Raw genomic sequence first — 115,343 nt, forward strand, 5'->3', positions numbered from 1 at the left:
GAACTTGAGACAATGTAAACTTTGCCATATTAGATCTCCTTAAGAGCGGCTCGCGCTTCTTCACGATCATCAAAATGAATCGTCTTATCCTTTAGAATTTGATAATCTTCATGACCTTTACCGGCGATTAATACAATATCACCCGGCTTTGCACTGCGAATAGCATGCTGAATCGCCTCTCTACGATCAACGATGACTTCATAATGAGCACCTTCACGAAGGCCTTCTTTAACGCCTACCTCTACATCTTTCACAATCTGTACAGGATCTTCGGTGCGCGGATTATCGGATGTCACATATACTACATCACCGTATTGTGCTGCAATACGGCCCATAATAGGACGCTTTGTAGCATCGCGATCACCACCGCAACCAAACACGACGATGATGCGATTTTCCTGAATCGCCTTTGCGGTTTGCAAGATGTTCTCTAAACCATCCGGTGTATGTGCATAATCCACCACAACCGCAAACGGTTGTCCTTCCTCGATGAGTTCAAAACGACCCGGAACGGCGCTGAATGTTTTAAGGGCTTTATCAATGTCATCCATGGAAATACCTTCCAATAAACATGCACCCATAGCCGCCAATGTATTATATACATTAAATAAACCGGTCGTATTCATAGCCACCGTAAATTCATGTCCATCATAAGACACCTTATAGCGACTCGATTTCGGTGTCATTTCCACATCATGAGCATTTAATGTGCCTTTTCCGTCAATACTATAGGTAATTGTGGGAGCCTTTGTTTTTTCTATTACGCGATGACCATATGCATCATCGATATTGATAACGGCACCTTTGCCGCGTTTCTTCTGATTACTTTCACTAACCTGCTCAAACAGTTTACATTTCGCAGCCAGATAATTTTCAAATGTTTTGTGAAAGTCCAAATGATCCTGCGTTAAATTAGTAAATATCGCTGTATCAAATTCAACGCCGGCCACACGTCCGAGAGCCAGTGCGTGAGAAGAAACCTCCATCACGCAATGCGTAACCCCTTCCATCACCATTTGATGTAAAATATGCTGTAAATCCACCACATCAGGTGTCGTATTATGAATCGGATACGACGTGTCACCGATCATGATATGTACGGTACCGATAACACCCACCTTGTGGCCTTGAGATTTCAAAATATGACGAATCATATGCGTCGTCGTCGTCTTACCGTTAGTACCCGTAACGCCGATCATACGCATCGAATCAGCAGGATAATCAAAAAAATACGGTACGCAAGCCATCATTGCCTGACGCGTGTCATCAACGGTAATAACACATATATCATCACTCACTGAAACGGATTTCGATACAAGAACAGCTATTGCACCTGCTGCGACGGCTTTATCGATATAGTTATGACCATCAACAGTGGCCCCATCAAGAGCGATAAACAGACTACCTTCTTTTACGGCACGAGAATCAGCCGTAATATCATTGATAGTTACAGATGTATTACCCGCTACATGAGCCGTAGGTAATGTCGTTAATATATCTTGTAATCGTTTCATTTATACTCTCCTTTACACGCAAAGGAAAGCAGCCCGTATGAGCTGCTTTGCCTGCTAGTCTATAATTTGCTGTTTCTCTTGCACATTACGTTCGGTAACAGTGCTTTTTGTACTGTAAACAAAAGAGTCAGGCAAAACCATCCCTAGTTCTTCCTCCGCAATTTGTTGGATACGAACAGGAGATTTTAAGGAAGCTACCTCTACATCTAGTGTATCATTGTCTTTTGTCAATTGTACTACAGCCTGTTGTGTTTTAACCACTTCATAGCCCAATTTTGTGCTGTAAGCGTTCATAACCATAATGATCAATAAGAAACCTACCAGCACAGCAACAGCTCGTACAACTTGTTTCATCATAGGACTCAAATCAAGAGCCACACTTGTGGTGCGCTTTCCCCCTTGTGCAACAACCAACACATCACTTTTAATTTGCCCTGCAACGGCCTTTCTCGCTAACATAAATACTCTAACCCCTTCCAATACTACAACTTGACAGCGATGCGCAATTTTGCGCTTCTCGCTCTCGGATTTAACTCAATCTCCCCTATACTAGGCTCTATAGCCTTATTTTTTGCTTTTACAACAGCCTTGTGATTGCATGTGCACACCGGTAATTCCGGAGGACATATGCAGGCTGTACTCAATTCTCTGAAAGTTTGTTTTGTAATACGATCTTCTAAAGAGTGAAATGTAATAACCCCAATTTTTCCTTGTGGTCTTAACATACTCACAGCGTCTACAAAACTATCATGTAAGATGGCTAATTCTCTATTCACTTCAATACGAATGGCTTGAAATGTGCGTTTCGCCGGATGTGGTCCGTCTTGACGCGCCTTCGCCGGAATCGCCTGTTTTATGATTTTTACTAATTCACCTGTAGTGGTAATACGTTTTTCCTGGCGAGCCGCAACGATAAATTCAACAATGCGCTTCGCCCAACGTTCTTCACCATAATCGCGTATGATTCGCAATAATTCCGATGCATCATAATCGTTAATAATATCCTCCGCCGTCAACGGTGAAGTCTTATCCATACGCATATCTAAAGGCCCATCGTTCATATACGAAAAGCCCCGTTCAGGTGTATCCAACTGATAACTGGATACGCCAAGATCAAAAATAAAACCATCTACTTCGTAAATCCCCTGTTCCTGTAGGGCATTTTTTAAATTTGAAAAATTAGTAGGAATCGTCAAAACCCGACAGGTAAGATCCGACAAGCGTTCTCTAGCAACCTTTAAAGCATCCTCGTCCTGATCCAGTCCGATAATCATGCCTTCCGGCGCCAACATCTCGCCCACCGCATGGGCATGGCCTGCGCCACCCAATGTGCAATCCACATAGACACCTGCAGGATTAGTTACGACGGCATCAACGGTTTCACGTAATAATACGCTGGTATGATTAAATTCCATAACAGCCTCCTATAACATGATCCCTTCAAGACCTTCCGCTAACTCTTCCATACTTTCAGCTATTTGCTCATCATAATAATCGTATTTTTCACGACTCCAGATTTCGACGTGATCCCCGGCTCCGACAATAACAGCTTGTTTATCTAAACTCGCATATTCTCGTAACGGTACGGGAATAAGAACACGACCTTGCTTATCATATTCAAGCTCTGCCGCACTGCCGAAAACGAACCGTTTTAAAGCACGTACGCTAGCTTTAGTGGAGGATTGTGATTGTAGTGCCATGGAAATCTTATCCCATGCTTCTTGTGTGTAAATAGCTAAGCAGTTATCAAGGCCCTTTGTAACAATACAAAGTTCCCCTAATTGTTCACGTATTTTAGCAGGTATAATCATCCGCCCTTTTGTATCAATGGTGTGATTATATTCGCCTATGAACATGCTTATCACCGCCTAACACTTCCTTATCCACCACTATATGGTAAATTCTACCACAATTCCCCACCTTCCACAACAAAAAATCTGTTTTTTTACCACTTTTTTTGATTTTTCTACTTTAAACTCCATTTATCTCCATTTTTCTTAAATACATATGTTCGATTTTAACAATAAAAAAGAAACCTCCATCAATGTAATCAATACATCAATGGAGGCTTTACCTCTAGCATTCTATTATACTTATATTCTATTTAATACTATATTAGAATATATTAGAATTTAGATTCGATTGCACCTTGAAGATCGCCTTTTGGCAAGAATCCGATTTTACGGTCCACCACTTCGCCATCTTTCAAAATTACAAATGTAGGCAACACTTCAACTTGCAAGGAACGTGCCAATTCAGGTTCTTCATCGGCATTAACCTTTACAAAGTTTGCTTTACCTTGTAATTCACCGGCGATTTCTTCAATAATCGGCATCATACGTATGCAATATCCGCACCATGGAGCCCAGAAATCAATAACGGTCACACCGCCTTGGTTTACTAAATCTTGATACTCAGCAGTTTTTAATTCTTTTAATTCGCTCATTGTACCCTCCTACGGTAATTGAACTAATACGCAATCCTGAATGACATGCAATCCCAATACTTTCGCCTTTTCAACAACAGACGGTTTATCTGCACCGGGTTGCAACCATACGGTAGAGATTCCCAATCGATGACACTCATCTAATGCAGCCAGGCCTACAGCCTCAGGAACTACAAAATCCACTACGGCCGGCACGACCGGTAATGCAGAAAGATTTGGATAACATGTATCTCCATCGATTTCGGTAATATTGGGATTAACTGGATATACTTCATATCCGTGATCTTTAAGACATTTGTAAATTTTATATCCGAACTTATCGGTCTTATGAGTGGCTCCGATAACGGCCCACACATTTTGCTTTAAAGCTGTTTCAATTGTCATTTGATCACCTCTTATATATCATTATAATAGAATATCGAACATTGTCAATATATTATATCGAATTTTATGATATAACTTTTATAATCTTATAATTCTTCACTATATACGCTCAACCAACACAATCTACGACAACAGTCTTCCTGCATAATGCAGATATATCCAAGTCAATATTGAGCAGCTGCTTTAACGATATTTTGCGAGATGGTAACGATGTCTCTGACAAAAGTCCACATTGCACAACAAGTTCTCCCAGTATGCGTTCAGGAGACCATTCCTGCTGGCGCAATTCGCGAACGGTAATACTTTTCTGTCGCTTAGATAAACGATACCCATTCTTATCAATTAATAAAGGAGCATGTCCATAAGAAGGAATCACGATAGGAGATGTATCATATGCCATATCAGAAGTTTTAAGATTATCCGATCGTATACCAAAGTGTTGTACTAATTCTTTGAAATCAAATTGATAGGACTCTTTCAATGTTTTATATAAATATAATTGTTGCCCCGTTGTATCCAATAAATCATTACCGCGAATAACTTCTGATATTCCCATGGCAATATCATCGAGAACAACGGCCAAATTATACGCATACATGCCATCGCCTCGACGCAACACATAATCATCCAGTTCACCAACTAGACGGATGTTTTGAGATCCTTGCCAACGATCCATAATATGCATTTCACAAGTATCCACGCCAAGCCGTAAGGACGGTTTCTTGTCGACTCGCAATAAGTCTATTTTCTCCGAGCTGAGATGACGACAATGTCCATCATAACGATGAACGGTTTCACCTAAATGAGGTGCCGATGCAATTGATTGCAACCGTGTACGATTACAAAAACACGGGTAGACTCGCCGGTCCAAGGCTAGCCGGTCTAAAACGGCAGCGTAATACCCTTGACGTTCGCTCTGCCAATAAGATGATAAGGGACCGCCCACACGGGGACCTTCATCCCAATCAAACCCGAGCCATTCCAGATCATCAAGAAGAGTCTCCCCCAATTCACGCTTCGAGCGTTGTAGATCAATATCCTCCATGCGCACCACATATTCGCCCTGTTGCTGTCTCGTCGATATATACGACAAAAGGGCGATCCACACGTTGCCCAGGTGGATATACCCTGTTGGGCTCGGTGCAAATCGTCCTTTCATGTTAAACTCCATATCTGTTTAATACATTTAATAAGTCTTTTACCCTAAGGATATAATATGATCAAAAATAGCCCCTGCATCCTTAATCTTTTGCTCGTTACCCATAGTACAAATATGGTTGTCCTTTAATACAGGTTCTACCACATCGGCCAAAGCTACAATATCCTCCGGTTGACACGCGATAACTTGTTTGCGGAATTCCACTTTATCCTCGAGTTTTGCACCGCTAAAATACATACCCATTGCACGAGGACCTCGCAATGCCGGTGTCATCGGCAAATCCAAGGCACTCATGGTACCGATAATATATTTACGCATTTCTCGATCCGTCAATGTGAAATTGCGAAGATAATCCGGCAACTCCTTATATACATTCAATGTTTCCACCAAATTAGGATCACGATAGCTGCAGAAAATCATATTGCCATCATCGTAGAAATTGGCAAATGCACCATATGCGCCACCTTGTACGCGAATGCGGATCCAGAGGTATTCATAGCGCAAAATGGTCTCCAACACACTCATAGGCCCGATATGCTTGAAACCATGATCGATAAAGTTGCCGCCTTGAGCCACGTATTGAACCTTTCCGGCCGTGACGATCCCTTCATTGCCTTCGGCACGCTTGATTTGTAATGTATCATTAGGCAACGCTTCCGTACTCCACGTCATTAACAACGGCTCCATAAGGTTTTTAAAGGTATCCAATTCACCGTCTTTACCGACAAACATAATATCCACATTATTTGCACGAAAGATCTTTCTGGCAACATCAGCCAATTTTTCAGGCAATAACGGTAATGCAGCAGGATTTGATGAAAGTTCACTAATCTTTTGATAATATCCGAGATTTCCGTCATCACGGAATTTACCGACCGCAGATACCCGAGCCATAACGCGTTGACTCACAATCGAATTACCTCTGCGGAATGCTTCATTATCCCAAATAGACTTACTTTCCTGAACGAGTTCCGTCAAGCGTCCTTCATTGCTGTAATCCGCGTATTGTACGACTTCATTGATAAGACGACATAAATCCAATAACTTGGAATTCAACGCTTTACTACGCACAATCATGAGCGGTACGAATTCATCGCGTTTACCATCCTTGCAGATAGCCGTAATATCGGAACTCAAGCCGCCAAGATTCAAATTGATATCATTAGCCAGTTCCTTATAGGAACGATATTTTGTATCTATACGACCGATGATATCACTCAAAATATCTGCATAGAACAGCTCTTCCTCAGTGAGACAGCTCAAGTTGAAATAGAACGCCACATAATTGATTCCTTTTGTGAAAGTAGGCACAAAATGAACCGTAGTGGATCCGATTTTACTTTCATAACGTTCAACAGCTTCCATTTCAGGTGTTAAATCAGATAATTCAAGCAGCGGAATAGAAGCTAGCGCTTCATCACTATCCGGAGTTTCCTGACGTATTTTTAGACGTTTCGTCTGTTCAACGATACCTTCAATTTCGGCCTTATCCATATTGGCTTTCACATTAGCCAAATATGCCTTAACTTCTGCGTCCTTTCGTTCCTGTAAGCCTCGTTCCGGATAGATGGATACCAATGCTTTATGCTGATTATCCAGAATGGACCGACGAATCAGATCCTCAAAATATGAGCCACGTAAGCCGTGACGAATACTAGCTAACGCCTCTTCATAGTGCAGCAATTCAATCGGATCCTGATCATAAAGCCAGTTATCCATCATGCGAATAATATAGGCCAGACCGATCGGACGACCGCCGAAGTCGCCTTCACGGAGAGCAAACTCGATGCTGTTAAGAGAGGCTTCCAACAGTTCCTTATCGATTCCTTTATCGCATAATTCCTGTAGTGTGGACTCCACAATACATTGCAATTCAGCCTGCTTACTCATATCCGAACCCGATGCCTGAATTGTCCAGATTGGCTGACGAATACTGTCCAAGTAATATCCGCTGACGTCAGATCCGATACCGGCTTTCACCAAGGCCTGTTTCAACGGAGCCGCAGGGGATGTCAATAGAGCATGCGTCAAGATTTCAAAGGCGAGACTCTGCTCAGGGGTTACGGACGGCAATACATACGCATAGGAGTGCAATGTACGGTTATCCGTAGATTCATCGGAACCTACACTGTACGGATAACTGACAACCTTCCCCTCCTTAAACGGAGTTTGCAGGGTAACCTCAGTATGAATATCAATGGTATCAAAATGGCTCAAGTATTCATCATTCAAAAACCGTAACTGATCCTCGATGTTCATTTCACCGTACAGAAAAATATAACTGTTTGACGGATGATAATGAACATTGTAAAAATTCCGGAACTCTTCATATGTCAAATCCGTAATATGATCAGGATCTCCGCCGGAGTCCACCCCATATGTCGTATCAGGGAAAAGTTCACGCATCATCTGCCGTTCAAGAACGGAGTCAGGAGATGAGTAAACACCTTTCATTTCATTGAACACGACCCCTTTATACGTCAGTTCATCATCTGCATGATCAAGCTCATAATGCCAGCCCTCCTGCATGACGATTTCCGCATCTTCACGAACGCGGGGATAAAATACCGCATCCAGGTACACGTCCATCAAATTCCGAAAATCCTTATCATTCTTGCTCGCCACAGGATACATGGTCTTATCCGGATAGGTCATAGCATTCAAAAATGTATTTAGAGACCCTTTCACAAGTTCTACGAAAGGTTCTTTTAACGGGAACTTGCGGGATCCGCAAAGTACGGAGTGTTCCATGATATGAGCTACCCCGGTACTGTTGTGCGGTGTAGTTCTGAATGCAATATTAAATACTTTATTTGAATCGGGAGAATCGATATAAATCAAACGAGCCCCTGATTTTTCATGTTTCATTTCATAAGCGGTACCGTTAATCTCCTCGATACGCTCAATACGATTAAGGCGAAAGCCAGAATAAACTTTATTTACCTCCATGCCATCCCTTCTTTCTATATACATATAATTAATTATCTTAATATATTATTATATCACGACACGGCATCTAAATATACAGGACAAGAATCACTATCAAATATATGCTGTATAATATGCTATATATAAAACACCCTACGGATACATCGTCGTAGACGATGTCCCATAGGGTGTAAACTTATTTATTATGTTGCATCTGCCACTTATTATTACGGCGCAAGGTCAACAGACCTTCCAAGACAGCTTCAAATTGTACGAAACTCAATGTATACGGCGCATACATATCCGGAACAACCTTATAGGCTATGGTCACTTCCGATTTATCATAATCGTAGAAAATACCATGCAGATTGCTCATCGTCGTATATCCCGTCTGAGCCTGCTCCAAGGTTGGAATCGGCTGATTTTTCAAGTTACCGAGCAGATCGCTGATAAAGCCTTCCTTCCGACCTTGATCATTGAGCATTTCATCCATAAAACTACCGAGACTATCCATGTGGAATTAACCTCGTTTGTCTAATATCAAACCATTATGGATTACGCGTACCGCATCTTTCACACGGTCCTCCGCAACGAGGCAGGAGATACTGATTTCAGAGGTCGAAATGATTTCAATATTGATTCCCTCTTTACTGAGGATATCGAACATTTGAGCCGCAACGCCCGGTTGACCTAACATGCCCGCACCGATGATGGATACTTTCGCCATTTTTTCATCGATATTGACAGCTTCAATGTCGATAGACTGTTGTAGTTGCGCCAATACTTCACGTGCCAATACCACATCATCCAAAGCAATTGTAAAAATAAGGTCCGTCTTAGGCTCATTTTTAGAACGGATAGATTGAACAATCATATCCACATCCACATTTTTCTCTGCCAATGCTTTAAATACGGTTGCCGCGATGCCCGGCTTATTCTCAACACCTACAAGGGCCACTTTTGCCGTATTTGTATCATCTGCAACGCCGGTAATAACGTGTTTATTTGCTTCCACTGTATAATCCTCCCGAATAATTGTACCTGTTGTATCACTGAATGTAGAACGCACATGAATAGGTACGCCATATCGAAAACCCATTTCTACGGCGCGAGGTTGCATTACCCCTGCACCGAGGCGTGCCATTTCAAGCATTTCACCGTAGGTAACCTCTTCCAATTTGAAAGCTTCCTTCGCCACGCGAGGATCCGTCGAATACACGCCGTCAACATCAGTAAAGATTTCACATACATCCGCTTCCATCGCACCTGCCAGAGCTACCGCAGTCGTATCGGAACCGCCGCGACCGAGGGTAACCATATCGCCAATATCGGTAATCCCCTGAAATCCCGCAACGACAACGATATTACCTTCATTAAGGGCTGTAAACACACGGTTCGGATCAATCTCAAGAATACGACCTTTATTAAAATTGTCGGAACTTGTGATACCCGCTTGAGCCCCTGTCATGGAAATAGCCTTTTGTCCACGCTCACTGAAAGCCATAGCCATTAACGCGATTGTAACCTGTTCCCCGGTACATAATAACCGGTCCATTTCACGACCATATGGTTTCGATGTCACTTGCTTTGCTAAGGCTACCAAATCATCAGTAGTGTCACCCATCGCGGAAACAACGACAACAATCTGATCGTCAGACTGCTTCTCTCTAATAACGCGATCGACGATATTGAATATTTTTTCCGGCGTTGCTACAGAACTGCCGCCAAATTTTTTAACGATTAAGGCCACAATAATCCCTCATTTAACGTAACTTACTAAAAATGAATATGCATTTACTTTACCACAAAATGAACCGCACTGTAAAGGTGATGGCAGCATATTTTCCACCAGTAAAAAACTTTAATCTTTTTCAAGAGGACAAAAATGCGCAAAAAAATACCAGCCCGAAAGCTGGTATTAAAGTTGCAATTAAGCAACAACGATATCTTTTTCAGATTCCCACAAACCGTGGATGTTGCAGTAAGAAACAGCAATCAATTTGCCGGATTTCTTCAAAGCTACTGCGAGAGTACCTTCAGAAACAGCCACTACAGGACCTTCATTAGCAGTTGCACCGTCACCATGTACGTTGAAATCGATAGCACCGATTTCATAAGGTAATTGAGTGCCTTCCGCTACGAAGTACAATTTAATCCAATCGATATGATGTTCTACCGTATTTGGATGTGCAATGTCCTTACCTACGGACAATGTTACGTGAAAAGTTTCACCTGCTTTTACAGTATCCACAGTTTCAATTACAGGAACGTGTTTTTCAGTTGCGAAATCGCCGGATTTAATGTAGTCATGAACAGCCATAATAACCTCCTGGTTAATTCTTATATACATACTTAATGTTTATAAATCTCATGCACAAACTGTGCTTATGTCTATATTATACATTTTCGATATAGTTTACGCAAGGACCTTTTCGAAAAATTTAGATTTATTTTCAACTGAGAATACTTGGTAATTTTTCTCTAAGGAACGGCTAAAATTCTATGCCTTTTGCCGCCTTGATTCCCTTTTCATAAGCGTGCTTTACAACCTTCATTTCCGTTACCGTATCCGCCAGCTCGATAATCTCAGGCTTTGCATAACGTCCCGTCAAAATGACATGAAGGCGTTCCGGCTTATGTTGTAGCATATCTACTACAGATTGCACATCGATAAGTTCATAGTTAATGGCATTATTAATTTCATCCATGATAATGAGATCCCATCTATCTGAATTAACCTCATCAACCAAAGTACGCCATGCCTCCTGAGCGGCCTTCCTATGTCGATCCAATTCCGCCGGAGATATTTCATCTCTCTTATAATAGATAAAGCCCTTCCCCATGGAGCGAATCTCTACATTATCCCCCAACTTTGCAAGGCCTGCCAATTCACCATAGCCGTTACCGCTTTTTATAAACTGTAAAATCAAAACCTTAAAACCTTGCCCTGCAGCACGTAACGCTACACCTAAAGCAGCTGTCGTTTTCCCTTTACCGTTGCCGGTATTGACCAAAATTAAACCACGATCACTCATAAGCAACTCCTTATTATCGATTATTTTTAAATGCCTCACATCGATTTACGAAATGCTGAGCCCCTTCATCGGTGCCGGCAAAGTTCAAATGCAGATACGATGCCAACACATTATCCGATGCATACCCCCCATCATAGGATTGAGGTTTACGCCCGCCCTCCAGGTAAAAGGCCCAAGGAAAATCTTCAATGGTAGGCTCCATCGTGGAAAAATGGAATTCATGACCGCGTAAGCTCGTTCCTGTATCGCCCAACAAAGTATCCCGTTTAGCCGTAGCCGTCACATAACCTACCTTTTGCAGATTTTGCTGCATCATGCAATTAGCGGGCACAATACCAACTGTATCGTACACAGTACCTTCAAAATCATGAATCGTTTCGCATAAATACATGAGGCCGCCACATTCCGCATAAATTGGCATTCCCTGTTCGCTGGCTTCACGAATCGATGACTTCATAGCTTCATTGGCGGATAGCTGATGCAAAAACATCTCCGGAAATCCGCCGCCAAAAATGAGCCCGTCAACAGAAGGAATTTCAACATCATTGAGAGGACTGAAATATACAAGCTCAGCCCCCTGTTCCTCTAATGCCGCAAGGCTGGCCGGATAGTAAAAAGAAAAAGCTTCATCATAGGCGACACCTATTTTCGCTTTTTTCTGCATATGCTTTGTATCGGTCGCTTCCGGCAAGTCAATTGCCGGCGCACTCGATGCAATAGAAAGCAACCGCTCTAAATCCACCATCTTTTCCACAGCGCTACGGATCGTTGCAATGGCTTCCGTCGGATCCGACTCTGTTACCGGAGTCAACCCGAGATGGCGTTCCGGTGAATGCATACGGTCATCACGATAAATAGCTCCGATTACGGGAACACCTATTTTATCCATGCCTTCACGAATCATGCGCTCATGGTTAACCGATCCTAAACGGTTTAAGATAACACCTCCAAAATTAACCTCCGGATCATAGTCTCTAAACCCTTTAGCGATAGCGGCGGCGCTTTCACCCATAGCCTTACAGTCGATAACGAGCACAACCGGTGCCTGTAATTGCTTGGCAATTTGAGCCGTACTGCTCACGCCCTCTCGTCCACCGTCGTAAAGCCCCATCACACCTTCGATAATAGCGAGGTCTACGCCGTTCGCCATCGATGCAAAAAAAGGATTCAACTTATGAGGCGGTACCAGCCACGTATCTAAATTATAACTGTCTCGACCGGATGCAATTTTATGAAAGCCCGGATCAATATAATCCGGGCCTACTTTAAAAGATTGCACCGTACGTCCTTCCCCTGCATAAGCCGCCAATAGGCCTGCTACAATAGTCGTCTTACCTACACCTGAATTGGTACCGGCGATGACAACACGTGGAGTCTGTACTGTGTTCATAGATATTACCTCGTAATTACGACGTGTTTGTTAACGGTCCTTGCGCTTTGCAAGAATCGTAGATAAATAGTTAAGTTTTGAATCTTTAGGCATATTATCAAGACCTACAAAAACCTGTTCATCAGGCAAACCGACGCGGCTGATCATCACCGCATCATCCGCCATATTATGCTTTAACAGCACCTCTTGCACTTCGTCAAAGTTCTTATATACTTTCATGATAACCGCATCATCCGCGACGGCCAGTACGGCATCGATTTTTTCCTTCGGCGCTGTAGCAGGAACAATAGCAAGAACCTCTTCCTTCTCTACGATAGGATATCCCAAGTGCGAACCGATGGCACAAAAGGCCGTAATGCCCGGAATTGTTTCGATTTCATGGCCCGTATTTTCAATCAAACGATATACATACATATATGTGCTGTAGAACATAGGGTCGCCAAGTATTAAAAATACGACACTCTTCCCTTGATCCAAATAGGACAGGATAATCCGTTTTGCCTCTTCCCAGCCTTCCTGTTGAGTCGCATCATCCAACACCATCGGGAATACAACGGGAACGATTTCCGTATGCTCCTGAATGTACGGTTGTGCAATATTCAGTGCTACAGATCCGTCTTTCTTTTCCGTTTTCGGTGTAATAATAATATCCGCTTCACCTACGATACGCGCAGCTTTCACAGTCATCAATTCAGAATCGCCAGGGCCTACGCCAATGCCATATAACTTACCTTTCATGGTATATCTCCTATTCAAACAGTTTTAAATATAGATTTATATTTTTACAATCTGACTTCTATTATAACCAATTTATGCAACATATACAAAAATCTATTTAATATTCGGGATAGCAGGCCGATGGGAACTGCGCTTACCATATATATCGTCGATGCAATCCTGTACATGTTGACGGAAAATATCGTGAATCACATCATATTCGCCAAGGGCGCTATGAATCGGTTCAACCTCATAACCGGCCGCAGCGATTTCGTTGATTGCACTGTCATCTCCATCACCGAAAAGATCATTCTGTGCATGATCACCTAATACAAGCAATAAAGGATGTACATAAATTCGTTTCGGCCGTTTCCCATCCAGCCATTCCCAAGGCAATGCCACATCCGTAATATATGGCGCATTTTCGAGAACAGCTACACGGACATTGGTGAGACCCGCACGAATCAATTTAAACTGTAAATTACCATATGAGGAATTTCCCGAACCGAGACCGCCATGACCGACCAGCAGTAAACCGTCCTCATCAGAAATATTCAAAGACCTGATAAAGCGATCGATTAAAATTTGATAGTCATCCGGATGTTCCTCCTGTGCCATATAGTACACGAGAGGTCTACCAACACGCAACACTTCAAGCTGACCTTCCCCTTCATGAGCCAGAATATTATGTTTCAACTTATCAAACTCTTCACCGCCCGTAAAATGTAACGGCTGTACATACACATGAGTATACCCGTCCTGAATGAGCTGTTCCAGCGCTCCCTGCTCAGTAGGAATGGTAATGCCCCGCTCGCGTAATCGTTTCACGATAATACGAGATGAAAAGGCAAGCTTTACCGTATAATCGGGAAAGGATTGACTAATGTATTTCACGACGGAATCAATATTCTGTTCACGAGCACTGTCAACCGTGGAGCCGAAGGCTACCACTAAAATCGCTTGTTTCATGAAAATCTCCTTATTTAATCATTATTATATGTTAATCATACCATAGAGATTTCGCAGCCGTCATACCATAGTACGTATAAAATGGCGATTATAAATATTTTTCATAGTGAAAGTATCACTGACACGTCACGATAATCCCGGTAAAATATACACGCATCATATTCAAAAAATCATACGCCTCATATAAAAATCCTCTCTACTAGTTATCTAATAGAGAGGATTTATAGAGAGGATTATTAAATTCAAAGTAATATAACACCCCTTAGGAAATCAAGCCTTGTACTTCAACACGAGAAGAGGAGGTCATAACCGGTTTCACGGATTCTCTGGGCGTACTGCGTCTACGGTCAGACATGCGAATCGCCTGGCCTAAATGCTTCAAAAATAAATCCTGAACATATGGATTTTCCCCAAGCCCTTCATTCCAGATAGATACATTATAGCCTTCTTCCGCAAGCAACGCATAAATCGAATCGGAACGTTCGCCGCCGAGATAATCCATAAGATGCGTAGAACCGATGAGTGCCAACGGTACCACAAGAACGTCTTTATGTCCCATACGATCAAGCAATGTTAAGGCTTGCTTAAATGTAGGGAAACCGTTCGTCGTAAATACCGCAATATTAGGAGCCGCACCATACATCGCTTTCAGCTGCAACGTACTGAATTCCAACTGATTCTGACCATTCGCCATCAATACAACAGATTTATTCAACGCTTTTGTATTCACGTGACGAATAATACCTTCTAACGTAGCTTCATAGTCATCCGCATAATTTTTTACACCTAACGACGTAAGAAGCGGTTTTCCGATATTCACCTGCGAAAATCCGTAATCGTTACTATGTAGAAATTTTAAAGCCTGTTTACGCATCAACTGATAACATTGATCCGATACCAATGTAACAGGTTGAATATACACCTCATCCACTCCGATACGTGCAAAGTCCTGCATGACATCTGTAAAAGAAGAAATTTTATCATCATATTTCTCGTTCCACTTTTCAACCAGTGCATCGGATAAGAATACGCGACGTACCTCCATATCAGCATACATGGTGCGCACTTTTTGTTCTATACTGCCAATGGATTTTTCCACCGCATCTTGATAAATTGATCCAAAGGATGCAATAATGATACCTTTCATATGTGACCTCCATATTCCTCATACATGAAACAATATTCATAAATGAAAATTGTTATCAACTACCATGTAATAATAGTACATGATTAGTGTTCGGAAGTCAATGAGAAATTTTATCAATTAGTAATGTGTAGAAAATTAGATAGTGTATCAGTGCAATACAAGCCATACTAACATTATCAAGAAATATTAAGAAAATACAATAAACATTTGAATTGTCATAATCTGGAGCTTCTTTTAATTTATAATGTCCTATCAATTCAACAAAATAAAAATTACATACATTTATATAAACGATCAATAAATCATCAAAAAATTCTTTTACAAAGAATGTATTTACAACATATAAACTACTTACAACACATCCCAGAACAACAAATATTTTATATAAAGTCTTAAATTTAATTCACAATAAATTTTTTTCGGATCCAATATACGCCTTATATACTTTGAACCAAAAATAACCGAAAAGAGCAATCGGTACTACAATTTTATACATCGCTAAATTTTGTATCATTTATTTAACCCCTGTTCTTTTCTCTCTTTTTCTTTATATACATAAATTTTGCATAAAAGCACTTTTATCACTAGTTTTCCACTAACCTATTCAATAGAACCAGTGACATACCGCCAGGAACCTTTTCCAAACAATAAATAAATTACATTTATGTTTATATAAGGAATTAACAATCCGATATTCATACCCCTATAACCAATAAGAATACTTCAGTACTTCTTAAGCTTTGCCCTATATTTATCATTAATTTTTATGCAACAAATGTCTGTTTCTTCATACTATTACAGGTATAGGGTTTATTGACACTCCCATACGCCTTTGCTACGATGACATTAAGGTTATATATATACAGTAAATCTATAGTTCTCAATATACGTCTACTACGGCAACTGTATATATGTGTAATTGTAGTTATAGATAGGAGTTTTAAAATGAAAAAAGAATTAACATTAGCATCCGCTCTATTAGGTCTTGCCGTATCTTTCGGTACACCGGTTGTATCTGACGCAGCATATCAACTGAATGAAGAGGTTAAAAATCCTACACCTGCATTATTGGAAGCATCTTCTATCGGTGTTCGCACTCATGAAACTAAAGAGCTTAAAAATCAAGAAAACAAAGATGCTATCGTTGTTATGAGTTTCGGTACTACTTACAAAGAAACACGCGCTAAAACTATCGACGCTACTGTAGCCGCTATTCAAGCAGCACATCCTAATACAAAAGTAGTAACAGCTTTCACAAGCCATATCATCCGCGACCGTATCCAAGCGAAAGAAGGCATTACATACCCAACACCTGAAGAAGCATTGGATCAGTTAAAAGCAGCCGGTTATACACGCGTTGCACTTACAACACTAGATGTTATCCCCGGTATGGAATACAATTATGACGTAGCTGTATTCAACTTATATAAAAACAACTTCAAAAAAATGACTCTTGGTACTCCACTCATGTACTGGATGGGCCAAGAAAATCAAACTGACGAAGTAGTAGAAACATTGAAGGCAGTAACATCTCAATTCCCTAAATTGGGTAAAGATGATGCAGTGCTTATCATGGCTCACGGTACTCCGGATCCATCCAACGCCTACTATGCGGTTATCCAGGATCGCATCGACTCCCTAGGTCTTAAAAATACATTTATCTACACGGTTGAAGGTACTCCAAATCTTGAACAGGTAATTCCTCAATTAAAAGCTAAAGGCATTAAACACGTTACATTGATGCCGTTCATGATGGTAGCCGGCGACCATGCTAATAATGATATGGCCGGTGATGAACCTGATTCCCACAAATCTATCCTTACAAAAGAAGGCTTCAAGGTTGATACATACCTTCACGGTCTCGGGGAAAACCAAAATATCCGTAAAATTTTCGTAGAACGCGCTAACGAAGCTTGGGACGCATTACAAAAATAGTTAATAAGGAGTTATTATGAAACGCATTTGGATTGCCGCTACAGTATTATTAAGTTTACTCATGGTACTGGGCGGATGTACAAAGACCTCTACGGCACCATCCGCAGATACACGTGATATTACTTTAGACAGCACAACCTATACCGTACCGGCACATCCGGAAAAAATTGCGGTTCTATCGAACTCTTTGCTTTCAATGCTATATGCGGTAGACGGTAAAGCCATCAGCCGTGTCAGCACAACGGATCCATTGCCTCCGGAATTAGAAGCATTGCCCGTATTAGGTCAGACGGCCAATATTAATATAGAGCAACTGCTCAGCCTGCACCCTGATTTTGTATTGGGCCTCGAATCACAGCATAAAAAATACGAATCCGTCTTAAACAGCAATCATATTCCGACGGTACTCGTTAGTTACGAAGGTATCAAGGACAATGTACCTCTTATCAAATTCCTTGGTAACCTCACCAATCACCAGGATAAGGCCGATGCATTAGTTGCGACTTATGAAAGTAACATTCAACGCGTTAAGGATGCCGTCAAAGATCAGACACCTGCACGCGTAGCCGTATTACGCGCTACCGGTAAAGGTGTTACGGCAGAAACAGATGCAGCCATTACCGCCTCTATGGTCAAAGATTTGGGTATGACAAATGTCGTTTCCGCTCATCTTGATAAGGCTACCACTGATAAAACCGTTCCTTACTCGTTGGAAACATTGGCGGAAGATGACCCGGACATTATCTTTGTCGTAACCATGGGCAAGGAAGAGGAAATTACAAAGGCGATGCAACAGGCCATGACAGGCAACCCTGCATGGAATAATCTGAAAGCGGTACAAAATAATCGCGTTGTATACTTACCGTCTAAACTATTCCTATTAAATCCGGGACTCAATACACCGGAAGCAATGGCTAAGCTTGTAAAAGAAGCCTACGGGATAGATGTAACATTTTAAAGCAAATCAATTCTATACACTCTGACACTAAATAAAAAGGTGGTAGTGAAATATGTATTATTTCACTATCACCTTTTTTGCAACATATCTTGCCTGATCTTTTTCAATTCATGGGATTAAATTTGCAACACGTTTTGTCCTATAACCCGATTTTTACAATTGATTCAAAAGATAAAATGCCGATGCACATAGTTATTTACTAACTGCATCGGCATTAAAAACAACACATTTTGTCCTATAAGGTATAAGAACAATCTTTACTTTTATCCTTATGCCAATCCTTGGATTTTTACATAAGGCTTATCCGTACTATCTTCGATGACAGCACGCACCTTAAAGACGTCTAACAGCAACTGTTCCGTCATGATATCCTGCGGAACTCCATCGACTACGAGATGCCCTTCCTTGATAACCGCCATATAATCGGCGTATTGTGCGGCTTGCGTCAAATCATGCAGCACCATAAGGACCGTCATATGCTGTTCACGGTTGAGCCGTTTTAATAATTCCATGATTTCCAATTGATGATTGATATCCAAATAGGTCGTCGGTTCATCCAGAACGAGCAACTGCGGTTCCTGTGCAAGGGCCATCGCAATCCACACGCGTTGCCGCTCCCCGCCCGACAAGGACGGCATCATTTGGTGTCTCAGATGGGATGTCTTCGTAATCTCCAGTGCCCGATCCACAGCAAGACGATCCTCCCTTGCCGTATTCTTCCACCACGACTGATAGGGATAGCGACCGCAATAAACGAGTTCCTCAACGGTCATATCGCGCGGCATATCCGGTACCTGCGGTAAAAATGCCATGTACGTTGATAATTCCTTCTGTGAATAGTCTCCGAGCACTTTCCCATTAATCAATACGTTACCGGAATCGGCTTTCACATGACCGATAATAGACCGTAAAAGCGTACTTTTACCACAACCGTTGGGACCTATGAGGGCTGTAATCTCATGATTCGGAATAGCGAAAGAAATATCATGTAATATATGGCGACCGCCTAGAATAATATTTAATCGTTCCACACTGATCGCAGCACCGTTATGATTCATCATCTATCCCTCCTCAACAAATACAAGAAGAACGGTGCCCCGAAAAAAGCCATGATGATGCCTACGGGAATTTCAATAGGACTGGCGATAACGCGCCCTACCGTGTCGCTCACGACTAATACAAGAGCCCCAAGCAAGGCAGATCCCGGTAACAAGTATGCGTAATCATTGCCGATAATCAGGCGCAACATGTGAGGTACCACAAGGCCGACAAAACCGATAAGCCCCGCAATACTCACCGCACCGGCAGCTAAAAGAGCGGCCACGGCGGTCATCACAAACCGTGTTTGCTCAACCTTAAGGCCCAGCCCCTTCGCCGTTTCATCCCCTAAGCTCAATATAGTGAGACGCTTTGCACCTAAGCAGGCCAAGATGAGACCCACCGTGGCATACGGGAATAATACCTCTACCTGAGGCCAGCTGCGAGCCGATAAGCCACCTACCATCCAAAGCAATGCGCCTTGTACACGGTCTCCATAAAATACGAGGAGCGCCGAAATACCGGAACCTAAGAAAGCGGCTACGGCCACGCCGGCCAAAATGATTCGACTCGGTCTGATGCCGTTTTTCCAGGCCAATGCGTAGACCATAAGCGCCGCCCCCATAGCACCCAGAAAGGCTACTAAAGGAACGATATAATCATAGCCGGGGAATAATATCAGAACGATAACGCCCGCAAGACCCGCCCCCGATGATACCCCTACGATCTGAGGATCTGCCAGAGGATTCTTCATGACCGCCTGTAAAATAGCACCGGATACGGCGAGAGACGCGCCTACAAAGGCGGCCACAATATTACGAGGAAGCCGTATATTCCAAATGATTTGAGATGAAGTTGATGTCAGCTCCGAAGATGTAAGGGCTTGCCAAATATCCTGTAGCGACACATATGTGGAACCGTACAATAGCGAAAAAATCATGCTGGATACGACGGCAACCAGCAGAATAATCATAACAAGCATACGAAATGCTTTACGATTAGTTACAGTGCCCATAGTTTACTTCTCTTGTTTACCTTCTACAAAGAGCATGTCATTGCGCTTCACATCTGTATAAAGCAATGCATTACAAACGGATGCAGCAATAGGACTGCCGCCCTTGTTGCCTTTTACGGTAATATACGGTACAGGGGACACCTCCATAAGGTAATCTTTGGATTCAGCCGCCCCCACAAAGCCTACAGGAATACCGATGATAAGAGCCGGTTTTACCCCTTCCTCGAGAGCGAGGCGCAATACTTCGTAAAGTGCAGTCGGTGCATTACCGATAGCGACGATTTGGCCTTCTAATTGCTTACCGAATGTACGCATAGCGGCGATAGAACGCGTAACACCTAATTCTTTCGCCATCTTAGCCACATTTTCATCCTTGATGAGGCAATGTACTTCATTACCGCGAAGCTTAAGAGCCGGTTTGGAGATACCGGTGCGTACCATTTCCACATCAGTATAAATATCAGCACCCTTATCTAACGCTTCGATGCCCTTTTGTACTGCATCAGGGCTCATTTTAACGAGTTGCGCATATTCCACGTCACCGGAAGCGTGAACCGTTCTGGATACAACGCGAATCTCATCATCGCTTAGCCCCAAATCCTTCACATAATCGTAAATGATTTCCATACTTTTATCTTCAATGGCTTTAGGATTTTTTACGTAATCCATTAGTGTCCTCCCATAAATTAAAAAATTCTTCATTCGACGAAATCATAGGACCTTCGATGGTCACACGCGGCCTGTCGATAACAATAACGTGGATATTAAGGTCCATGGCGGCCTGCAGTTTCGTATCCGCTCCACCGACGAGACCGGAGTTTTTCATCACCACCACGCTCGCCTTCGTATCATGGAACATGATGCGATTCATATCGTACGAAAACGGGCCCTGTACGGCAACAATGCGCTTCGGGCTCACCTTGAGGTCCTCCATCATGGTTAGCACCTCTGCAGTCGGTAAAATTCGAGTCCATACTTCACAATCCTGTAAAGCTTCAGACTTGGCAAAGATATGCATCGTCTTACTGCCGGTCGTCAGATACACATGACCGTTATTTTCTTTTGCCAATCGGCCTGCCAGGTTTGCCGCTTCCACTTCATCCGCTACGATATGCAACTTATCGTAATCCGGTAACGGCACCTCTTTGCGCTCAAAACGAACGAACGGAATATCCATCGCCTTCGCCGCATCCTGAGCCGTTAACGTTACGATAGCCGCATAAGGATGGCTGGCATCAATCAATAAACGCACATCGTGTTCCGCGATTAAATTCTGCATAGCCTGTTGATCAAGGCGTCCCGTGTGAACTGTAATGCCTTTATGGGCGGCTAATTCCGCCCCATATTGACTCACCACGGTAACCAGTACATCTTCACCGGTCCGCTCCTGAATGTCTACCGCTAAAGTACGTCCATCCAAAGTCCCGGCGATGACCCATATCATAATTTGTAGCCTCGAGGTGTAATCATGCGGCCATTTTCAACATATGTTTGGCTGTTGCCGATGATAACGAGAGTCTGCATATCCACTTCTTCATTTGTAAAGTTTTCAAGATCGGAAATAATCATATGTTGACCGGCACGCCCCGCTTTTTGCACGATGCCGACCGGTGTCTTAGGATCACGATATTTAAGAACGATATCGCGAACTTCATCAAGATGTGTTACGCGTTTTTTACTGCGCGGATTGTACAGGGAAATAACCATATCCCCTTGTGCACAGAGGTCAGCACGTTTTTTGATGAGATCCCACGGAGTCATCAAATCACTTAGGGAGATCACCGCAAAGTCATGCATCAACGGCGCACCCAATACAGATGCCGCTACGTTTACAGCACTGAGACCCGGTACGATATCTACGGAAGGGCGTTTGTCTGCAGGCACTTTATTAGCCAATTCCAACACAAGCCCCGCCATGCCGTATACGCCGGAGTCACCGGAGGATACTACCACAACCTGATGCCCTTCTACAGCGAGATCAACCGCTTGTTGACAACGGTCCACCTCTTGCATCATCGCCGTTCCCACAGTTTCCTTGCCTTTGATTAAGTCCTCAATCAAATCGAGATATGTCAAGTAACCTACCACGCGGTCTGATGCCAGAATGGCTTCACGCGCCTGTGGCGTCATGAACTCCGCATTGCCCGGACCGATGCCTATTACCTTGATGTTACCTGTGCAATGGCTATTGTTGTTTTGGGATACACCGTTTTGTGTTGTATTAATGTTCGGCTCCTGGCCGCCAGTAGTGCTGTTGTTTCGCATACGTTTCCTACTCCTATTGTTCCTTTTACAAATGTTGATTCAATTAATTCCTGTTCTTCAATGAGCGGTGCCATCTCATCCTGTGTATAGAATACAATGGGCCACCCTAACTCCTTAACGGCCTCCAACAGGCCGATTTCATCTTGTTTTACGATAACAGATGCGGCTGTTACGATGCTCTTTGGTGAAAGCTGGTGTTCCTCCAATGAAGAATGAATGGCGTCTAAAATGAGCTCCTTCGGCGTATCTCGACGACATCCGATGCCCATCGTATAGGTTCGAGGACGTAGAATCAGTTGATCCGGATGCTCGGGGATAACCTTATCGGTTATGACAACGCGGAAATTAAACCCGTTTATGCTATCCATCAACTGTTCGACGGTCACCAAATACACCACGCCATGGTTACCGATATGTTGTTGTGTGGAGTCTTTCAAATGCTCGGCATCGACTAAACCGCTATCGATATAGTAATCGACTTGCGTTCCACCGACAATGGCGGAATTTACATTGATAAGCGTTTGAAAGTCATCCACCAACAGATGTTCATGGCGTGCCAACACATCAGGTGCCGGCAACCCGTTTACATCCGTTGCGGTTGTGATAACAGGATCCGCATCGATAGCTAATGAAATGGCCTGTGCCCATTCATTCGCACCGCCAAGATGCCCCGACAGCAAGCTGATTACATGATGTCCCGCCTCGTCCATCACAACAATAGCGGGATCCTTAGATTTGTGCTCAATATAAGGGGCAATCATACGCACTACGATGCCAAGGGCCATAATGCATAGCACCTGATCGTAATCCTTGAAAATCCGCCCGATATGATTTTTCAGGGAATCAAAATAGATTGCCTCTCCGCCGGAAGCACGATTCGATTTTTCATAACAATCCGCATGAGGTGCCACCAAAGACCTAATGCGTTGCCCCAACAGAGCGCCGCGCTCCGAAACGGACAAAATCGCCGTCTTCATTTGATGCTTACCATTCATGGATATATCTGCCAATCCGGTTTGCTGTATAGTTTTTGTTTCACCCGGACTCATATCGGATACAAAAGCTTTGCTTTTCATCAGTCTTTTGCGCTCCGGTACATATGAGCGAAGCCTTTATCATACAGTTTAGATAGTTCATATTCACTATCCAGCACGTGACTTACCACGATCATAGCCTGACGCAATACACCTTCCTTAGCCACGATTTCCGCGATGGTTTCCAAGGTACCGCGAATAATACGCTGATCCGGCCAGGATGCTTTCACCACGATAGCCACAGGCGTCGTCTTGTCATAGCCGCCCTCAATGAGTTCCTCCACGACCTTATCGAGCATCTGTACGCTGAGGAAAATACACATAGTCGCTTCATGGGCGGCAAGCATGCGTAATTTTTCCTTCGGAGGCATCGGTGTACGGCCTTCCATGCGCGTAATAATAACCGTTTGAGATACATTCGGCAATGTATATTCCTGTTTTAATGCCGCCGCCGTTGCAAGGAATGAGCTTACGCCGGGCACGACTTCATAGGTAATACCCATGCCGGCCAAGGCATCCATCTGTTCCTGAATAGCGCCGTAAATAGCAGGGTCACCCGTATGAAGGCGAACCACGCTTTTTCCTGCCTCGACAGCTGCTTTCATCACGGCCAATACCTCATCAAGATTCATAGTAGCACTGTTATGAATTTCGCATGTCGGTTTACAAGCCTCTAAAATAGCAGGATTTACCAAGGAGCCTGCGTAAATGACAACGTCCGCCTCCTGAACCAAACGATACCCTTTGCGCGTGATTAACTCCGGATCTCCGGGTCCTGCACCGACGATATGTACATCAACCATATTACTCTCCTTCTGCGATACGCGTCGCTGACACGATAAAAATCGGACTCAACGGATCAAGCAAATGATACGGACCCGCCTTGCGATAGCGACTGATAGACATCTGGTACCCTTCGTAGGTAAAAGGACGTCCTTTCAGTTCCTTCAAAATGGTGTAACCGGTTTCCATCGTTACCGCCGTCACAACAAGACGACCGCCAACCTTCAATAAGCGCTGTGCCTCATCCACAATAGCGCCCATGCCGCCGGCACTGCCGCCGATAATAACCGCATCAAGTTCCGGTAAATCCTCCATGCCTTCAGGGGCTTTCGCCTTAATGACGGTCATATTATTCACATTGAACTTCTTCATGTTCTCATGAATCAGCTCGATGCCTTTATCAAATCGCTCAATAGCGTAAACATGCCCCTTCGGTGCAGCTAAAGCCGCTTCGATAGAAATCGATCCGGTCCCTGCCCCTACATCAAGCACGATGCTATCTTCCTCGATGCGCGCCTCATTCATAACGGCTTTGCGAATCTCGCACTTCGTCATGGGCACATCGCCGCGAATAAATTCCTCATCAGGAATTCCAAAAAAATGTCTCATCCCAGTACCACCATAACAGAATGACCGAAGCCTTCCAGCTCAGTTAAAACCTCCAGCGTGGAGTCTACGATTCTTTCATCGTCGTAGCTCAATCGCTCAAGGGCCGCTGCACGCGTTTCAGGCGGCCATCCCCCATCAATTAAAATACGCGCAATATGCGCCGGATTATATTCGGGATCCGTCAAAAATCCCATCTTTTTCCCTGCTTTGTAGACGAGCTGTTCCGGTGCCGGCTGGCGCCCGTGAAAGCTCATCAGATCCGCATCATGCCACATCTCATTGAGCCGCGCAAAGGCAAATGTCATCGAACTGATGCCCGGTACGACCTCAATCGGATTAGCGGTAAATTTTTTCTTTAAATATGGCAACAGGCTGTAATAACCCGTATCACCGCTGACCATCACGACCACATCATGGTCATTGAGCTCATGCTCAATTTGTTCAGACAGTAAACTGAGTTTTCCCGTTACGGGATATGTAATTTGTCCCGGCTCCTGAAAGTCCTCTAAAGACCGTTCACTGCCCACCAGAACCGTAGCATGTTTAATTAAATTAAGACCCTTAGGCACCACATAATCAGGATTGCCCGGTCCAATGCCTACGATATACAAGGTATGTGCCATTGTTCAAGCTCTCCTATCTCTTTGGCATGCTTATCCATCGCCAGAATTTCCCCTTTCAAGGTAGTAATAATGATGCCCACCTCAGCTTCGTTCGCTATGTAACGCTCACTGCGCAAAGACGCCCGGTCCACCACGCGTTGGTAAACTCCGGTAAGACCTTCCCGCTCCAGTATAGGGAACGTGGACTCCGTCGTTTGACAATTGAACAGTTCTTCGCATACCGCTTGTGATGCCCCTTCCAGCGCAGCATAAGCCACGATACTTTCCATACGGCCATCACTCATGCGGTTATGTGTATGGAAACTACCGCTTGCAAGCTTGATTAGCTTACCGATATGCCCGATAATCAGGATGCGTTTAAAGCCGATATGTACAGCCTGTTCCAGCATAAAGCCGATAAAATTACTGGTTTCCGCCATTTGATTCTTATGAATTCCCAGCACCTGCTCCGCTAAGTCCTGTCCGATTCGTCCCGGCACGAGAACCGCCGTTTCACAGCCGTTCGCTTTCATAACCTTTAACTGAGGAACTAAAGAATTCTTGAATCCCTCTTCGCTCATAGGTTTAACGATACCCGTCGTACCGATGATAGAAATACCGCCCTCAATACCTAGGGTGTGATTGAGTGTTTTCTTCGCAAGAACAATTCCGTTTGGAACGCTGACCGTAACGGTCACACCCTGACCACGCACACACAGTTCATCAAAGACGATTTTCATCATCGCCCGCGGCCCAGGATTGATGGCCGGTTCACCGGGAGGCATAGCAAGACCCGGCTTCGTTACGGTGCCGACACCAAAGCCGGCACGAAATTGTAACTCGCCGGAATCATCAAGGATTACCGTCGTTTCCACATCATTACCATGGGTCACATCAGGATCATCACCGCCGTCTTTCATTACGGTTACCTTGGCAGATGTATCTGATAAAACCTCTACTGCTTTAATAGGCACCTGAATATACTGGCCTTGCGGATTTTCAATGACCACCTGTTCCACAATATTGTTATCTAAGAGGGCCAATAAACCAGCTTTCATACCTGCCGTAGCGCACGAACCCGTGGTATACCCACCTTTCATGTCCTCTACTCTCATAAGGCCTCCTACACCGATAGGGTTAGCAGATCAAAAGAATCGAGCACGCCCTATCATGGACACATGTAATTAGGAACGGAAATTTACGAATTGCAGTTCAACAGGAATATCCAACTGTTTCAACATTTGAATAACCGCTTGCAAATCATCTTTATCCTTGCCGGATACACGTACCTGATCCTCTTGAATAGATGCCTGTACCTTCAATTTTATATTTTTAATCGATTTTACCACTTCTTTGGCATTTTCTTTGGTAATACCCTTTTTAATGGTAATCACTTGGCGAACGGTAGCGCCCGCAGCCGGTTCCACCTTGCCGTAATCAAGATTCTTAATCGCAACGTTACGCTTAACCATCTTGCCTTTTAATACATCGATAATGGCATTCAATTTGTATTCGTCATCACCGACAATTTTAATGGTGTCGCCTTCAAGACTGATTTCCGCCTTGGAACCGCGGAAATCATAACGAGTACCGATTTCCTTCTTCGCCTGATTTACCGCGTTATCCACTTCCTGCATATCCACTTCGGACACCACATCAAAGGAACAATCTTTAGCCATTTTATACCTCCTACACCTGAACCCGTTGGACATAAGGTTCATAGCATTACTTTCATCATCCTTGTATTCTCTGTGAAAGCCCTATTTATATAAATCATCAAACTTGATAGAAAGAAAATATTAAAACTATAGTACCAGTCAAAAACATTTTCAATACAATAAATATAGTCTCACCAATGCAGAATACGTCTTTATAATTATAACGTAAAACACCTATATTTTCTAGGTAAATCGATTTTTTTGATTGTCTTATCGATGTTTTTAACATGAAATTTTAAAAGCTAATTTATATACTTTAAATCAACAAATCTTATACTGGAAATAATAAAACAAATATAATACCCGTAAATAATATATAACCTATTATTTACGGGTATGCATAATTTATTAATATATTTTTTCTTATATCATTTTGTTGGTAAAATAATATTGTTACCTGAAGGCTTATTTGGATTCATAGCATTAGGCAAGTCTTCTACAGTTGTGTTCAAATCGGTATCAGCGGCTACAACAGCCACAAACTTTTGGCCTGGTTCATAATATATATTAGTCCCCTTCATAAACAATCCACCCACTAAGCTAACTGCAGCTGCTACTGCAACAGCTCCATTATCGGAATGCCCCTTACCTTTTACTTCAGCATCTAAAGGTACAGATACACCATTAACAGTCTTAATTTCATTAATAGTAAATTCTAATCTCCCCTTGCGTCCAAACATCCCATTCTTTCTAGCTTTAGTAATCGTACCTAATACTTCTTGATTAGAAGGAATTACAACAACATCATTAATCAGAAGATTTTCTAAGGTTTTTAATCTAAATGTATTCCCCTCTTTACTTCGTTTAGAACTAATAGGAGTAACTAATTCTAATTCAATTTTTGTATCCTTAGGAATGTAAGCATGTCCATTAATAACTGAGGTTGCACGCACTGTTCCCGATTGATCATCATTCTTTAAAAGTTGAATTCTTTTTACTCCAGATGGCATTTCTGTTTTAATGAGAGAATTATCAGTCATAGTTTGCCCAGTAATACTTTCACCATGAATAGCCGAAGGAGTCAAACACCCTACACTAATACACCCTACAACAAGAAATTTTAGAACTGCTTTAGAAGATTTCATATTTACCTCCAAAAACAAACAAAACATATAACTATACATTATAAATTCAGTATATCATATCATGAATTTTTAATGGACTCTCAAATTTATAACTATTCTAGTGCACTGTTTTTAATAAATCTTCCTATTATAACTTGAAATAAAAAACTGCACTCTTTCGAATGCAGTCTTTTATTTCAGATTATAAAATTGTAACCTCATCATATATAGGTTGAACAACTAGTTCACCTTTAGCATTAATAACGCCCCACTTACCTTTGATTTTTACAGGACTGTAACCGTGCGAGAAGCTATCGGTACCGGAAATATCATGCATAATCGGAGTTTCTGTGAGTGTACCGTCAAGAGACAAGATTTTATAATTACCGTCCTTATTATATACCCAAGTATACGTGTCACCTATGAAAGATTTTACATTCATAGATTTATCGCCTTTATAGATAATACGTCCATCAGACATATCTACAACGTAACGATTTGTATCATTTGTAACGGACATCTGGTGTTCACCGATAAAGTCAATCGTATCATATTTAAACGGCACTTCTTGTTTTCCTGTTTCCATATCAAAAATACCATACTTATTTGTATCTTTATTTTTTAGCGTCAACAAGACATTATTCATATCTATAGTACCGGCTTCATAATTACCGGGTTGGATTATATATTGACCCTTGCGGTTCATAAAGCCCAGTTTACCTTCATTACGAACCAATGTACCATGTTCTTCCATAGGATATACATAGTCATTTTTACTATCGATAACAATAACACCATTGCGATCAATGTAGCCACGTTTCATACCATCATCTACAAGACCGCCAAGACCATCAAGGTATACACCACCATGATTATATAGGTAGCCCATACCAACAAGTCCCAAAATACCACCTAAGCCAAAGTGACTTACCTTGCGACGATATTCAGCCAAACCATTTTTATAAGGATATACTTCATTAGACGGAGCCGCAAATACCACATTACCTTTACCATCAATAGCTACAACCTTGCCATTAGCTTTTACAAAAGCACGATCTTCGCTAAACTTAGGATTCACATTTGGAATAGCTTTAAATTGTGGCTGAATCACTACATTACCGCCGGCATCTTTAAATCCTAATTTCCCTTTTTCAGTAAAAGATACATAGGAATCACTTGGGTATGCTTGACGAATGTCATTAGGATCAAAATCGTTTAATTCTTTAACCGCAGCAGATTTTTCCTTTTTGTCATTATATAAAGCCTCTTGAGCTTCTTTACCTGATTGTAATACGGTCCCATCAGCCTTTATATGAACTATTTTATTTTTGCTTTCTTCAGCGAAAAATGTACCATCTTTCTTACCGGATGCATCTATAGTTTTATAAGTCGGTACGAGTACAACCTGACCATCAGTACCTACAATCCCCCATTTACCTTTTTCTTTTACAAGACCCAGATAACCTTGTTTTATAAGAGAATCATCTTTTAAAACCTTCATCGCTTTTTTTACAGCTGTCGGCGGTTGTTTTACAGCACCGGAAATCGGCCGAAATGTATCAAGTCGACCAATACCTACACCAACACCTACAGATGTATTCTTTGTACGACCAGAAGGTTCCTTCGTAGTTGTACTTACAGATTTAGATACAGTCTTGCTAGAGGTCTTACCTACTGTTGTACTGCTAGAACGAGACACAGTTGTACTATTTTGCTCACGCGTTATACGAGTCATCGTGGAATTCGGCGTATCTTGATTAGTTACAGTAACATGACCGGTAGAGTCAGTCTGACTACTTGAATTAGACACTGTATTACTATCCGATGTCGTTTTTGTTTTACTATTTGTAACCGTAGTAGTCGTAGTTGTTTCTGCCAGTGCACTTGCAGACATAGTCGCCAAGACACAAGCGACCAGTAGTGATTTTTTATTGAGTTTCATAAACCTCTCCTTTTACAAAATAATCACACAGATAATCTATATAACTATAGAATGACACTATAAAATAATAATATTATACAATATGTAATTTTAAGCTGACAACTGAAAGCATTATCAATATATGTTAAGTCTTCATAAATTTTTCTATTATAACAAGCGAATTCTGCTATAATACATATATGAGTAAAGCAACGATTATCGATTTAATTGTAGACGACAACGTGCATACGCAGTCTATGAATCACATCATCAAACAACAGCATATCTCACAGCGCATGCGACGCAAGTTGAGAAATGACGGTATCATCACGGTAAACGGCAAACCGTCCACCTGGGACACGCTCGTTCACGGCGGTGATCATCTCGTAATGGAGATTGAGCCGCAGCAGAGTTTTAATCTCACGCCGATGCCGTTGGACATCGTTTACGAAGACGAATATATATTGGTCATCAACAAAGCGCCGGGGGTACTCATGCATCCCACATCAACGGTTAGGGACGGCACTCTCGCCAACGGAGTCCTACACTATTATAGTGAAAGCAACCAGCATTACGACTTTCATCCGGTGCACCGTCTCGACAAGGACACTTCGGGCATCGTCATCATCGCCAAAACTTCGGTGGTTCAGAATGAATTCGACAGAAAGCATATAGACTTTCTCAAGACCTATGACGCCGTCGTAGAAGGTTCTGTCTTTACCGATTATATGTCGATTCGATGGCCCATCGGCAGAAAGCCGGGCAGCATCATCGAACGACAATGTACACTGTCGGGAAAACCGGCGCGAACGGATATAACAGTGATAAACCGTATCACAACGGGCGCTCCCCGGCTTCAGTCACATACCCATGTACGCTGTCTGCTATACACGGGCCGAACCCATCAGATTCGCGTACATCTGTCACATTTGGGTTTTCCGCTGGCAGGGGATGATTTATACGGCGGGCACTTATACTGCATTAAACGACAGGCGCTGCATGCATCGTGCGTCAGCTTTCACCATCCCTTAACGAATGAGTGGCTGGAATTACATACGCCGGTTCCGGCCGATATGAAGCAACTGATCGGGGCAACTGATTGAAACAGCTGTTCAACCCGAAATAATACAAAGTTAATGCATAAGTTATGCAAAAACTGTTGTCCCTTTAGTATAATTCTTGATATACTAAATTTGATTGATATAGAATGTCAGGTGCATTTTCATAATCAAATTCAATTAATATGTGTGGCCATTATGTACACACTATTAATGAAATTCACATGCAGGCCTACGGCCAAGGAGGATATCATGCCATTAGTAACGACTACAGAAATGTTTAAAAAAGCCTATGAAGGCGGCTACGCTATTGGTGCTTTCAACGTAAATAATATGGAAATCGTACAGGGTATCGTGGATGCCGCAAAAGAGGAACAATCCCCTCTCATCTTGCAGGTATCCGCAGGGGCCCGCAAGTACGCGAAACACATTTACCTCGTAAAACTCGTTGAAGCGGCTTTGGAGGACAGCAATTTACCGATTGCCCTTCACCTTGACCACGGCGATTCCTTTGAAATCTGTAAGGACTGCGTAGACGGCGGCTTCACATCCGTTATGATCGACGCATCCCATCACGATTTTGATGAAAACGTTAAGATTACGAAACAAGTTGTCGAATATGCTCATGCTCACGGCGTTGTAGTGGAAGCGGAATTGGGACGTTTAGCAGGCGTTGAGGACGACGTAAACGTAGCAGACAAGGATGCTCGTTTCACGGATCCTGAACAGGCCGCTGAATTCGTAGCACTCACAGGCGTTGACTCCCTGGCAATCGCCATCGGTACAAGCCACGGGGCTTACAAATTTAAAGGCGACCCATACCTTGATTTCGACCGTTTGAAAAAAGTAGGCGAATTATTGCCTAACTTCCCTATCGTATTGCACGGTGCCTCCACCGTATTACCTGAATTCGTTGCCAAATGTAATGAATTCGGCGGCAACATCCCCGGTGCGCAAGGTGTGCCGGAAGATATGCTTCGCAAAGCGGCAACCATGTCCGTTTGCAAAATCAATATCGATACGGACCTTCGCTTGGCTATGACCGCATCCATTCGCGAATACCTGGCGAAAAATCCTTCCGAATTCGACCCTCGTAAATATTTAGGACCTGCTCGTGACGCTATTAAAGGCATGGTAGCACACAAAATCAAGAACGTGTTAGGTTCCTCTCATAAACTATAATCTATGGCTAGTGGATTTTTAAAAGGAACATTAATCCTCACCATTGCCGGTTTCGTTGTGAAAGCCATTGGCAGCATCAACTGGATTCTCCTCTCCCGCATTTTGGGCGGTGAAGGTATCGGAATCTACCAGATGGCTTTTCCTATTTATCTTTTGCTATTACAAGTTTCAAGCGCAGGTGTGCCTATTGCCATCTCCATTTTGACGGCAGAACGGTTAGCCCTCAACGATTATACGGGGGCTAAGCGAGTATTTAACCTTTCCTTTACGATGCTCACCATTACGGGGCTCATCGCCAGTCTCGCCATGTACTTCGGCGCCGATTGGCTCATCTCGAGCGGCATCATTCAGGAAAGCCGTGCCTACTACTCCATCATCGCGCTGGCGCCGGCTATCTTCTTCGTTACCTGGATTTCCTGCTTCCGCGGTTATATTCAGGGCTACGAATTGATGACGCCGACGGCGGTTAGCCAAATTGTAGAGCAATTACTACGGGTTGTGGTGATGTTGGGTGCAGCATCGATTCTCTTGCCGTACGGTTTACCCGAAGCGGCCGGCGGTGCTAGCTTAGGTGCCGGAATCGGTGCTTTCGGTGCCTTCCTGGTACTGTTATATTATTACTATAAATTGCCTAAAGCTCCTGACACCGGTGAAAGCTATCAGGGAGAGCGGGAATCATCAAAGGAAATCCTGATGAGACTCATCTGGCTTGCACTACCTATATCGCTGGCGAGCATCATGTTGCCGTTGACGGCAAACCTCGATCTGATTATCGTACCTCGCCGACTATTAGCGGCGGGCTTTACGATGAATGAAGCAACGGAGCTCTTCGGTTATCTGACGGGTATGGCCGTACCGCTTATCAACTTGGCTACGATTATTACGGCAGCCCTTGCGACGAGTATCGTCCCGTCCATATCTCACGCATTTGCAAAGCATGACCATGAAGGGATTTACAACAGAACCGCCGGTTCCATGCGTTTATCCTTTATGGCGACCGTACCGTTTACGGTCATGTTATATGTATTAGCCGTACCAACGGTTACTTTGATTTACAATGCACCGAAGGCTGCCATGGCGACACAAATCGTAGCGCTCGCCATCTTCTTCCTCGGTATTCATCAGGTGACGACCGGCATTTTACAGGGGCTCGGAAAGCCGAGAATCCCGGTAGTCAATATGGCTATCGCCATCATTATCAAGGTAATCCTGAACTGGAACTTAACGGCTATCCCTGAACTGGGTATTGGCGGTGCCGCATGGGCAACCGTAGCGGATATCGGCTTTGCCGCCTTACTTAACTTGATTTATATCAAAAAATATACGGGCTACTTCCTCGATTTCTCCATTTTATGGAAAAACATAGTCAGTGCCGGTATCATGGGCGTACTCATCTACATGAGCTACCAGGCCCTATCTGCGATCTTACCGATGTGGGTAAATTTCTTACTCACCGGTATCGAAGGCTTAGTCCTTTACGTCATTATCATGGTTCTCTTAAAAGGACTCAATAAAGACGACGGTGCCGGCATGCCGCTCATCGGTAGATTCTTCAGATAACTATTTATATAAAACTTCGGATTATAGGATAAAACTTCATAATATAAATTGACCCTCTAATGTCAGACAAATAACTCTGACATTAGAGGGTCAATTTTATTTTGCAAATGGATCACGAATCTTACAGGAGAATCAATTTATACTATAACAGGATGTAATAGTTTTATGGTATAAAATATACGTTTTCCATCATGCCACTATGCCTATCATAGTCAGTATTTCCATGATAACCGGTATAACGATAACGAACAGAACGGTACTGATGGTTACAAGACCTGTCGCAAAGGGAACGTCCGCTCCGGATTCATTCGCTACAATTGGCAGTACAGCTATAACGGGCCCCGCCGACTGCACTACAAAAGTAATAATTTCAATGGGTGTCATTACTACACCGCCCCAATGAGTAAGACAAAAAATGACACCGAACATGATTAACGGAGATACGACAAATCGTCCCGCGATACCGCCCAATGCATCTTTGTTCAGCTTCATACTCTTTAATCCCGCATCATGTAATACGATACCGATATAAATTAAAGACAAAGGCGTCACCATGTCCCCTAAATAATTTAGCGTATTATGTAAAATCGGGGCTAAAGGAATATCGAAGAATAAAAATAGCAGAGCCGCAAAGAACCCCAGCAACGGAGGCGGTAATAATTGTCGCCACGAAAACTTACGCTTCGATGGCACCTTTCCTGCATTAATACGGGATGACGGAACATTCTGCCCGGATGTGCTTCTAAATTGGTCGGGAGATGTGATACTGTAAGCATCTTTCGTTACATCCGGCAAAGGATCCGTTTCAATAAGGAATACCCCCACCATCCATACCGATATGGTATTGCCGATATAATATAGTAAAAAGTACGGTAATGCATCTTGTCCGAACAGTGCAATCTGTACCGGTAATCCGATAAACAGACAGTTATCATTAACGACCATATTGATAAAAATACCACGTCGTCCGGGCGGTACTTTCAGCACTTTCATCATCACATACGCAATGACGTACGATATGGCATACGTAATACCTACAACCAGGAGCCCGTAACGCAGATCCCATAAATCCGAAGTCCGCAAATGATGCAATACGGATACGAACACGCCTGCCGGCAAAATAACGGACATGATAAATCGCGACAAATTTCCGCTGAAAGACGGATTAAACATGCCACGCCCCTTCAATATATATCCTAACGATATGAGTAATACAATAGGGACTATACTCTGTAACGATGTCAGAAAAACCATGATAACCTCCCAAATTCTGTATGTAATATACCATACCATTTTTTTTAATAAATCCAAAGATAAAAATAATCCCTACTTCAACAATATGTTATAGATTATTTGGAGTTCTTGCAGTATACTATAAATATCTTAAATTTATATATTTATTTGTACGAGGTAAACTATGAGAAAACCATTAATCGGTATCTCCGGTAATACAATGCGTGATAACAGCGGTCCTTATGTTGATCTGATTCGTTCCTACGTCAACGAAGATTACATTCGCTCCGTTGAAGAAGCCGGAGGTATTCCTATTATCATTCCTTTCACAGAGGACTTAAACGTAGCAAAAGAAACAGTGGGGCTCATCGACGGCCTTCTTCTCACCGGTGGACACGATGTGTATCCGCTCCATTACGGTGAAGAACCGCTACAGAAGATCGGCGACGTATTCCCCGCACGAGACCAGTTTGATTTTGCACTTCTCTCCGCAGCGGAAGAAAGAAATATTCCTGTGTTCGCTATATGTCGAGGCTGTCAAATCATGAATGTCCATCGCGGCGGCACATTATATCAGGATTTATCATACGATCAGAACTGTACGATCAAGCATAGTCAGGGACAGACGCCTTCATTGCCGACACATACCGTAACACTTGAGCCACACTCAAAACTGGCTGATATCATCGATACAACCACATGGATTACGAACTCGCACCATCACCAAACAGTGAAGGATGTGGGACATGACTTGACCGTTATCGGTCGTGCTAAGGATGGCACTGTCGAGGCGATAACAGATATGACTCGACCTTGGTTTATGGCTGTGCAGTTCCATCCTGAAATGATGCATGTAAAAGATTCCCACGCAAAGGCTGTATTCGCCTCTTTCGTAAACGCTGCAAAGGAGATAAAATAAAATGTCAAATTCATCCGATAAATTCGGTTTTTGGAGCATCGTGCTCCTCGGCATAAACGGAATCGTAGGAACAGGTATTTTCCTACTACCGAACAAGGCCTATTCCATCATCGGCTCCGCCAGTTTAGGGGTCCTCTTATTCGATGCCGTTATCGCCGGCTGTATCGCACTTTGCTTCGCGGAGGCGGCCAGCCTTTTCACGCGTAATGGTGGCCCTTACCTTTACGCCAAGCATGCGCTGGGCGACTTTTGGGCCTTTGAAGTCGGCGTTTTAAAATGGGTCGTTACCGTTATCGCATGGGCAGCTATGGCCGTAGGATTTGCAACAGCACTCGGCGCAGCCTTTCCAATATTGAGCGGGGACTTCGCCAAAGACGCTATTTCTTTTATCTTAATCGTTGGACTTACTATCGTTAATATCTTCGGGGTTACCGTTTCTAAGGTTGTAAACAACTTAATTACCATCTCTAAACTGGTGCCTCTTGTTCTGTTTATCGCCATCGGTATTTTCTTTATCAATGGAGATAACTTCACACCGGTATTTCCTAATGACACCTATATAGACGGCTCCTTTGCACAAGCGGCAGTTCTTTTATTCTTTGCCTACACGGGCTTTGAAGTTATCGCTATCGCTGCAGAGGATATGAAAAATCCGAAAAAGAATCTGCCTCGCGCCATTATTACGGTCATGCTGATTGTATCCGTATTATACATGGCGATCCTCGCTGTCTCTATCGGTGTATTAGGTACTGACCTTGCCAACACAAAAGCCCCTGTTCAGGATGCTTTCAACGTCATCGTCGGACCGGTCGGTATGTACGTCGTATTAATCGGTACACTCATCTCCATGGGCGGCATTAACTTTGCGGAAGCCTATTATGCACCGCGTGTCGCTACATCCATGGCGGAAGATGGAATGCTGCCGTCTGCATTAGCAAAACGGAACCGTTACAATGCACCATATGTGGCAGCTATCGTAACGGCTATCGCCAGTGTACTGTTAGCTTGGAGCGGTAGCTTTACTACCCTTGCCGCTATCAGCGCCGTATCGAGATTTACTCAATACTTACCGACTTGTATCGCCGTTATCGTATTCCGCCGTAAATGGGCCGATAAGCCTCGCTCTTACACCATTCCGGGCGGCTACATCATTCCGTTCATCGCCATAGGCACATCTATCTGGATGTTGGCCCAGGCCCAAACCAACCAATTACTCTGGGGCTTAGGCGGCTGTATCGTTATCTTGCCGCTCTATCTCTCCTACTGGCGCAAGAAAAAAGCGGGTCTCATCAAAGAGAAAACAGAGTTATAGCCTAAATCGCTTATTCAGTAATTACTTATTCAATAAACTCGCGCTATTACCGCTAAAAATTAATCCTAAAAAAACTACCAGATGAATATTTTAACTAATAAGCTGAACAGCATCAGTTAAAATTTCAACCGGTAGTTTTTCTTTATAGACATATGTATTTTTCTTTATGGACATACGTATTATAAATGACAATTCATTAAATGCAGTCATTCGAAGTCATCATGGGCTACTTCTGTTATATCTTCGTCGTCATAGATTATTTCCGTTATATCTTCCTCAATATAGCCCACCTCGTCACTCACATCTTCGTCACGTATATCGATATAAATGCTGATCAACGCCAATGCACCGTCCTCATTAAGTGTGGCAATGAGGCTCATCGGTCCGTATGTCAAAATGAGGTTATCATCGTCGTCACGAATAATATGCGGCACCGCATCAAAGTGTTGATTCATCAACTGATCAAAATAATCCTCCACATCGAGACCGTTTTCAAGTGTAATCGATTCAGCATCGCCCTTCTGAAATACGACGCGCGTATCTTCATCGATATATCGGTAAAAATCATCGATATCAACATTATCCGTTTCAAGCCATATGCTGAGGGCCGTAATCCAGTCTTTCACCGTCGTCGGCGCCGTGGTGAAAGCATATTCCGGTTCATCATCATTCAAACGAAGGGTATCATAAGCAATACTGTAATTTTCCTGGCTGGACACGATACGGTCAACCAGACCTTCGTCATTCACATCTATAAACAACATATATACGTAAGTATCTCCGCTTTCATAAGAAACGGATAAACCATGACGCCCCGTTGCAAACAATGCCCCCTCTTCATACACATCGGTAATATGCATCACATTACAGTTCACAGGCACCCGGTCCGCCTTGATGGATTCCATCATCGACGACAGAAAATCAATCGTCTCACTCCGATTTCGGCCGATAATTCCGCGACCGGTGGACATATACTCGCAATCATCGGACAATATAGATTCAACACCATGGATATCAGCGGATTCTAAAGAGGCTTTCAACAATAAAAGCGCTTGTATTTCAGTCATAGCACACCTCATATCAGTAATAATTTCCGTTTATTATTGTAACATAAATTACACGCTTAACGGGTCAATAACCTTGATTTTCTATAGATTCATCATATAATTATGTACATACGAAATTCAAGATCGGAGGTTCCTATGAAATATACAACTATCGTTTTCGATTGTGACGGCACATTACTTGATACATTAACCGATTTACGCAATGCCGTAAACCATGTACTGCGCTTACATAAATTTCCCGAACGGTCGGTTTCCCAAGTGAAAGCGTCCCTCGGTAACGGCGTAGCCCACCTGATGCGCGAATCTTTACCGGATTCCGTGACAGATGATGAATTCAATACTTATCTGGACAAATTCAAAACCTATTACGGAGAACATCTGCAAGATTACACAGCCCCCTACCCGGGCATACTTGATATGCTGGATACATTACGCACCAAAGGATATAAACTGGCTGTAGTTTCAAATAAAATCCAGGAAGGCATAACCCCCTTAATTAAAGAATATTTTGGTGATCGTTTACCCGTCGCCATCGGCGAACGTCCCGGCCTAAAGCGCAAACCTGCGCCGGATATGGTATTACAAGCACTAAAGGAATTAGACTCCACCCCGGAAGAATCCATTTATATCGGTGACTCCGAAGTAGATGTGGCAACCGCTAACAATTCGGGACTCCTCTGCATCGGCGTTACCTGGGGCTTTCGAGATGAAACACTGCACCATGAACTAGGCGTACAATATATCGCGCGTAAGACTGAGGATATTATAACTATTATTGAAGAATTAAATCGATAATATTTCTTACCGCAATTCTACTCATGCGCATCTACTTAATTTATATCCAACATCGCATTAATCATTTACTGTCCAATAAAAATAGGATCAATAATTCATGTAAATTTCAACTCTCTCTGACAAACTGATTTTAATTCATTAATAAAGGAGAGGGATTCATGACGATTATTTCTATTTTGCTCATTATTATCGCAATAGGTTTATACCTAAATCTTTACTTTCACTGGAAATCCAATCCATACGCCAAAAGTCCCGCAATCTTGGATTGGTGCTACAAAATATTTGGCAAAACAAATGTATCACCTAACGTAGATCCGTATACAGCTAAAGATTCTACTAATACAGCTTGTAATATGTCTACTGAACAAGAATCATATGCACCGATTTCTGAATACGCTAAGTATTATAAGCCTCACCATATTCAGACACTTAGCGAAAAAAATGTATTTTTCGCACTCTTGAATATTCTATCCCCGTATAACGTACATGTATTTCCACAAGTTTCCTTCGCCTGCATCGTTTCAGGGAAAAAGAACAAAAATTTCGACTCTATTAACTTTCAAAGAATTTCCCAAAAACGCGTCGACTACGCTATCGTCAATAACTATGGATACACATTGTTTATCATAGAACTGGATGGTAAAAGTCATGCTCCGGATGACACGACACCATCAAAAGAAATGCACATACAAAAATTAAAGGACAAAGATCGTGATAAATTCTGGGAAATATGTGGGGTTCCCACTATTAGAATTTCATTATCAGAAATCATAGATCCCGCCAGAAGTACAAAAAACCATAAAACGGGACAATTGAGTCCATATATAATATTCGATAAATTGTACTGCAAAATTATGGCGAAAGACACTATCGCAAAACTATTAAAAAATAGTGCGATTAAATAAGCATATACTCTTCAGAAAGAGGTTGCCACTTTGTATTTATATATGAATCCATATTTTTTACTTTTACAAACTCCGCCATGTTTCGTATTTCCTCATGGCTAAGTTTAATTTTAGTCACATCATAGGCAATCCAATTCATAAGCATACGTTTTCCATCATATGTAAATATGACTAACAGGGATGAACCATTAGGATTATATGCATCAATCAGTACAGATGGTACTCCATCATTCCAGACAACGGCGTATTCCGGATTTGCAATACCTAAGTTTATGCTATACTCTGTCATAAACTCTAGCATTTTAGTATACTGTCCGGTCAGGCTATTATCGGCGAGACTCTTCTCATCAACAGTAACCGTTTGTCCATAACCATCTGATGTATATACATGAATTGCTTCATCGTTCATATCATAACTTATGTCTTGATGTATCCCTTTTGGCGCTTTATAAGTAAATCCGTTTAACTCTTTATTTTCAGAGTATACATCTTCATCAGGCAAGAATTGAATAGATGGCACAATATAATTAGCAAGTAAATGCTCTACACTGTGTTCTGTGAAAGTGCTCGCCTTACTTGAACCATCATCGGTAAATGTTAATCTATACGCCTTTGCACGATTCTTTGGATTTGTAATCAGAATCCCTGTCGTATGAATATCTTTACCCGTTTCTGTTCGTTTTATCTCCTTAAACCACAAAGCATTTTGTAACGATTGATAGGAAAAACATTTACTTTCACTATTGTCAACTGTATTGTCCTTGATAGACCTAATTAATTTACGTGTATCATCTTCAGTTATAGAAAAACTAGCTTGATCATTATCTATCACCAACATTTGACTTTCTTTATCTGTATCATATGTACCGAACTGACTGGCGAAAGGCATGGATAATCGCATACTGTCACCACCCGAGTGCAGTCGAATCACAGTGCTGTGCCCTTTTATACCGCGTAATGTATTCGTACTATACTGAATCCGTTTTTCTTTCTCCTGTTGACGGTAATGTAAACGATCTAACCTCTCTGTAACGACAGCTTCCTTCTCTGAAAGTGCGGTCTCCAGGGCTTTATCTGTATAATTATAATTCATATAAGCATTTGCCGGCACACTGCTATCAGCCCCCGGTAAATCAATATCAAGGGCATATACAGGCGATACGATAAATACACTTACGGCGATAGCCAATACAATATTTCTTAACATGAATATATCCTCTTAAATAAAATCAACTTTCCCCTTATACGTATCACCTAGATTACCACAGCCGCTTAGACACATTACCGCAATAAGGCCAGTAAACGCCAGAAATTTTCTAAACATAATCTCTCCTCAAGAAGCACTAACTATTTTCTGTATATTGTAACATAAATGGAACACATTTATGAAAATGAGTACAAAACAAAAGAGGTTCCTATTAATCACCCATGTAACTGTTAGGAACCTCTTTTCTATTTACTTTTATAATTAACAGCACTATATTGAACTTGAGACCTCTAAATGGGTCCAGCCTTTGCTAATCTTCTAGAGATTGGCGGTGATCAATATGAGTATATTCAAAGTGTTATCCTTAATGATTTCCTTTGGCATACTTGTGGCGACCATTATCATAGCAGCAAAGTGATTGACCTCTAGCTAAAAGCTAGCTTTCTAATCGTGGCATGAAAAAAGGCCCGACATAGAAGTCAGACCGTTTCTTCAATTTCAAATACTAGAAGCGAAGTCTGGCGACCAAACCATTTATGCCTCACTTTGATATAAATTATATCATATCTAAACAAGGAAAGAAATCGAATCGTTTCTTTCCTTGTTTTCTTTTATAGACCTTTTTTGTATATATAAATTCTTTATAAAAGCATCTATAGTAACCTATGCCTTATAATCTAGCAATCTACTATAGTCGTTGCAATTTATTAACTTAGAAATCCTCTAAAGTATAGATAGGCAAGTATCTTTGTGCGAATGCAAGATTTTTATTGAGTTCTGCCCATTTGGTAGCGTCACCAATAACATAGATATACTCCCTTGCTCTTGTAAAGGCTACATTTACATTATTAGCGTTAACCCATTTAATAGCCCCATTAGCAGTGCCATCACTTTGACAGCCTAACATATAAATAACGACTTTAGCCTCTTTACCTTGGAAGGTATGTACAGTCCCTATATTATCATCTAACCAATCTTTCTTATTATCCTCTTTAGTCCAATTCGCAATATCATTATTGAGGGATGCCATATACTTTTTAAAACCATATGCCACACTGGTAAATGGTGTAATGATAAAAATATCTTTAAATTTGGTATTTCTTGCTCGTAACTTTTGTATCAGTTCAAAAGCAATTTGGCCTTGTACTTGTATATATCTATCTTTACCCGTAGTAGATTCAATATTACTTGCATCATACGTTATCCAACAGCTCTCTTTGCATGGTTCAATAGGCTCTTTAGAATTGATAGTCTTATTAATCATAAAACCACCATAAGATAACTCATTAGCGACTGTAAACATTGGATCTTTACAGCGTCTATGAATAACGAGTGGACAACCGACCCAATATTCGGAGCCATCAAGATTTTTGATAATGCCTGCAAATGGATTTTGTGCATCAGCTAAGCTTTGCACAGATAGCTCTTTACTCCGATATTTACCAATACCTTCGCCACCAATTTTTTCGACAAATAAATCTTGCACAGTTTGTACAGGTTCAATCTGTTTTGGATCGCCAACTACTATTGCCTTTTGCGCACGGAACAATGCCCCTACAAGCATATGAGGTGACGCCTGTCCTGCCTCATCAATAATAATGGTACCTAACACACTTTCAGATTTACAGTTAATCAAGAACCTCTCCACAGCAGCAAAGGTGGAGGAAATAACAGGCACTGCAATCATCAAGGAATTAAGTAGTGCAGGGAAAATAATGCTAAGATCAAAGTTTTTCTGCAATTTTTTCCTATCACTTAATGAGCCCCAATATTGACTAAGTAATTGCATGTTTTTTCTGAAAGCATCACTCATAACTACAGCTTTTTGTAATTGTAAGGCATCGTATAACAAACGATCTCTACATTCATTCAAATAATTACACACATATAAGAAAGCTGTATGGGCCTGTGCACGCTCCTCATCAGATGACATTAACTTTGATTCTATATCATCAAAGCAATATATAAAATCTTTATCACTAGTTTTTAATATACCTAGGATATCTTGCTGTGTATTTTCTGCTTTTTGAACAGTACCATCAAGTTCTTTAATATCAGATAATAGACCATCTTTCGTATTGATTATAGATTCACGCTCATTGACCAACTGATGTAATGCATCTAATTCACCTTTAACTTTTTTAAGATTTGTAGTCTCCTCTTCAATAACTGATAACAATGCAGTATTACTCATGGCTTTTAAAATAGACCAGTTAGTAGCACTCCAAATCTTATCAATAATAGAACGTTTGCGGTTCAACTCTATTAATTTAGACTCAATACTATTTTTACGCGCTATCAACTTCAACAAATTATCATCTAAATCATCATACTTACTTAATTGTTCATCGATTACAAGAACTGCCTCTTTTAATTTATCGGTTTTAAACTTTAATTCTTGAATCAAATGAATATTCTCTTCATATGCTGTTATATAAGTAAATAATGCTTTTACAAGATTATATTGAGCCTGAAACTGTTTCTTGGCACTTTCAAAAGTATCTTGAGCACTAGGCATACGCATAATAGAGGGCATATCTGAGGATAATACATCTAATACTGACATAAATGTGTTTATATTAGACTTCTTACCAAGTCTCGCAGAAATTAGGCCCCATTGTTTATTACTCTCTGCTAAACGATCAGCTAAAAAGGTAAAATATACCTCTCTCGATTTAACGTATTCATAATTCTTATCCTTAGCAAAACAAGATAAATCAACCTGTTGATCTGCGAACTCTGGATTAAACAATGTAGACCCATTCGTTCCCGCTTTTATAGAGGAAATATTAGGTAATTCTAATGTAATATTTTCGACAGCCTTGTTATTTGATGAAAGTACTAGCATGCCATATACTGCAATATCACTGGGTATATCATAGTAAAAAGATGTCCCATCCCTGCCCATAACTTTCTTAAAGATATCGTTTACATTATTACTTTCACAAAACTTAACAGCACGTTCAACAATATTACTAGCAATGATATCCTTCAATAACGTAGTTTTGCCTGTACCAGGAGGCCCATTAACAGAAAAGATATCCTTAGGATTCGCCTTAGCAATATTAACAGCAATTTGCTGCATAAATGACAAATTAAACTCAGATGGCCATCTACCGTATGGTAACACCTTCGTATTATACCATTTACGCATCTTCTCAGTATCTTTCAACAAATCATAATGCTCAATATCCTGATTAAGACTATTGATATAAGATAATACCTTATCATCATCCTTTAATGTATCAATGTGCTGTAAGACCAACTGCAAATCATCAAGGAAAAAGCTAGATTTTAAATCATTTACAGGCATTGTATCAGCTTTAACAAGCTGAATCTCTTCGGCCGTAAAGCTACAATAGCCATAAACATCGCCAGCACGGAACATGGTAACGCCCATAGGCTCCAAGATATGCTTTTGTATATACACATTGATCACATGTGCAGCCTCATCAAGGGATATCTTTTCCTCAGGAAGATTAAAACCATCCTCGATTTCTTTAACAACTTCATCCCAGCCATCTAACTTAATATCTTTGAACTCCACATCAGGCTGAAGCATCATTTGATGAATCACCCAAATAAACGGAGCAATTTGTAGACTGCCCTCTTTATAGTATCCCTCTGCATCAACGATAAATGATGCACTATACACATTCCCTAAATATGGTTTTTCAGGATATTCAATTTCTAATTTATCAATAAAGGCCTCTAATACTTCAGTCCCTTTAACCACACATAACAGAACAGCATGTTCATCATCTAAAACATAGCCCTTTTCATCCTTAAAATATTTAATCTCATCAGTAATAGAGTAATTATAAGGATAATTTGGTAACGGTACTACATACGTAGAAACACGTGAATTTGTTCTTTTCCAATAGGGTTTTATTATAGACTGTTGATAAATAGTCGTTGTATCATTCTCAGTAGTAAATACGAGCTCTTTTACATACTTCTTAGGAATTGCTTTATACTTAGGAACCTCTTTCGGTTGCAAACATTCAAGTGAATACCAATAATTTATAATTTGCTTAGCAATATCTTTCATCTATATCTACCCTCTCATTAGACTAATGAAAACATTATACAGGTAGAAGAAAGAGATTTCATGAAAGCAAAAAACAGTCCAATTATAAAGTCAGACTGTTTTTTCAATGCTTTACAAAATCAAGAATACTTAATGTTTCTCATTAAGTTTAAAAATTCTGAAAATTTTAAATACTGTGGTTTCAAATCCACTATTATGTTGCCCCTTATCTTACTTAAATTCATCGCCTGAACTGTGATTAGGTGTAGTGAATTTAAAGTCATTTTTGCTATCATGAACCAAAACAAGAGTAGCCTCTTTTGGTTAACCACTTTTTCTATAACTTTCATACGCATTTACAAGAACTCTAAGATTTACACCCAGTAAGATACATTACCAGTTGAGACTTTAGCTTCTAATACATTAGTCTTCATAATAAAACATCACACCATTTATGTATCACTTTAAGTTGAATTAGATTATACTTAATTAAAAATATATCTGTAAAAAGATCATAATTAACGCATTATATAATTAAAATTACCTTTTTAGATTCAAATTAACCCTTTTTATTATCTTATCTAATTCAACTCCTTCTATTTCAGCTCGACTTTTTAAATACGTCCAGAATTTATAACTATTCCAATCATTATAGGCAATAATAATTAATTTTGACTTAGCTCTTGTTGAGGCAACATAATGTAATTCTCTATTTTCAGGACTAGTAAAGTCAAAATCATCTGCAAATAATATAATTTGCTCATATTCTAACCCCTTGGCAGCATGAATTGTCATGACAACATTTTGATATTGGTCGATATTAAAACCATAATGGAATATATTATTATTTATAGTTTCTTCTAACATTGAATATAATACTTCGTTAAAATCTAATTTAAATAACTTTACTATTGAGCAGACCACGTCCTTATACGATTTGTCAACTATTTCATTAAATTTATTTAAATGCATTTTTAACTCTTCAAGAGATACTTCTTTAAATTTATTTTCTAAATCAACATCTCTAGAAAAGTCATATTCTGAATATCCTTTAATAATTATGTATTTTGCAATTGATAAATATATGTTGCTATCCTTATTTTGAATATTCTCAATTGGAGATTTTTGAATTATAGCACACTTTTTGCCATTTTCATTAAGAATACTACCAATTTTTTTTACTATATCATTTTTACGAGTTAAAATGGCTAGTGAGGCTTTATTATCAATATAATCTAGAACATTTAAAATAACATTATTAGACTTATCTGCTACCAAAAATAAAACCTTATTACTCTCAGCTTCTTTATAAGAATTTACTCTATATCCGAATATTAAATTTGCATAGTTTTGAATTGAAGCATCAGATCTAAAATTGGTAGACAACCTGTATTTTTCAAATTTATCTGAAGTTAAAAGCGATTGGAATAATGTGGGGTCGGCACCTCGCCAACTATATATGGATTGTTTTTCATCACCAACAATAATCAATGGAATATCAAAATTTTCTAATATATACAAGAAAAGATTATGCATACTAACATCACAATCTTGATACTCATCAATAAAAATTTTATAATATTTCGACTTCAAAAATAGTTGGCAAGCTTCTGAACTCTTTATAATTGACAATGCTAATTCAAATATAAAGGATTTTTTATTATCATAATAATTTCCTACTTGACCCAATTCAGAAAGTTTGTTTATTCCATCCTTAATTGTATGAAACTTTAAAGTAGTACCATATGAAACTTCTCCTTCATACTTTAAGTCATATAAGTCTTTAAAAAAAGGATTGATAATTTCATGAAGCACAAAGTTATGAATAGTACCTATAAAATTTCCATCATTATTTTTTTTTAATCGACTATTAAGTTCATCAGCAGCCTTATTTGTAAAGGTCAATGCAGCTAATTTTTTAAAGCTTCGATTTAACTGGATCTCATATTCAATTTTTTGTGTAATAACAAATGTTTTTCCTGTACCAGCACTCGCAGATACTATTAACGTATTTTTATCTATTATTATTTCTTTTTGTTCTTCTGTCCATTTATGATTATTCATTTAACAGGGCCTTTAAACATGAAAAATATGATGACTTTAATATTTTCTTACAATCTTCCTCTTCTAATCTATGAATAAAATCAACCATATAAGTTTGTTTCTTCTCTTGTAAATATTTAACTGGATTTTTATGACCAACTAATTCTTTAAAATGTTTAAGTTTTAAAGTAGCTTGTAAATCATGTTCTAAATCAACCTCAGATATAAATATATTTAAATTATTCATTTCCTTTATTTTATCTATATTATCTCTATATAATTTTTTTCGTTGGTTAATACTTTTACTCGATAGTGTTTCTTCAGGTAAAAGCGTCTTTTTCAATAATTTATTACATCTCTTAAAACCGGCTGGCATATACTGACTCTTCTTATTTTTTATTGCATTAATATCATTATCTGTTTTAATAATACATATTATTCCCAGTGGCTGTAGAACATCTATAAATTTATTAAAATAGATTCCTCGAATTGAAAGAATATATAGTCCTAAGGCTTCATAATTTGGCTTAACACTTAATAAAACTTTATTAAAAAGTAATTCTTCTGAGGGCCCTTCAACCAATAATACTCTATTAGCAAATATAGCCTCAGCTAAATAGCTATTTAAAAGCTTTCTCGACTTTTCAAATTCAGTAGGAACTTTATAAATAAAACTTTTGCTACTGATATTACCTAAGTTATAAATTCTAACCAAGTTCACATTATTCATTTCATAAAGAATAAAAGGGCTATGAGTTGTAACAAAAAGATATTCATATGTATTATCATTAAAAATTACACTCGATAATGATAGTTGCATTCCTTTATGTAGGTGATTCTCTGGCTCTTCTAAAAGGAATAAATTTATTTTTTTCCCTTCATCTTTTTTCATCAACAATTTATATAATGCATACGCAAGAAGCTTACGTCGTCCCTCTCCAGCAGTTGGATATACCCCATTACTATCAGCCCCTTCTATATATGGAGTAAGATTTGAATAGTATCCATTAACTGAAACTTCAGATTTTAAAGAAATCTTATGTTCCTTTCCTTGATATGAATTAAATAGGGGCGTTAACTCTTCTTCAATACTTTTTATATTAGAAAGCGATGAAATATGCTCATTTAGTGATTTAATATCTCCATCAATTAATTTTTGAATATCAGCATCCGCCTCAGAAGCATCCGGTAATATGTAGCGTAAGCTACGACTAAACAATTCTTGTAAATTAACATACGCATCTATATATATAACATTAAAAATTTTATCTAAATCAGTAAATGACCCTATCTGCTTTACACTCTCATAATTCATTTCATTTCCCGCCCACATTAATTGTGGCTCTCCATATTGGAGTTGGTAATTATAACTAGCCTTTAGTTTTATATATAGTGACCCATCACCACTACGCAATGCCCCTTTTACTATAGATCTAATTAGTTTAGATGCATCATTTTCTATATCTGATAAATCAACTTCAACAACAATTTCAATATCATTTTCAGTATTTTTTTGATAAAAATCGCTATCTATAAAGCCATTTTTTCTAATATTACGATCAAATAAAAATCTTAACGCATATAAGAAATTTGTTTTCCCAACATCATTAAGTCCAAAAATAATATTTTTGTTTGATAACTTAATATCAATATCTTCAAAATTCCTAAAATTCTTAATTCTAATCGAAGAAAATCTCATTTAACCCTCCATTAAATTAATTACTATCATGAGTTTTGAATAGATAAATTTCATATACAAATACTTCATATATTTAAAGGTATTAAATATCTTTTTATTTAAAATGTTATAATAGTATTATTCAACATCCTTCATGAAATTTCCTTCATTTTTTAAAATTAGGATTACAAAATGATTATCTATTCATCCACAAAACAAGCTTTCATCCAAGATTTCGAGCAAGGTATCTTGGTCAAAAAATTACATCAAACATTAACAGAGAAATATCGTCGTGTAGGCGAATCTGAAATTCATTCATGGCAGACCTCATTATCCTATATGGCTAATGTCATGCGTGATATCGCTATACCGGACTTGGCCGGTGTTGCCATTGAATATATCGTTCCGAACACCCAAAAGCGTGTCGATTTTATAATTACCGGCCTTGACCAACATAATAAAGAACATGTTATTATCGTCGAATTAAAACAATGGGGCGAAGCTTTCAAAGTGGAAGATAAGGATAATATTGTATCTACCTATCTCGGTGGCGGATTTCGTGAGGTCACGCACCCATCCTACCAAGCCTGGTCCTACTGTAGCCTTATTGAAAACTTCAATGAAGATGTACAGACGAGACCTATCGAATTACATCCATGTGCGTTTTTACATAACTTTGATGAAAGCATCTCAACCGAGCTACGAGATCCAATCTATAGTGCTATTTTAGACGTATCCCCTATGTTTACATTAGGTCAGATGAATAACTTACGGAGCTTCATTAAAGCATATATTCCAAAACCTGACACAACAAATATCATGGAGTCTATCGAGCATGGTAAGCTCAGACCATCTAAAGCTCTTCAGGATTCGATTCTAAGTATGTTGAAGGGCAATAAAGAGTTTGTTCTTATTGATGACCAAAAGGTTGAGTTCGAACGTATAAAAAAAGCTGCCCTAGATGCTATTAAGAACAATCAAAAAACGGTATATATTGTTCGTGGTGGTCCCGGCACTGGTAAAAGTGTTGTAGCAATAAACTTATTAGCTGAATGTATCCATAATGGCTATATGGCACAATATATTACTTCAAACGCTGCGCCGCGTAATGTATATAGCACCATGTTACAAAAAGGATTTAAGAAAACAGAGATTAAAGCATTATTCCAAAGTAGTGGTACTTTCCATACACGCTCTAAAAATGCACTTCAAATTGCAATTGTCGATGAAGCACATAGACTACGTGAAAAATCTGGAATGTACCAAAATGAAGGTGAAGACCAAATCAAAGAAATCATTAATGCCTCCCTCTTTAGTGTTTTCTTTATTGATCGAAATCAACGTGTTACCTTTAAAGATGCAGGTACTATTGATAAAATATTAAAGTTTAGTACTGAGCAAAGGGCTCTTGTTTATGAAGGTGCACTAGAATCTCAGTTCCGTTGCAATGGCTCTGACGGCTATTTAGCTTGGTTAGACAACGTTCTTCAAATTGCTGAAACAGCAAACTATGATGGTTTTGAAGGAGATTATGACTTCAGAATTTTTGATGATCCTAATACAATGTATTCTGCTATAAAAGCAAAAAATAAGATAAACAATAAATCTCGAGTTTTAGCAGGCTATTGTTGGGATTGGCCAAAGGAAGGTCGAACAACTTCTCTTGTAAAAGATATTCAAATACCGGAACATAATTTTGGAATCAGCTGGAACTTGGGAAATTCTACTACATATTCAATAGATCCAGATTCCATTAATGAAGCGGGCTGTATTCATACCACTCAAGGCCTTGAATTTGAATACGTAGGTGTTATTATCGGTGATGATTTACGTTATGAAAATGGCAAACTCATCGTAGATATTAATAAACGTGCTAAAACAGATCAGTCTATCAAAGGTATCAAAAAACTTTTAAAAGAAAACCCTGAGGAAGGACATCGTATTGCAAATGAAATTGTAAAAAATACATACCGTACATTAATGACACGTGGTCAAAAAGGTTGCTACATCTACTGTACAGATAAAAAATTAGCCAATTACTTCAAATTAGCCTATAATCATCAGTTAAGCTATACTTACAGCGAACCTCAAGTTGTTCTAGCAGAACAACCACTAGCGGCTGATAAAATAAATTCCAATATAACAAAATAGGGTTTTAATAACTTGATATAGTAAAATGAGCCTGTAGCACTATAATAGTATAGTGCTACAGGCTCATTTTTAATTATTATTCAACTCATAAATAGCGTCTACTTGGTATTCTTAATATCATAAGTAACCATTTCTTTTGGCATCTTAGCCCCCAGTCCAATTTGGAATGTATGATAATAGTCCTTATTGTTATTAGTATCCACATATTGCACAATATCACGAAAATCTTTTTCCAATAGATTACTATTATTAGACATAATAAAGTGCATATATACATATTGTTTATCGTGAGATATTAACATATACAAAGTTGTTTTAGGGCGCTTAATTTGCAAATATACCGATGGCATAGCATCATTCCATACAGTAGCAAATTGAATTGGTTGTCGCATCGAATATTTATCAGACATAATGATACTTCGTACAACTTTTGGGAATATATTTTCTAAATGCTGCATATCAGTATCAGCTATCGGCATCACAATAATTCCTTCTTTATATTTATCACTATCATGTATATACATATACGAATTGCTTCTATCTACCCGTACCATCTTGCTTGTTTTTAATGTTAAGAAAGTAAAATCATTGACTTTTAATGACTTACTTTTAGAAAGGATATCTTTAGCAGGCTCAATAGATGGTAGTACATAATTTGCCAAAGGTGACATTATAATTTCTTTAGTCTTATCTACACCTTGTTCCTTCAATGAATTCAACTGTTTTTTAGGTGTCAAATTGTAACCTATATGATAGGAAATTGTAGGTGTATCCTTCATTGTAAAATTAATACTTCCTACCATCGGGCTCCCCTTAGCATATACTACATCCCATGTAGCTTTTTCTATAGTAGGATACGTAAATTTACCGGCATATAATGAAGGATTAGGTGCTTTATATACTCCAGCTGTCTTCTCTGCAATAGCTTTCATATCATCAATAGTCAACTTGTTATATGGAATCTTACTATCTTCCCAATTATTTCCAGCTGGTTGGTGTCGTAATTCATAGGCCATAATCCCATTAGGACTCATGATCATTGCCTGTTTGAAAGCAGAGGTGCCATCTGAAATTTTTTCAGTATTGCCATACCTACTTGGATATGGCATAGTAAATTTTATATTTGCTCCATCCTCTTTTAAAATAAATACTGTTGAGGAAAAATCTAACGAATGGTTTAACTCACGATTTGAATAAATTACCTCATCTAAATCTATATCACCATTACCTACCACAGCTTTGGGCATATAATGTTTTATCTCTGCTTCAACTTCGCGTTCCATCTGTTGCGCATCTACATCAATCTTACGATAGTTCTGATATGCATCCTTTGGAATTGCAGAATCTCCACCTGGTATATTAATATCAATCGCATGACTTCCCAACGTAATACAACTTAAACATAGTGCAGCCATCAACACACGTTTCATAATAGACTCTCATCCTTTCACATAATGATTCTTAAATATTATATATGTATAGAATATCATATTTTATTTGACCTATAGTAGTACAATATAATTATAGAATTAAGGAGATGATACATATGAGATTTACAAAACGTATACTCGTCATGACCTTTTTAGCCGTGACTGCTGCTGTATCTACAGGATTTGCATATGATTATGTATGCAATGGCTCTCAAACAAATTGTAATACTAATGCTCAGTACAACTGTAATAACAATAGCTATACAACTTGTAACAATAATAGCCAAAGTTATTGTGGCCCAAACTCTAATACAAGAGGATGCGGCGGATATAGAAAATAATATAACGGATACGACAGACAAAGGCCTATAGTACTGAATGTGTACTATAGGCCTTAATACTTAAAATATATTTCTTATACTATTACTCCATAAAGTGTGTATGCTTAACGCGCCAATGTGTCATTTTATTAAACAACCAAAGGCTATAAATACCGAAAGTAATAAAGGTGAAGAACCACCATTTAATATAACTGCCAAATAGTTGTGCCCCGGTTCCATCAAAGTAAAGTCGTTTACCATTGATAATCGTATTACGGCAAATCCAGCTTCGGAACATAACCTCCGCCCAAGGGAATGCAATGCCGAAGGTACATACCGTAATCAGAAAAGCTGCCAGAGTGTACCCGATATATCCGAATACAGAGCCTTCAAATCGAGATTCCATTTGTCCTGTCATAAAGTTCACTCCTCATAAAATAAATTTACATAATAGATATATTATACATTATTAAGCAGATTAATTCATCTTATGAGTACTGCTTTCACCATACAAAAAAGGACCCTCATCAGAGAGTCCTTACTATGTATTGTTATGCTATTAAGCGTTTTTAGCTACATCAACAAGTTTAGCGAATGCTGTTGCATCGTTAACTGCAAGGTCAGCCAACATTTTACGGTTCACTTCAACGCCTGCTTTAGTCAAACCGGCTATGAAACGGCTGTAAGTTGTGCCGTTGATGCGAGCCGCTGCGTTGATACGAGCGATCCACAATTGACGGAATTCGCGTTTTTTCGCACGACGGTCACGACGAGCGTAGTACAACGCTTTCATTACTGTTTCGTTAGCTTTTTTGAACAAACGGGAACGTGTACCGCGGTAACCTTTAGCTAATTTTAAAATCTTTTTATGACGTGCATGAGCTGTAACGCCCTTTTTCACTCTTGCCATTGTATATTCCTCCTAAATTACGATAGTATCGATTAACTGTTAACGATTAAGCGTATGGTAAACATTTAACTACGCGTTTGTAATCAGCTTTTGCAACCAATGTAGCTTTGCGTAAATTGCGTTTACGAGCTGGAGATTTCTTTTCAAGAATGTGGCTTTTGAAAGCTTTTGCACGCTTGAATTCACCAGTACCTGTTACTGCGAAACGTTTAGCCGCTGCGCGACGAGTTTTAATCTTTGGCATAATAATCCTCCCAATACATTACTTACTTACTAAAATCATGGTCATGTTACGACCTTCTAACTTAGCTGCTTTTTCAATAGACGCCGTTTCTTTGAGTTCATCAGCAAAACGCGTCAATACCGCCATGCCGAGTTCAGGGTGTGAAAGCTCACGACCGCGGAACATGATGGTTACTTTTACCTTATTGCCTTCCGCCAAGAATTTGGATGCATTTTTCATTTTAACGTAAAAGTCATGGTCTTCAATATGTGGACGTAATTTGACTTCTTTCAAAGTTACGATTTTTTGTTTTTTCTTCGCTTCTTTCTCGCGTTTTTGCTGTTCATAACGATATTTACCGTAGTTCATAATACGAGCTACCGGCGGTTTAGCGTTAGGTGCAATTTCAACAAGATCAAGATGCTGTTCTTCGGCTAATGCCAACGCCTCACGGCCGGACATAATACCGATTTGTTCATTTTCAGGACCTACGACACGAAGTTCGCGGGCACGAATCTCTTCATTAATACGTGGTGTATCCTTGCTAATAGCGTTCACCTCCAAGAGAAATAAAAAAACGGATGGCAAACACCATCCGAATAGAGTTCTCTATATATAACCTCATACTTCTCGATATCAGGTGAGTGGCGGATGGCCTCTGCTTCATAAATTACTTAACTATAATAACAAATACCATGATGAAAGTCAAGAACTATATGCCTGCTATTTGCTATGGTTTTTATGATACAATAAAGTACAACCATTTGTCTACCTAAAGAACCATTTGTCTACCTGAAGAAAGAGGTTTTATCATGAGTACAACTGCTCCTCTCAATTCATCTCCCGCTAAAGCGCGTACTACGATCCAGAACATGGGACTGCTACTCGCTTTTATCGTGCTGGGCGGTATTTTATTATTACCGACACCGGAAACCTTATCCACCGGCGGACATCGCATGATCGGCGTTCTCGCCTTTGCCATTATTTTATGGATGACATCCGCCGTATCGTATCCGGTAAGTGCCACCATGATTACGGCCCTTACTGCATTATTATTAGGATTCGCTCCTAATCCCGAAACACCTGCCAAGGCTTTAGGTACGACCAATGCCTTAAAGCTCATCATTTCCGGTTACTCATCACCGGCGATGATACTCGTAGGCGCCGCCATGTTTATTTCCGTAGCCATGCGTAAAACAGGTCTTGATCGTCGTATCGCCATGCTCGTTCTCTCCAGTGTCGGCACCAAAGTGAGCCGTATTTATCTGGGCGTTATCATTACAGGGCTCATTCTCGCCTTCTTCGTACCGAGTGCAACGGCTCGTATCGCCTGCTTGGCTCCGATTATCATCGGCATTGTTGAAAATTTAGGTATTGAACGTAAAAGCCGCGTCGCGGCTCTTCTCATGGTAGGCGCCGTACAGGCGGATACATTCTGGAACATCATGATTCAAACGGCAGCGGCTCAAAACCTCGTCGCGGTAGGCTTCATGCAAACTCAGATGAATACCACCGTCAGCTGGATTGACTGGCTCACAGCCGCTGCACCGTTTTCCATCATAATGGTTATCATCACTTATTTTGTAACACAGGCATTAATTAAACCGGAGTTTAAAGAACTCGTCGGCGGCGATGTACAGCTTGCCAAAATGCGACAGGAAATCGGTCCCATGTCCTTGGATGAAAAGAAACTATTATGTATTTCCCTTGGACTCCTTGCATTATGGGCAACAGGCGGTAAGTTACATACCATCGATACGACGACTACAACCATCATCGCGATTGCTCTATTCTTCTTTCCGGGAATCGGGATCATGGATTGGAAATTCGCACAACAGCATATAGACTGGGGCTCCATCGTTATGTTCGGCGCCGGCATCGGCCTAGGCTCCGTATTGCTAAAAACAAAAGCGGCAACCTGGCTTGCTCAAGTATTCGTAAATGCTTTTTCCCTCGAAACGGCCAGCGTATTTTTGCTTATCGCCATCATGGCGGCATTTCTCATCGTTATCCATTTAGGATTTGCCTCGGCAACAGCCCTCTCATCCGCGATGATTCCTATTGTTATCTCTATCGTTATGGGTCACAGCGCGGACGGCCTCAATCCGCTAGGCGTGACCATGCTCATGCAATACGCTATCTGCTTCGGTCTAGTATTACCTGTAAACTCACCTCAAGGTATGGTGGCCTACGGTACGGACACATTCGATGTAAAAACATTTATGTCTACCGGTATTCCGTTGACCATCATCGGCTATGTGATGATACTCATATTTGCATTAACATACTGGCACTGGATCGGGATTGCATAAATCTCTATATATCCTAAATATTTTAAATAAAACATACTATAAAAGGCTCTGTCTTATGATATATCCCCCCGTGGGTACATATCACTTACGACAGAGCCTTTTATATACATTCCAATATAAAACTATTATATTCTTTTCAATGTAAAACTTTCAAAGAACTATTTATTCCAGTTCCTTACCTTTTAGTTCAGGAATTAAGAATATTGTTGCTAAAATATCGATTACATAGATAATCGCAAGGAAAGCGATTGCCACTTGGTAAGAGTACAATGAAATAATCATACCCACTACCATCGGGCTAAAGCCGCCGACCGCACGGCCGATGTTAAACAATACATTTTGAGCCGTCGCACGGGCACTCGTCGGGTAGGCTTCAGCCATCAAGGCACCGTAACCGCCCATCATACCATTTACAGAGGCACCTAAAATGGCACCGGCAAATAACATAGCGGTTGGATCAGATAACTGAGAGTAAACTAAAATGGAAACAACCGCACAGGCCTGGAATAAAACAAATGTCGGTTTACGACCAAGCTTGTCGGCTAGTCGTCCGAATAACCAAATGCCGACCATCATACCGCATACGGTAACAGCGGTCCACAGACCGGACTTTGTAAGGGAAAAACCTAATTGCTTACTCAGGAAGTTCGGCAACCAGATCATGATACCGTAATAACCGAAATTCTGTACAGATGTAAGAACGGCTACACCGATAGACGTTTTTGCGGTTTTAACATCTTTAACGAGAAGTTTGAACGATTGCTTATGAGAATGCTCATTAGTTTCCTTGCTCTGCACAAAGATGTCCGGCTCATGTAGTTTAGAACGGAAAATCCATGCCACAAATGCAGGGATGATCCCCACCATAAACATACCGCGCCATCCGATAACAGGAATTAGGACAGGTGTTAAGAGAGCCGCTGCCAATACACCTAATTGCCAACCGATGGCCACATAGCTGGTCGCCTTAGCGCGATGCTTAGCCGGCCACGCCTCGGCGGCCAAAGCCATACCGATACCGAACTCACCGCCTAGACCAATGCCGGCGATAGTACGGTATATAAGAAGATCCCAATACCCTTGTGCAAAAGCACAAAGGCCGGTAAAAACAGCAAAGAGCACAATTGTCCATGTCAACACGCGAACACGACCGAACTTATCCGATAAGGTACCGAATACAAACCCGCCGACTACGGCCCCTATCAAGGTCCACGTTACGAGAGAACCCGCCTGCCCCGTAGACAATCCTAGATCACCCGAAATCAGGCTCAACATAAAGCCTAAAATCAGGAGGTCGAAACCATCCATAGCATAACCGATAGAGGAACCGATAACGGCTTTCCAGCCATATGAATTTACATCTTTCATTTGAATTTCCTTTCGCTACTCACAGGTAACAATTAAAGAGAACATAAGAAACTCCCCCTCTATATAATCTCATCACCATTAAATTATACAACCTAATCGTAATTGTACAAAATATGAGGGGAAGTTTAAAACATTGGAAATACTAAAATAGTAAATAATTAATTACGTTCTTTAATTTCAATTTTAACAGCATTGAAGAATTCATCGAATGGAACGGAGCCCAATTCATCGCCGCCGTGTTTACGCACGTTAACTGTGCCTTCTTCCACTTCCTTATCTCCTACAACGAGCATGTACGGTACCTTCGCCATTTGTGCCTGACGGATTTTATAGCCGATTTTTTCGCTGCGGTCATCCACTTCTACACGTACATAGTCGTGATGCATTTGTTTAGCCAATTGCTTAGCGTATTCAACATGTTTTTCGGAGATAGGCAAGATTTTAACTTGTACAGGGGCCATCCATGTAGGGAATGCACCTGCATAGTGCTCAGTCAAGATACCGATGAAACGTTCCATGGAGCCGAAGCACGCACGGTGAATCATGATAGGTTGATGTTTTTGACCGTCTTCACCGATATATTCCATCTGGAATCGTTCAGGAAGGTTCATATCCAATTGGATAGTACCGCATTGCCATGTACGACCTAAGGAATCTTCGATATGGTAGTCGAGCTTAGGTCCGTAGAAAGCGCCGTCACCAGGATTGATTACGTAATCAATACCCTTAGCTTCGATAGCATTGCGTAATGCATCCGTCGCCTGTTCCCAAATAGCATCGTCGCCCATCGCATTATCCGGTTTTGTGGATAATTCCACATGGTATTTCAAACCGAATTGGCTATAAATGCGATCGAACAATTCGATAACTTTCATCAACTCAGATTGCATTTGATCTGGCAACATGAATACGTGAGCATCGTCCTGTGTGAAAGCACGAACGCGGAATAAACCGTGTAACGCGCCGGATAATTCGTGACGGTGTACTAAACCGAGTTCCGCATAGCGCAACGGCAAATCGCGATAGGAATGCATTTCGTTCTGGTAAACCAAGATACCGCCCGGACAGTTCATCGGTTTAATTGCATATTCTTCATCATCAATGATTGTAGTATACATATTTTCACGGTAATGATCCCAGTGACCGGATGTTTCCCATAAATGTTTATTCAGGATAATCGGCGTACGAATTTCTTCATAGTCAAAATCATGATGAACTTCGCGCCAGAAATTTTCCAATTCGTTGCGAAGAGCCATGCCTTTCGGTAAGAAGAATGGGAAACCAGGACCTTCTTCTTTGATAACGAACAAGCCGAGTTCTTTACCGAGTTTACGGTGGTCACGTTTAGCCGCTTCTTCAAGCATGTGAAGGTATGCATCTAGTTCTTCTTTTTTCTCGAATGCTGTACCATAAATACGTTGCAACATTTTATTCTTTTCATCGCCGCGCCAGTAAGCGCCTGCAATGCTTTGTAATTTGAAAGCTTTCACTTTACCAGTGGATGCCACGTGAGGTCCTGCACAAAGGTCGATGAAATCGCCTTGAGAGTAACAGGAGATCACAGCATCTTCAGGAAGGTCTTGAATCAATTCCACCTTGTAGTCTTCGTTTTTAGATTTGAAGAACTCGATAGCTTCTTGACGAGGCATAACAGTTTTAGTAATCGGTAAGTTTTCTTTTACGATGCGGCTCATTTCCTTTTCGATTTTACCTAAATCTTCAGGAGTCAAAGTATGTTCCATATCGATATCATAGTAGAAACCTTTATCGATAGCGGGTCCAATAGCCAATTTAGCTTCAGGCCATAAACGTTTAACAGCTTGAGCCAAGATATGAGAAGCTGTGTGGCGCAAAGTATGTTTACCTCCGTCATCTTCAAATGTCAGGAATGATACTTCAGAACCGTCGACAAGTTCCTCGCGAAGGTCAGTCAATTCACCGTTTACATTTGCAGCGAGAACTTTTTTCGCCAAGCTGTTAGAGAGTTGTTTTACTGCTTCCCCGAGAGTAGTGCCTGCAGGATATGCCTTTGCGCTACCATCAGGTAAAATGATTTTTACATCTGCCATTTCTATTTCCTCCAATTTATAAACTAGGATAGATTCTGTCACTACTTTCACCCATTATGCCCACATACCACACAATACATATGCATCGAGTAAATGTTTTGGTAAACCGGGTAATAAAAAAAGACCTTCTATCCCTACCAACAAGGGACGAAGATCATTCGCGGTTCCACCCTAGTTAACTACCTATACCGAACGATATAGTTAATTCACTTCATTAAGCCCGATAACGGTGGCGGCCGTATTTGCCTACTCAGGTTCGACAAATCAGTTTAAAGGGGGTAATTCCGATATATGTGTAAGGCATTTCCAGCATCCGCCTCTCTCTGACACACAGGGATATGAGAATCATGTCCTTTGCATAACTTTTACTAGATTATAGTATCATAGAGGACTAAAAAATTCAATACAGTTTAACTGTAAATTTCATAAAAACTATAAGCCGTAATTTTTATAAAAGACAAAAAATGTAAAGCTTCTCTTCATTTATATGGAGATATTTATAAAACGTATAGGCCCGAGATTAACCTCGAGCCTATGTTAGTGTTTATAGTATTATTTATCGTTTGAAATTCGTAGACAACATCGCGCCGATTACCTTTTCCAGTTTACTGCTGGAAAGATCCGGACCTTTATAAAGGGTCAACAGAATATCGTTGGAATTATCCTGCTTGGACACCATCATAACGCCGCTACCTCGTGCACCGTTATCATCGTAATCCTTCGCAACGATAACGAGGTTCAGATAATGGTCCTTCATGTATGTGTATACCTTGCTGGTACGTGCGGAGGAACCGATCATTTTTGCGATATTCATGCCGCGATTGAACACGATTGCATTTGCATTATGCGGATTCGCCGCCAATTGTTGACGCTCCTCATCATTTAGAGGCATGAGATTCACCATGAGGGAATCCCCCTGCTTACCGCGGAACATGGCCGGCATCGTTTCGCGCACATCATCAGGAATACCCGTATCGGCAGTGAGTTTCAACTCCTTAGGTACGTTCATATACAGAACGCCTTTGCTGTTACGACCCACTTCAGTTTTACTGATATCCACGGCGCTCAGCATAATGGAATCCTTGATGGTGAACACTTGGTTCGCCAACGGCTTTTCAGGCACACCGCGACTCGCTAATTGCACTTCGCCCTCTTTGGTTTTCTTCAGGGTTTCCACATTCCATTTCGCACCTTTTTTATCCCCGTCACTCGGTTCGGTGAAAGCATTCGCACCGTCCTTCGTACCCACATAAACATAGGTCTGAGCAGGGATAATCGTATCCGGTGCACCGGCTTTATTGAAAGCCGCACCATACAATACATTCGGAATCACGTTGGATCCGACCTTTAAATTATTGTTTTCCTGGCTTTCCACATCAAAATTGATATTCCCTGTAAACGTAAGATCAGGTCCATGGTTAATCACAACCACTTCTCCCGCTTGAGGGATAACAACGGGGCCTACAGGACCCGCCATAGCGACGCCTGCCATAGACACACCGAGACAAGCTGTTAATAAAGCACGTTTCAAGATAGACTGTTTCATAGATTTACTCTCATTTCTCTATTATTTCACTATAGCCTGATAAGCTATACACCAAAATTCGGCATCATTACAAATACACTGAGCAATGACACCATGTTACCCTTCTATTGTTACATATTCGGGCAGACTTTGCAAAATATCAATAGCCAGAGACCTGGTCGATGGCGTGCAGCGCACCATACATAGGCCCTCATTATCAACAGAGGTCATCACGCCGACGTACTCATAGCCTTCGATGATACGATTGACGAAATTCGTATGCTTCGGATCGATATGAAAGTACACATATGCTTCTTCACCGGAGTCAGACTCATCAGGAGCCTCTTCAAAAGCCCCTATGGAGCGGCTCGGCACCAACGGATCATCGGACAGAACCGCTTGATTCCGATTCGATAGCTCCGAAATTTCCGAATGATTCGTCTCTAATCGAATACCGCTCATATCAGTCTTCCTTCTGCTTACACTCGCGGCGCATCATGGAATACGGCTCAAGAGGCGTATCCATGTAAAGGCGGACTCTCATTTGCGCATGCGGTGCCACATCGATAGGATTGCCGTCCTCGTCCGTCATCTTCTCGATAACGGCTTCGACTAAATCACCTTTCGGCTGACAGAATTCAACCTTATCACCGACCTTGAAATTATTGCGTTGTTCAAGATCCACATATTTTTCTTCTTCGTTATAGCCCAGAACTAAACCGATGAAGTCGTGACTCTGCGTATTCGTGGATTTGCCGTAGTTTTGTGCGCTTTCATCAGGGCGACCTTCGGCAAAGCCGTCAGTATACGGACGATGAGAGATTTTTTCCAATTCCTCGATCCATTCAGGACGTACATACCAGTCCTTGCCTTCTTTCAAATATGTATCGATAGCCGTACGGTACACCTTGGCCACCGTCGCAACGTAGTGAACGGATTTCATACGGCCTTCGATTTTAAGGCTGTCTATGCCGGCCTCATAAAGGTCAGGAATGCGATGAATCAGACACAAGTCCTTGGAGTTAAAAATATAGGTACCATGTTCATCCTCTTCGATGGGATAATATTCGCCGGGACGATTGGACTCCACAAGAGAGTATTTCCAGCGGCAGGATTGAGAACATTGACCGCGATTCGCATCGCGATTTCCCGTCATATAGTTCGATAGAAGGCAACGGCCCGAGTAAGAGATACACATGGAGCCATGAACGAAGGACTCGATTTCGATATCTACATGGTCCTTCATTTCTTTAAGATCCGCCAGCGATACTTCGCGAGCCGCCACGACACGGGCGGCACCCAATTCTTTCCACATCTGCACGGTATGCCAGTTTGTAGTGGACGCTTGCGTACTCACATGTAACTCAAGCCCCGGAGCCACGCGTTTTGCAAGGCTGAAAATCCCCATATCCGCCACAATGATAGCATCGACACCGATGCTTTCAAGAAATTTCAAATAATCCTCCAGGCCTTCAAAATCCTCATTATGAGGAATGATATTACAGGTGACGTGGATCTTCTTGCCATGAGAATGAACAAATTCCACCGCTTCCTTCAGTTCCTCATCGGAGAAGTTCGAATTTCCCGCGCGAAGTCCGAAGCGCTTTCCCGCGCAATAGACGGCATCCGCACCATAGCGAATCGCCATCTTCAATTTATCCATATTGCCCGCCGGGCAAAGTAATTCCATAAAATGTTCTGCCATTATTTGTTGTGTCCTTTCCACACACTCACACTCATACCGTCCCCCATAGGGTAAATCGTGGTATTAAATAATTCTTTATTTTCTACAAAGTTCAAATATTCCTGTAATCGTTTAACGATTGTCTTAAAGCGCTTCGGCGCTTCTTTTTCGCCGCGCACGTAACCTCTGAAAAGGACATTATCCGCGAGGATAACGCCGCCTTCTTTCACATGCGGCAAAATCAGTTCCAATTGTTTTAAATACTGACCTTTCGGTCCATCCAGAAAGACGAGATCATATTCACCGACAAGGTTCGTTAACACCTGAGACGCATCACCTTGAATTAAGGTAATCGCATCCGCATAGGCGGATTGATCAATATAATATTTCGCCATTTTATGACGCACCTCATCCAGTTCTATGGATGTAATATGGCCTCCCTCATCGAGCAAAGGAGCCATCAGCAGTGCGGAATATCCAATGGCGGTGCCCACCTCCAACACGGAGGTGGGCCGATATAATCCTATTAATTCTTCAAACAGATGTACCTCCGATTCTCGCAAAATCGGTACATCATTAAGCATCGCATAAATACGCTGTTCATTTAAAATATCATTTAATGTCATGAAAGTAGATAGATTCTCCTACATTATCGATAATTGTATTGATTGGAACTTGTCCCGCCGGACGGATTCACGGGTTGCGGTCGCTGTACCTGAATAGGCGGCACATTCGACTGCGATGAATTCGGAATCACGTTCTGCATCGATTCCGGTGGCGTTGTAACAGGAATCGTCGTCGGTACATAGTTACTGCCGGAGTCGGCATTCGGTGTTGCCGCCGGTGCACTCTGTGCAGCTTCCGGTGCCGTCGTGACAGGAATCGTTGTCGGCGTATACTTAGTAGTCGGTTCTACATCAACATATTGAGAATCCGCTTCCACCGCTTCCGCCGAACTGTAATTATAATTAGGCTCAGTAGTAGCCGCAGCCACGTCATAGTTAGGCCCTGCCGCCTGCGCCGCGGATTCATTACCGGACGGCGTGGAATCACTGCCGTAGATCTTATGAACCGCCGCTAAATGTTCCTCATAGGTTTTAGAGAAGTGATTATGGCCTTCTTTATCCGCCACGAAGTACAAATAATCCGTATTTTCGGAATGAAGTACCGCATCAAGGGATTTTTTACCGGGATTTGCAATCGGTCCCGGCGGTAAGCCTTTGCTCACATATGTATTATAAGGGCTCTGTAATTGAGTATCCCCTAATGTTACATGTTCCTTCGCATAACCGAGTACATAGGAAATCGTCGCATCGGACTGCAATGGAATACCATGGGCCAACCGTTTTTTAAATACACCTGCAATAGTCGGACGATCCGCATCAAACAGAGATTCACGTTCAACAATAGACGCCAATGTCACAAAGTCGTGAATACTCATATGTTGAGCCTGGATCTGCTTTTTTACGGCCGGAGTCAGATAGCGATTCATTTCATCCGCCATCATTTGAATCACGTCACGCGGCGTCGCATCTACAGGGATCTCATATGTGCTTGGAAATAAAAACCCCTCTACCGGATATGTTTCAGGCTTTGTCCCCTTCATATACGGATAAGGTACAAAGGTCTTCGCTTCCTCTAAAAAGTCCTTCGACTTCATGATCTTATTCTTCTCGAGCTCAATCGCGATATCGCCTACCGTGTAACCTTCCGGAATAGTCAGACAAATTGATTTTACATGACCCTCCTGCAACAGGGAAATGAGTTCTTTCACAGACACCTTATTCGGAATCTGATAATGCCCCGTTTGAAGCTTATCACCGGTACCGCTCAACAACAGCCACAGCTTAAAGCCCTGAGTGGAGCGGATGAGGCCTTTTTCATAAAGCATGTCCGCAATTTCAGATCCTGTTTGATTCTTATCGATGACCACCACTTGAGATCCATCATCCTGGGCAAATGTATTCGGCATATAGTACAATGCACTGAGGCCGCCTACGATAACCAAGATTCCTACGATAATAATAATACAAATATATTTTAAGGGTTTTCTCACGATATTGAGTTCCTTTCTATCAAATAAGCGTCAATTGTCACTCTATTATACCATAAACTCTATATTTCCCCTATGAAGTTCAGGACATAAAAATAGCGCATCACCCAATGGCAATACGCTACATTTACAATGGATTACTCGTCGTCATCCATATCCTCATACAATTTTACCAGAGCTTCGAAATGTTCATCATCTTCATCCAAAGGCACATATTCCTCTACGCCTTCTTCATTTGTTTCGATACGGGCCAAGATCATATATGTATCATCTTGACCTTCATGGTCAGCCTCTTCCTCCTGCACATGTACAAGAACGGCGTATTCTTGGCCTTCATGATTCAAAACAACGTCTTCCGTGAAGTACTGTTTCTTACCGTTTTCGTCTTCGAATTCCAAGTAATACACTTCGCCTTCAAAATTTTGGTCAACCATTGGAAACCCTCCTTTTAAATACTTATTTATTAAACTGCAAGCGATCTAAATATCCTTGCAAAATTACAACCGCTGCCATCTTGTCGATCACAGATTTGCGTTTTTTACGACTTACATCAGCTGCGATGAGTTGGCGCTCCGCCATGACGGTGGATAACCTCTCATCCCAATAAGTAACAGGTAAATCGATGACTTCTTTCATCTTGGCGACGAATTCCTCCGTCTTTACAGCCCTATCCCCTTTGGTGCCGTTCATATTTTTCGGCATTCCCACGACCAGCTCATGCACCTCGTATTCGGTGATGAGTTCCTGCAGTCTGTGAAAGTCCTTTTCAAGGGATGTTCTGCGAATGGTTTCTATGCCTTGCGCCGTCATGAGCAATGCATCACTGCAGGCGATGCCGATAGTTCGGCTGCCTACGTCCAATGACATAATCCTCATTACAGTTTCTTAGCCTTTGCGTATTCTTTTAATAATTCTTCAATCAAATCATCCCGCTCTAAACGGCGAATGTCGGATCGTGCATTATTATAACTTGTGATATACGCAGGATCACCGGAGATAAGATATCCCAGAATTTGATTGATCGGATTATACCCTTTTTCTTGAATCGATTGATAAACGCGAGTAAGTACCTCTTCAGCTGTTACCGGTTCATCTTCAACTTTACGGAATAACATAGTTTCATCGGAAACCTTCATGCATATCCCTCCTTTTCAGTACATCAGGCGAGGCCCGTCCTTGTGAAAGACGAGACTCAGCCTCGTATGCTAACCGTCCGACTCGGGCAGTTAATCTTAGCTTAGGTTACGTATATAACTGCATAGTATTAAATAGTATATATCAATAATAATTATACAATTATATATATTATTGTAACATAGATGACAAAGCATCTCCACCTGCTTTAAGTGCATCCGGTAATTTATCCGGTTCCTTGCCGCCCGCTTGCGCCATGTCAGGACGACCGCCACCATTACCGCCCGTTACCTGAGCGGCAGCTTTTACGATATTACCTGCATGAGCACCTTTACTTACGATATCTTTAGATACCTTACATGCAAAGCTTACCTTATCATCACCTATAACGGAACCTAGGAGAACCACACCGGATCCGCCGAGTACATCGAGGGCCTGATCCGCATAATCTCGAAGTTCATCCATCGTATTAACCCTAACGGATGCGAAGATGGCGTCGACACCGTTAATACTCACCTTAGCGGATACGATATCAGCAGCACCGCTGGCGGTGATTTCCTTGCGGATTTCATTGAGCTCGTGTTCAACCGCTTTCGCTTCGGCCAATACCTGATGCAAACATTCCTCTACCTGCGCAGGTTTCGTCTTAAGCTCTCCTGCCAGACGCTCAATAGTCAAGCGATCCTGTTGTGCCGCCTCAATAGCTGCGCGCCCCGTAATCGCTTCGATACGACGCACACCGGATCCGATACCGGATTCGGATGTCAAACGGAACGAACCGATGAATGCCGTATTGCCCACGTGAGAGCCGCCGCACAATTCAACGGAGAATCCTGGTACCTCTACCACGCGTACAACATCGCCGTATTTATCGCCGAAAAGTGCCATCGCTCCTTTTGCTTTCGCTTCATCCATAGACATTTCAGCGATAGCAAGATCCGTTGCTTTGAGTATCTCTTCATTTACGAGAGCCTCTATTTTTTCAAGTTCCTCCTGTGTTACAGGGGAGAAATGCGTAAAATCGAAACGCAAATAATCCGGCGTTACCAAAGAGCCCGCCTGATTCACATGTTCGCCTAACACTTGTTTCAAGGCCGCATGCAATAAATGTGTTGCCGTATGATTGCGAGCCATCGCGGCACGGCGGTCCGTATCCACTTCAAGCGTCACATCATCACCTTCGGAAATAGAACCTTCCACAACGGTACCGATATGATAAACCGTACCTTCAGGCAAACGTTTCGTATTATGAACCTCCACCTTGCCCATCGGTCCGACGATAAAGCCCGTATCACCTAATTGTCCGCCCCCTTCAGCGTGGAACGGAGTCGTACCAACGATAATGGTGATTTCATCACCGTCAGCGGCCGTTTGCAAGCGTTCGGAACCTTTACCGATCATAAGAACGGAAGATACCGTTACAGCTTCATCTTCAAGAAGTTCTTCATCCTTAAGGAATGTAATATCAGGTGTTGCCACCTTTGCATCTTCTTTAACACGGGCTTCACGGGCGCGTTCACGTTGCTCCTTCATCGCCGCATCGAAACCGTCACGATCGATTGTAAAGCCACGCTCAGACGCAATTTCCTCTGTTAATTCCCAAGGAAATCCGTATGTATCATACAATTTAAATACTTCTACGCCCGGTACGACAGTCGCTTTCCCGGCAGCCAATGTATCGATTAAGGAGTTCAATAATTCAAGGCCTTGTTCCAACGTCTGATTGAATCGTTCTTCTTCGTTTTGAACGACCCGTTTTACGAAGTCTTTTTTCTCAGCGATGGACTTGATTCCCGGTCCTAGAATATCTACGACTACGTCGATAAGAGGTGTTAAGAAAACACCGTCAATACCGAGTAAGCGACCATGGCGCACGGCACGGCGCAAGATACGGCGCAATACGTAACCGCGCCCCTCATTAGACGGCAATACACCGTCGGAAATCAATGCCGTTACGGCGCGAGCATGGTCCGCAATAACCTTCAAGGATACATCGGTGCTTTCATTATCGTTATACGAAACGCCTGCACGTTTTGCCGTCGCCTCGATAATCGGGAAAATCAAATCTGTTTCAAAGTTCGTTTTACAATGTTGCAATACGGATGCCAATCGTTCAAGACCGGCGCCGGTATCGATATTTTTATGTTCCAACGGCTCATAGGAACCGTCCGGCATCTTATTGAATTGAGTGAACACGAGATTCCAAATTTCAAGATACCGGTCGCAGTCGCAGCCGGGTGCGCAATTTGGATCGTCACAGCCGTGTTCAGGGCCCTGATCAAAGAAAATTTCACTGTCCGGACCGCATGGACCTTCACCGATTTCCCAGAAGTTATCCTCCAAACGGGAGATATGGCTTTCTTCTACACCGCAATCGTTATGCCAGGTATCATAAGCCTCCTGATCATCCGGATATACAGTGACATAGAGTCTATTTTTATCGAGTTTGATGACTTCCGTCAAAAATTCCCATGCCCAATGAATGGCTTCCTTCTTGAAGTAGTCGCCGAAGGAGAAATTGCCGAGCATTTCAAAGAATGTATGATGACGCGCGGTGCGACCCACGTTTTCAAGGTCCCCTGTACGCATACATTTCTGACTTGTTGTAATACGATGACAAGGAGGTACCAGTTTACCGGTGAAGAAAGGCTTTAACGGCGCCATCCCCGCCCCGATCAATAATAGGGATGGATCGTTTTCCGGTATAAGAGAAAAACTATCTAACTTTAAATGCCCTTTACTTTCAAAAAACTGCAAGTACGCTTGACGCAGCTCATTACCCTTCATGTGTATATTCCTCCTAAAATTATTTACTCCTAATTATACCGTAAATAATATAGAAAATCTATCAAAAACCATGATAAGCCCGCATAATTCGTGGACTTTCACCATATAAAAAAAGAGGTTATACGGATCAACAAGTACATAATTGATTCGTATAGCCTCTTTTGAGCTAGTATAGAGTTTTAGCGTACGACGCGTTTCGCACCGATATAGCGTTCGCCCCAGTAGCCGGAATCCAAGCTTGCTACAGCAACACCGCTGCTGGATGTAGCACTGATGAATTGACCGTCGCCGATATAAATACCGGAGTGAGATGGGCCCGGTTCATAGGTTTCAAAGAATACCAAGTCCCCTGCCTTCAAATTAGCACGAGATACTTCAACACCCACGTTATATTGCTCATCCGCTAAACGAGGCAAGGAAATACCCTGTTGCGCGAATACGTATTTAACATAACCGGAGCAGTCAAAGCCGCTTGGTGTAGTACCGCCAAATACATACGGTACGCCGCGGTATTTGTTGGCTTCCGCCAAAATAGCATGAATACTGCTAGGTGTTTCGCTTTTTGTAATGTTGTTTAATCTGACATGCTTCCCGTTAATCGATTGACCGGCAATACGACGGGATGTGGCATTACTGTTTGTGAAAGCAGACTTCGTCGCCACTGCTTTTGTTGCCGCATTATGCGTTAGCGCCGCCTTAGTAGAACGAGGGGCCCCCATTAAGGCATTATACGTTGCAGGACCTACAATACCGTCTACAGGAAGTCCGCGATCTTGTTGGAACAAGCGAACCGCCCATTTTGTTTCCTTACCGTATACACCGTTTTTATCTGTTGCATTATAGCCGTGTTTAATCAGTTGCTGTTGAACCGCTGTAACACTTTTGCCTTTATCACCATATTGCAATGTTGTTGCGCCAACTATGGCAGTACTGGCACACACAAAAGTTAATGTTAATGCCGTTATTTTCGCCTTACTATATTTTGACTTCATATGCTTCCTTTCCAAAAAAACTTAAAGTAAGTTACTTATTCAAAATATACTAACCGTCTATTTATTTGCATTCACAAATACAGCTAGTCTTCCTTGCTTTGGTCGGTATAAGTCTCCGACGCGATAAACACATCGGCACTGCTAGGTCCCATCACAGGTACCTCTTCATGGCCCTCGAAGTTTATTGCGGACTTAACCCAATACAAAGGTCGTTGCTTCACCTCTTCAAAAATACGACCTACATACTCGCCTATAATACCTAATCCGACGAGTTGAATTCCACCAATAAATAAAATGGATACGCCTATTGTCGTCCAGCCGTTAAGAGCTTGTCCCGTAAGGTACACATAAAGGAGATGCAGGATAAGTAAAAAACTCAATCCCCCGCAGAGTACACCTACATAGAGAGCCGCTCGCAACGGAACTCTGGAAAATGCTGTAACCCCATCTAGAGCAAAGCGAATCATCTTGCGTACGCTGAATTTGGAAACCCCTGCATATCTCGGAGGTGCCACGAAATGTAATTCCGCCTGTCGATATCCTAAGGCCCCGACAATGCCGCGCAAGAAACGTCCATGTTCCCGAAAGCGTTTCAAGGTGCCCAATGCTTTGCTATTCATGAGGCGAAAATCGGATCCGCCCTCCACGATAGGAACATCGGCCATCTTATTCATTAGCTTGTAATAATACTTTGACGTGAAAGATTTAGCCCAGCTGGCGTCCTCTGTCGAGTCCCGTATGGTGCGCACCACATCATACCCGGATTCCCATAACCGAACGAGTTCGGGAATCAAAGCAGGCGGATGCTGCATGTCACCATCCATTGTAATAACTGCATCACCATGAGCGTAATCAAGACCGCAGGTCAATGCCGTCTGATGCCCGAAGTTGCGAGCCAGCAATAACACTTTAACATGTTTATCATCGCTAGCAATTTCACGCAGTATGATAGCCGACGAATCATTAGATCCATCATCTACATAGATTAATTCATAATCATATGTAAGACCTGACATAACATCAGTTACAGCTTTATAAAAAGTAGCTATATTATCCTCTTCGTTATATACAGGCACTACAATAGAAAGTAACATAAATCCTCCAAAGTACTTTACTCACCTATTTTATGTGAAATAGTAAATTAAGGCAAATGTCAAAGGTTAACAATAAGGCCAATTATCCGAATAAACCCAGTAAATACAAGGGTTATTCACTTATAACCAAATTTCATCTTCATCTTTTTTATATATTAGTAATCCGAATAAATAAAAAATCTATTTATTTTTAATTATGAAATCGTTTATATAAAACCGATGAAGAAAACACAAAAATGAACCTACAATGACCGCTATTGCAACAGGATTTCGCCGCTTATAATCCGGCCGCGTCAATCCAAGTCTGTAAATCTTCTTCCGCCGTTTCCATATCTTCATCATAAGCTCCGGCCACTACTGGGTATCTGGAAACCTCTACGGTATGCAGAATAGAATCATCGCGACCGTTTTTATAGATACCGATCCAGATGCCGGAAAATTGGGATTCATACCACTCCACCGGTTGATCCGTTTCATTAAAGGAAATTGTAATATGACCACGTCCCAACGTTTCCAGTACTTCCACCTGTTCCTCCTCGGTAAGTCCTGTTTTTTCTATATAAACAGAATAGGTCTCACCTGTTTCACGCAGTTGCTTTAACGCAGCGCGCAACTCATTTAAAACGGCACGTACATTATTGTAATTTTCAATCATATAATCTCCTATTACAAATACATCTTCATGAATTATTTCGGTTCTGCAGTTACCCCCCAACGAGCCAGAACCTGTAAAACCCTCTTCTTTACCTCCGGCAAGGCGCGCTGTACAACTTCACTCGGTTCAAAGCCGATTTCGAGAGACTCGGGCTCGACGCCGATTACGACAGCATCCTCCAAGGGCTGCTCCTGAATCGCTCGAATGCGAAGAATATCCTGCATTCCGACTTCATGAACCGAAATATGTTCCGTAAAGTATTGCTCCAATTCCTTATGAGGGAACTCGTAAACAGTACCGGGCGCTTCACCACCATTAATGGCATCGACAAGGAGTATTTTTTTCATGCCCCGCATATACGTCAACAGCTCCATCCCCATCGTACCGCCATCGATGATGCTTACAGCAGGTGTAAAGGAATATGCATGTTGTAACTCTTTCACAACATGCACACCGAGGCCTTCATCGGTCAGCAGAATATTACCGACCCCGAGGAGGACGATTTCATTATTACCGTCATCGTAAAGGCTGTTTAAATCAATACGCGGACCCTCCGAGTCCGCGTATTCTTTCAAGCCTCTGATATATTCAGTACTTGTATCAGTCATCTTGTAATTCTCTTTCTCTAGGATCGTTAGGATCGCTAGGGCGATATGTCGTAAAGGACGGTTTATCGATTCTTTCACCACGGCGACGTTTACCGTTCAAATCTTCAATATCAATCGGATCATGAGCGTAATATTTCATACCCGATACCATAGCGGACACTTCGCCGGATTCCTCCATCACATCTTCACGGAACGCCATATACACGTGAATAATAGTAAAGAACAAGAAACACCATGCTATGTAATGATGGATGATATGAACCTTATATTCACCGCCAAACAGCGTGATAACCGGAGCCAGTGCACCGCCTAAGATACTGTTAGGATTAATCATGCTGTACATGGCAAATCCCGTCAGGATTTCAAAGAAAAACAAAATATACACCGCTAAATATGCCGTACGGGCCAATGAGTTTCTTAGCCAATGATGTTCGTGCTTCTGAGGAATCATCAAATAGTGCAATGTTGTTTCCCGCAAGCCGTACCAGTATCGTTTCTGTCTGAACTTCGGCAACAATCTGTCTCCACGATTCCAAATCGCACCGGCAAATCGGAATATGAAGGAAAATGTCAGAATAACTCCGGCAATGAAATGGATGCGACGCATCGTTTCCATTGAAAACCAACCGTCGATAGCGAAGGTCGGCTCCGGATTACCTGTAATCGCCGCAAAGCCCGGATCACCTATATAAAGACCGGTCCAGAACAATGCGGTTACACTGAGCACCATAGTCCAGTGGAATATGCGCAGCCATAAACTGAATACGACATACGCTTTTTTGTCAGTATGTATTAACATAATGCCACCCCTTATTTACACAATGCATCGGTATTAACGGAAACAATTTTCTCACCTTTTTTATTGTATAAATGAGTAGCACATGCTAAACATGGGTCGAAGGAGTGAATTACCTTCAGAATTTCCAACGGTTTATCCGCAATTTTTACCTTCGTGTCTATCATGGCGTCTTCGTATGCACCATGTTCATTAGCCGCCGTCTTAGGGCATGCATTCCATGTGGACGGCACGATACATTGATAATTCGCGGAGCGACCGTCCTTGATGTGAATCCAGTGACCCAAGCCGCCACGCGGTGCATCTACAAGACCAACGCCCTTCGCATCCGGTGCCCATGTATTAGGATCGAATTTAGTCATATCCGCTACGGCGGTATCACCGTTCTTGATATTTGCAACGAGCTTATTAAAGAAATATTGGCTCATATTTGCCGCTACTTGCGCATCGAGGCCACGACATGCTGTACGACCTACCATGGTCGTCATCCATACATGTGCAGGTACGCCCAATACCTGAGATACGGTATCTATTTGACGGACTATCATGGATTCCGCCCAGGTCGGATCCTTGATGATACCTTGTTTTACCTTTGTATATACGACGATATATTTAGCTAATGGGCCCACCTCTGCCGTCTTACCTTTGAAAGTAGGCGATTTGATCCAGGAATATTTTTTATCTTCGTCGAGAAATTCCCATTTTTCTTTCGTCCCCGATTTAGGACCTGTAAACTTAGGATCCGTGACACCGTCAATAGGATGAAGAGAGCTTTCACCATTCGGATACGTAAACCAGGAATGATCCACCTCTTCACTGAGATATTGAGGATCCATGAAATCCTGACCTTCCAAGTTGATAAAAGTCGCTTTATCGACACCGAGGCCGAAGTTTTCCACCACACCATTGGAGCGGACGATACATTTTTTATGATAATCGCCGTCAGAAATGCCGCTATAGGATTCATCAGGATAGTCACCATAAGACATAACGCGTTTTTTAGCAAGACCGCCACCGTCAATCATACCTTTTTCCACGTAAATTTTGCCGATGGCCAACAGATCAGGCACATAGAAATTATCCACCAAATCCTTCGTCAAGGAGATGGATTGTTCCACCGCCGCAAGGCGTTGTGTGTTAATAGGGGCATTCATATCGTTCATGGAAATGGCGCACGGCATACCGCCTACGATGTAATGCGGATGCGGATTCTTACCGCCGAATACAACATGAGGAATAACGATATCCCGTTGACGATCCAAAATATTCAAATAATGAGCTATCCCCATTAAATGTACTTCAGGAGGCAATAAGTTATAGTCCGGATGGTCCCACCATTGAGCGGAGAAAATACCTAACTGCCCGGATTCAACGATTTTTTTAATCTTTTGTTGCACCGCTGTATAGTAAGCGGTAGTCGCTTTAGGGAATTCCTTAGGATATGCGGAATCCTTTGACGCCGTTTCAGCCGGAGCAAGTCCTCCTATATTATACGTAGCCAACACATCATTCTGTAATTGAGCCGTTTTGGCCGGATCCGCATTGAGCGCCGCTACAGGGCTGACCCAATCCAGAGCATGCAAATGATAAAAATGCACGATATGGTCATGCACATCTAAGCAGCTGTGCATGATATTACGGATATAGTTCGCATTTTTAGGAATGGAAATGCCCACCGCATCCTCTACGGCCCGCAAGGCAGCCAGTGCATGCGTACTTGTGCATACACCGCAAATACGTTGTACGAAAGCCCAAAGATCACGAGGGTCGCGATCTTTAGCAACAAGTTCGATACCACGCCAAGCCGTCCCCGAGGATAATGCGTCCTCTACCTTACCGCTACCTTCATCTACCTTTATCTCCACCCGCAAATGACCTTCAATACGGGAAATCGGATCTACTACTACGCGTTTCATTAGTGACTTCCTCCATTATTGTGCTTTTCTTCATCCCACTTGCCGCTTTCTTTCAAGCGTTTTTCCTCTTGGATATCATTGTACTTATTACGGGCAAGGGTTGCCGCACCGTGTACAATAACCGCAGCGGTAGCACCGACAGCGGCTACCGTGCCGATTGTATCGGCCGTTGTAATGGTGTTCGCCAACGGAATATCCGGCAGGCGTTTATAGAATACATCATTATCCCAGAAACCCTTTTCAGAACAGCCGATACAGCCATGACCGGATTGAATCGGATAGGACAGACCGTTCCACCAGCGCAAATTACCACAGGAGTTGTATGTCTGCGGTCCACGGCAGCCTACCTTATATAGGCACCAGCCAGCTTTAGATGCATCATCGTCAAACTTTTCCACAAAGAGACCGGAGTCAAAAAAAGCACGACGATAGCATGTATCATGGATACGATTACCGTAGAATTGTTTAGGACGCCCCTGGGAATCAAGCGGCGGAATTTGTCCGAACAATGCATAATGCATAACTACACCTGTCATAACCTCAGGAATCGGAGGGCACCCCGGCACCTTGATAATCGGTTTTCCCGATACGACGGAAGACACGGATACCGTATTTGTCGGATTCGGTTTAGCCGCTTGAATGCCGCCCCAGGATGCACAGGATCCGTATTCGATAATCGCCGCAGCCCCTTTAGCACATTCCAATAAAGACTGTTTAAATGTACGACCACCTACGGTACAGTAGACGCCGTCTTCATCAAGAGGGACACCGCCTTCGACAGCTAAAATGTATTTACCGGCCTTCTCCGTAATCAGTTTCTCCAAATGCTCCTCTAAAGGTGCCCCGGATGCGGCCGCTAATGTATCATCATATTCGAGAGAAATCATATTCAAGATAACATCCGATGCAAACGGTGACGACGAACGGATGAAAGCTTCACTACAACCTGTACATTCATGCCCATGCAACCAGATTACCGTAGGTAATTCTGTCGTTTCAGCCGCTTTTACAACGGTGTCCAGCATCGTTGGCGGCAATCCTAAAATAGCAGTGAGCGCTACACAGGATTTCATAAATGTACGTCGACTCAAGCGTCGCTCCTGGAAGAGTGTCCATAAACTGTTTACACGATTCTTCACGGAATATAGCCTCCTTACAACAACTTTGCGCAATGTATATATTACTTAATAAACTACAACTATTCTTGCATTTATATTGCTATTATAACATCTCCTCACTATTTTAAACAGTAAAAAGCCTCATAGCATAAAGAAAGAACTGTATACAAGAGTAATGATATATCCTGCATACAGTTCCGTATCATCTGGTTTTACAAAAACCTTCAGTTATTAAATTATTTGATTGCTTCTCTGATGAGCTCTTCAAGGATGTCAGCTTTCTTATAGCCCACAAGAGAATCGAGCATTTTACCGTCCCTGAAAAATACCAAGGATGGGATACCGTCGATATCTTCTTTCAGCAAAATGCCCCGAAGATTTTTATCCTCCGCATCAACGGTGAAAAACTGCACTTCACCTTTTAATTTTTCGGCTACCGTCTCCACCTCGGGACGCATAACGATACAAGGTTCACACCAACCTGCCCAGAAATCAACAATAGTCAAACCTTTGGATCCAAGTACTTTTTCATCAAATTCTTGTACACTAGTAATCGCTGTAATTGCCATGAAGTTCTCCTAACAAAGTCTTAAATCATATATACAATAATTCGTTTTCTGATAATGAAGCAAGCAATCAATAAGCCGAGTTCTGTTCCGCTTGCGCGGTGACGATTATCTTTCTAGGCGCACAGTCGCCTGTACGCTCGAGCGACACAACCCGAAAGGTAGGCGGGACCACCCTTAACCCTTTTCTATTCGGTCTTGCTCCGGATGGGGTTTACCGAGCCAGCCTGTTACCAGACTGCTGGTGAGCTCTTACCTCACCTTTCCACCCTTACCACTGATGTGGCGGTTTCCGTTTCTATGGCACTTTCCCTAAGGTCACCCTCGCCAGACGTTATCTGGCATCCTGCCCTATGGAGCTCGGACTTTCCTCGAATCCAATGGACTCGCAACCGTCTTTCATACTTGCTTCACTTCAGTTTATCATAGTAGTACTATATCACGCAAGAACAAGGGGCCTGTGAAAGTCTCAAAGAAGATATGTTCTCACATTATAAAAAGAAAAAGTCCTGTTGTTCTCCATAAGCGTAAACAGGAACCTCCAATGAAGCGGCCTCTAAATACTCACGTAAGCCGTAAGCCACGATGGATTCCGTACCGAAATGACCTGCGTCTACAACAAGGATTCCCAATTCTTTCGCCAGTTGTGCATCATGATACTTTACATCGCCCGTCACGTAGGCATCGACCTTATGTCGAGCCGCATCCTTGATAAACTCGGCCCCGGCACCGGAACAAAGTGCAACGGTCTGAATTTTCTCCGGCACTACACCGCAAAAGCGAATATTTGCATCAGGTAAAGCTTCCTGCACCCATTCGCGGAATGTATCCATCTTTAATGCGTTCGGCAATCTGCCGATACGACCTAAATGCTGAGTCGGTCCGTTCGGTTCAACCAGAGATACAACTTCATAAGCCACCTCTTCATAAGGATGCGCCTCTTTCATCGCCGACAAAACAGCATTGAAATTCGTAGCATCCGCAATTGCATTGATTTGTACCTCCGGCACAACAGTCATCGTCCCCGCTTCGCCGATAACGGGATGAGACTGATCATTTCCTCTGAATCGTCCTTCTCCGTTCACGCTGAAACTGCAATAATCATAATTTCCGATGCGACCGGCACCGGCCGCTCCCATAGCGATACGTACCGCATCAGCTGCATCTTCGGGTACGAAGGTGGATACCTTATACAGTACCTCTTCTCCGGTTTTAATGAACCCTTGTACATCTATGAGTCCTAACCGTTCCGCCAGCATATCATTCAATCCGCCCCGTGCGATATCAAGATTTGTGTGAGCGCTATATACTGCGATTTGATTGGTAATCAACATTTCAATCATCCGTCCCAGCGCCGTATCCGAAGACACCTGTTTGAGACCTTTAAAGATTAACGGATGGTGACTGACGATAAGATTGCAATTATGTTCTACCGCATACTCGATCGCCTCCGTCGTCACGTCCAATGTCGTAAGAATACCTTTAACAACCGTCTTCCGATTGCCTACCATAAGGCCTACATTATCCCATGACTCCGCACAAGACCGAGGTGCCAGCCGTTCCATCACATCTATAACATGTTGAACAGTCGTCATTATAATCACACCTTTCTCTGGATTTACTAATTATATTTAATTTTAACAAAATACTATATGATGTTAATGAATACAGTTTTAAAACCATAAATGGACACCTGTACATTTTTTGAGTTGTACATTTTTTGAGCTGTACAGAAATTCCAAACTGTTTACAACAATGTCCTTAAGTATGTGATTTCCCCGGCGAGTTCTTTATATTTATCCGTATGACTCAACGCATCCGTCATTCCGTTCAACGCACATTGTCGTTGATATATCAGATATTCTATATAAGTATTCCATAGCGGTGGCCGCTCTTGTTCAAGCAGCGCTCCGATAGACCACAGCAGGGAATCCTCTGAAAGCTCCGCATATATATCTGGATACTCGGCTATACCTGTATAGGACTCGATACAATCATCGCGAACAGCTAGAAACGCCGTATATAATTTGCCTTTATCCTCTACGATGACTTCAAGAACAATTCTATATCCTTTTTGCACCATATATTGGCGCAATTCTTTTTGACCGTTTTGCGGCTGCAGCACATAAAACTCCAACGGTTCCGGCCCCGCATCCACGATATCCCGGATCAGAAAGCCTCCCATACCGCAACAGATGGCCCCCGTCAATTCTCCCCGTTTCGTTACTTTCAAACCATCGCCCAGACGACAATCAATACGTCCTTGCAGATTACACGACTCTACATAAGCCTTGGCCGAAGCAAGAGGCCCCTTATTAACATCTCCGGCAATGACAAAATCCGCCCGATTACGATTAATCAGCTCCACCGCCAAATAACCGTGATCGGTTCCGATATCAGCTATAGCCCGTGCCTTCGGAACGATAGAAAACACCGCTTCCAAACGGTCCATCATTGGTCTAGGTTCCATATATTTTCCTTATTATCAATAAATAACAACTCTACCGGTTCAAGTCTATAAAACTTGTATTTTAAATGCACCGTATGATTCAAATACGTCGCACGATTTTAAATATGTCGCGTTATTTTACATCGCATTTTAAATATATCGCTTTATTTACATCGCGCTATTTTAAAATCATCGTATATATATCAACTATATAAATTATGTTCATATATAAAAATAACCGCCCCTGAAGTCTCAAGGACGGTACATGTCATAAGTGGTGGGCCCACCTGGGATCGAACCAGGGACCGACCGGTTATGAGCCGGTTGCTCTACCCCTGAGCTATAGGCCCACAGTTAATTTCTAGCTTACTAATTATACCGAATCCCATAAGTATCCGTCAAGCGGACTTAATCAGGACTCTTTCATCAGCATAAAGCGTTGAATCATACCGTCCTCATTAAATACGCCCTTCGTAGCCAATGTCGTCGTTTTACTGTCCGTCGATTTAATACCGCGGGCACTCATACAACTATGCGATGACGTAATATGAACGATAACGTCCCCGGAGCCCGTCGCCATAGAGATGACCTCGGCGATATCCTCACCGATTTTTTCCTGCAACTGTAATCGTTTACAGCACATTTCCGCAATACGCGGTACCTTAGACAAACCGATAACGCGGCCTTTCGGAATATATCCTATGCTGATGCTCATATCATACATAAGCGCCATATGGTGTTCACAGTGAGAGAAACACGTAATATTCTTAACAACCACCATCTGCTCCGTATCTACGGGAAAGGTTTTTCCATACATTTCGGCAATTTCCGCATTGGTATACCGAATGCCTTCATATACCTCCGCCATCATCTGAGCAACGCGTTTCGGCGTTTCTACCAGCCCCGCACGATCGGGATCTTCTCCCAATGCTTTCAAGAGCTGATACACTAATGATTCGATTTTTTCCGTATCCATATTACACCCCCTTCGCATCAGGATCCCAGATGAACTTATGAATTTGCAGCTGAAATTTCACATTCTGCAAATTATGTGCTTTCATATACTCAATGATAGTGGCCGCCTCAATCCGTCCCCAAACGGGCGACACATAAATGTGTGCCTTTGTCGTCTGCGTTTCGAGAATATGGCGCATACACTCCAAATCCTCAACGGTGCCGACCACAAATTTGATGAGATCCCGCTCGGTAGCCCCCTTGAACATATCGCGATTCATAGACTCCTCCGCCAAAGACGACGGCGTCTTGTAATCATAGGTGAACCATACATTATCCCGTTGAAAGCTCGGTACGATAGTACCGTTCGTCTCGATATTGAAATCATATGGCATCGTATCATGTGAAGAAGTTTCATCCTCACGCTCTGATACACAATATTCGGAAGATTCACTGCGACGTGTCAGCTCATCAATGAGCGCAATAACTTCTCGTTCCTGCAGTAAAGGCTCGCCACCGGTAATGGTGATGCGATGATTACCTAAACTTTCAATGGTATCGGCTACCTCTTGAACGGACATCTGTTTATACACACTGTCCGGTCCATAGCTATACGTTGTATCGCAATAGGAGCAGCGAATATTACATTCATACAACCGCAGAAACGTCGTTAAGAAACCTTGACGACTGCCTTCGCCGTCGATAGAGGAAAAGATTTCAATCACGTTCATAAATCGCAACATTTCCTTCCGATTCCTGTACCTCTACCTTGAAACATTTCGGTCCCAATTCATCGGCAATCCACTTCGCCATATTTTCCGCAGTGGGGTTGATATCACCCAGCACATCATTAATATGATGATGGTCCAGACGTCCGTGAATCTTTTCCTTTATAATCGTAAAGTCTATGACCATACCGTTATGATCGAGCTCTTCTGAACGGGCATATACGGTAATAATCCAGTTATGTCCATGCAACTGCTGACACTTGCTGGGATAATCGAGTTTTAACTGATGAGATGCGCTCACCTCTAAACGCTTGCAAACTGTAAACATCGAAACTCCTTTAGTCTACACATATAAATCACATTCATTATAACACGAAAAATAGAGTCCCTCTCAAACAACTCCACAAAAGGCTTGAGAGAGACTCTATTTTGTTCTTATAAGAAGTCTTTAATCTTATCGCGTTTTCCGCGGTTTCGTAACTTCGTTAATGCCTTGCCTTCAATCTGACGAATGCGTTCTCTCGTAACATTGAAATGTTGTCCCACTTCTTCAAGAGTCCGAGGTTTACCATCCTTCAACCCGAAACGCAGAATCAACACCTGCTGTTCCCGATCCGTTAAGCATGTGAATACGTCTTCTATCTGCTCCTGCAACAAAATGTAGCTTGCCGCATCATCCGGAGCAATCGCATCCTGATCCTCGATGAAGTCCCCTAAATGGGAGTCTTCCTCTTCACCGATCGGCGTTTCCAACGATACCGGTTCCTGTGCGATCTTCTGAATTTCACGCACGCGCTCTACGGTAATGCCCATGCCTTCCGCAATTTCCTCAGGCAACGGCTCACGGCCCTTATCCTGGAGTAACTGTCTGGAAATACGAATCAATTTATTGATGGTTTCCACCATATGCACCGGAATACGAATAGTGCGAGCCTGATCCGCAATGGCACGCGTAATGGCTTGACGAATCCACCATGTAGCATAGGTGGAGAACTTATACCCCTTCGTATAATCAAATTTATCCACCGCTTTAATAAGACCGAGATTACCTTCCTGAATCAAATCCAGGAACAACATGCCTCGACCCACATAACGTTTCGCGATACTCACAACGAGACGCAAGTTCGCATCAACCAACTTCTTCTTAGCCTTTTTACTGAGTTGAATTTCCTTATAGGTGGCATCTTCCTCGGCACCGGCTTCAATCTGCTTCGCCAACACGATTTCTTCGTCGGCCGATAACAATGGAACACGCCCGATTTCCTTGAGGTACATACGCACCGGATCATCGATATTTACACCGGAATCCACGCTGAGATCGATGGAAATATGTTTTTCACTCGCACCGTTTTCCTCATCATCCTCACCATCATCCGGCTCAATCGGATTATCATCTTCATGATCATCGTCCGCATCCACATCGGATACGATATCAATATTAAGCTTACCCAGAGTAGTATAAATGTCATCTAATTGTTCTGCAGTGAGATCCGATTGCTCGTGAAGAGCATCTGAAATCTCTGATTGCGTCAACACACCGGTCTTCCGGCCTTTTTCAAGAAGTTGTTCCACAATCTCCTCAATTTGACTTTTTTGTACTTTCTTAGCCACAGCGCTCTCCTTTATAATTTATTGACTTACTTGGACCATTCTCTGATCAAATTCTGTATATCCTGACACTTATGTAATTCGCTAATAAACGTCGAATCTCCTGCCCGTTTTAATTGATCCGCCATAATTGAATGCGTTTTATACTGTTCACGCAACGAATGAAGCCTAATCTTACGGATTAATCCGGGCACTTGCACCTTATCGTCATCATCACACATCACTAACAATCTTGAATATATATCATACTCCTGCGCCGTCAAAACACTTTGAATGCTCGATTCATCTAAACGATGCTCTTTCATAAATAAGGTGTAAATCTTTTCTATTATAACTCGATATTCATTTTTTTGAAAGTCTTCCAGAGGCAGATAGTTCATCACCTCTTGCAAGACGTCTCCATCCGTAAAAGCTAATGACAGTAACCGCTCTTCATCGCCTTTCACCAATTCCTTGTTAGGCAATGGTACAGAGGCCATATCGACAAGTTCAATCTGTCCCTTTTTTACGTAATCTCTAAAGTATCTGAAGATACTGCTGTTATCAAGCCACAACGGCAAAGCCAACGCCTTGAGCGCATCATCGCGCTGCGTCTGACTGTGGATATTCGCGATATACGGAAATACGTCCGCCAATACCGCCTGCTTGCCTTCCGTATCATTCGTATCATGCTTGATTAGCGATTCACTTAAAAGATAGTCGAGAGGCTTTACCGCCTGAGCAATAAGCTCTTTAAAGGCTTTCGCCCCGTGATTCCGCACATAATCGTCCGGATCTTTCCCATCCGGCATGGCGAGAACACGTACCTTAAAATCCGTATTCTGCAATAATTCAATCGCCCGTGTCGCCGCCTGACGCCCGGCCCCGTCCATATCATAGGCGAGGACGATTTCATCGGCCTGACGCATCAGGATATATCCGTGATCCTTGGTATATGCGGTACCTAAAGAGGCCACCACATTCGTCACCCCCTGATTATGAGCGGAAATAACATCCATATACCCTTCTACAAGAATAGCCTGCTTTTCCTGACGGATCGATTTATAGGCTTTATCAAAAGCGAACAGGATTTTTCCCTTCTCAAAGATTGGGGATTCGGGAGAGTTTAAATACTTCGGAGTGCTGTCATCCATAACACGACCCCCGAAGGCGACTACACGACCTTTTCCGTCCATAATCGGAAACATGACTCTATTTCTGAAGAAGTCGTAAAACTGACCCTTTTGATTCTTCCGAACCAAATTCAACTCCAGCAGAATCGAATCCTCTATACCTCGCTCATGAAAAGCATGATACAGTTTATCCCAGCCGTCAGGTGCAAAGCCGAGCTTAAATTTTTCTATCGTTTCCTTTGTAAGGCCTCTCTTTTTTAGATAATCAAGCCCGGGCTTTCCCATGGAGGTCTGGGTCAAACAATTATGAAAAAACGTGGCCGCTAAATCACAAGCTTCATATAGTTTTTTACGCCTTTCATCACGGGCCCGCTGTTCCGGCGACAATTTTGCCTCCGGCAAGGGAATATTCGCTCGATTCGCTAATCGCTCCAATGCCTCCACAAAGGTGAGATGATCAAGCTCCATGAGGAATTTAATGGCATTGCCCGATGCGTGGCAGCCGAAACAATAATAAAACCCCTTATCCGGAGCTACACTAAAGGAAGGCGTCTTTTCATTATGAAAAGGGCAGCAACCCCAATAGTTCTTACCCCGTTTCTTTAAGGCCACATGTTCGGATATGACCGATACAATGTCATTGGCATCTTTTATCTGCTCAATTAATTCATTTTCAAAATACCGACTCATAACCGAACCTCCTTTAGACCCATATATAATATATTCTATATAAAGAGGAAAATTCCTCTTTTCTTTCCATATTAATTGTAACAATTATTTATTATCGACAATATCCATAAGGATAATAATAGGCTGCAATGCGAGCATTGCAGCCTATCTATAACGCCGAAGCGCCTATTATTTTGCGTAATCCACAACGCGAGTTTCACGAATAACCACAACCTTAATTTGGCCGGGATATTCAAGTTCAGACTCGATGCGTTTTACAATATTCCGAACAAGTAATGTTGAATCGGCTTCATCAATCTTATCCGGCTTTACTACAACGCGAATCTCTCGACCGGCTTGAATAGCAAAACATTTTTCAACGCCTTCGAAGGATTCTGCGATTTCTTCCAATTTAGATAAACGTTTCAAATAGTTTTCTAATGTTTCTCTGCGTGCTCCAGGACGAGCTGCGGAGATTGCATCTGCAGCGGCTACTAATACAGCCTCTACAGTTTGGAACTCTTCATCACCATGATGAGCCCCGATACAGTTAATAACTGCTGCACTTTCACGATATTTACGTGCCACATCGACACCGATTTGAACATGAGAACCTTCAAGCTCCCGGTCCAAAGCTTTACCAATATCATGGATTAAGCCACCTCGTTTAGCCAGTGTCACGTCACAGCCCAGTTCAGCTGCCATCAACCCTGCCAAATGAGAGACCTCAATAGAATGTTTCAATACATTTTGACCGTAGCTGGTACGGTATTTCAATCGACCCAAAATCTTGACGATTTCAGGATGTAAGCCATGAACATCAGCCTCAAAAGTTGCCTGTTCGCCGGCTTCTTTAATAGTTTGGTCCACCTCTTTACGAGCCTTACCAACCATTTCTTCAATGCGAGCCGGATGAATACGACCATCGACAATCAATTTTTCCAATGCTATACGAGCCACTTCGCGACGAATAGGATCGAAACCGGATAAAATAACTGCTTCCGGAGTATCGTCGATAATCAAATCAATACCGGTTAATGTTTCAAGAGCGCGAATATTACGACCTTCACGACCGATAATACGTCCCTTCATTTCATCATTCGGCAATGCCACTACGGATACGGTAGTTTCCGCTACATGGTCAGCAGCACAACGTTGGATTGCGGAGGAGATAATTTCTTTCGCCTTTTTCTCCGCTTCATCCTTAGCTTGCTGTTCCATTTCCTTAACCATAATAGCCGTTTCATGACGAATTTCCTGTTCCACGTTAGTTAACAAGATATTCTTTGCCTCTTCAAAGGTCATGCCGGAAATGCGTTCCAGTTCCGCCATCTGTTTCTCATATAGAGCTTCGACCTTTTCACGACTGTGGGCTAAGTCAGCTTCTTTGCGATGTAAAGCTTCCTCTTTGTGTTCAATGTTGTCTAATTTTTTATCCAAAGATTCTTCTTTTTGAAGAATACGACGTTCCATACGCTGTAATTCGGAACGACGGTCTTTATTTTCTCGTTCCACATCGGAACGGAGCTTATGAATTTCTTCCTTCGCTTCTAATAAAGCTTCCTTCTTTTTAGACTCTGCTGTACGCACACCGTTTGCAATGATGCGTTCAGCCTCTTGTTCAGCTTGATTCAGTTTTCCTTCAGCAATATTTTTACGTAAAAAATAGCCTACCCCTAGTCCAATCAGTACCATCACCACTGCAATCAGACTATACTCTAAAATCAGACTCACCTCCTAAATTCTCAATACTTGAGCTTTCATGCTCCTTTTATGCCGTTTATGCATTAAATTGTCTATAAACCTTACCATAAATAATACAAATAAGGCTATATTAATTTTAGACTTGAATGCCCATTCTGTCAAGGTTTAACAGGCTTGAGCGGACGTCTGTAAAAGCCTTTTTCAGTCATAAAAATCATCACATATAATACGAATCGTATGTGTCGCAAAACCTCTGTATTTGAGAAAATTAAAAACTTTTACCCGAGGTGTGACATCCTCTTTTAAAACAGAACCGAATTTTTTCTCCACTACGCGATAGGCCGCCTTTACCTCATCATAAGATGCTATATCCTGCGGTATATCAAGCCCACGAAGTTTCATCTTCTGCTTAATCATATAAACACCGTATTTTTCTTCTTTCATCAAATACGTCAACACCTGTTCCGACAAGCGTTCATCGTTAATATAATCATAATTTCGCAGACGCTCTAACACACATTCGATGACATCATCCGAGATTTGTTTGCGCCGCATTTTTTGAGTCAGTTCATAAGAACTCAAAAATCGCTGTGCCAAAAATCGATAAGCCTGATCCATGGCGGCCTGTAATGTTTCATCACTCATAGCGGTTATACTTCTTCGGTCGTGTCTTCACCGATTACATCGAGTTCCTCAGTACCAACGGCTAAGGTATCACGGATGATACGATCGATTTCATCAGCAATTTGAGGATTCTCAGCCAAATATTGTTTTGCCGCTTCCTTGCCTTGACCCATGCGTTCGCCGTTATAGGAATACCATGCCCCGGATTTATTGATGATTTCCATGTTCGTACCGATATCAATAAGTGTTCCCGTCTTGGAGATGCCTTCACCGTACATCAAATCAAATTCAGCTGTTTTGAACGGAGGTGCCACTTTATTTTTAACGACCTTAACCTTTGTACGAGCCCCTACATTTTCATTATTTGCTTTGATAAGCTCGCCCTTACGCACATCTAAACGCACGGAGGAATAGAATTTCAAAGCACGACCGCCCGTTGTCGTTTCAGGATTGCCGAACATAACGCCGACCTTTTCACGCAACTGGTTAATAAAGATAACAACCGTTTTAGACTTGCTGATAATACCGGTTAACTTACGCAATGCTTTACTCATCAGACGAGCCTGCAAGCCTACATGAGCATCCCCCATCTCACCGTCGATTTCCGCTTTCGGCACTAGCGCTGCAACGGAGTCGACAACGACGATATCTACGGCACCGCTGCGAACGAGAGCCTCGGTGATTTCAAGGGCCTGTTCACCATTATCCGGTTGAGAAATCAACAAATTATTGATATCCACACCTAAATTACGCGCATATACGGGATCCATCGCATGTTCCGCATCGATGAAAGCGGCAATACCGCCCTGCTTTTGCGCCTCTGCTACGGCATGAAGCGCAACCGTTGTTTTACCGGATGATTCAGGACCGTAAATCTCAATGACACGGCCACGAGGGAATCCGCCTACGCCGACTGCGATATCAATAGCTAGGGACCCGGACGAAATCACCTCTACATTCATTCGATCCGCCGCTTCGCCAAGGCGCATAATCGCCCCTTTACCGAAATCTTTTTCAATTTGTTTTAACGCGTTATCCAACGCTGCTTGTCTGCCGTCAACAGCCATTCTATTTCCCCTTTTCTGTGATATAAATATAAGCATAATATAATGCAAGTTCTGCCGCACTCTGTCTGATATCTTCACGATTTCCGATCAAATTCGCCTTATGCGCCACCGTACCGTACGGACCGGATATGCCGAACCATACAAGACCTACAGGCTTTTCGGGACTGCCGCCACCGGGGCCTGCAATACCCGTAGTGGACACGGCATATATCGTCTGACCTACAGAGCGCGCGCCCTCAGCCATGGCCTTTGCCACTTCTTCACTGACCGCACCGTATGTCTTCAACATATCCTCAGATACGCCCAAAACACGATGCTTTACATCATTACTATAGGAGATTATCCCCCCCATATAGTATTCACTGCTACCGCTTACATTAGTTAATAGTTTACCGACTAATCCGGCGGTACAGGATTCAGCCGTACTGATTGTAGCACCTTCATCAAGCAAAGTTTTGCCTAAAGTTTCCTCCATGGATACCGATAAATTCCGACCGATACGATTACCTAACCGTTCTCGTATAATCGCATCCCACGGATTAAGTAAAAGCTGCGCCTTTTCCATTGTTTCCGCTTTTGCGGTAATGCGGACCTCGATATAGCCCTTTTTAATAAGTAGCGCAATGGTCGGATTAGATTGACTCTTGATGAGGTCCATCAAGGCCTTTTCCAAATCGATTTCTCGAATATCATATACGCCATAACGATACGATGTCACCACGCCTTGGGAACCGAAACGCCGTTCCAAATATGGAATGACACTTTCCCGGAACATTCCTTTCATCTCACCCGGCGGTCCCGGTAATAAGAAATAAGTCGTATCTCCATCCTCCACCACAACCCCGGGCGCCACGCCTACAGGATTATGAAGAACCTCGGCCCTTTCCGGCAGTTGTGCTTCGCGACGACTTGCATCGGGTACAGCACGGTTCACCCGCTTAAAAAAATCTTGTACCTCCGCCATCGCTTCCGAATTAAACACAACAGGACGACCGATGGAATCGGCCAAGACATTGCGCGTAATATCCCCCTGAGTCGGTCCCAATCCGCCCGTACTGATAACTATATCGGCGCGATGTGCGGCATTTTGAAAGACCTCCGCCATACGCTTCGGATTATCACCTACAACGGACTGATAAGCAATGGTATAGCCTAGTTTATTTAATTCTTGAGCCAACCAGGATACATTGGTGTTCACCGTATCCCCCAGCAATAACTCTGAGCCTGTAGATATAAGTTCTACAATCATCAGAAATCACCTCCACATTCGAATCTATCGAACTGTGTATCAATTAATATCTATATGAGTCTATATGAATTTATATAAACCTATATAACTCCATATTAGAATCTCTAAAGCTCTAGTTGTTTCTGTAAGTCTCCATAATTTCTATAAAGGCCCACGAGCTCCTATAAGGCCTCATAAGTCTCCATAAGTTCCTATGAATCTCTATCAAACTTAAAAGATATCATATATTCTACTAACAATAAATCTTATATACTGCTAACAATAGATATAATTACTCTACAACTGTAGCCACCACATCATAGGCAAAGCCCTGTTCCACCTGCACCTTGAGGATATCCCCGGGTTTTATTTGATCGCCGCAGTCCTCGATGTACATATTTCCATCCACATCGGGAGCCTGCGATTTCAAACGCCCCTTAGCGAGTAAGGTATTGTGTTCACCCTCTTCGATTTCCTCAATCATCGCGTAATCAACGGAACCTTCCAGATTTCGATTGTTTTCCTCTGAAATAGCCGCCTGAATGGACATGAGTGTATGATATCGTTCTTCCTTAATATCCTCCGGCACTTGATCTTCTCGAGCACCGGCCGGTGTTCCTTCTTCCTGGGAATATGTAAACACGCCCATATTATCAAACTTGATATCTTTCACAAAATCGCACAATTCTTCAAATTGCTCATCCGTTTCCCCCGGGAAACCGACGATAATGGATGTGCGCAAAGTAATATGTATCGGTGCATTTCTGATTTTCTTCAATAAGCGCTCGATATCACTGCGATCATCACGACGATTCATCTGTTTCAGGATATCATTATTCACATGTTGTAACGGAATATCTACATACTTACAAAGTTTCGGTTCATTGACAATAAGGTCCAGAAGTTCATCGGAAAAGAATGTCGGATACAGGTAAAGCATACGAATCCATTCAATACCGTCCACCATAGTCAATTCTTTCAGCAGATTCGTCAACAACGGTTTTCCATCGTTTAAATCGATGCCATAACTGGTTGTATCTTGAGCGATGAGAACGATTTCCTTAACCCCTGCGGCGGCCAGTCTTTCAACCTCGGTCTTAATAGATTGTATCGTGCGGCTACGAAAGGCGCCGCGCACCTTCGGAATAATACAGAATGTACAACCGTTGTTACAGCCTTCGGCAATTTTAACATATGCACTGTAACGCGGTGTCGTCTGTATACGAGGCATGCGTTCATCATAGATATTAGTAATATTTTCCATGATACAACTGCGATTACCATGCTCAATAGCATTAACCGCAATCATCACCTGATCCCAAGCCCCCGTACCGATGAGGGCATCAATTTCGGGGATTTCCTGAAACAGTTCGTCCTGATATTGTTGACTGAGACATCCGGCTACGATGAGGCCCTTACAGGCCCCATCCTGCTTGTATTGAGCCACTTCAAGAATCGTGTTAATAGATTCCGCCTTCGCTTTTTCGATGAAAGTACATGTATTGACAACAATCAGATCCGCTTCGCTCAAATCCTCCGTAATCGTGTATCCATTATCCTTCAACAGACCCAGCATTACCTCTGTATCCACTAAATTTTTAGCACAACCCAGGCTGACATACCCTAGCAATTTACTCATCTATATTCTTTCCACCTTTTACATTCAGATCATGTCTTACATCATTCCACACGAAATAAAAGTGACTACTATACTAACAGCAATCTCTCAATTATCCCATACTGTTTTACACTAGTTATTCCTTACGGAATCGAACCTGACTGACCCAATGATTTAATAGTAACTTTTTACCTTCCATGGTATAACCGCCATTTACAGGCCATAAAACAAGGTCATGTTCAAGAGAATCCTTCGGCTCGATGAGTTCCGGATTCGTAAACATATAAGTGAAATTATTATCCACCATAAACTTCGCAGTTTTTGTGGATAATAGCCAATTAATAAATTCAACACTGTCGTTCTTATGCTTAGAATTCTTCAGCACGGCCCCGCCTGTCACATAATAGGACGTACCGTCTACGGGATAGATAACCTTTATAGGATAGCCTTGATGTACATATTGAGTCGCATCGGAAAGATTCCCGATACCGATATTTGTTTCACCTAAAGCCGTTAATCTGATAGGTGTAGACAGGAATTTAGCATGTTGCACCACATGGGGTTTCAAACTGTATAAATACGCCAATGTTTCCGGCTCACCTTTATACTCAACCATATTGTAAAGCAGATTAGCCGCATTTTGAGACGCCACAAAGTCCGTCATAATCACGGACCAGTCACCTTGTTTCGCCAATGTATCCCAAGTGGTAATATATTTACCTATACCATTGTAAAAGCTTTCATTTTGTACAAATACGACAGGATCATACCAAAGGCCGACCCAATAACCGTTAGGATCCTTCAGATTATCTCTGACCTCATCACTATGTTCATTTACGATAGGTACATATTTCCCGTTGTTGGTACCGATAACAAGATTATCTTCAGACGTCAACACCACATCTCCGGACGTATCCGCCAATGGTGATGCTGTACGTTGCGCCATTTGTTCCTCCGTAAGAGGCAGAATCGTCACCTTAACATTTTGTTCTTCCTGATATTTTTCGGCCAACAAGCTCGTTAAACTATTAGGAAGATCCGTATATACGGTGATTTCTCCGCGAACGGGCTGTTTCGCCTGCTCCAGTTGTTCCTGATGATAATAATATCCACCATAACCTAACATGGCAATCACAAATAGGGCCAATATCCCCGGTGCAATCCATCGTTTCATATATGCCTCCCCTAAGACATAAATTATCTACTCTTTCGTTTAGCTCCTGTACGTGTATTCTGTCCGGAGCTGTTACTGTTCCGTCCGGTCGCTCTGTCGCATTTTTTTACATTAGATTTCATCTTATGATTAAAACGTCCTCCGGAATTATGTTGACCATTACGACGCTCATTATTTCGTCCAATCGGTCTAGGCGGTATTAAACATTCGGGACCGAATCCTATCAGATCGCGACGATTGGCTTCGATCAAAGCTTCCTTCACCAAATCATAGTTTTCAACATTCTTGAACTGCATTAATGCTCGTTGTTTCGCCTTATCCCGACCTTTTTTCGCCACATATACAGGTTTTCCGTCAAGAGGGTTTATTTCCGTATAATACATACACGTAGACAAACTCCCCGGTGTAGGAATAAAATCCTGCACCTGTTCCGGATACATATGGTGATCTCGTAAAAACTCGGCTAACTCAATAGCATCCTCCAGAGAGCATCCCGGATGAGAGCTCATAAAATAAGGAACTAAATACTGCTTTTTACCGAGTTTTTGATTAGCTTCTTCAAACCAGGACTTAAAGAGTAAAAACTCTTCTTTGCCGGCCTTGCCCATCATTGTCGTCACGCGTTTTGATACGTGTTCAGGGGCCACTTTCAGCTGTCCGCTCACATGAAACTCGCAAAGTTCCCGTACGAAATCCTTATTATTGTCCGCCAATACATAATCATAACGTAGTCCGGATCGGACAAATACCTTTTTAACGCCTTTCAGCTTGCGCAATTTGCGCAATAATGAAATGTAATCATCGTGATTGGTATTCAAATTTTCACAAGGTTCGGGAGCAGCACAGGTACGTCCTTTACAAGCACCGAACACGGCCTGTTTATCACATGCCAGATGTCTGAAATTTGCGGTCGGCCCACCCACATCATGAATATATCCCTTGAAGTTATCCATGTTAATAATCGTATGAGCCTCATTGATTAAGGACTCATGACTGCGATTCTGAATAATTCGCCCCTGATGATTTGTAATGGCACAGAATGAACAGCTACCAAAACAGCCGCGATGACTGACGAGACTGAACTGTACTTCACTCAACGCCGGCACGCCGCCCTTATCATCGTATTTAGGATGCCATTTACGGGTGTATGGCAGGTTATAAACACTATCCATTTGCTCCTGCGTTAACGGTAAAGCCGGTGTATTCTGAATGAGATAGCGGTCTCCATGCTTCTGCACTACCGTCTGTCCGTAAAACGGATCCTGTTCATCATATTGAATCCGGAATGCATCGGTAAAAGCCATTTTATCGGCTTTCACAGATTCAAACGAAGGACATTCTACATACTCCAGCATGGGAATATCCTTGGACATATAACAGATACCTCGAATAGATGCTAGGGATTTTTTGAACTGTCCCTTGTCAAGTGCATCGGCAAGTTCCGCAACCTGTAGTTCCCCCATGCCATACACAAGCACATCCGCCTTGGAATCTACCAGAATGGACCGGCGCACTGTATCAGACCAGTAGTCATAATGAGCAAAACGTCGCAACGATGCCTCAATACCACCGATTATAAGCGGCACATCACTAAAGGCTTCCTTCATGCGATTCGCATATACCAAGGTAGCTCTGTCAGGTCGATGGCCCGGCTCTCCTCCCGGAGAATAATCATCTTCGCGACGCACCTTCTTTGCCGCCGTGAATTTATTGAGCATCGAATCCAGATTACCTGCGGTCACAAGGGATGCCAGACGCGGCTTTCCCAGCTTTTTGAAAGCTGATACATCATTCCAGTCAGGTTGAGCTATAATGCCTACGCGATAACCTTTAGACTCCAGGTATCGGCCTATAACCGCCGGAGCAAAAGACGGATGGTCTACATATGCGTCCCCGCTGATGAGGACAAAATCCAACTCAGCCCATCCCCGTTCCTGCATTTCAGAAGGCTCTGTTACCAAAAATCTACCCATTGATTACGCAAATGCCTTTCTATTATTCCTCAACCATGTTCAGAATAAAAATAACCATAATAAAAATACAGCCATACAGAGCAGAATCACGCCTAAAATAATGCGCTCCTGTACGATAGAGCGCTGTCGTTTACGCTGACGCGTTTCCAATGACATGCGCTTTTTAGTCGTCTGGTATTCCGCATATTCACTCTGTACCAGTGTAGGCTTCGACTGTACCTTATATCTCGACACGGGACGTACAGAAAACGTATCTATATCACCAACCTGATTTTGATAGGCCGTTACCAGTCGATCACCATCTAAATCCAGATAATTCCCGTAATTTCGTATAAAACCTTTTACATAGACCCGTCCGGGAATCACATCATAATTTCCGTCTTCGATAGCCTCTAAATAGGTAGTTTTAATATGTAGCGCCTGTTCTACATCTTTAAAAGTTAAATTACGTCGCACCCGTTCCCGGCGTAATTCTTCGCCTAATTCAGCCATACTCCATCCTTTCCGAATCTATGTAGTCGATACACTTCCTAATCAAAGATCATATGAAAGCATAATTCCATTATCCATTAAAAGAACTATAAAAAGAACGATTTAAATCATTTATCACAAACAACAATCTATTCTTCCGAATGGTCATCCGAGAAATATCGAGCTTTCGCCTGTTCAGGACTCATCAATATCTCTCTTGCTTTACTGCCCATGCTAGGACCTACAATCTTAAGATCCTCCATCGTATCCACAAGTCGGGCCGCCCGCGTATATCCGATACGGAATCTACGTTGCAGCATCGATACCGATGCTTGTCCCGACTCCATAACGAGATTTACGGCGCGTTCCAATAGTTCATCGCGATATATATCCTCGCCGTCGGACGATTGATTATCGGAGTCCTTTTCCGCCTCCTGTGTCACAGTTTCATCGTATTCAGGTTCACGTTGTGCTTTCACAAATTCTACTAATTTCTCTACCTCATCATCTGAGATAAATGCCCCCTGTATACGAATCGGTTTGTTCGCACCGATCGGCGCAAAGAGCATATCCCCTTTACCGAGCAGCTTTTCAGCACCCGCCATATCAAGAATGGTACGGGAGTCAATTTGAGATCCTACGGCAAAGGAAATACGGCTCGGCACATTCGCCTTGATAGAACCGGTAATAACATTGACGGATGGACGTTGTGTGGCGAGAACCATGTGTAGCCCTGCAGCACGTGCCATCTGTGCCAAACGGCTGATAGATTCCTCTATATCATCCGGCGCCGTCATCATAAGATCCGCTAACTCGTCGATAATGATAACGACCAACGGCATGGCCGTCTTCGGATGAAGCTCATTATACCGTTTAATATCTCGTACACCGGTAGCCGCAAATGTTTTATACCGCGCTTCCATTTCTCGTACGGCCCAGCGCAATACGGCGGCCGCCTTTTTCATGTCCGTCACGACCGGTGCCATCAAATGAGGAATACCATTATATACGGACAATTCGACCATTTTAGGGTCAATGAGAATCAGTTTAACCTCTTCCGGTTTACGGCTGAAAAGAATACTGGAAATGAGCGTGTTTACACAAACGGATTTACCGGAACCCGTTGTCCCGGCCACCAGTAAGTGAGGCATTTTTGCCAAATCCGTAATGACCGGCTTACCCGCAATGTCCTTACCAAGCCCTACAGGAATACCTCCTCGGGCGTCCTTAAAGTCGCTACAGTCCAGTACGTCCCGCAAATGAACAGCCTCTGTCGTCTTATTCGGCACCTCTATACCGATAGCGGATTTACCAGGAATCGGAGCCTCCATACGGATATGTTGAGCCGCAAGATTTAAGGCGATATCATCGGTCAAATTGACGATACGACTCACCTTAACACCTTGAGCCGGTTCAATTTCATAACGTGTTACCGTCGGTCCCTGAGTGGCATTGACCACCTTAGCCGTAATGCCGAAACTGCTCAAGACGTTTTCAAGCAACATCGCATTATGAGCCACTTCATCACCGCTAGTTTGACTCCCCTTCCCTTTCGATAAGATATCAAGACTAGGGAAGTGATATGGCCGATCATAAGTACGGTGGATATGTCCCTCCTTAGACACCGCCACTTGTGCCGTATCCTCCGTAGTACTTGCGATGGACGGCACATTCAGAGTCATACCGGACATTCCTGCACCGGCACTGACCGAGCTGACTGCGGCACCTGTACCCGGTACAGCGGAAACAACATTCACCGCAGAAGATTCATCATCAAATTCTTCATCAGGTACATATTCATATTCCTCATCAGGGGTATATATATAATCATTATCGTCCGATGGATCAACAGCTTCACCATGCTGTGCATCACCGTAGGCTACCGATATATCCGCCAAGGTTTCAGCGGCGCGATTTCGCGCCTCCAATTCAGCTAATTCCTTCCATGAAGAAGGTTGACCTGATGTAGCGGACGCTATTTCATCTGTTGGTATAGCGGCTTCAAAATCATCTTCAAACGGATACTCCTCAACCTCTGACGGAGTTGTTACACCGCGTTCTTCCAGGCCGTGCAACGCCTGATCCGCGGCCGCGGAAAATCGCATATCCTTCTCCCGATTATATGCTTTTCGTTGAGCCGCATCCTTGCGTTGTTCATTCCAGTCGTCGAAGACTTCTTTCGCAACAGCCACTTTTTCAGCAGCCACTTCCTTCGCCACATCAAGGCCGACCTGTGTTTTATCTACCGCTTTTTGCAGGCCGTTGCGCAACGACAATCGCGTAACGATGAGACCGAAGCACAATAGAAGAACCGCATCCATGATGATGGCCCCCACATTGCCCAGAAGGGTACGCAAGAAGGTCGCAATAGCACCACCTACAACACCGCCTTGATCCGCTAATTGCGTGGTCAACAATTCCTGTCCCTCAGGCACGCGCCATAACGGAACAAGTGCCAATAGAAACAAGAAAAATAAGGCCATCGCAATGCCGCGCTTTGTAACGGATACAAAGGTACCGTGATACAATAGTCGCCACCCAATCCAGAGTACGCATAGACATGGTACGATACCGCCTAAACCGAAACCATATTTAAATATTCCCGTTACGATGTCCCCGACTACACCGAGTTCCGCACCGAAAAAGCCCAACAAGGAAATAACGGCAAAGGCTATCACAATTAGGCCCTTCACCTCATTGCGAACTGAAAAGCCCGCCGAGTTCTGCTTTGATGTTGTTCGCTTGCGCTGTGCAGTACGCTTTTTTCTGGTGGAAGTATTTTCTTCTGCCATAAATCTATACAAACCCCTTACTTATATAATATTACTGATGAATAAACTATCATTATATTATACCATATATCGAAGTATTTATTTAATTCCTGCGACGTTCTTCCCAGTCCTGAATCAACTCCGCTTCTTTACCGCGTTTAATGCCTTCATAATACACGGCATTTTTTAACGGTGTCGGCAAATATTGTTGCTGCACATAACCGTTAGGGTAATTATGAGCGTATTTATAAGACTGTCCATGACCGAGCTTACCGGCGCCGCTATAATGACTATCCTTTAAATGATCAGGCACTTGACCGCAATCCTTATGACGCACATCGGAAATCGCCGCATCAATTCCCATATAGGCGGAGTTACTCTTTGGCGCCAGCGCCACATAACAGGCCGCTTCAGATAAAATGATGCGAGCCTCCGGGAAGCCTACCATATGCGAAGCTTGCGCCGCTGCATTTGCAAGGACGAGCGCCTGAGGATCAGCCAGGCCGACATCCTCTGCAGCGCAGATAACGATACGGCGAGCGATAAAATTAGGATCTTCTCCGGCCTCAATCATGCGTGCTAAATAGTGTAATGTCGCCTGTACATCCGAGCCGCGCATACTTTTAATAAAGGCGGAAATCGTATCATAATGACTGTCGCCCTTCTTATCATATGTATAAATACGTCGACCGACGACCTTTTCAAGAACCTCAATGGTAATATCCCCTTCATCGGGTACCATGGCGGCGGCCTGCTCCAATATGTTAAGCGCCATCCGTCCGTCTCCGTTCACGAAAATGCCTATATCCTCCAATACCGCATCCGTTACATTGAGCCTACGTTTTCCAAGGCCTACCGTTTCATCGGTAACGGCACGTCGCAATATCTGCCGTATAGCTTGCGGAGTAAGAGCCTCCAGCGTGATAAGACGCAATCTTGATAATAATGGACGATTGACTTCAAAAAAAGGATTTTCCGTGGTGGCCCCGATAAGGATAATCGTGCCATCCTCTACACACGGTAATAATACGTCTTGTTGACTTTTATTAAAACGATGAATTTCATCGAGAAATAAAATTGTTCGCTGCTGCAATGACCTTACGCGTTTACGGGCATCCTCTATGATGTTGCGCAACTCCGCAATGCCCGCATTTGTAGCATTTAAATTGACAAAGTAACTGTGACTCACCTTCGCGATGATTCCCGCCAATGTAGTCTTACCCGTACCGCACGGTCCATAAAAAAGCATAGACGGAATCGTATCCTTTTCTACCATAGCGCGCAAAAAAGTACCCTTTCCTACCGCCTTTTCCTGACCATATAAATGATCCAATTCAGTCGGGCGCATGCGCACCGGTAACGGTTCGTACACATTCGTTTGCGGCGTATCAAATAAACTGTCCATCATATCACCTCACTTTGTCACACAGAATTTCAAATCAAAAAAAGCCCCACCATGCCGTAATGTACCGCGTTTTGATCCTGCAAGGGCAGGTGGGTGTCCTCCTCATCCTGCAGTTGTCCCGACTGGGCGTAACGTTCGGACGAGAGCTTAGACTCCCAAAGTAAATGTGTTGGCTCAAAACTGCGATATCACACGCACATGGCAGGGATATCTTATACATAAATAGTATCAGAAAGATTAGGCATTTACAAGTCTTGACATTTCAAATTCATGTAATTCTTGCCTATATTTTTACACTAATTTTTCTTCACCTAAATCTGTTTTAATATGTAATTCTTTTAATTGTTTCAATTCCACTTCGGACGGTGCCTGACTCATGATATCGCTCGCACTTTGTGTCTTAGGGAATGCAATTACGTCGCGAATGGATTGACGTTTAGCCATCAACATTACCAAGCGGTCGAGACCGAATGCACATCCCGCATGAGGCGGTGCACCGTATTGGAATGCGTCAAGCATGAAACCGAATTTGGATTTCGCTTCCTCTGAGGACAAACCGATAGCGGCAAATACTTTTTCCTGTACATCGGATTGATAAATACGTAAGGAACCGCCACCGATTTCGACGCCGTTCAATACCATATCATATGCGATAGCTTTCACGCTGCCCGGATCGGACTGTAATTTATCAAGGTCTTCATGGCGAGGCATCGTGAACGGATGGTGCATTGCAACGTAACGTTTTTCATCTTCATTATATTCGAACATAGGGAAATCCGTCACCCATGTGAAAGCCAGTTTATCTTCGTCAATCATGTTCATGCGACGAGCCATTTCAAGGCGTAATTCACCCAATGCACGAGCTACCGTGGCAGGTTTATCGGCGATCATCAATACGAGGTCGCCACCCTTAGCGCCCATTTTCTCACCGATGCTGCGAATCGTATCTTCACCTAGGAATTTCATGATCTGAGATTTGATGGAACCGTCTTCGTTAAAACATGCCCATGCAAGGCCTTTAGCGCCATAACGATTTACATATTCAACAAGATCGTCAAGTTCACGGCGAGGAATCCCCGCATCACCAGGCACGACGATACCTTTTACGATACCACCGTTATCGATTACGGAGCGGAATACTTTAAACTCGGTATCTTTCACCAATTCGGTAACATCCGTAAAAGCCATATCAAAGCGAAGGTCCGGCTTATCGGAACCGTATTTATCCATCGCTTCATCCCACGTAATACGAGGCATAGGCAAGGAGATTTCTTTACCTAACGCCGTTTTAAATACATGAGCGATCATCTCTTCGAGCAATGCATAAATATCTTCTTCATCAACAAAGGACATTTCCAAGTCCAGCTGAGTAAACTCAGGTTGACGGTCCGCACGCAAATCTTCATCGCGGAAGCAGCGAACGATTTGGAAATATTTTTCATACCCCGCCACCATCAGGATTTGTTTAAAAATCTGTGGGGACTGAGGCAAAGCATAGAATGTACCTGCATTTACACGGGACGGCACGAGATAATCACGAGCCCCCTCCGGTGTGGACTTGGTAAGCATCGGTGTTTCAATTTCCAAGAAATCACGACTGTCGAAGAAATCACGCATCGCCTTTGTCACCTTATGACGCAAAATCAGATTGCGTTGCATTTCAGGACGGCGCAAGTCGAGATAACGGTATTTCAAACGGATATTTTCATCCACGTCGATATCATCTTGAATATAGAAAGGAGGCGTTTTAGAGGAATTCAACACGCGCAACTCCTCGCAGAACATTTCGTATGCCCCCGTCGGAAGGTTCGGATTTACCGCATCCGCATCGCGTTTTGTGATTTTACCGCGCACACATAACACATATTCATTGCGAACATCCTCCGCTTTGTGGAACGATTCCACATTATGATCAGGAGATGCGACTACTTGTACTACACCGGAACGATCGCGTAAATCCAAGAAAATCAATCCGCCGTGGTCACGACGACGTTCCACCCAACCACATAATACGACCTCTTTACCTACCTCCGCTTCGGAAATAGTGCCACAACCGTGTGTACGGTGTAAGCCTTGCATTGTTTCCATTCTAATTGTCATCCTTTCACCAAAGAAGTTATACGTTCAGAAACTGTATCGAGCGGCACAGTTTCCTGTTCACTTGTATCCATGAATCGGATAATGGCCTCCCCACGCGCCAATTCATCATCACCCAATATAATAACATATTTCGCATTAATTTTGTTAGCGTATTTTAATTGAGCCTTCATGCTCTTGCCCTGTCCGTCCATCTCAACCGTCACATATTTATCGTGCAGTTCCTGACAAATTTTGAAAGCCTCCACCTTCGCCGCATCGCCGAGAGCCACAACGAATACGGACGGTTCCAATTCAGGCTCCGGTAATAAGTTCTGCTTTTCAAGGGCCAGCAGCAATCGTTCCATCCCCATCGCAAACCCGATAGCCGGTGTGTGAGGACCGTCAAGTTCCTCCACGAGTCCGTCGTAACGACCACCGCCGGCAACGGCACTCTGAGCCCCAAGTGGCGTATACTGCACCTCAAAAGCGGTTTTCGTATAGTAATCAAGGCCGCGTACCAGGCGTGGATTCAATGTATACTGCACATCGGCGGCACTCAGATACGTCTTCAGTTCCTCAAAATGATCATGACATTCAGCACATAAGTGCTCATGAATTTCCGGAGCTCCTACGGACAGAGCTTTGCAGGTTTCATTTTTACAATCCAAGATGCGCAACGGATTTTTATATAGACGATCCTGACAGTCGCTGCATAATTGATCTTTCTTCGGTTCAAAGAAAGCTATTAATTTCTCACGATACGCAGGTCGACAGTTAGGGCAGCCTACGGAGTTAACCTCTACATTCAGGTCTTTAAGACCGAAATCTTTCAATAACTGAACAACCATACAGATAACTTCGCTGTCCACCACAGGCGATTGAGAACCCAGTACCTCCGCACCGAACTGGTGGAACTGGCGATACCGGCCTGCTTGCGGTTTATCATGGCGGAACATGGGTCCCATATAGTACCACTTCGTCAGGCCCTCTTTTCCGTACACCTTATTTTCCAAGTATGCGCGTACAGCGGATGCCGTATTTTCAGGTCGCAGCGTAAAGCTGGAGCCGCCGTCATCACCGGTGGTAAAGGTATACATTTCCTTTTGCACCACGTCCGTCGTTTCCCCGATGCCGCGCAAGAATAATTTCGTATCTTCAAAGGCAGGTGTGCGGATTTCATTGAACCCGTACACTTTACAAATATCGCGCATACGTTGTTCAATATAGTGCCAGTTCTTCATCTGCTCCGGCAAGAAATCTTGTGTACCTCTCGGTTTCTTAATAGCCATTACACAACCTCCCAAAATTTTTCACAAATCTTATGACGTTTTTCCAATAACGCATCAATGGTGTCGCAGTACGCATCCACATTCTTCGGCATATGCTGCTTCAACTGTCGATACGCCGGGGCCCGCATCCACTTGGACGAGCTGCCCGGTCCGATGGATAAAATACACTGTCGCTCCTCCATGATTTGAATATTATACCTGCAGGCCTTACCCGGTAATGTATAGCCGATATTTTCCAACTGTCCCCTCATATATTGCTGGCGATATAGATAATACGGAACATATCCGGCCGCTTCGAGACGCTCCTTACCGTATTGCACCATTTCAGCCACTACATCCTCATGAGGAATCCGGTCTTGCATATTCAAATCATATAAAGGACTGCCACGCTTTAATGCTAATGTATGAATTGTAACATTTTCCGGCAAATTTTGACATACATAATCCATATTCTCCATCATATGCTCCATCCTCTGGCCCGGCAAACCGGCGATAAAATCCATATTGACCGCAAATGGTGTATGTACTTTCACATATTGCAGCAAATCATCGATATCCTGAGTCGTATGCCCGCGCCCGATATATCGCAAGATATCATCCTGCATGGTCTGCGGATTAATGCTGATTCGATTTACACCGGCAGAGAGCATGGTCTTTAATTTTTCCGGCGTTACCGAATCGGGACGCCCCGCCTCAACGGTAAACTCATGACCGTCCGGAACGAGGATTGTCAATTGCCGTAACACATGGTGAAAGTCTTCATTTCCCAGTACCGTCGGCGTACCGCCGCCCATATACAGAGAATCCACGGTAAGTCCGTACTCGTCAACAATCGATTTCATATCCTTCATATCAAGATGCAATGCGCGCAAAAAAGCAGACTTATCCCTGTATTCCTGATAGATGCCAAAGGGGAACGAACAGTATACACAGCGGGTATCACAAAAGGGAATACCGCAGTACACACTTACCGTTTTATCGTCGGCAGATTCTAAAAAGGGACGTTGATAAGCACCGATAGCCGCCAGTGTTTTGAGCTTTTCCATAGACACAGAAAACTCGTCCCTGATGTGACGAGTCGCTGTGTGAATGGATTTATATGTATCTATATATTTATGCAAAAGCTTGGTAGGTCGTACACCTACCATGGTACCCCACGGTGCTTCCACAGGCAAACCTTGGTATTCACGTAGAAAACGAAGCAGGGCTTGACCGATATGACGACGTCCCATCGATGTAAGAGGACCTTCAAAGGACTCGATACGGTCATCGATAGAAACAGTCAACACATATCGTTGACCATCCTCGCGACCTTCAAGTCGCACGTCCGGATTGTCTCTGTTCGAAAAAAGACCGGCCGCACCACAGTTGTGGGCTACCACGGAGCCTAATGGCAAAGGCCCCGTATATAGATATCCGTTAAGCATGATGAGTCATACGGTCAAGCTTTTCAAGTTCCGCCTCAGTCATATGAGCCTGACAATCACTGCAGTATCCGTAAACCTTCAATTGATGGTCAATGGTGCGGAAATTCAATTTCTTTGCGATGATGGATTCCAATGTTTCGAGCATATCATCTTCAAACTCGGATACCTTGCCGCATTTTACACAAATCAAATGATGGTGGAAATGCGCAAATTCTTCGTCGTTCAATTCATAACGGTTGCGACCGTCGCCGAAATCGAGGCGTTTTAACAAGTCGAGTTCCGTAAAGAGATCCAACGTTCTGTAAATTGTAGCCAGTCCGATGTCAGGTGCCACTTCTTTGACCAATACATACACGTCCTCTGCGCTCAAATGATTTTCTTCAGCATCGATAAAAGCTTGTAAAATCGTCTGACGTTGTGTCGTCAATTTGTACTTTTTGTCTTTGATGCGTTCTTTTAATTTTTCTAATGTCGTGTTCATTCTAATTACCCCTTTTACTCATTAAAAATCAGAATACAATTCATCGGCCCTACTCACCGACGAACGGATTGTATTGTTTTTCATAGGCCACGGTAGTTTCAGGCCCATGGCCCGGATAGACAATCGTATTGTCAGGCAGTTTATACAGTTGAGCTCTGATCGATTCCATCAATATCTCATACGATCCGTTCGGAAAATCCGTACGACCTACGGAGTCTTTAAAGAGCGTATCCCCTGCGAAAACAATGCCGTCCATATAATAGCATACACCGCCCGGTGTATGTCCCGGTGTCTCCAATACCTCAAGATTGATATCACCGCACTCGATATGATCACCTTGGTGCACTTCAATGATATCCGCTTTTACAATGATAGGTGTCGGATTACTGTAAACGCTTAAATTAAGCTCGGGATCCGATAGATACGGAACGTCCGCCGCATGTATATACACGGGAACATGATAAGCATCGACAATAGCCTGTACCCCTCCGATATGATCACCATGACCATGTGTGAGGAGAATCGCCTTCGGTTTCAAATCATGTTTTTTTAGCGCCTCCATCACCTGCGAGGTACCGGGATCTATGACGAAAGCTTCATCTATCGACTTATCACCGATAACATAGCAGTTTGTCCCGAACGAACCTAATGGCATGCGCATGAGTACTAAATTCTGTTCTCCCATCAAGCACCTCCTTTACTGCGTTGCACCGTATACACTTCCCGAATGCGACGCAACTTGGTCATAACAAAATCGAGCTGTGAAATATCTCTAATATCTACAACGAGATTTATGGTTACATTTTTTGTAGATTCCTGAACCTTAGCATTCATATTGGTTATGGTGATTTTCAATTCTGAAAGTACTGCCATAACCTCCATAAGTATACCGGTTCTGTCATAAGCATGAATTTCGATACCGACATGAAAGGATTCACCGGACGATTCATCCCACGACACTTCAATCATACGTTCCAGATCTTCAGGCGTATGACCGATGCTCGTACAATCGGAACGGTGAACGGAAATCCCCCTGCCCCGCGTAATATAACCGATGATATCATCACCCGGTACGGGATTACAGCACTTCGCCATTCTGACCATGAGACCCGATTCGCCTTTTACGAGAACGCCCGTACCGTTCTTCGATTTTTTCGGACTGTGCGATTTAAGCTTCTCGATGATTTGCTCCGTACTGCGTTTGGAATTTTCCACCTCTTTGGATTTTTTATATAGTTCCACGAGGCGAAGCAAAACGGTGCTTACCGGCATGCCTCCATAACCGCAGGCAGCAAACAGTTCCTCCTCGGTTCCCGATTTCAACTGTTTAACGACCTGTTGAATGCGATTGTCCGCACAGAGTTCCTTCCAGTTATAATTGAGGCGCTTCGCCTCCCGTTCGAGAGCTTCCAGCCCCTTCTCAATATTTTCTTCTTTATTTTCGCGCTTGAACCAATTGCGGATTTTACTCTTACTTTCAGAGGAGCCTACAATATTAAGCCAGTCAAGGCTCGGTTTACCCGTTTTCGACGTGATAATATCGACGATATCCCCGTTTTGCAATGTGTAATCGAGAGGCACAATCTTACCGTTTACCTTGGCCCCTACGCAGCGATGTCCTACATCGGTATGAACTCGATACGCAAAGTCAAGCGGTACGGAACCGATCGGCAGTTTTACTACATCGCCCTTCGGCGTAAATACGAACACTTCACCGGAGAATACATCGAGTTTCAATGCATTGACGAGTTCTTTCGGATTACTCGTATCCTGCCACTCGAGGACTTGTCTTAACCAGGCGACCTTCTGATCGAAATCCTTGTCACCACCCTTGTTGCCCTCTTTATAGCGCCAATGAGCGGCCACACCGTATTCCGAAACGCGATGCATTTCCCACGTACGGATCTGGATTTCCACGGGTTGCCCCATCGTACCGATAACCGTAGTATGTAACGATTGATACATATTCGATTTCGGCATGGAAATATAATCTTTGAAGCGATACGGCAACGGCTTCCACAAGCTGTGAGCGATGCCGAGCACCGCATAGCAATCGGGAATGCTGTCGACGATAACCCGAACCGCCAGCAAATCATAGATTTGAGACAAATCGCGATTATCTTTCTTCATTTTTTTATAGATACTGTAAAAGTGCTTTGGACGACCTTTAATATCCGCCTTGATATGCGCTTCGCCGAGGGCCTTCGTGAGCTGATTCATCGTGTCGTTTACGATATCTTCACGGGCCTGTCGTTTCTGCTTCATCTGATCTACCAGATCATAATACTTTTCAGGTTCCAAATAGCGGAAAGATAGATCTTCCAACTCCCACTTCACATTGAAAATCCCCAATCGATGTGCGAGGGGCGCAAAAATTTCAAGCGTTTCCCGGGCAATGCGTTTCTGCTTGTCGCTGCGCATGTGCTTCAATGTGCGCATATTATGCAATCGGTCCCCCAATTTGATAACAACGACACGCACGTCTTTTGCCATGGCCAAAATCATCTTCCGATAATTTTCCATCTGCCGATCTTCTTTTGTCTCGTACTGGAATTGGTTTAACTTCGTTACGCCATCCACTAGAAAGGCTACTTCGGAGCCGAACAGTTCCTCCACATCTTCCTTCGTATACGACGTATCCTCCACCACATCATGCATGAGGGCCGCCATCAATGTAACATGATCGATTTGCAGATGTGCCAGGATATTGGCCACCGCCAACGGATGCATGATATACGGTTCTCCGGAAGCTCTGAACTGACCTTCATGAGCTTTATCCGCCAATTCAAAGGCCTTCATGACGAATTTACACTCATCATCGGATAAATATGTATGAATATAATCCATAAATTCAGACAAAGCTTTTTCCTTATTAAAGGTTCCCGGTTCCACCAGCACTTTGCCTTCTTCATTTACAATTGTCATAATGTCACCCCCTATCTACTATAGGTGAGAAATGTTACGGATGTGACAAGATCTAATTTTCCTTCGACGGTATTCCATCGCAACATAAGTTGACCATCATCACTTGTATATTCCTTAATAATGCCGAGTTCTTTAAATACATCTAAAGAGGCCAAGGCACTGCGATTATTCTGTTCTGCCGGCTTACGGCGTAAAATAGCCTGTTCCACATGATAAACAGATTGGCTGTTCCCGCGCATGGAATGCTTCACGATAACGTACATTTGACGCAGGCCTTCGGCGGTCAGGCTGATAGGTTCCTCCGTGATCGGTTCTATATCCTGAATCATAAGTTGCGGGGACACGGTACCTTGCCATTCATTTTTCTGCAGTGAAAAGGCTACTTTCACCTTTGTCCCTACAAATATCAATTTAAATAATTCAGGTCGATTCCAGGCAATGGCATCCAAAGTACCCCTGGAGGTCTCCAAAATCACTTTGCAGTGAGTCTTCAGTTGCCCCATAAGCATAATATCCTGTACAACGGCTTCCATAACGGCAAAAACAGGTGTGCTGTTCGCCATTCCGTACGGTTCCAACGCGGATATGCTGTCTATGATGTCCACATCGATGTCATCCACAGGCAGTTCCGCATCAATGGAGACAACCGGAACATATTCGTCATCATCTATCGTACGCTTACAGTATTCCGTCAGACGACTGCGCAATTCATCGATGCGATTCGCATCGATGCTGAACCCCGCGGCAGCCGCATGACCGCCGAACTGAATGAGTATATCCTCGCAGGATTTCAACGCATCGTAAATATTAAAACCGTCAATACTGCGGCAGGACCCCTTTCCTACACCGTCATGAATGCTGATGACCAATGTAGGCTTGTAAAATTCCTCCACCAATCGGGAAGCCACAATTCCTATCACGCCCGGATGCCACGCCTCACCGGCTACGACGGTTACATAATCAGCCTCATGGCCTTGATTCAACACGTCGATACGAGCCTGTTCATAAATATTACGCTCCAACTCTTGCCGTTCCCGATTCGTCTCATTTAATTCCTCTGCAATCGCTTCGGCCACGTCGCTATCATCAGTCACCAATAATTCTACGGCGCGTGTGGCGTGTGTGACACGTCCCGCTGCATTTAAACGCGGTGCCAACGTAAAACCGATATGACCGGACGTGATATTTTTTTCATGCAACCCCGCCACATCAATGAGTTTATGAATGCCCAGATTAGGATGCTCATTCATCTTCTCAAGACCGGCTTTCACGATGACCCGATTTTCCCCGACAAGAGGCACCACATCGGCAACGGTTCCCAGAGCCACGATGTCGAGATCATCCAGATACCATTCGCCATGCTGCGTGAGCCATAAGGCCTGACATAATTTAAAAGCCACACCTACGCCGGATAAATTCTTATCCGCATAAGGGCAATCCTTCTGCTTATGATTGATCACCGCCTTGGCACGAGGAATTCTATCCGGCGCCGTATGATGATCCGTAATAATTATATCGAGCCGGTCGCGAACGGCCTCCACGATATCATATGAGCTGATACCGCAGTCAACGGTAATAACAAGCGCCGTTCCCTGCTCCACGAGATGCTCAAGAGCCTCTAAATTTAAACCATAACCTTCACTTTGTCGTTCCGGTATATAATAACTCACATTGGCATGTAAACGCCCAAAAAAACGATATAACAGAGATGTCGCCGTAATGCCGTCCACATCGTAATCACCATAAATCACGATGGGCTTATTGTTCTCTAACGTCTTCTGGATCAACGCAACGGCGATATCCATATCCTTCAACGTAAACGGATCCAATAAATCAGCTAAATTACCCGTTAAAAAACGGCGTCCTTCATTGACATCGATGTGACGATTCACCATTAGCTTTGCTACGATAGGATTTACACCAAGTTCACGGATTAAGATATTCTCTTGTTCTGTATCCCCCGACGAGAGTCTCCAACGTTTCTTTCTAATCATCACATGCCTCAACAATTTATAATCAATATCATTCTCTGATTTAACGTATTATCATTATCATTATTATCTATTATACAATAAAATGCCTTTAAAATAAAATAATTTATATATTTTATTCTCAATTAATGGTTAAGTTCTTCTCAACAAAAAAGAATCTCCCATTATCAATAGGAGATTCTATATCAGTGATCCACTTAGAACCGGAAGTCCCGTTCACCATCCTTCATCTGCGCAATATACGCTTTCGCTTTGTCTTTAACTAAATCATTCTTAATATTTTCCAACTGGCTTTCAATAACCTTTGCCCCGTGAGCCTTAGTCTTTTCATTACCATAATCCATAATGTATTCATTCAACGTCATCAACGCATTCGGCTGACAACAATTATGAATTTGTCCGGATTTAGCCAATGCCATAAAGCGGTCCCCTGTACGACCAGCACGATAACATGCTGTACAGAAACTAGGCACATAGCCGAGATCCAGAAGCCAATCCACGATTTCATCCAATGTACGCGTATCACTACGATCGAATTGGGCGGAGTTATCCTCCGGTTTTTCTTCTTCTTTGTATCCGCCTACACTGGTACGGGATCCGCCGCTGATTTGCGAGATGCCCAACGCCAATCCCCGTTCACGCATTTCCTGCGTTTCCCGCGTGGACATGATCATGCCCGTATACGGCGTAGATACGCGAATGAGAGCGACGATTTTTTCAAAAATATCATCCGGCACGGCATTGCTGAAATCATCTACATCGATATCATCCGCCGGGCAAATACGAGGCACTGAAATTGTATGTGGACCTACCCCGAATACCGCTTCCAAATGCTCCGCATGCATCAAGAGTCCTACAAAATCGTATTTATAATGCTCCAAACCGTAAAGAACACCGATGCCTACATCATCGATTCCGCCCTGCATAGCGCGGTCCATCGCCTCCGTATGGTAGGCGTAGTCACTTTTAGGGCCTGTAGGATGTAGCGCTTCATAGTTCTCCTTATTGTATGTCTCTTGGAACAATGTATATGTCCCGATGCCGACATCATGCAATTTTTTATAATCCTCTACGGAGCACGCCGCAATATTGACATTAACCCGACGAATCTCACCATTTTTATTCTTAATGCTGTAAATGGTTTTAATGGATTCCAGAATATATTCGAGAGGATTATTGAGAGGGTCTTCACCGGACTCGATAACGATACGTTTATGCCCCATCGCTTCTAAGGCGATAACCTCTTCCTTAATCTGTTCCTGCGTCAATTTTTTTCGTTTAATGTCGCGATTTTTAGAATGGTACGGACAATAAACGCAGCCATTGATACAATAGTTGGACAAATACAGTGGAGCAAACAGAACGATACGATCCCCATAAATGGTTTTCTTAATCTCTTTAGCTAAAGCAAACAGCTTTTCCTTATATTCAGGTAAAGGACATTCTAACAGCACCGCTGCTTCTCGATGGTTTAACCCCTTGAACGTTGCAGCCTTTGCTAAAATCTCATCCAACAACTCCCGATTTTCCTTATTTTTCTCTGCATAAGCAAGAGTATCAAGAATTTCCTGATGGGAAATAAATTCCTCCGCCTTTGGAGATTTTACATCATACATAGTACTTACCTCAAATCTTTCCAGTGGTCACGCCACCCCTCTTTAGGTTTATGAAAGTATATGACAACCAGTTCTCTGGTATTTCACTGATACTTTACATAGTATACCACTATTCCTACTAAAATGCATTGGAATTTCGCACAAAAAAAGGTTGCCGCCTCATAAGAGGAATCAACCTTTATATCATGGGAGTTTCTAATCTATATCGATTATCTATATCGAACATGACTAAAATGTATGTATGTATTTTTACACTAGATAAACCCTTACATAATATTACTAACTATATATTACAAATGTATTTAGTCCTATTTCCCCCATGTATCATACAGGTTTTTCATAGCACGTTCTTTCGCAATAATACCATGAGCCATCCACAAAGTACTATCCACTTGCAATACATGATCAGCTTTTACAGCAGGCAATTTTTTCCACAACTCATCTTTTTTAAGATTTGCCAATCGTTGGTCTGCTATACCTTGATTATTAGCACTAGAAGCACCATAACCAGCAGAAACAATTAAGTAGCCTGCATCAAGATCGGGTAATCGTTCTAGAGAAATCGCGTTATTAGTAGGATTAAGTTCTGTTTCCAATACCATATCAGGTGGCTTAATATTAAGCAATTCAGCCATAAAGACGTTCATATCACTTTTCATATATGGATATAAACGAATTTCTTTATTTAAAATTCGTAAGAAAGCTACCGTTTCCCCTTGCATATGCTCAGATAAAGCTATCCGTGTTTTCTTCGCCTGTGAATAATACTCTTTCAAACGAGCTTCCCCTTTTTCAGGAACGCCAAGTGCTTTAGCAATAGTTAGTAGTGCAACTTCTTCCTTATTTACGTTGACAGAAATAGTTGGAGCAATTTTAGAAAGTGCATTATATGCCGCTTTACCATAAGAGTCACGCATAATAATCAAATCCGGTTTTAAAGCCTGAATCTGCTCATAGTTGATAGTCTTTGTTTCATCATTAATACTGAAATTTTCAATATTACGATCTTTTAACTCTTTATATAAATAGCTGTTTTCATTATAATTTGCCCCTATAAAAGATTCATCTAATGCAATCATAGGATCTTCTGTCCGAACAACCACGATACGTTTATGTTCTTTGGGCATAACTGTTGTCCCGAGCTTATGAGTGACAATAATCTTATCTCCTTCAACAGTAACGATTTTATCTGCTGCCTTTTGGATAGCGGTTAATCGTTTCTTAAACTCTTTGTCAATGTCCTTTGGATCATTTGACCGTTCAAGAGCTGTTTTTACCTTATCATCAAGATTAGCATAGATGGCCTCATGGGTCATACCATTTTCCTGTGAACCACATCCTGCAATTCCCATGAGCACACAAGCCCCTAAAAGACCTGAAAATAACAAACGCTTCATACTACACCTCACGTGCCGTATGTCCACAATTCTTCATAGAATAAGGAATGCAGAACGGACGATCAGTCTTAGGATCATTCATAATTGTGGAGTCTACACCGAATACATCCTTTAGCATTTCATAATGGAAAATATCATGAGATGTACCTTCATACTGGATTTTTCCATTCTTCATAGCTACTAAATAATCGGCAAAACGAGCTGCTTCATTAAGTTCGTGAATAACCATGACAATCGTTTTATTATAAGCTTTATTCAAATGCTCTACTAGATGTAATACATCCATCTGGTGAGATACATCAAGGAAGCTCGTAGGCTCATCAAGGAATAGAATGTCTGTATTTTGAGCGATAGCCATGGCAATCCATACGCGTTGCCGTTGCCCCCCCAGACATATTTGTAATACCACGATCTGCAAACTGAAGTAATTCAGTCTCCTTCAAAGCCCACTCTACAATTTCTTTATCCTCTTTTGTAGTACGGGCAAATAAGCTGCCTTGATGCGGTGCACGACCGTACATAACAAGTTCACGCACTGTAATTTCACCAGGTGCCGTTGGATTTTGAGGCAAAATAGCAACCTTTTTTGCTAGCTCTTTACTACCATAAGAATTGATAGATTTACCATCTAGCAAGACATCGCCATCCATTGGTCGAATAATACGACAAATAGTTTTTAGTAAAGTGGATTTACCACAACCATTAGCACCAATTAATGCTGTTACCTTACCTTCTGGAATCGTAAGATTTAAGTTCTCTATAATTTTTGTATCACCGTAACCAGTAGTTAGGTTTTTAACTTCTAATTTCATTTATATCTCCCCTTTTACGCTTTTGTTTTCGCTAAAATATACAAGAAGTATGGTGCCCCGATCAAGGCTACAATAATTCCTAAAAGGATTTCGTCAGGTGCAATAATGGCTCGACCAATCCAGTCGGCAGTGACCACTAAAACAGCTCCAATTAGACCTGTTAAGGGCAAGAAATAGGCATGAATCAGCACCGACTAAACGACGTGCAATGTGAGGGGAAATAAGCCCTACAAAACCTATACTGCCACCGATAGCTACACAGAACCCAGATAAAAGAACTGCAATAATTAGGTATACGAATCTAGAGCGATTTATATGTACACCAAGACCTATTGCGGTTTCATCTGCTAAACTCAGCAGATTTAGTTCCATATAGCGAGCATAGAGAATAAGAGATAATAAGACAACCACTGGAGCAAGTACCCATACATGTTCCCAGGTATTACCCGAAATAGTACCGATTGTCCAAGTATTAACTAAATAAAATTTATTAGGGTCCAAACGCGTTACGAGTAAGACTTGTAATTCATGGAATCCTGCACTCATAGAAATACCTGTTAAGATTAAACGATATGGCGAAACAATATCACGACCGCGACAAGATAGAAAATAAATTAAAAGCGCTGACACAACAGCACCAGCTACCGCAACAGTTGGTAATGTCCAAATCCCCCACGCAGTTGTAGAACCTGCAAAATATACTAAAAGAACTACACCTAAACCAGCACCAGCATTTACGCCTAACAAGCTTGGGCTAGCCAATTCATTACGAGATATAGTTTGGAAAATTGCACCAGACATAGCAAGGCCCATACCAATAAATACAGCCAAGATAGTACGAACTAAACGAAAATCAAAAACTGTGAGATTTTCTACATCATTACCACCGCCAAAGAGAATGCGAATAAGATCAGATGTAGACATATCACTAAAGCCTGTATGAAGATGTCCATACATAGCACCTAACAATATGAGTGTCATAACGAAAGAGTAGGTAAAAAAGCGTTTTTTCATCTTATTTTTCTCCCTTACGATTTGCTAAATAAATAAAGAATGGAACACCTACAAGAGCAGTAATGGCACCTAATGGTGTTTCAAATGGAGGATTTACGATACGAGCTACAACGTCAGCAATCATAACGAGAACTGCGCCAAAGAGTGCAGAGAATGGAATTACAAAACGATAATCGATGCCCACAAGTTTACGTGTTATATGTGGAATAACGAGACCTACAAAGCCGATCGGACCGGCTAGAGCAACAGCAGAACCGCTAAGAATAAGTACAGTCAAACCAGATAATACGCGTACACGATTTAAATTACTGCCAAGACCAACAGCTACTTCTTCGCCAAAACTTAAGAGCGTAACAGATTTAGATACATACATAGCGATAAAAATACCAATAAGCGTCCAAGGCAATACCAATAAAACTTGTTCCATACGAATGCCACTAATACCGCCTGCAGTCCAGAAGCTTAACTCTTGTGCTACTTGGAAGTACACAACAAGCATATGTGTAACAGCTACAAATACAGCACTAATAGCAGTACCAGCAAGAGCAAGATATACAGGAGTAGCTTTACCACCTACACGTTTAGCAAGTGCTAAAATAAATAGTGTTGCCAATGCAGCCCCAGCAAAGGAAAACAGAATACTTCCATTTATGGTCAAATAAGGAAATAAAATCATCCCAACAGCTAAACCAAAACTGGCACCTGCATTAATCCCTAAAATAGATGGACTCGCCATAGGATTATTGGTAACACCTTGCATCAGTGCACCTGATACGGCAAAGCTGATACCTACAACGATACCTGCTATCATACGTGGTAAGCGCAATGTTTGGACGATCATCTGTCCAATGCTATTAGGATCATAGTTGGTAAAGGATAGAATAATATCATCTAAGCTAATGTAGCGTATCCCAATAAAGAGTGCCCCAAGAGATGTAGCAATTAAAATCGCTAAGGCAAATATACATAATAGTGTATTTCTAGCTGCACGCCCTCCCCTTGTTTCTACATCATTATTACTCATAAAAACTCCTTACAATACAAAATACTATAGAATTTACTGATACATTATATCAATAATGCTCTATCTTTTTTCAATAATAAGTCTCAATATCATTTATAGCAATAATGCAATATTAAAAACAATATAAGTAAACTTTTATAACTATACAGAATTATATCCAACATTTTACATTCCTATAAGTATATATAAACATTTTTACAATAAAAAAAGAGTAGTAACCTTAATGTTACCACTCTAAGTTTTGAGTAGATATTCTAATTTGATGCACTGTAAAGATATATTTAAAATACTAAGTTTACCTATTTAATTGATTTCGACTATTAAAAAATGTTCTATACGCTAATTGACAAGTAATAAAGCAGGCAATCGATATGGTAGATAAACTCATAAATGTCACAATCA

104 protein-coding genes, 1 tRNA gene, 2 other RNA genes and 1 other annotated feature (2 of these 108 only partly in view) are annotated in these 115,343 nt (G+C 42.3%); of the genes, 12 read left to right on the forward strand and 95 right to left on the reverse strand.

Annotation, left to right across the window (positions count from 1 at the left end):
• The 17 genes from murF to HMPREF1521_RS02665 all read right to left on the reverse strand — a co-directional run.
• Positions 1-28, reverse strand: the start of a protein-coding gene (murF, locus tag HMPREF1521_RS02585) for a UDP-N-acetylmuramoyl-tripeptide--D-alanyl-D-alanine ligase (RefSeq protein WP_038115450.1). Its footprint begins 1,331 nt before the window's first position; only the first 28 of its 1,359 coding nucleotides appear in the window; it begins with the start codon at positions 26-28; its stop codon lies beyond the left edge, outside the window.
• A 1-nt stretch (position 29) separates the two neighbouring features.
• Entirely contained in the window at positions 30-1,514 is a 1,485-nt protein-coding gene (locus HMPREF1521_RS02590; RefSeq protein ID WP_038115453.1) for a UDP-N-acetylmuramoyl-L-alanyl-D-glutamate--2,6-diaminopimelate ligase, read from the reverse strand.
• A gap of 54 nt (positions 1,515-1,568) precedes the next feature.
• Entirely contained in the window at positions 1,569-1,973 is a 405-nt protein-coding gene (gene ftsL, locus HMPREF1521_RS02595; protein WP_038115456.1) for a cell division protein FtsL, read from the reverse strand.
• A gap of 23 nt (positions 1,974-1,996) precedes the next feature.
• A complete protein-coding gene (gene rsmH / locus HMPREF1521_RS02600; protein WP_038115458.1) occupies positions 1,997-2,929 on the reverse strand; it encodes a 16S rRNA (cytosine(1402)-N(4))-methyltransferase RsmH in 933 nt (310 codons plus the stop codon).
• Between the two features lie 9 nt (positions 2,930-2,938).
• The gene (gene mraZ, locus HMPREF1521_RS02605; protein ID WP_038115460.1) at positions 2,939-3,370 is read right to left on the reverse strand and encodes a division/cell wall cluster transcriptional repressor MraZ; all 432 of its coding nucleotides are present in this window, start codon (positions 3,368-3,370) and stop codon (positions 2,939-2,941) included.
• 269 nt (positions 3,371-3,639) lie between these two features.
• Complete coding sequence (gene trxA, locus HMPREF1521_RS02610; RefSeq protein ID WP_038115462.1) at positions 3,640-3,960, reverse strand: thioredoxin; 321 nt, start codon at positions 3,958-3,960, stop codon at positions 3,640-3,642.
• A gap of 9 nt (positions 3,961-3,969) precedes the next feature.
• Positions 3,970-4,344, reverse strand: a complete 375-nt coding sequence (locus HMPREF1521_RS02615) for a CoA-binding protein (RefSeq protein ID WP_038115463.1) — start codon at positions 4,342-4,344, stop codon at positions 3,970-3,972.
• Positions 4,345-4,453: 109 nt separating this feature from the next.
• Positions 4,454-5,503 carry a glutamate--tRNA ligase family protein gene (locus tag HMPREF1521_RS02620; protein ID WP_038115465.1) on the reverse strand — a complete coding sequence of 350 codons (1,050 nt, stop codon included), beginning with the start codon at positions 5,501-5,503 and terminating at the stop codon, positions 4,454-4,456.
• Between the two features lie 39 nt (positions 5,504-5,542).
• Positions 5,543-8,452, reverse strand: a complete 2,910-nt coding sequence (locus HMPREF1521_RS02625) for an insulinase family protein (protein WP_038115467.1) — start codon at positions 8,450-8,452, stop codon at positions 5,543-5,545.
• 175 nt (positions 8,453-8,627) lie between these two features.
• Positions 8,628-8,945: a hypothetical protein gene (locus tag HMPREF1521_RS02630; RefSeq protein WP_038115469.1), complete on the reverse strand. Its 318-nt coding sequence runs from the start codon at positions 8,943-8,945 to the stop codon at positions 8,628-8,630.
• Between the two features lie 6 nt (positions 8,946-8,951).
• The gene (locus tag HMPREF1521_RS02635; protein WP_038115471.1) at positions 8,952-10,181 is read right to left on the reverse strand and encodes an aspartate kinase; all 1,230 of its coding nucleotides are present in this window, start codon (positions 10,179-10,181) and stop codon (positions 8,952-8,954) included.
• Between the two features lie 180 nt (positions 10,182-10,361).
• A complete protein-coding gene (locus HMPREF1521_RS02640; protein ID WP_038115472.1) occupies positions 10,362-10,751 on the reverse strand; it encodes a class II SORL domain-containing protein in 390 nt (129 codons plus the stop codon).
• 172 nt (positions 10,752-10,923) lie between these two features.
• On the reverse strand, positions 10,924-11,466 hold the full coding sequence (gene cobO, locus HMPREF1521_RS02645; protein ID WP_038115474.1) for a cob(I)yrinic acid a,c-diamide adenosyltransferase: 543 nt from the start codon (positions 11,464-11,466) through the stop codon (positions 10,924-10,926).
• A gap of 13 nt (positions 11,467-11,479) precedes the next feature.
• A complete protein-coding gene (locus HMPREF1521_RS02650; RefSeq protein WP_038115476.1) occupies positions 11,480-12,856 on the reverse strand; it encodes a cobyrinate a,c-diamide synthase in 1,377 nt (458 codons plus the stop codon).
• A gap of 30 nt (positions 12,857-12,886) precedes the next feature.
• Positions 12,887-13,594 carry a precorrin-2 C(20)-methyltransferase gene (cobI, locus tag HMPREF1521_RS02655; RefSeq protein ID WP_038115478.1) on the reverse strand — a complete coding sequence of 236 codons (708 nt, stop codon included), beginning with the start codon at positions 13,592-13,594 and terminating at the stop codon, positions 12,887-12,889.
• Positions 13,595-13,687: 93 nt separating this feature from the next.
• Positions 13,688-14,542: a sirohydrochlorin cobaltochelatase gene (locus HMPREF1521_RS02660; protein WP_038115480.1), complete on the reverse strand. Its 855-nt coding sequence runs from the start codon at positions 14,540-14,542 to the stop codon at positions 13,688-13,690.
• A gap of 262 nt (positions 14,543-14,804) precedes the next feature.
• On the reverse strand, positions 14,805-15,689 hold the full coding sequence (locus HMPREF1521_RS02665; RefSeq protein WP_038115481.1) for a sirohydrochlorin cobaltochelatase: 885 nt from the start codon (positions 15,687-15,689) through the stop codon (positions 14,805-14,807).
• Between the two features lie 945 nt (positions 15,690-16,634).
• Between HMPREF1521_RS02665 and HMPREF1521_RS02670 the strand changes: the two genes are divergently transcribed.
• Together HMPREF1521_RS02670 and HMPREF1521_RS02675 are read left to right on the forward strand one after the other, a co-directional pair.
• Positions 16,635-17,624 carry a sirohydrochlorin cobaltochelatase gene (locus HMPREF1521_RS02670; protein WP_038115484.1) on the forward strand — a complete coding sequence of 330 codons (990 nt, stop codon included), beginning with the start codon at positions 16,635-16,637 and terminating at the stop codon, positions 17,622-17,624.
• Positions 17,625-17,640: 16 nt separating this feature from the next.
• Positions 17,641-18,582, forward strand: coding sequence for an ABC transporter substrate-binding protein (locus HMPREF1521_RS02675; RefSeq protein WP_038115486.1), 942 nt, complete (start codon positions 17,641-17,643; stop codon positions 18,580-18,582).
• A 269-nt stretch (positions 18,583-18,851) separates the two neighbouring features.
• Here HMPREF1521_RS02675 and HMPREF1521_RS02680 read toward each other — a convergent pair whose 3' ends face one another.
• From HMPREF1521_RS02680 to HMPREF1521_RS02740, 13 genes are all read right to left on the reverse strand, one after another.
• Positions 18,852-19,643: an ABC transporter ATP-binding protein gene (locus tag HMPREF1521_RS02680; protein ID WP_071991525.1), complete on the reverse strand. Its 792-nt coding sequence runs from the start codon at positions 19,641-19,643 to the stop codon at positions 18,852-18,854.
• The gene (locus HMPREF1521_RS02685; protein ID WP_038115488.1) at positions 19,640-20,635 is read right to left on the reverse strand and encodes an iron ABC transporter permease; all 996 of its coding nucleotides are present in this window, start codon (positions 20,633-20,635) and stop codon (positions 19,640-19,642) included. Before HMPREF1521_RS02685 ends, HMPREF1521_RS02680 begins: the two co-directional genes overlap by 4 nt.
• 3 nt (positions 20,636-20,638) lie before the next feature.
• Entirely contained in the window at positions 20,639-21,304 is a 666-nt protein-coding gene (locus tag HMPREF1521_RS02690) for a precorrin-8X methylmutase (RefSeq protein ID WP_038115489.1), read from the reverse strand.
• On the reverse strand, positions 21,282-22,079 hold the full coding sequence (gene cobK / locus HMPREF1521_RS02695; protein WP_038115490.1) for a precorrin-6A reductase: 798 nt from the start codon (positions 22,077-22,079) through the stop codon (positions 21,282-21,284). Before cobK ends, HMPREF1521_RS02690 begins: the two co-directional genes overlap by 23 nt.
• Complete coding sequence (gene cobJ, locus HMPREF1521_RS02700; RefSeq protein ID WP_038115492.1) at positions 22,076-22,765, reverse strand: precorrin-3B C(17)-methyltransferase; 690 nt, start codon at positions 22,763-22,765, stop codon at positions 22,076-22,078. Before cobJ ends, cobK begins: the two co-directional genes overlap by 4 nt.
• A gap of 29 nt (positions 22,766-22,794) precedes the next feature.
• On the reverse strand, positions 22,795-23,895 hold the full coding sequence (locus HMPREF1521_RS02705) for a cobalt-precorrin 5A hydrolase (RefSeq protein WP_051435743.1): 1,101 nt from the start codon (positions 23,893-23,895) through the stop codon (positions 22,795-22,797).
• Between the two features lie 80 nt (positions 23,896-23,975).
• A complete protein-coding gene (gene cobM / locus HMPREF1521_RS02710) occupies positions 23,976-24,737 on the reverse strand; it encodes a precorrin-4 C(11)-methyltransferase (protein WP_038115494.1) in 762 nt (253 codons plus the stop codon).
• Between the two features lies 1 nt (position 24,738).
• Positions 24,739-25,326, reverse strand: coding sequence for a precorrin-6Y C5,15-methyltransferase (decarboxylating) subunit CbiT (gene cbiT, locus HMPREF1521_RS02715; protein WP_038115496.1), 588 nt, complete (start codon positions 25,324-25,326; stop codon positions 24,739-24,741).
• Complete coding sequence (gene cbiE / locus HMPREF1521_RS02720) at positions 25,323-25,949, reverse strand: precorrin-6y C5,15-methyltransferase (decarboxylating) subunit CbiE (protein ID WP_038115498.1); 627 nt, start codon at positions 25,947-25,949, stop codon at positions 25,323-25,325. Before cbiE ends, cbiT begins: the two co-directional genes overlap by 4 nt.
• Positions 25,925-27,043, reverse strand: coding sequence for a cobalt-precorrin-5B (C(1))-methyltransferase CbiD (gene cbiD / locus HMPREF1521_RS02725; protein ID WP_038115501.1), 1,119 nt, complete (start codon positions 27,041-27,043; stop codon positions 25,925-25,927). Before cbiD ends, cbiE begins: the two co-directional genes overlap by 25 nt.
• A gap of 69 nt (positions 27,044-27,112) precedes the next feature.
• Positions 27,113-27,607 (reverse strand): YajQ family cyclic di-GMP-binding protein, encoded by a 495-nt coding sequence (locus HMPREF1521_RS02730; protein ID WP_038115504.1) that lies wholly within the window; start codon positions 27,605-27,607, stop codon positions 27,113-27,115.
• 407 nt (positions 27,608-28,014) lie between these two features.
• Complete coding sequence (locus HMPREF1521_RS02735; RefSeq protein ID WP_038115507.1) at positions 28,015-28,731, reverse strand: hypothetical protein; 717 nt, start codon at positions 28,729-28,731, stop codon at positions 28,015-28,017.
• Between the two features lie 181 nt (positions 28,732-28,912).
• Positions 28,913-30,652, reverse strand: coding sequence for a WG repeat-containing protein (locus tag HMPREF1521_RS02740; RefSeq protein ID WP_038115509.1), 1,740 nt, complete (start codon positions 30,650-30,652; stop codon positions 28,913-28,915).
• A 179-nt stretch (positions 30,653-30,831) separates the two neighbouring features.
• Between HMPREF1521_RS02740 and HMPREF1521_RS02745 the strand changes: the two genes are divergently transcribed.
• The 3 genes from HMPREF1521_RS02745 (at position 30,832) to HMPREF1521_RS02755 (ending at position 34,431) form a co-directional block, all read left to right on the forward strand.
• Positions 30,832-31,734 carry an RluA family pseudouridine synthase gene (locus tag HMPREF1521_RS02745; RefSeq protein ID WP_038115510.1) on the forward strand — a complete coding sequence of 301 codons (903 nt, stop codon included), beginning with the start codon at positions 30,832-30,834 and terminating at the stop codon, positions 31,732-31,734.
• 207 nt (positions 31,735-31,941) lie between these two features.
• Positions 31,942-32,871 carry a class II fructose-1,6-bisphosphate aldolase gene (gene fba / locus HMPREF1521_RS02750; protein ID WP_038115512.1) on the forward strand — a complete coding sequence of 310 codons (930 nt, stop codon included), beginning with the start codon at positions 31,942-31,944 and terminating at the stop codon, positions 32,869-32,871.
• Between the two features lie 3 nt (positions 32,872-32,874).
• Positions 32,875-34,431, forward strand: coding sequence for a polysaccharide biosynthesis protein (locus tag HMPREF1521_RS02755; RefSeq protein WP_038115514.1), 1,557 nt, complete (start codon positions 32,875-32,877; stop codon positions 34,429-34,431).
• A gap of 189 nt (positions 34,432-34,620) precedes the next feature.
• Here HMPREF1521_RS02755 and HMPREF1521_RS02760 read toward each other — a convergent pair whose 3' ends face one another.
• On the reverse strand, positions 34,621-35,685 hold the full coding sequence (locus tag HMPREF1521_RS02760; RefSeq protein WP_038115516.1) for an AEC family transporter: 1,065 nt from the start codon (positions 35,683-35,685) through the stop codon (positions 34,621-34,623).
• A gap of 163 nt (positions 35,686-35,848) precedes the next feature.
• On the opposite strand from HMPREF1521_RS02760, the gene HMPREF1521_RS02765 reads away from it, so the two are divergent.
• Positions 35,849-36,583: a gamma-glutamyl-gamma-aminobutyrate hydrolase family protein gene (locus tag HMPREF1521_RS02765; RefSeq protein WP_038115517.1), complete on the forward strand. Its 735-nt coding sequence runs from the start codon at positions 35,849-35,851 to the stop codon at positions 36,581-36,583.
• A 1-nt stretch (position 36,584) separates the two neighbouring features.
• A complete protein-coding gene (locus tag HMPREF1521_RS02770; RefSeq protein WP_038115519.1) occupies positions 36,585-37,895 on the forward strand; it encodes an APC family permease in 1,311 nt (436 codons plus the stop codon).
• Between the two features lie 206 nt (positions 37,896-38,101).
• On the opposite strand, the gene HMPREF1521_RS02775 is transcribed toward HMPREF1521_RS02770, so the two are convergent.
• Complete coding sequence (locus tag HMPREF1521_RS02775; RefSeq protein WP_038115522.1) at positions 38,102-38,962, reverse strand: hypothetical protein; 861 nt, start codon at positions 38,960-38,962, stop codon at positions 38,102-38,104.
• 135 nt (positions 38,963-39,097) lie between these two features.
• On the opposite strand from HMPREF1521_RS02775, the gene HMPREF1521_RS02780 reads away from it, so the two are divergent.
• Together HMPREF1521_RS02780 and HMPREF1521_RS02785 are read left to right on the forward strand one after the other, a co-directional pair.
• Positions 39,098-39,757 (forward strand): HAD family hydrolase, encoded by a 660-nt coding sequence (locus tag HMPREF1521_RS02780; protein WP_038115524.1) that lies wholly within the window; start codon positions 39,098-39,100, stop codon positions 39,755-39,757.
• 158 nt (positions 39,758-39,915) lie between these two features.
• Positions 39,916-40,662, forward strand: a complete 747-nt coding sequence (locus HMPREF1521_RS02785; RefSeq protein ID WP_038115527.1) for a DUF2726 domain-containing protein — start codon at positions 39,916-39,918, stop codon at positions 40,660-40,662.
• Here the strand turns inward: HMPREF1521_RS02785 and HMPREF1521_RS02790 are convergent.
• Positions 40,655-41,869 carry a hypothetical protein gene (locus tag HMPREF1521_RS02790; protein ID WP_038115530.1) on the reverse strand — a complete coding sequence of 405 codons (1,215 nt, stop codon included), beginning with the start codon at positions 41,867-41,869 and terminating at the stop codon, positions 40,655-40,657. The genes HMPREF1521_RS02785 and HMPREF1521_RS02790 overlap by 8 nt on opposite strands.
• A 367-nt stretch (positions 41,870-42,236) precedes the next feature.
• Between HMPREF1521_RS02790 and HMPREF1521_RS09155 the strand changes: the two genes are divergently transcribed.
• A complete protein-coding gene (locus HMPREF1521_RS09155) occupies positions 42,237-42,287 on the forward strand; it encodes a hypothetical protein (RefSeq protein WP_369759694.1) in 51 nt (16 codons plus the stop codon).
• 294 nt (positions 42,288-42,581) lie between these two features.
• On the opposite strand, the gene HMPREF1521_RS02795 is transcribed toward HMPREF1521_RS09155, so the two are convergent.
• The 3 genes from HMPREF1521_RS02795 to HMPREF1521_RS02810 form a co-directional block, all read right to left on the reverse strand.
• Entirely contained in the window at positions 42,582-45,920 is a 3,339-nt protein-coding gene (locus HMPREF1521_RS02795) for an AAA domain-containing protein (RefSeq protein WP_038115533.1), read from the reverse strand.
• Positions 45,921-46,439: 519 nt separating this feature from the next.
• On the reverse strand, positions 46,440-47,963 hold the full coding sequence (locus tag HMPREF1521_RS02805; protein WP_051435734.1) for an ATP-dependent helicase: 1,524 nt from the start codon (positions 47,961-47,963) through the stop codon (positions 46,440-46,442).
• On the reverse strand, positions 47,956-49,641 hold the full coding sequence (locus HMPREF1521_RS02810) for an ATP-dependent endonuclease (protein ID WP_038115538.1): 1,686 nt from the start codon (positions 49,639-49,641) through the stop codon (positions 47,956-47,958). Before HMPREF1521_RS02810 ends, HMPREF1521_RS02805 begins: the two co-directional genes overlap by 8 nt.
• Before the next feature lie 171 nt (positions 49,642-49,812).
• Here HMPREF1521_RS02810 and HMPREF1521_RS02815 point away from each other — a divergent pair, with 171 nt between their 5' ends.
• Positions 49,813-51,771 (forward strand): DUF2075 domain-containing protein, encoded by a 1,959-nt coding sequence (locus HMPREF1521_RS02815; RefSeq protein WP_038115541.1) that lies wholly within the window; start codon positions 49,813-49,815, stop codon positions 51,769-51,771.
• 98 nt (positions 51,772-51,869) lie between these two features.
• Here HMPREF1521_RS02815 and HMPREF1521_RS02820 read toward each other — a convergent pair whose 3' ends face one another.
• From HMPREF1521_RS02820 to infC, 5 genes are all read right to left on the reverse strand, one after another.
• Positions 51,870-53,201 (reverse strand): hypothetical protein, encoded by a 1,332-nt coding sequence (locus tag HMPREF1521_RS02820; RefSeq protein WP_038115544.1) that lies wholly within the window; start codon positions 53,199-53,201, stop codon positions 51,870-51,872.
• 423 nt (positions 53,202-53,624) lie between these two features.
• Entirely contained in the window at positions 53,625-53,939 is a 315-nt protein-coding gene (locus HMPREF1521_RS02830) for a DUF898 family protein (protein ID WP_038115549.1), read from the reverse strand.
• Between the two features lie 141 nt (positions 53,940-54,080).
• Complete coding sequence (gene rplT / locus HMPREF1521_RS02835; protein ID WP_038115551.1) at positions 54,081-54,431, reverse strand: 50S ribosomal protein L20; 351 nt, start codon at positions 54,429-54,431, stop codon at positions 54,081-54,083.
• Positions 54,432-54,477: 46 nt separating this feature from the next.
• On the reverse strand, positions 54,478-54,675 hold the full coding sequence (rpmI, locus tag HMPREF1521_RS02840) for a 50S ribosomal protein L35 (protein ID WP_038115553.1): 198 nt from the start codon (positions 54,673-54,675) through the stop codon (positions 54,478-54,480).
• A gap of 18 nt (positions 54,676-54,693) precedes the next feature.
• Positions 54,694-55,212, reverse strand: a complete 519-nt coding sequence (infC, locus tag HMPREF1521_RS02845) for a translation initiation factor IF-3 (RefSeq protein ID WP_008601314.1) — start codon at positions 55,210-55,212, stop codon at positions 54,694-54,696.
• 254 nt (positions 55,213-55,466) lie between these two features.
• Between infC and HMPREF1521_RS02850 the strand changes: the two genes are divergently transcribed.
• Entirely contained in the window at positions 55,467-56,966 is a 1,500-nt protein-coding gene (locus HMPREF1521_RS02850) for a DASS family sodium-coupled anion symporter (protein ID WP_038115555.1), read from the forward strand.
• 162 nt (positions 56,967-57,128) lie between these two features.
• Here HMPREF1521_RS02850 and HMPREF1521_RS02855 read toward each other — a convergent pair whose 3' ends face one another.
• The 54 genes from HMPREF1521_RS02855 to fetB form a co-directional block, all read right to left on the reverse strand.
• Positions 57,129-58,334 carry an MFS transporter gene (locus HMPREF1521_RS02855; RefSeq protein ID WP_038115558.1) on the reverse strand — a complete coding sequence of 402 codons (1,206 nt, stop codon included), beginning with the start codon at positions 58,332-58,334 and terminating at the stop codon, positions 57,129-57,131.
• Positions 58,335-58,492: 158 nt separating this feature from the next.
• A complete protein-coding gene (gene thrS / locus HMPREF1521_RS02860; RefSeq protein WP_038115560.1) occupies positions 58,493-60,403 on the reverse strand; it encodes a threonine--tRNA ligase in 1,911 nt (636 codons plus the stop codon).
• Positions 60,404-60,543: 140 nt separating this feature from the next.
• Positions 60,544-60,772 (reverse strand) — a binding site (T-box leader).
• Positions 60,773-60,959: 187 nt separating this feature from the next.
• A complete protein-coding gene (locus HMPREF1521_RS02865; protein ID WP_038115563.1) occupies positions 60,960-61,949 on the reverse strand; it encodes a hypothetical protein in 990 nt (329 codons plus the stop codon).
• A gap of 96 nt (positions 61,950-62,045) precedes the next feature.
• Positions 62,046-62,390, reverse strand: coding sequence for a DUF4911 domain-containing protein (locus HMPREF1521_RS02870; RefSeq protein WP_084214613.1), 345 nt, complete (start codon positions 62,388-62,390; stop codon positions 62,046-62,048).
• Between the two features lies 1 nt (position 62,391).
• Positions 62,392-63,633, reverse strand: a complete 1,242-nt coding sequence (locus tag HMPREF1521_RS02875; protein WP_038115566.1) for a U32 family peptidase — start codon at positions 63,631-63,633, stop codon at positions 62,392-62,394.
• Positions 63,633-64,238 carry an O-methyltransferase gene (locus tag HMPREF1521_RS02880; RefSeq protein WP_038115569.1) on the reverse strand — a complete coding sequence of 202 codons (606 nt, stop codon included), beginning with the start codon at positions 64,236-64,238 and terminating at the stop codon, positions 63,633-63,635. Before HMPREF1521_RS02880 ends, HMPREF1521_RS02875 begins: the two co-directional genes overlap by 1 nt.
• 23 nt (positions 64,239-64,261) lie before the next feature.
• The gene (mltG, locus tag HMPREF1521_RS02885; protein ID WP_038115572.1) at positions 64,262-65,668 is read right to left on the reverse strand and encodes an endolytic transglycosylase MltG; all 1,407 of its coding nucleotides are present in this window, start codon (positions 65,666-65,668) and stop codon (positions 64,262-64,264) included.
• A gap of 134 nt (positions 65,669-65,802) precedes the next feature.
• The gene (locus HMPREF1521_RS02890) at positions 65,803-66,099 is read right to left on the reverse strand and encodes a DUF1292 domain-containing protein (RefSeq protein WP_038115575.1); all 297 of its coding nucleotides are present in this window, start codon (positions 66,097-66,099) and stop codon (positions 65,803-65,805) included.
• A gap of 22 nt (positions 66,100-66,121) precedes the next feature.
• The gene (ruvX, locus tag HMPREF1521_RS02895; protein ID WP_038115577.1) at positions 66,122-66,541 is read right to left on the reverse strand and encodes a Holliday junction resolvase RuvX; all 420 of its coding nucleotides are present in this window, start codon (positions 66,539-66,541) and stop codon (positions 66,122-66,124) included.
• Entirely contained in the window at positions 66,541-66,801 is a 261-nt protein-coding gene (locus HMPREF1521_RS02900) for an IreB family regulatory phosphoprotein (protein ID WP_038115579.1), read from the reverse strand. The genes ruvX and HMPREF1521_RS02900 overlap by 1 nt, the downstream gene beginning before the upstream one ends.
• A gap of 169 nt (positions 66,802-66,970) precedes the next feature.
• Positions 66,971-69,586 (reverse strand): alanine--tRNA ligase, encoded by a 2,616-nt coding sequence (gene alaS, locus HMPREF1521_RS02905; RefSeq protein WP_038115582.1) that lies wholly within the window; start codon positions 69,584-69,586, stop codon positions 66,971-66,973.
• A gap of 179 nt (positions 69,587-69,765) precedes the next feature.
• Positions 69,766-70,578, reverse strand: a complete 813-nt coding sequence (locus tag HMPREF1521_RS02910) for an NlpC/P60 family protein (RefSeq protein WP_038115585.1) — start codon at positions 70,576-70,578, stop codon at positions 69,766-69,768.
• A gap of 83 nt (positions 70,579-70,661) precedes the next feature.
• Complete coding sequence (locus tag HMPREF1521_RS02915) at positions 70,662-71,672, reverse strand: glycosyltransferase family 2 protein (RefSeq protein WP_038115588.1); 1,011 nt, start codon at positions 71,670-71,672, stop codon at positions 70,662-70,664.
• 277 nt (positions 71,673-71,949) lie between these two features.
• Positions 71,950-72,327 (reverse strand): hydrogenase expression/formation C-terminal domain-containing protein, encoded by a 378-nt coding sequence (locus tag HMPREF1521_RS02920; protein WP_038115591.1) that lies wholly within the window; start codon positions 72,325-72,327, stop codon positions 71,950-71,952.
• A 32-nt stretch (positions 72,328-72,359) separates the two neighbouring features.
• Positions 72,360-72,935, reverse strand: coding sequence for a HyaD/HybD family hydrogenase maturation endopeptidase (locus tag HMPREF1521_RS02925; protein ID WP_038115594.1), 576 nt, complete (start codon positions 72,933-72,935; stop codon positions 72,360-72,362).
• Complete coding sequence (gene cybH / locus HMPREF1521_RS02930) at positions 72,928-73,734, reverse strand: Ni/Fe-hydrogenase, b-type cytochrome subunit (RefSeq protein ID WP_038115596.1); 807 nt, start codon at positions 73,732-73,734, stop codon at positions 72,928-72,930. The genes HMPREF1521_RS02925 and cybH overlap by 8 nt, the downstream gene beginning before the upstream one ends.
• Before the next feature lie 11 nt (positions 73,735-73,745).
• A complete protein-coding gene (locus HMPREF1521_RS02935; RefSeq protein ID WP_038115597.1) occupies positions 73,746-75,647 on the reverse strand; it encodes a nickel-dependent hydrogenase large subunit in 1,902 nt (633 codons plus the stop codon).
• On the reverse strand, positions 75,647-76,786 hold the full coding sequence (locus HMPREF1521_RS02940; RefSeq protein ID WP_038115599.1) for a hydrogenase small subunit: 1,140 nt from the start codon (positions 76,784-76,786) through the stop codon (positions 75,647-75,649). The genes HMPREF1521_RS02935 and HMPREF1521_RS02940 overlap by 1 nt, the downstream gene beginning before the upstream one ends.
• A gap of 215 nt (positions 76,787-77,001) precedes the next feature.
• Positions 77,002-77,334: a co-chaperone YbbN gene (locus HMPREF1521_RS02945; RefSeq protein WP_038115601.1), complete on the reverse strand. Its 333-nt coding sequence runs from the start codon at positions 77,332-77,334 to the stop codon at positions 77,002-77,004.
• 55 nt (positions 77,335-77,389) lie between these two features.
• An RNA gene (rnpB, locus tag HMPREF1521_RS08815) (RNase P RNA component class A) lies at positions 77,390-77,740 on the reverse strand.
• 82 nt (positions 77,741-77,822) lie between these two features.
• Positions 77,823-78,926 carry a Nif3-like dinuclear metal center hexameric protein gene (locus HMPREF1521_RS02950; protein ID WP_038115603.1) on the reverse strand — a complete coding sequence of 368 codons (1,104 nt, stop codon included), beginning with the start codon at positions 78,924-78,926 and terminating at the stop codon, positions 77,823-77,825.
• A gap of 152 nt (positions 78,927-79,078) precedes the next feature.
• Positions 79,079-79,801: a class I SAM-dependent methyltransferase gene (locus HMPREF1521_RS02955; protein WP_038115606.1), complete on the reverse strand. Its 723-nt coding sequence runs from the start codon at positions 79,799-79,801 to the stop codon at positions 79,079-79,081.
• 254 nt (positions 79,802-80,055) lie between these two features.
• Positions 80,056-80,130: transfer RNA gene (locus HMPREF1521_RS02960), tRNA-Ile, on the reverse strand.
• A gap of 62 nt (positions 80,131-80,192) precedes the next feature.
• Positions 80,193-80,756, reverse strand: coding sequence for a GTP cyclohydrolase I (gene folE / locus HMPREF1521_RS02965; RefSeq protein ID WP_038115608.1), 564 nt, complete (start codon positions 80,754-80,756; stop codon positions 80,193-80,195).
• Position 80,757: 1 nt separating this feature from the next.
• Positions 80,758-81,465 carry a radical SAM protein gene (locus HMPREF1521_RS02970; RefSeq protein ID WP_232203169.1) on the reverse strand — a complete coding sequence of 236 codons (708 nt, stop codon included), beginning with the start codon at positions 81,463-81,465 and terminating at the stop codon, positions 80,758-80,760.
• The gene (locus tag HMPREF1521_RS02975; protein ID WP_038115612.1) at positions 81,452-81,790 is read right to left on the reverse strand and encodes a 6-carboxytetrahydropterin synthase; all 339 of its coding nucleotides are present in this window, start codon (positions 81,788-81,790) and stop codon (positions 81,452-81,454) included. The genes HMPREF1521_RS02970 and HMPREF1521_RS02975 overlap by 14 nt, the downstream gene beginning before the upstream one ends.
• Positions 81,791-81,897: 107 nt before the next feature.
• A complete protein-coding gene (gene rpoD / locus HMPREF1521_RS02980; protein WP_038115614.1) occupies positions 81,898-83,073 on the reverse strand; it encodes an RNA polymerase sigma factor RpoD in 1,176 nt (391 codons plus the stop codon).
• A gap of 26 nt (positions 83,074-83,099) precedes the next feature.
• The gene (gene dnaG / locus HMPREF1521_RS02985) at positions 83,100-84,872 is read right to left on the reverse strand and encodes a DNA primase (protein ID WP_038115615.1); all 1,773 of its coding nucleotides are present in this window, start codon (positions 84,870-84,872) and stop codon (positions 83,100-83,102) included.
• Between the two features lie 168 nt (positions 84,873-85,040).
• Entirely contained in the window at positions 85,041-86,585 is a 1,545-nt protein-coding gene (rny, locus tag HMPREF1521_RS02990) for a ribonuclease Y (RefSeq protein ID WP_255325709.1), read from the reverse strand.
• A gap of 171 nt (positions 86,586-86,756) precedes the next feature.
• Complete coding sequence (locus tag HMPREF1521_RS02995; protein WP_038115618.1) at positions 86,757-87,200, reverse strand: regulatory protein RecX; 444 nt, start codon at positions 87,198-87,200, stop codon at positions 86,757-86,759.
• Between the two features lie 5 nt (positions 87,201-87,205).
• The gene (gene recA / locus HMPREF1521_RS03000; RefSeq protein ID WP_038115621.1) at positions 87,206-88,246 is read right to left on the reverse strand and encodes a recombinase RecA; all 1,041 of its coding nucleotides are present in this window, start codon (positions 88,244-88,246) and stop codon (positions 87,206-87,208) included.
• A gap of 1 nt (position 88,247) precedes the next feature.
• The gene (locus HMPREF1521_RS03005) at positions 88,248-89,495 is read right to left on the reverse strand and encodes a competence/damage-inducible protein A (RefSeq protein WP_038115624.1); all 1,248 of its coding nucleotides are present in this window, start codon (positions 89,493-89,495) and stop codon (positions 88,248-88,250) included.
• Between the two features lie 271 nt (positions 89,496-89,766).
• The gene (gene rimO / locus HMPREF1521_RS03010; RefSeq protein ID WP_038115625.1) at positions 89,767-91,113 is read right to left on the reverse strand and encodes a 30S ribosomal protein S12 methylthiotransferase RimO; all 1,347 of its coding nucleotides are present in this window, start codon (positions 91,111-91,113) and stop codon (positions 89,767-89,769) included.
• Positions 91,114-91,228: 115 nt separating this feature from the next.
• Positions 91,229-92,266, reverse strand: a complete 1,038-nt coding sequence (locus tag HMPREF1521_RS03015) for an ABC transporter substrate-binding protein (RefSeq protein ID WP_038115626.1) — start codon at positions 92,264-92,266, stop codon at positions 91,229-91,231.
• Between the two features lie 23 nt (positions 92,267-92,289).
• Complete coding sequence (locus HMPREF1521_RS03020; RefSeq protein ID WP_038115630.1) at positions 92,290-94,239, reverse strand: YgiQ family radical SAM protein; 1,950 nt, start codon at positions 94,237-94,239, stop codon at positions 92,290-92,292.
• A gap of 39 nt (positions 94,240-94,278) precedes the next feature.
• Positions 94,279-94,731, reverse strand: a complete 453-nt coding sequence (locus tag HMPREF1521_RS03025; protein WP_038115631.1) for a RodZ family helix-turn-helix domain-containing protein — start codon at positions 94,729-94,731, stop codon at positions 94,279-94,281.
• Between the two features lie 128 nt (positions 94,732-94,859).
• Complete coding sequence (locus HMPREF1521_RS03030) at positions 94,860-97,502, reverse strand: DNA translocase FtsK (RefSeq protein WP_038115632.1); 2,643 nt, start codon at positions 97,500-97,502, stop codon at positions 94,860-94,862.
• Positions 97,503-97,584: 82 nt separating this feature from the next.
• A complete protein-coding gene (locus HMPREF1521_RS03035; RefSeq protein ID WP_038116047.1) occupies positions 97,585-98,886 on the reverse strand; it encodes a replication-associated recombination protein A in 1,302 nt (433 codons plus the stop codon).
• A 39-nt stretch (positions 98,887-98,925) separates the two neighbouring features.
• Positions 98,926-99,097: non-coding RNA, 6S RNA (gene ssrS / locus HMPREF1521_RS08870), on the reverse strand.
• An 80-nt stretch (positions 99,098-99,177) separates the two neighbouring features.
• A complete protein-coding gene (gene aspS, locus HMPREF1521_RS03040; protein ID WP_038115635.1) occupies positions 99,178-100,974 on the reverse strand; it encodes an aspartate--tRNA ligase in 1,797 nt (598 codons plus the stop codon).
• A gap of 8 nt (positions 100,975-100,982) precedes the next feature.
• Positions 100,983-102,254: a histidine--tRNA ligase gene (gene hisS, locus HMPREF1521_RS03045; RefSeq protein WP_038115637.1), complete on the reverse strand. Its 1,272-nt coding sequence runs from the start codon at positions 102,252-102,254 to the stop codon at positions 100,983-100,985.
• Entirely contained in the window at positions 102,254-103,681 is a 1,428-nt protein-coding gene (gene hemZ / locus HMPREF1521_RS03050) for a coproporphyrinogen dehydrogenase HemZ (protein ID WP_038115638.1), read from the reverse strand. The genes hisS and hemZ overlap by 1 nt, the downstream gene beginning before the upstream one ends.
• The gene (locus HMPREF1521_RS03055; protein ID WP_038115640.1) at positions 103,674-104,162 is read right to left on the reverse strand and encodes a Fur family transcriptional regulator; all 489 of its coding nucleotides are present in this window, start codon (positions 104,160-104,162) and stop codon (positions 103,674-103,676) included. Before HMPREF1521_RS03055 ends, hemZ begins: the two co-directional genes overlap by 8 nt.
• Before the next feature lie 49 nt (positions 104,163-104,211).
• The gene (locus HMPREF1521_RS03060) at positions 104,212-104,847 is read right to left on the reverse strand and encodes an MBL fold metallo-hydrolase (RefSeq protein WP_038115642.1); all 636 of its coding nucleotides are present in this window, start codon (positions 104,845-104,847) and stop codon (positions 104,212-104,214) included.
• A complete protein-coding gene (locus tag HMPREF1521_RS03065) occupies positions 104,847-107,087 on the reverse strand; it encodes a bifunctional (p)ppGpp synthetase/guanosine-3',5'-bis(diphosphate) 3'-pyrophosphohydrolase (RefSeq protein WP_038115645.1) in 2,241 nt (746 codons plus the stop codon). The genes HMPREF1521_RS03060 and HMPREF1521_RS03065 overlap by 1 nt, the downstream gene beginning before the upstream one ends.
• Positions 107,088-107,098: 11 nt before the next feature.
• Complete coding sequence (gene recJ, locus HMPREF1521_RS03070; RefSeq protein WP_038115647.1) at positions 107,099-109,081, reverse strand: single-stranded-DNA-specific exonuclease RecJ; 1,983 nt, start codon at positions 109,079-109,081, stop codon at positions 107,099-107,101.
• A 194-nt stretch (positions 109,082-109,275) separates the two neighbouring features.
• Positions 109,276-110,694 carry a [FeFe] hydrogenase H-cluster radical SAM maturase HydG gene (gene hydG / locus HMPREF1521_RS03075; protein WP_038115650.1) on the reverse strand — a complete coding sequence of 473 codons (1,419 nt, stop codon included), beginning with the start codon at positions 110,692-110,694 and terminating at the stop codon, positions 109,276-109,278.
• Positions 110,695-111,002: 308 nt separating this feature from the next.
• Positions 111,003-112,091: an ABC transporter substrate-binding protein gene (locus HMPREF1521_RS03080; RefSeq protein ID WP_038115652.1), complete on the reverse strand. Its 1,089-nt coding sequence runs from the start codon at positions 112,089-112,091 to the stop codon at positions 111,003-111,005.
• A 1-nt stretch (position 112,092) separates the two neighbouring features.
• Positions 112,093-112,449 carry an ABC transporter ATP-binding protein gene (locus HMPREF1521_RS09090; protein WP_232203170.1) on the reverse strand — a complete coding sequence of 119 codons (357 nt, stop codon included), beginning with the start codon at positions 112,447-112,449 and terminating at the stop codon, positions 112,093-112,095.
• The gene (locus HMPREF1521_RS09095) at positions 112,412-112,903 is read right to left on the reverse strand and encodes an ABC transporter ATP-binding protein (RefSeq protein WP_232203171.1); all 492 of its coding nucleotides are present in this window, start codon (positions 112,901-112,903) and stop codon (positions 112,412-112,414) included. Before HMPREF1521_RS09095 ends, HMPREF1521_RS09090 begins: the two co-directional genes overlap by 38 nt.
• Before the next feature lie 14 nt (positions 112,904-112,917).
• Positions 112,918-113,040 (reverse strand): iron chelate uptake ABC transporter family permease subunit, encoded by a 123-nt coding sequence (locus tag HMPREF1521_RS09100; RefSeq protein ID WP_232203172.1) that lies wholly within the window; start codon positions 113,038-113,040, stop codon positions 112,918-112,920.
• Positions 112,997-113,917, reverse strand: coding sequence for an iron ABC transporter permease (locus tag HMPREF1521_RS03090; protein ID WP_232203173.1), 921 nt, complete (start codon positions 113,915-113,917; stop codon positions 112,997-112,999). Before HMPREF1521_RS03090 ends, HMPREF1521_RS09100 begins: the two co-directional genes overlap by 44 nt.
• 1 nt (position 113,918) lies before the next feature.
• The gene (locus HMPREF1521_RS03095) at positions 113,919-114,941 is read right to left on the reverse strand and encodes an iron ABC transporter permease (RefSeq protein WP_038115654.1); all 1,023 of its coding nucleotides are present in this window, start codon (positions 114,939-114,941) and stop codon (positions 113,919-113,921) included.
• Between the two features lie 295 nt (positions 114,942-115,236).
• Positions 115,237-115,343 carry the 3' end of an iron export ABC transporter permease subunit FetB gene (gene fetB, locus HMPREF1521_RS03100; RefSeq protein ID WP_038115655.1) on the reverse strand. The gene runs 658 nt beyond the window's last position, so the window shows 107 of its 765 coding nt (coding positions 659-765); the start codon falls outside the window, past its right edge — the gene reads right to left on this strand; the stop codon is at positions 115,237-115,239.

Source organism: Veillonella sp. AS16 (assembly GCF_000517785.1).
Classification (GTDB): domain Bacteria; phylum Bacillota; class Negativicutes; order Veillonellales; family Veillonellaceae; genus Veillonella; species Veillonella denticariosi.

What these genes read in the sequence shown, in the direction of transcription:
- HMPREF1521_RS02805 (WP_051435734.1), bottom strand. Translation starts at nt 47,963, where the DNA reads ATGAATAATCATAAATGGACAGAAGAACAAAAAGAAATAATAATAGAT.
- HMPREF1521_RS02855 (WP_038115558.1), bottom strand. Translation starts at nt 58,334, where the DNA reads ATGAAAGATGTAAATTCATATGGCTGGAAAGCCGTTATCGGTTCCTCT.
- HMPREF1521_RS02760 (WP_038115516.1), bottom strand. Translation starts at nt 35,685, where the DNA reads ATGGTTTTTCTGACATCGTTACAGAGTATAGTCCCTATTGTATTACTC.
- cobO (WP_038115474.1), bottom strand. Translation starts at nt 11,466, where the DNA reads ATGAGTGATCGTGGTTTAATTTTGGTCAATACCGGCAACGGTAAAGGG.
- HMPREF1521_RS02740 (WP_038115509.1), bottom strand. Translation starts at nt 30,652, where the DNA reads ATGAAACTCAATAAAAAATCACTACTGGTCGCTTGTGTCTTGGCGACT.
- HMPREF1521_RS02920 (WP_038115591.1), bottom strand. Translation starts at nt 72,327, where the DNA reads ATGATTGAAAATTACAATAATGTACGTGCCGTTTTAAATGAGTTGCGC.
- dnaG (WP_038115615.1), bottom strand. Translation starts at nt 84,872, where the DNA reads ATGAGTCGGTATTTTGAAAATGAATTAATTGAGCAGATAAAAGATGCC.
- HMPREF1521_RS02850 (WP_038115555.1), top strand. Translation starts at nt 55,467, where the DNA reads ATGAGTACAACTGCTCCTCTCAATTCATCTCCCGCTAAAGCGCGTACT.
- HMPREF1521_RS02785 (WP_038115527.1), top strand. Translation starts at nt 39,916, where the DNA reads ATGACGATTATTTCTATTTTGCTCATTATTATCGCAATAGGTTTATAC.
- HMPREF1521_RS03090 (WP_232203173.1), bottom strand. Translation starts at nt 113,917, where the DNA reads ATGAAAAAACGCTTTTTTACCTACTCTTTCGTTATGACACTCATATTG.
- HMPREF1521_RS02795 (WP_038115533.1), bottom strand. Translation starts at nt 45,920, where the DNA reads ATGAAAGATATTGCTAAGCAAATTATAAATTATTGGTATTCACTTGAA.
- mraZ (WP_038115460.1), bottom strand. Translation starts at nt 3,370, where the DNA reads ATGTTCATAGGCGAATATAATCACACCATTGATACAAAAGGGCGGATG.
- rimO (WP_038115625.1), bottom strand. Translation starts at nt 91,113, where the DNA reads ATGAGTAAATTGCTAGGGTATGTCAGCCTGGGTTGTGCTAAAAATTTA.
- alaS (WP_038115582.1), bottom strand. Translation starts at nt 69,586, where the DNA reads ATGAAGGGTAATGAGCTGCGTCAAGCGTACTTGCAGTTTTTTGAAAGT.
- cobI (WP_038115478.1), bottom strand. Translation starts at nt 13,594, where the DNA reads ATGAAAGGTAAGTTATATGGCATTGGCGTAGGCCCTGGCGATTCTGAA.
- HMPREF1521_RS02620 (WP_038115465.1), bottom strand. Translation starts at nt 5,503, where the DNA reads ATGAAAGGACGATTTGCACCGAGCCCAACAGGGTATATCCACCTGGGC.
- HMPREF1521_RS02935 (WP_038115597.1), bottom strand. Translation starts at nt 75,647, where the DNA reads ATGAAACGCGTAGTAGTAGATCCGATTTCCCGTATTGAAGGTCATTTG.
- recJ (WP_038115647.1), bottom strand. Translation starts at nt 109,081, where the DNA reads ATGATTAGAAAGAAACGTTGGAGACTCTCGTCGGGGGATACAGAACAA.
- HMPREF1521_RS02625 (WP_038115467.1), bottom strand. Translation starts at nt 8,452, where the DNA reads ATGGAGGTAAATAAAGTTTATTCTGGCTTTCGCCTTAATCGTATTGAG.
- HMPREF1521_RS02590 (WP_038115453.1), bottom strand. Translation starts at nt 1,514, where the DNA reads ATGAAACGATTACAAGATATATTAACGACATTACCTACGGCTCATGTA.
- HMPREF1521_RS09095 (WP_232203171.1), bottom strand. Translation starts at nt 112,903, where the DNA reads ATGAAATTAGAAGTTAAAAACCTAACTACTGGTTACGGTGATACAAAA.
- cobJ (WP_038115492.1), bottom strand. Translation starts at nt 22,765, where the DNA reads ATGACGCCACAGGCGCGTGAAGCCATTCTGGCATCAGACCGCGTGGTA.
- thrS (WP_038115560.1), bottom strand. Translation starts at nt 60,403, where the DNA reads ATGGCAGATGTAAAAATCATTTTACCTGATGGTAGCGCAAAGGCATAT.
- HMPREF1521_RS02640 (WP_038115472.1), bottom strand. Translation starts at nt 10,751, where the DNA reads ATGGCTGTTCATGACTACATTAAATCCGGCGATTTCGCAACTGAAAAA.
- HMPREF1521_RS02765 (WP_038115517.1), top strand. Translation starts at nt 35,849, where the DNA reads ATGAGAAAACCATTAATCGGTATCTCCGGTAATACAATGCGTGATAAC.
- HMPREF1521_RS02735 (WP_038115507.1), bottom strand. Translation starts at nt 28,731, where the DNA reads ATGAAATCTTCTAAAGCAGTTCTAAAATTTCTTGTTGTAGGGTGTATT.
- cbiD (WP_038115501.1), bottom strand. Translation starts at nt 27,043, where the DNA reads ATGAGAGTAGAGGACATGAAAGGTGGGTATACCACGGGTTCGTGCGCT.
- cbiT (WP_038115496.1), bottom strand. Translation starts at nt 25,326, where the DNA reads ATGAGACATTTTTTTGGAATTCCTGATGAGGAATTTATTCGCGGCGAT.
- HMPREF1521_RS03005 (WP_038115624.1), bottom strand. Translation starts at nt 89,495, where the DNA reads ATGATTGTAGAACTTATATCTACAGGCTCAGAGTTATTGCTGGGGGAT.
- HMPREF1521_RS02680 (WP_071991525.1), bottom strand. Translation starts at nt 19,643, where the DNA reads ATGATGAATCATAACGGTGCTGCGATCAGTGTGGAACGATTAAATATT.
- ruvX (WP_038115577.1), bottom strand. Translation starts at nt 66,541, where the DNA reads ATGAGGATTATGTCATTGGACGTAGGCAGCCGAACTATCGGCATCGCC.
- HMPREF1521_RS02775 (WP_038115522.1), bottom strand. Translation starts at nt 38,962, where the DNA reads ATGACTGAAATACAAGCGCTTTTATTGTTGAAAGCCTCTTTAGAATCC.
- HMPREF1521_RS02630 (WP_038115469.1), bottom strand. Translation starts at nt 8,945, where the DNA reads ATGGATAGTCTCGGTAGTTTTATGGATGAAATGCTCAATGATCAAGGT.
- HMPREF1521_RS02730 (WP_038115504.1), bottom strand. Translation starts at nt 27,607, where the DNA reads ATGGCTAAAGATTGTTCCTTTGATGTGGTGTCCGAAGTGGATATGCAG.
- rpmI (WP_038115553.1), bottom strand. Translation starts at nt 54,675, where the DNA reads ATGCCAAAGATTAAAACTCGTCGCGCAGCGGCTAAACGTTTCGCAGTA.
- HMPREF1521_RS02925 (WP_038115594.1), bottom strand. Translation starts at nt 72,935, where the DNA reads ATGACTGATACAAGTACTGAATATATCAGAGGCTTGAAAGAATACGCG.
- HMPREF1521_RS02950 (WP_038115603.1), bottom strand. Translation starts at nt 78,926, where the DNA reads ATGACGACTGTTCAACATGTTATAGATGTGATGGAACGGCTGGCACCT.
- HMPREF1521_RS02830 (WP_038115549.1), bottom strand. Translation starts at nt 53,939, where the DNA reads ATGACAGGACAAATGGAATCTCGATTTGAAGGCTCTGTATTCGGATAT.
- HMPREF1521_RS02780 (WP_038115524.1), top strand. Translation starts at nt 39,098, where the DNA reads ATGAAATATACAACTATCGTTTTCGATTGTGACGGCACATTACTTGAT.
- HMPREF1521_RS03065 (WP_038115645.1), bottom strand. Translation starts at nt 107,087, where the DNA reads ATGACAATTGTAAATGAAGAAGGCAAAGTGCTGGTGGAACCGGGAACC.
- HMPREF1521_RS02755 (WP_038115514.1), top strand. Translation starts at nt 32,875, where the DNA reads ATGGCTAGTGGATTTTTAAAAGGAACATTAATCCTCACCATTGCCGGT.
- HMPREF1521_RS02675 (WP_038115486.1), top strand. Translation starts at nt 17,641, where the DNA reads ATGAAACGCATTTGGATTGCCGCTACAGTATTATTAAGTTTACTCATG.
- HMPREF1521_RS02975 (WP_038115612.1), bottom strand. Translation starts at nt 81,790, where the DNA reads ATGTTTACAGTTTGCAAGCGTTTAGAGGTGAGCGCATCTCATCAGTTA.
- hemZ (WP_038115638.1), bottom strand. Translation starts at nt 103,681, where the DNA reads ATGCTTAACGGATATCTATATACGGGGCCTTTGCCATTAGGCTCCGTG.
- rplT (WP_038115551.1), bottom strand. Translation starts at nt 54,431, where the DNA reads ATGGCAAGAGTGAAAAAGGGCGTTACAGCTCATGCACGTCATAAAAAG.
- HMPREF1521_RS02660 (WP_038115480.1), bottom strand. Translation starts at nt 14,542, where the DNA reads ATGAAACAAGCGATTTTAGTGGTAGCCTTCGGCTCCACGGTTGACAGT.
- HMPREF1521_RS02685 (WP_038115488.1), bottom strand. Translation starts at nt 20,635, where the DNA reads ATGGGCACTGTAACTAATCGTAAAGCATTTCGTATGCTTGTTATGATT.
- HMPREF1521_RS02890 (WP_038115575.1), bottom strand. Translation starts at nt 66,099, where the DNA reads ATGGTTGACCAAAATTTTGAAGGCGAAGTGTATTACTTGGAATTCGAA.
- HMPREF1521_RS03055 (WP_038115640.1), bottom strand. Translation starts at nt 104,162, where the DNA reads ATGAACACGACATTAGAAAAATTAAAAGAACGCATCAAAGACAAAAAG.
- cbiE (WP_038115498.1), bottom strand. Translation starts at nt 25,949, where the DNA reads ATGGCACATACCTTGTATATCGTAGGCATTGGACCGGGCAATCCTGAT.
- HMPREF1521_RS02910 (WP_038115585.1), bottom strand. Translation starts at nt 70,578, where the DNA reads ATGAAGTCAAAATATAGTAAGGCGAAAATAACGGCATTAACATTAACT.
- HMPREF1521_RS02865 (WP_038115563.1), bottom strand. Translation starts at nt 61,949, where the DNA reads ATGAAACAGTCTATCTTGAAACGTGCTTTATTAACAGCTTGTCTCGGT.
- HMPREF1521_RS02870 (WP_084214613.1), bottom strand. Translation starts at nt 62,390, where the DNA reads ATGAGCGGTATTCGATTAGAGACGAATCATTCGGAAATTTCGGAGCTA.
- HMPREF1521_RS02650 (WP_038115476.1), bottom strand. Translation starts at nt 12,856, where the DNA reads ATGAACACAGTACAGACTCCACGTGTTGTCATCGCCGGTACCAATTCA.
- HMPREF1521_RS02995 (WP_038115618.1), bottom strand. Translation starts at nt 87,200, where the DNA reads ATGAGTGATGAAACATTACAGGCCGCCATGGATCAGGCTTATCGATTT.
- cobK (WP_038115490.1), bottom strand. Translation starts at nt 22,079, where the DNA reads ATGATATGGGTCATCGCCGGGACTTTGGATGGACGTACTTTAGCGGTA.
- aspS (WP_038115635.1), bottom strand. Translation starts at nt 100,974, where the DNA reads ATGGAAACAATGCAAGGCTTACACCGTACACACGGTTGTGGCACTATT.
- HMPREF1521_RS02900 (WP_038115579.1), bottom strand. Translation starts at nt 66,801, where the DNA reads ATGAAGGTTTCCGATGAAACTATGTTATTCCGTAAAGTTGAAGATGAA.
- HMPREF1521_RS03015 (WP_038115626.1), bottom strand. Translation starts at nt 92,266, where the DNA reads ATGAAACGATGGATTGCACCGGGGATATTGGCCCTATTTGTGATTGCC.
- HMPREF1521_RS03020 (WP_038115630.1), bottom strand. Translation starts at nt 94,239, where the DNA reads ATGGGTAGATTTTTGGTAACAGAGCCTTCTGAAATGCAGGAACGGGGA.
- recA (WP_038115621.1), bottom strand. Translation starts at nt 88,246, where the DNA reads ATGGCTGTTGACGGCAGACAAGCAGCGTTGGATAACGCGTTAAAACAA.
- HMPREF1521_RS02955 (WP_038115606.1), bottom strand. Translation starts at nt 79,801, where the DNA reads ATGGAACCTAGACCAATGATGGACCGTTTGGAAGCGGTGTTTTCTATC.
- HMPREF1521_RS02690 (WP_038115489.1), bottom strand. Translation starts at nt 21,304, where the DNA reads ATGGATTACGTAAAAAATCCTAAAGCCATTGAAGATAAAAGTATGGAA.
- ftsL (WP_038115456.1), bottom strand. Translation starts at nt 1,973, where the DNA reads ATGTTAGCGAGAAAGGCCGTTGCAGGGCAAATTAAAAGTGATGTGTTG.
- HMPREF1521_RS03030 (WP_038115632.1), bottom strand. Translation starts at nt 97,502, where the DNA reads ATGGCAGAAGAAAATACTTCCACCAGAAAAAAGCGTACTGCACAGCGC.
- HMPREF1521_RS02875 (WP_038115566.1), bottom strand. Translation starts at nt 63,633, where the DNA reads ATGGCAGAACATTTTATGGAATTACTTTGCCCGGCGGGCAATATGGAT.
- hisS (WP_038115637.1), bottom strand. Translation starts at nt 102,254, where the DNA reads ATGGCTATTAAGAAACCGAGAGGTACACAAGATTTCTTGCCGGAGCAG.
- folE (WP_038115608.1), bottom strand. Translation starts at nt 80,756, where the DNA reads ATGGATACGGAAAAAATCGAATCATTAGTGTATCAGCTCTTGAAAGCA.
- HMPREF1521_RS03060 (WP_038115642.1), bottom strand. Translation starts at nt 104,847, where the DNA reads ATGGGAGAACAGAATTTAGTACTCATGCGCATGCCATTAGGTTCGTTC.
- trxA (WP_038115462.1), bottom strand. Translation starts at nt 3,960, where the DNA reads ATGAGCGAATTAAAAGAATTAAAAACTGCTGAGTATCAAGATTTAGTA.
- HMPREF1521_RS03025 (WP_038115631.1), bottom strand. Translation starts at nt 94,731, where the DNA reads ATGGCTGAATTAGGCGAAGAATTACGCCGGGAACGGGTGCGACGTAAT.
- HMPREF1521_RS02880 (WP_038115569.1), bottom strand. Translation starts at nt 64,238, where the DNA reads ATGACATTAAATGATATTTTAAATGAACAGCGTATTTATGCGATGCTT.
- cybH (WP_038115596.1), bottom strand. Translation starts at nt 73,734, where the DNA reads ATGTTAATACATACTGACAAAAAAGCGTATGTCGTATTCAGTTTATGG.
- HMPREF1521_RS02705 (WP_051435743.1), bottom strand. Translation starts at nt 23,895, where the DNA reads ATGAATGGTAAGCATCAAATGAAGACGGCGATTTTGTCCGTTTCGGAG.
- HMPREF1521_RS09090 (WP_232203170.1), bottom strand. Translation starts at nt 112,449, where the DNA reads ATGGCTATCGCTCAAAATACAGACATTCTATTCCTTGATGAGCCTACG.
- cobM (WP_038115494.1), bottom strand. Translation starts at nt 24,737, where the DNA reads ATGGTTGATGTACATATCGTCGGTGCAGGACCCGGAGATCCGGAGTTA.
- HMPREF1521_RS02945 (WP_038115601.1), bottom strand. Translation starts at nt 77,334, where the DNA reads ATGGCAATTACAGCGATTACTAGTGTACAAGAATTTGATGAAAAAGTA.
- HMPREF1521_RS02665 (WP_038115481.1), bottom strand. Translation starts at nt 15,689, where the DNA reads ATGAAAGGTATCATTATTGCATCCTTTGGATCAATTTATCAAGATGCG.
- HMPREF1521_RS03095 (WP_038115654.1), bottom strand. Translation starts at nt 114,941, where the DNA reads ATGAGTAATAATGATGTAGAAACAAGGGGAGGGCGTGCAGCTAGAAAT.
- fba (WP_038115512.1), top strand. Translation starts at nt 31,942, where the DNA reads ATGCCATTAGTAACGACTACAGAAATGTTTAAAAAAGCCTATGAAGGC.
- HMPREF1521_RS02970 (WP_232203169.1), bottom strand. Translation starts at nt 81,465, where the DNA reads ATGAACGTGATTGAAATCTTTTCCTCTATCGACGGCGAAGGCAGTCGT.
- HMPREF1521_RS02615 (WP_038115463.1), bottom strand. Translation starts at nt 4,344, where the DNA reads ATGACAATTGAAACAGCTTTAAAGCAAAATGTGTGGGCCGTTATCGGA.
- HMPREF1521_RS03035 (WP_038116047.1), bottom strand. Translation starts at nt 98,886, where the DNA reads ATGGACAGTTTATTTGATACGCCGCAAACGAATGTGTACGAACCGTTA.
- HMPREF1521_RS02745 (WP_038115510.1), top strand. Translation starts at nt 30,832, where the DNA reads ATGAGTAAAGCAACGATTATCGATTTAATTGTAGACGACAACGTGCAT.
- HMPREF1521_RS02770 (WP_038115519.1), top strand. Translation starts at nt 36,585, where the DNA reads ATGTCAAATTCATCCGATAAATTCGGTTTTTGGAGCATCGTGCTCCTC.
- HMPREF1521_RS03080 (WP_038115652.1), bottom strand. Translation starts at nt 112,091, where the DNA reads ATGAAGCGTTTGTTATTTTCAGGTCTTTTAGGGGCTTGTGTGCTCATG.
- HMPREF1521_RS02670 (WP_038115484.1), top strand. Translation starts at nt 16,635, where the DNA reads ATGAAAAAAGAATTAACATTAGCATCCGCTCTATTAGGTCTTGCCGTA.
- HMPREF1521_RS02790 (WP_038115530.1), bottom strand. Translation starts at nt 41,869, where the DNA reads ATGTTAAGAAATATTGTATTGGCTATCGCCGTAAGTGTATTTATCGTA.
- HMPREF1521_RS02820 (WP_038115544.1), bottom strand. Translation starts at nt 53,201, where the DNA reads ATGAAACGTGTGTTGATGGCTGCACTATGTTTAAGTTGTATTACGTTG.
- hydG (WP_038115650.1), bottom strand. Translation starts at nt 110,694, where the DNA reads ATGTATGATGTAAAATCTCCAAAGGCGGAGGAATTTATTTCCCATCAG.
- HMPREF1521_RS02815 (WP_038115541.1), top strand. Translation starts at nt 49,813, where the DNA reads ATGATTATCTATTCATCCACAAAACAAGCTTTCATCCAAGATTTCGAG.
- HMPREF1521_RS02810 (WP_038115538.1), bottom strand. Translation starts at nt 49,641, where the DNA reads ATGAGATTTTCTTCGATTAGAATTAAGAATTTTAGGAATTTTGAAGAT.
- rsmH (WP_038115458.1), bottom strand. Translation starts at nt 2,929, where the DNA reads ATGGAATTTAATCATACCAGCGTATTATTACGTGAAACCGTTGATGCC.
- HMPREF1521_RS02915 (WP_038115588.1), bottom strand. Translation starts at nt 71,672, where the DNA reads ATGTTACTTTCTATTGTAGTGCCTGTATATAACGAAGAGGATAATATA.